The sequence below is a fragment of the Pandoraea captiosa genome (assembly GCF_902459775.1).
Classification (GTDB): Bacteria; Pseudomonadota; Gammaproteobacteria; order Burkholderiales; family Burkholderiaceae; genus Pandoraea; species Pandoraea captiosa.
Map to the genome: position 1 here is coordinate 1 of NZ_CABPSQ010000008.1, position 115,343 is coordinate 115,343.

The 115,343-nt window shown below is 63.3% G+C and carries 94 protein-coding genes, 3 tRNA genes and 2 pseudogenes (1 of these 99 running past the window's edge); 54 read left to right on the forward strand and 45 right to left on the reverse strand.

Features of this window, described 5'->3' with window-relative positions; all coding sequences use genetic code 11:
• Nucleotide 1: 1 nt before the first annotated feature.
• The 4 genes from PCA31118_RS18615 to PCA31118_RS18630 all read right to left on the reverse strand — a co-directional run bounded on the left by PCA31118_RS18615 (nt 2) and on the right by PCA31118_RS18630 (nt 1,705).
• Nucleotides 2-77: transfer RNA gene (locus PCA31118_RS18615), tRNA-Lys, on the reverse strand.
• 72 nt (nt 78-149) lie between these two features.
• The gene (locus tag PCA31118_RS18620; RefSeq protein ID WP_044455447.1) at nt 150-335 is read right to left on the reverse strand and encodes a hypothetical protein; all 186 of its coding nucleotides are present in this window, start codon (nt 333-335) and stop codon (nt 150-152) included.
• A gap of 189 nt (nt 336-524) precedes the next feature.
• Nucleotides 525-764, reverse strand: coding sequence for a hypothetical protein (locus PCA31118_RS18625; RefSeq protein ID WP_044455448.1), 240 nt, complete (start codon nt 762-764; stop codon nt 525-527).
• A gap of 122 nt (nt 765-886) precedes the next feature.
• Nucleotides 887-1,705, reverse strand: coding sequence for an AraC family transcriptional regulator (locus PCA31118_RS18630; RefSeq protein ID WP_150626593.1), 819 nt, complete (start codon nt 1,703-1,705; stop codon nt 887-889).
• Between the two features lie 100 nt (nt 1,706-1,805).
• Between PCA31118_RS18630 and PCA31118_RS18635 the strand changes: the two genes are divergently transcribed.
• The 4 genes from PCA31118_RS18635 to PCA31118_RS18650 are packed head-to-tail and all read left to right on the forward strand — an operon-like array spanning nt 1,806 to nt 6,489.
• The gene (locus PCA31118_RS18635) at nt 1,806-3,941 is read left to right on the forward strand and encodes an FUSC family protein (RefSeq protein ID WP_150626594.1); all 2,136 of its coding nucleotides are present in this window, start codon (nt 1,806-1,808) and stop codon (nt 3,939-3,941) included.
• A 4-nt stretch (nt 3,942-3,945) separates the two neighbouring features.
• Nucleotides 3,946-4,155, forward strand: coding sequence for a DUF1656 domain-containing protein (locus PCA31118_RS18640; protein WP_150626595.1), 210 nt, complete (start codon nt 3,946-3,948; stop codon nt 4,153-4,155).
• Between the two features lies 1 nt (nt 4,156).
• The gene (locus PCA31118_RS18645; protein ID WP_150626596.1) at nt 4,157-5,053 is read left to right on the forward strand and encodes an efflux RND transporter periplasmic adaptor subunit; all 897 of its coding nucleotides are present in this window, start codon (nt 4,157-4,159) and stop codon (nt 5,051-5,053) included.
• Nucleotides 5,050-6,489 carry an efflux transporter outer membrane subunit gene (locus PCA31118_RS18650; protein WP_150626597.1) on the forward strand — a complete coding sequence of 480 codons (1,440 nt, stop codon included), beginning with the start codon at nt 5,050-5,052 and terminating at the stop codon, nt 6,487-6,489. Before PCA31118_RS18645 ends, PCA31118_RS18650 begins: the two co-directional genes overlap by 4 nt.
• Nucleotides 6,490-6,895: 406 nt before the next feature.
• On the opposite strand, the gene PCA31118_RS18655 is transcribed toward PCA31118_RS18650, so the two are convergent.
• From PCA31118_RS18655 to PCA31118_RS18665, 3 genes are all read right to left on the reverse strand, one after another.
• Nucleotides 6,896-7,237, reverse strand: coding sequence for a DUF4148 domain-containing protein (locus PCA31118_RS18655; RefSeq protein ID WP_150626762.1), 342 nt, complete (start codon nt 7,235-7,237; stop codon nt 6,896-6,898).
• 249 nt (nt 7,238-7,486) lie between these two features.
• Nucleotides 7,487-8,104: a LysE family translocator gene (locus tag PCA31118_RS18660; RefSeq protein WP_044455456.1), complete on the reverse strand. Its 618-nt coding sequence runs from the start codon at nt 8,102-8,104 to the stop codon at nt 7,487-7,489.
• A 46-nt stretch (nt 8,105-8,150) separates the two neighbouring features.
• Nucleotides 8,151-8,618, reverse strand: a complete 468-nt coding sequence (locus PCA31118_RS18665) for a rhodanese-like domain-containing protein (protein ID WP_150626598.1) — start codon at nt 8,616-8,618, stop codon at nt 8,151-8,153.
• Nucleotides 8,619-9,100: 482 nt separating this feature from the next.
• On the opposite strand from PCA31118_RS18665, the gene glnA reads away from it, so the two are divergent.
• The 6 genes and pseudogenes from glnA (at nt 9,101) to PCA31118_RS18695 (ending at nt 18,911) form a co-directional block, all read left to right on the forward strand.
• A complete protein-coding gene (gene glnA, locus PCA31118_RS18670) occupies nt 9,101-10,516 on the forward strand; it encodes a type I glutamate--ammonia ligase (RefSeq protein ID WP_150626599.1) in 1,416 nt (471 codons plus the stop codon).
• A 369-nt stretch (nt 10,517-10,885) separates the two neighbouring features.
• A pseudogene (glnL, locus tag PCA31118_RS18675) lies at nt 10,886-11,938 on the forward strand (nitrogen regulation protein NR(II)); the annotation flags it as partial.
• Nucleotides 11,939-11,999: 61 nt separating this feature from the next.
• On the forward strand, nt 12,000-13,586 hold the full coding sequence (ntrC, locus tag PCA31118_RS18680; protein ID WP_150626600.1) for a nitrogen regulation protein NR(I): 1,587 nt from the start codon (nt 12,000-12,002) through the stop codon (nt 13,584-13,586).
• A gap of 70 nt (nt 13,587-13,656) precedes the next feature.
• Nucleotides 13,657-14,538, forward strand: a complete 882-nt coding sequence (gene rfbD, locus PCA31118_RS18685) for a dTDP-4-dehydrorhamnose reductase (protein ID WP_150626601.1) — start codon at nt 13,657-13,659, stop codon at nt 14,536-14,538.
• 139 nt (nt 14,539-14,677) lie between these two features.
• A complete protein-coding gene (locus tag PCA31118_RS18690; RefSeq protein WP_174990527.1) occupies nt 14,678-17,569 on the forward strand; it encodes a pentapeptide repeat-containing protein in 2,892 nt (963 codons plus the stop codon).
• A 358-nt stretch (nt 17,570-17,927) separates the two neighbouring features.
• Nucleotides 17,928-18,911, forward strand: coding sequence for a flagellar brake protein (locus tag PCA31118_RS18695; protein ID WP_174990528.1), 984 nt, complete (start codon nt 17,928-17,930; stop codon nt 18,909-18,911).
• Nucleotides 18,912-19,015: 104 nt separating this feature from the next.
• On the opposite strand, the gene xth is transcribed toward PCA31118_RS18695, so the two are convergent.
• Nucleotides 19,016-19,795 (reverse strand): exodeoxyribonuclease III, encoded by a 780-nt coding sequence (xth, locus tag PCA31118_RS18700; RefSeq protein WP_150626604.1) that lies wholly within the window; start codon nt 19,793-19,795, stop codon nt 19,016-19,018.
• A 28-nt stretch (nt 19,796-19,823) separates the two neighbouring features.
• On the reverse strand, nt 19,824-20,537 hold the full coding sequence (locus tag PCA31118_RS18705; protein WP_150626605.1) for a riboflavin synthase subunit alpha: 714 nt from the start codon (nt 20,535-20,537) through the stop codon (nt 19,824-19,826).
• 124 nt (nt 20,538-20,661) lie between these two features.
• Between PCA31118_RS18705 and PCA31118_RS18710 the strand changes: the two genes are divergently transcribed.
• Both PCA31118_RS18710 and PCA31118_RS18715 read left to right on the forward strand, forming a co-directional pair.
• Nucleotides 20,662-20,916 carry a hypothetical protein gene (locus PCA31118_RS18710; RefSeq protein WP_150626606.1) on the forward strand — a complete coding sequence of 85 codons (255 nt, stop codon included), beginning with the start codon at nt 20,662-20,664 and terminating at the stop codon, nt 20,914-20,916.
• 166 nt (nt 20,917-21,082) lie between these two features.
• Nucleotides 21,083-21,310 carry a hypothetical protein gene (locus PCA31118_RS18715; RefSeq protein ID WP_150626607.1) on the forward strand — a complete coding sequence of 76 codons (228 nt, stop codon included), beginning with the start codon at nt 21,083-21,085 and terminating at the stop codon, nt 21,308-21,310.
• 178 nt (nt 21,311-21,488) lie between these two features.
• Here PCA31118_RS18715 and PCA31118_RS18720 read toward each other — a convergent pair whose 3' ends face one another.
• Entirely contained in the window at nt 21,489-22,571 is a 1,083-nt protein-coding gene (locus PCA31118_RS18720) for a calcium:cation antiporter (protein ID WP_150626608.1), read from the reverse strand.
• 382 nt (nt 22,572-22,953) lie between these two features.
• Between PCA31118_RS18720 and PCA31118_RS18725 the strand changes: the two genes are divergently transcribed.
• From PCA31118_RS18725 to PCA31118_RS18750, 6 genes are all read left to right on the forward strand, one after another.
• Nucleotides 22,954-23,703, forward strand: coding sequence for a FadR/GntR family transcriptional regulator (locus PCA31118_RS18725; protein ID WP_150626609.1), 750 nt, complete (start codon nt 22,954-22,956; stop codon nt 23,701-23,703).
• 131 nt (nt 23,704-23,834) lie between these two features.
• On the forward strand, nt 23,835-24,590 hold the full coding sequence (locus PCA31118_RS18730; protein ID WP_150626610.1) for an SDR family oxidoreductase: 756 nt from the start codon (nt 23,835-23,837) through the stop codon (nt 24,588-24,590).
• Nucleotides 24,591-24,609: 19 nt separating this feature from the next.
• Nucleotides 24,610-25,470 (forward strand): fumarylacetoacetate hydrolase family protein, encoded by an 861-nt coding sequence (locus PCA31118_RS18735; RefSeq protein ID WP_150626611.1) that lies wholly within the window; start codon nt 24,610-24,612, stop codon nt 25,468-25,470.
• Nucleotides 25,471-25,622: 152 nt separating this feature from the next.
• Complete coding sequence (locus PCA31118_RS18740; RefSeq protein ID WP_150626612.1) at nt 25,623-26,384, forward strand: SDR family NAD(P)-dependent oxidoreductase; 762 nt, start codon at nt 25,623-25,625, stop codon at nt 26,382-26,384.
• Nucleotides 26,385-26,694: 310 nt separating this feature from the next.
• Entirely contained in the window at nt 26,695-27,357 is a 663-nt protein-coding gene (locus PCA31118_RS18745; RefSeq protein ID WP_150626613.1) for a DNA-3-methyladenine glycosylase I, read from the forward strand.
• Nucleotides 27,357-28,229 (forward strand): 23S rRNA (adenine(2030)-N(6))-methyltransferase RlmJ, encoded by an 873-nt coding sequence (locus PCA31118_RS18750; protein WP_150626614.1) that lies wholly within the window; start codon nt 27,357-27,359, stop codon nt 28,227-28,229. The genes PCA31118_RS18745 and PCA31118_RS18750 overlap by 1 nt, the downstream gene beginning before the upstream one ends.
• A 205-nt stretch (nt 28,230-28,434) precedes the next feature.
• Here the strand turns inward: PCA31118_RS18750 and PCA31118_RS18755 are convergent, their stop codons facing one another.
• The 10 genes from PCA31118_RS18755 to PCA31118_RS18800 form a co-directional block, all read right to left on the reverse strand.
• On the reverse strand, nt 28,435-29,154 hold the full coding sequence (locus PCA31118_RS18755) for a pseudouridine synthase (RefSeq protein WP_150626615.1): 720 nt from the start codon (nt 29,152-29,154) through the stop codon (nt 28,435-28,437).
• A gap of 83 nt (nt 29,155-29,237) precedes the next feature.
• Complete coding sequence (locus PCA31118_RS18760) at nt 29,238-30,089, reverse strand: ABC transporter permease (RefSeq protein WP_425495379.1); 852 nt, start codon at nt 30,087-30,089, stop codon at nt 29,238-29,240.
• Nucleotides 30,082-31,266, reverse strand: coding sequence for an ABC transporter substrate-binding protein (locus PCA31118_RS18765; RefSeq protein WP_150626616.1), 1,185 nt, complete (start codon nt 31,264-31,266; stop codon nt 30,082-30,084). Before PCA31118_RS18765 ends, PCA31118_RS18760 begins: the two co-directional genes overlap by 8 nt.
• A 35-nt stretch (nt 31,267-31,301) precedes the next feature.
• Nucleotides 31,302-32,240: an ABC transporter ATP-binding protein gene (locus PCA31118_RS18770; RefSeq protein WP_246190314.1), complete on the reverse strand. Its 939-nt coding sequence runs from the start codon at nt 32,238-32,240 to the stop codon at nt 31,302-31,304.
• Entirely contained in the window at nt 32,237-33,376 is a 1,140-nt protein-coding gene (locus PCA31118_RS18775; RefSeq protein ID WP_150626617.1) for an acyl-CoA dehydrogenase family protein, read from the reverse strand. Before PCA31118_RS18775 ends, PCA31118_RS18770 begins: the two co-directional genes overlap by 4 nt.
• A complete protein-coding gene (locus tag PCA31118_RS18780; protein ID WP_150626618.1) occupies nt 33,373-33,939 on the reverse strand; it encodes a carboxymuconolactone decarboxylase family protein in 567 nt (188 codons plus the stop codon). Before PCA31118_RS18780 ends, PCA31118_RS18775 begins: the two co-directional genes overlap by 4 nt.
• A gap of 201 nt (nt 33,940-34,140) precedes the next feature.
• Nucleotides 34,141-35,253 carry an AraC family transcriptional regulator gene (locus PCA31118_RS18785; RefSeq protein WP_343043297.1) on the reverse strand — a complete coding sequence of 371 codons (1,113 nt, stop codon included), beginning with the start codon at nt 35,251-35,253 and terminating at the stop codon, nt 34,141-34,143.
• A 200-nt stretch (nt 35,254-35,453) separates the two neighbouring features.
• Nucleotides 35,454-35,538: transfer RNA gene (locus tag PCA31118_RS18790), tRNA-Leu, on the reverse strand.
• A 138-nt stretch (nt 35,539-35,676) separates the two neighbouring features.
• Nucleotides 35,677-36,591 carry a LysR substrate-binding domain-containing protein gene (locus PCA31118_RS18795; protein WP_150626620.1) on the reverse strand — a complete coding sequence of 305 codons (915 nt, stop codon included), beginning with the start codon at nt 36,589-36,591 and terminating at the stop codon, nt 35,677-35,679.
• 261 nt (nt 36,592-36,852) lie between these two features.
• Entirely contained in the window at nt 36,853-37,509 is a 657-nt protein-coding gene (locus tag PCA31118_RS18800; protein WP_150626621.1) for a short chain dehydrogenase, read from the reverse strand.
• Between the two features lie 127 nt (nt 37,510-37,636).
• Here PCA31118_RS18800 and PCA31118_RS18805 point away from each other — a divergent pair, with 127 nt between their 5' ends.
• The gene (locus PCA31118_RS18805) at nt 37,637-38,566 is read left to right on the forward strand and encodes a LysR family transcriptional regulator (protein ID WP_246190322.1); all 930 of its coding nucleotides are present in this window, start codon (nt 37,637-37,639) and stop codon (nt 38,564-38,566) included.
• A 151-nt stretch (nt 38,567-38,717) separates the two neighbouring features.
• Here PCA31118_RS18805 and PCA31118_RS18810 read toward each other — a convergent pair.
• Nucleotides 38,718-38,802 (reverse strand) — tRNA-Leu (locus tag PCA31118_RS18810).
• A gap of 279 nt (nt 38,803-39,081) precedes the next feature.
• On the opposite strand from PCA31118_RS18810, the gene rnr reads away from it, so the two are divergent.
• Together rnr and rlmB are read left to right on the forward strand one after the other, a co-directional pair.
• Nucleotides 39,082-41,640, forward strand: a complete 2,559-nt coding sequence (rnr, locus tag PCA31118_RS18815; RefSeq protein WP_150626623.1) for a ribonuclease R — start codon at nt 39,082-39,084, stop codon at nt 41,638-41,640.
• A gap of 330 nt (nt 41,641-41,970) precedes the next feature.
• Nucleotides 41,971-42,753 (forward strand): 23S rRNA (guanosine(2251)-2'-O)-methyltransferase RlmB, encoded by a 783-nt coding sequence (gene rlmB / locus PCA31118_RS18820; RefSeq protein ID WP_150626624.1) that lies wholly within the window; start codon nt 41,971-41,973, stop codon nt 42,751-42,753.
• A gap of 66 nt (nt 42,754-42,819) precedes the next feature.
• Here the strand turns inward: rlmB and PCA31118_RS18825 are convergent, their stop codons facing one another.
• The 5 genes from PCA31118_RS18825 to tal form a co-directional block, all read right to left on the reverse strand.
• Nucleotides 42,820-45,831, reverse strand: coding sequence for a hypothetical protein (locus tag PCA31118_RS18825; protein ID WP_150626625.1), 3,012 nt, complete (start codon nt 45,829-45,831; stop codon nt 42,820-42,822).
• A 9-nt stretch (nt 45,832-45,840) separates the two neighbouring features.
• On the reverse strand, nt 45,841-48,759 hold the full coding sequence (locus PCA31118_RS18830) for a hypothetical protein (RefSeq protein ID WP_150626626.1): 2,919 nt from the start codon (nt 48,757-48,759) through the stop codon (nt 45,841-45,843).
• A gap of 542 nt (nt 48,760-49,301) precedes the next feature.
• Nucleotides 49,302-52,226, reverse strand: a complete 2,925-nt coding sequence (locus PCA31118_RS18835) for a hypothetical protein (protein WP_150626627.1) — start codon at nt 52,224-52,226, stop codon at nt 49,302-49,304.
• Between the two features lie 81 nt (nt 52,227-52,307).
• Nucleotides 52,308-54,698, reverse strand: coding sequence for a deaminase domain-containing protein (locus PCA31118_RS18840; RefSeq protein ID WP_174990529.1), 2,391 nt, complete (start codon nt 54,696-54,698; stop codon nt 52,308-52,310).
• A 1,205-nt stretch (nt 54,699-55,903) separates the two neighbouring features.
• Nucleotides 55,904-56,863 carry a transaldolase gene (tal, locus tag PCA31118_RS18845; protein WP_150626629.1) on the reverse strand — a complete coding sequence of 320 codons (960 nt, stop codon included), beginning with the start codon at nt 56,861-56,863 and terminating at the stop codon, nt 55,904-55,906.
• A gap of 207 nt (nt 56,864-57,070) precedes the next feature.
• Between tal and rpiA the strand changes: the two genes are divergently transcribed.
• Both rpiA and PCA31118_RS18855 read left to right on the forward strand, forming a co-directional pair.
• The gene (gene rpiA, locus PCA31118_RS18850; protein WP_150626630.1) at nt 57,071-57,763 is read left to right on the forward strand and encodes a ribose-5-phosphate isomerase RpiA; all 693 of its coding nucleotides are present in this window, start codon (nt 57,071-57,073) and stop codon (nt 57,761-57,763) included.
• Nucleotides 57,764-57,778: 15 nt separating this feature from the next.
• Entirely contained in the window at nt 57,779-58,855 is a 1,077-nt protein-coding gene (locus PCA31118_RS18855) for a serine endopeptidase (RefSeq protein ID WP_150626631.1), read from the forward strand.
• A 107-nt stretch (nt 58,856-58,962) separates the two neighbouring features.
• On the opposite strand, the gene PCA31118_RS18860 is transcribed toward PCA31118_RS18855, so the two are convergent.
• Together PCA31118_RS18860 and argA are read right to left on the reverse strand one after the other, a co-directional pair.
• Nucleotides 58,963-59,241, reverse strand: coding sequence for an oxidative damage protection protein (locus PCA31118_RS18860; RefSeq protein ID WP_044455490.1), 279 nt, complete (start codon nt 59,239-59,241; stop codon nt 58,963-58,965).
• A gap of 256 nt (nt 59,242-59,497) precedes the next feature.
• Nucleotides 59,498-60,847, reverse strand: a complete 1,350-nt coding sequence (argA, locus tag PCA31118_RS18865; protein ID WP_044455491.1) for an amino-acid N-acetyltransferase — start codon at nt 60,845-60,847, stop codon at nt 59,498-59,500.
• 215 nt (nt 60,848-61,062) lie between these two features.
• On the opposite strand from argA, the gene hrpA reads away from it, so the two are divergent.
• The 4 genes from hrpA to PCA31118_RS18885 all read left to right on the forward strand — a co-directional run bounded on the left by hrpA (nt 61,063) and on the right by PCA31118_RS18885 (nt 68,116).
• Complete coding sequence (gene hrpA / locus PCA31118_RS18870) at nt 61,063-65,034, forward strand: ATP-dependent RNA helicase HrpA (RefSeq protein ID WP_425495382.1); 3,972 nt, start codon at nt 61,063-61,065, stop codon at nt 65,032-65,034.
• 127 nt (nt 65,035-65,161) lie between these two features.
• Nucleotides 65,162-66,157: a YVTN family beta-propeller repeat protein gene (locus PCA31118_RS18875; protein ID WP_150626633.1), complete on the forward strand. Its 996-nt coding sequence runs from the start codon at nt 65,162-65,164 to the stop codon at nt 66,155-66,157.
• An 85-nt stretch (nt 66,158-66,242) separates the two neighbouring features.
• Nucleotides 66,243-67,190, forward strand: coding sequence for an EI24 domain-containing protein (locus PCA31118_RS18880; RefSeq protein WP_150626634.1), 948 nt, complete (start codon nt 66,243-66,245; stop codon nt 67,188-67,190).
• Nucleotides 67,191-67,276: 86 nt separating this feature from the next.
• Nucleotides 67,277-68,116 carry a competence/damage-inducible protein A gene (locus PCA31118_RS18885; RefSeq protein WP_150626635.1) on the forward strand — a complete coding sequence of 280 codons (840 nt, stop codon included), beginning with the start codon at nt 67,277-67,279 and terminating at the stop codon, nt 68,114-68,116.
• A gap of 204 nt (nt 68,117-68,320) precedes the next feature.
• Here the strand turns inward: PCA31118_RS18885 and PCA31118_RS18890 are convergent, their stop codons facing one another.
• Entirely contained in the window at nt 68,321-69,337 is a 1,017-nt protein-coding gene (locus tag PCA31118_RS18890) for a zinc-binding alcohol dehydrogenase family protein (protein ID WP_150626636.1), read from the reverse strand.
• 141 nt (nt 69,338-69,478) lie between these two features.
• Here PCA31118_RS18890 and PCA31118_RS18895 point away from each other — a divergent pair, with 141 nt between their 5' ends.
• Nucleotides 69,479-70,405: a LysR family transcriptional regulator gene (locus PCA31118_RS18895; protein ID WP_150626637.1), complete on the forward strand. Its 927-nt coding sequence runs from the start codon at nt 69,479-69,481 to the stop codon at nt 70,403-70,405.
• A 30-nt stretch (nt 70,406-70,435) separates the two neighbouring features.
• On the opposite strand, the gene PCA31118_RS18900 is transcribed toward PCA31118_RS18895, so the two are convergent.
• The gene (locus PCA31118_RS18900; RefSeq protein WP_150626638.1) at nt 70,436-70,870 is read right to left on the reverse strand and encodes a YybH family protein; all 435 of its coding nucleotides are present in this window, start codon (nt 70,868-70,870) and stop codon (nt 70,436-70,438) included.
• A gap of 439 nt (nt 70,871-71,309) precedes the next feature.
• Nucleotides 71,310-72,056: a fumarate/nitrate reduction transcriptional regulator Fnr gene (fnr, locus tag PCA31118_RS18905; RefSeq protein ID WP_150626639.1), complete on the reverse strand. Its 747-nt coding sequence runs from the start codon at nt 72,054-72,056 to the stop codon at nt 71,310-71,312.
• 333 nt (nt 72,057-72,389) lie between these two features.
• Between fnr and scpB the strand changes: the two genes are divergently transcribed.
• From scpB to truB, 7 genes are all read left to right on the forward strand, one after another.
• The gene (gene scpB / locus PCA31118_RS18910; protein ID WP_150626640.1) at nt 72,390-73,733 is read left to right on the forward strand and encodes an SMC-Scp complex subunit ScpB; all 1,344 of its coding nucleotides are present in this window, start codon (nt 72,390-72,392) and stop codon (nt 73,731-73,733) included.
• Nucleotides 73,734-74,000: 267 nt separating this feature from the next.
• Nucleotides 74,001-75,692 carry a pseudouridine synthase gene (locus tag PCA31118_RS18915; RefSeq protein ID WP_425495383.1) on the forward strand — a complete coding sequence of 564 codons (1,692 nt, stop codon included), beginning with the start codon at nt 74,001-74,003 and terminating at the stop codon, nt 75,690-75,692.
• Between the two features lie 368 nt (nt 75,693-76,060).
• Nucleotides 76,061-76,519 (forward strand): ribosome maturation factor RimP, encoded by a 459-nt coding sequence (rimP, locus tag PCA31118_RS18920; protein WP_044455501.1) that lies wholly within the window; start codon nt 76,061-76,063, stop codon nt 76,517-76,519.
• On the forward strand, nt 76,516-77,991 hold the full coding sequence (gene nusA, locus PCA31118_RS18925) for a transcription termination factor NusA (RefSeq protein WP_047907810.1): 1,476 nt from the start codon (nt 76,516-76,518) through the stop codon (nt 77,989-77,991). Before rimP ends, nusA begins: the two co-directional genes overlap by 4 nt.
• 80 nt (nt 77,992-78,071) lie before the next feature.
• A complete protein-coding gene (gene infB / locus PCA31118_RS18930) occupies nt 78,072-81,026 on the forward strand; it encodes a translation initiation factor IF-2 (RefSeq protein ID WP_150626642.1) in 2,955 nt (984 codons plus the stop codon).
• Nucleotides 81,027-81,109: 83 nt separating this feature from the next.
• Nucleotides 81,110-81,571 carry a 30S ribosome-binding factor RbfA gene (rbfA, locus tag PCA31118_RS18935; RefSeq protein WP_174990530.1) on the forward strand — a complete coding sequence of 154 codons (462 nt, stop codon included), beginning with the start codon at nt 81,110-81,112 and terminating at the stop codon, nt 81,569-81,571.
• 126 nt (nt 81,572-81,697) lie between these two features.
• Nucleotides 81,698-82,684, forward strand: a complete 987-nt coding sequence (gene truB / locus PCA31118_RS18940) for a tRNA pseudouridine(55) synthase TruB (protein ID WP_150626766.1) — start codon at nt 81,698-81,700, stop codon at nt 82,682-82,684.
• A gap of 180 nt (nt 82,685-82,864) precedes the next feature.
• Here truB and PCA31118_RS18945 read toward each other — a convergent pair whose 3' ends face one another.
• From PCA31118_RS18945 to PCA31118_RS18960, 4 genes are all read right to left on the reverse strand, one after another.
• Complete coding sequence (locus tag PCA31118_RS18945) at nt 82,865-83,068, reverse strand: cold-shock protein (RefSeq protein WP_150626643.1); 204 nt, start codon at nt 83,066-83,068, stop codon at nt 82,865-82,867.
• Between the two features lie 168 nt (nt 83,069-83,236).
• The gene (locus PCA31118_RS18950) at nt 83,237-84,901 is read right to left on the reverse strand and encodes a hypothetical protein (RefSeq protein WP_150626644.1); all 1,665 of its coding nucleotides are present in this window, start codon (nt 84,899-84,901) and stop codon (nt 83,237-83,239) included.
• A 336-nt stretch (nt 84,902-85,237) separates the two neighbouring features.
• The gene (locus tag PCA31118_RS18955; RefSeq protein ID WP_150626645.1) at nt 85,238-85,447 is read right to left on the reverse strand and encodes a cold-shock protein; all 210 of its coding nucleotides are present in this window, start codon (nt 85,445-85,447) and stop codon (nt 85,238-85,240) included.
• Nucleotides 85,448-85,656: 209 nt separating this feature from the next.
• Entirely contained in the window at nt 85,657-86,151 is a 495-nt protein-coding gene (locus PCA31118_RS18960; protein ID WP_044457998.1) for an acyl-CoA thioesterase, read from the reverse strand.
• Nucleotides 86,152-86,358: 207 nt separating this feature from the next.
• On the opposite strand from PCA31118_RS18960, the gene PCA31118_RS18965 reads away from it, so the two are divergent.
• Both PCA31118_RS18965 and PCA31118_RS18970 read left to right on the forward strand, forming a co-directional pair.
• The gene (locus tag PCA31118_RS18965; protein ID WP_150626646.1) at nt 86,359-87,081 is read left to right on the forward strand and encodes an AzlC family ABC transporter permease; all 723 of its coding nucleotides are present in this window, start codon (nt 86,359-86,361) and stop codon (nt 87,079-87,081) included.
• Nucleotides 87,074-87,382 carry an AzlD family protein gene (locus PCA31118_RS18970; protein ID WP_150626647.1) on the forward strand — a complete coding sequence of 103 codons (309 nt, stop codon included), beginning with the start codon at nt 87,074-87,076 and terminating at the stop codon, nt 87,380-87,382. Before PCA31118_RS18965 ends, PCA31118_RS18970 begins: the two co-directional genes overlap by 8 nt.
• A 165-nt stretch (nt 87,383-87,547) precedes the next feature.
• Here the strand turns inward: PCA31118_RS18970 and PCA31118_RS18975 are convergent, their stop codons facing one another.
• From PCA31118_RS18975 to PCA31118_RS18990, 4 genes are all read right to left on the reverse strand, one after another.
• Entirely contained in the window at nt 87,548-89,104 is a 1,557-nt protein-coding gene (locus tag PCA31118_RS18975; RefSeq protein WP_150626648.1) for a DHA2 family efflux MFS transporter permease subunit, read from the reverse strand.
• Nucleotides 89,105-89,141: 37 nt separating this feature from the next.
• Nucleotides 89,142-90,371: an HlyD/EmrA/EmrK family protein gene (locus PCA31118_RS18980; protein WP_044457999.1), complete on the reverse strand. Its 1,230-nt coding sequence runs from the start codon at nt 90,369-90,371 to the stop codon at nt 89,142-89,144.
• A 60-nt stretch (nt 90,372-90,431) separates the two neighbouring features.
• The gene (locus PCA31118_RS18985; RefSeq protein ID WP_150626649.1) at nt 90,432-91,961 is read right to left on the reverse strand and encodes an efflux transporter outer membrane subunit; all 1,530 of its coding nucleotides are present in this window, start codon (nt 91,959-91,961) and stop codon (nt 90,432-90,434) included.
• A gap of 130 nt (nt 91,962-92,091) precedes the next feature.
• The gene (locus tag PCA31118_RS18990) at nt 92,092-92,601 is read right to left on the reverse strand and encodes a MarR family winged helix-turn-helix transcriptional regulator (RefSeq protein ID WP_150626650.1); all 510 of its coding nucleotides are present in this window, start codon (nt 92,599-92,601) and stop codon (nt 92,092-92,094) included.
• 277 nt (nt 92,602-92,878) lie between these two features.
• Between PCA31118_RS18990 and typA the strand changes: the two genes are divergently transcribed.
• Nucleotides 92,879-94,702 (forward strand): translational GTPase TypA, encoded by a 1,824-nt coding sequence (typA, locus tag PCA31118_RS18995; RefSeq protein WP_044455515.1) that lies wholly within the window; start codon nt 92,879-92,881, stop codon nt 94,700-94,702.
• Nucleotides 94,703-94,897: 195 nt separating this feature from the next.
• The gene (locus tag PCA31118_RS19000; RefSeq protein ID WP_150626651.1) at nt 94,898-96,010 is read left to right on the forward strand and encodes an enoyl-CoA hydratase/isomerase family protein; all 1,113 of its coding nucleotides are present in this window, start codon (nt 94,898-94,900) and stop codon (nt 96,008-96,010) included.
• Between the two features lie 141 nt (nt 96,011-96,151).
• Here PCA31118_RS19000 and PCA31118_RS27075 read toward each other — a convergent pair whose 3' ends face one another.
• From PCA31118_RS27075 to PCA31118_RS19015, 3 genes are all read right to left on the reverse strand, one after another.
• The gene (locus PCA31118_RS27075) at nt 96,152-96,592 is read right to left on the reverse strand and encodes a hypothetical protein (RefSeq protein WP_174990531.1); all 441 of its coding nucleotides are present in this window, start codon (nt 96,590-96,592) and stop codon (nt 96,152-96,154) included.
• 184 nt (nt 96,593-96,776) lie between these two features.
• Nucleotides 96,777-97,430, reverse strand: a complete 654-nt coding sequence (gene lexA, locus PCA31118_RS19010) for a transcriptional repressor LexA (RefSeq protein ID WP_044455518.1) — start codon at nt 97,428-97,430, stop codon at nt 96,777-96,779.
• A 226-nt stretch (nt 97,431-97,656) separates the two neighbouring features.
• Complete coding sequence (locus tag PCA31118_RS19015) at nt 97,657-99,159, reverse strand: FAD-dependent monooxygenase (protein ID WP_150626653.1); 1,503 nt, start codon at nt 99,157-99,159, stop codon at nt 97,657-97,659.
• A gap of 54 nt (nt 99,160-99,213) precedes the next feature.
• Here PCA31118_RS19015 and PCA31118_RS19020 point away from each other — a divergent pair, with 54 nt between their 5' ends.
• The 8 genes and pseudogenes from PCA31118_RS19020 to PCA31118_RS19050 all read left to right on the forward strand — a co-directional run bounded on the left by PCA31118_RS19020 (nt 99,214) and on the right by PCA31118_RS19050 (nt 106,209).
• Nucleotides 99,214-99,852 (forward strand): TetR/AcrR family transcriptional regulator, encoded by a 639-nt coding sequence (locus PCA31118_RS19020; RefSeq protein WP_150626654.1) that lies wholly within the window; start codon nt 99,214-99,216, stop codon nt 99,850-99,852.
• A 161-nt stretch (nt 99,853-100,013) separates the two neighbouring features.
• Nucleotides 100,014-101,045, forward strand: coding sequence for a sulfate ABC transporter substrate-binding protein (locus PCA31118_RS19025; protein ID WP_150626655.1), 1,032 nt, complete (start codon nt 100,014-100,016; stop codon nt 101,043-101,045).
• An 18-nt stretch (nt 101,046-101,063) separates the two neighbouring features.
• Complete coding sequence (gene cysT, locus PCA31118_RS19030) at nt 101,064-101,927, forward strand: sulfate ABC transporter permease subunit CysT (RefSeq protein WP_150626656.1); 864 nt, start codon at nt 101,064-101,066, stop codon at nt 101,925-101,927.
• Between the two features lie 42 nt (nt 101,928-101,969).
• The gene (gene cysW / locus PCA31118_RS19035; RefSeq protein WP_044455523.1) at nt 101,970-102,875 is read left to right on the forward strand and encodes a sulfate ABC transporter permease subunit CysW; all 906 of its coding nucleotides are present in this window, start codon (nt 101,970-101,972) and stop codon (nt 102,873-102,875) included.
• Between the two features lie 26 nt (nt 102,876-102,901).
• Nucleotides 102,902-103,637: pseudogene (locus PCA31118_RS19040) on the forward strand (sulfate/molybdate ABC transporter ATP-binding protein); the annotation flags it as partial.
• Between the two features lie 128 nt (nt 103,638-103,765).
• Nucleotides 103,766-103,978: a TOBE-like domain-containing protein gene (locus PCA31118_RS27695; RefSeq protein ID WP_425495384.1), complete on the forward strand. Its 213-nt coding sequence runs from the start codon at nt 103,766-103,768 to the stop codon at nt 103,976-103,978.
• Between the two features lie 125 nt (nt 103,979-104,103).
• A complete protein-coding gene (locus PCA31118_RS19045; RefSeq protein WP_044455525.1) occupies nt 104,104-105,042 on the forward strand; it encodes a CysB family HTH-type transcriptional regulator in 939 nt (312 codons plus the stop codon).
• A gap of 126 nt (nt 105,043-105,168) precedes the next feature.
• Entirely contained in the window at nt 105,169-106,209 is a 1,041-nt protein-coding gene (locus PCA31118_RS19050) for an asparaginase (RefSeq protein ID WP_150626658.1), read from the forward strand.
• A gap of 347 nt (nt 106,210-106,556) precedes the next feature.
• Here PCA31118_RS19050 and glxR read toward each other — a convergent pair whose 3' ends face one another.
• The 3 genes from glxR to gcl all read right to left on the reverse strand — a co-directional run bounded on the left by glxR (nt 106,557) and on the right by gcl (nt 110,609).
• Nucleotides 106,557-107,570, reverse strand: a complete 1,014-nt coding sequence (glxR, locus tag PCA31118_RS19055; RefSeq protein ID WP_425495380.1) for a 2-hydroxy-3-oxopropionate reductase — start codon at nt 107,568-107,570, stop codon at nt 106,557-106,559.
• Nucleotides 107,571-107,743: 173 nt separating this feature from the next.
• Complete coding sequence (gene hyi / locus PCA31118_RS19060) at nt 107,744-108,535, reverse strand: hydroxypyruvate isomerase (RefSeq protein WP_150626659.1); 792 nt, start codon at nt 108,533-108,535, stop codon at nt 107,744-107,746.
• Between the two features lie 307 nt (nt 108,536-108,842).
• Complete coding sequence (gene gcl, locus PCA31118_RS19065) at nt 108,843-110,609, reverse strand: glyoxylate carboligase (RefSeq protein ID WP_044455529.1); 1,767 nt, start codon at nt 110,607-110,609, stop codon at nt 108,843-108,845.
• A gap of 130 nt (nt 110,610-110,739) precedes the next feature.
• On the opposite strand from gcl, the gene PCA31118_RS19070 reads away from it, so the two are divergent.
• The 7 genes from PCA31118_RS19070 to PCA31118_RS19100 all read left to right on the forward strand — a co-directional run.
• Nucleotides 110,740-111,651 (forward strand): LysR family transcriptional regulator, encoded by a 912-nt coding sequence (locus PCA31118_RS19070; protein ID WP_044455530.1) that lies wholly within the window; start codon nt 110,740-110,742, stop codon nt 111,649-111,651.
• A 163-nt stretch (nt 111,652-111,814) separates the two neighbouring features.
• The gene (gene rpsF / locus PCA31118_RS19075) at nt 111,815-112,192 is read left to right on the forward strand and encodes a 30S ribosomal protein S6 (protein WP_044455531.1); all 378 of its coding nucleotides are present in this window, start codon (nt 111,815-111,817) and stop codon (nt 112,190-112,192) included.
• A 46-nt stretch (nt 112,193-112,238) separates the two neighbouring features.
• Nucleotides 112,239-112,541, forward strand: a complete 303-nt coding sequence (priB, locus tag PCA31118_RS19080; protein WP_044455532.1) for a primosomal replication protein N — start codon at nt 112,239-112,241, stop codon at nt 112,539-112,541.
• 2 nt (nt 112,542-112,543) lie between these two features.
• Nucleotides 112,544-112,825, forward strand: coding sequence for a 30S ribosomal protein S18 (gene rpsR / locus PCA31118_RS19085; RefSeq protein WP_010803800.1), 282 nt, complete (start codon nt 112,544-112,546; stop codon nt 112,823-112,825).
• Nucleotides 112,826-112,852: 27 nt separating this feature from the next.
• Nucleotides 112,853-113,305 carry a 50S ribosomal protein L9 gene (gene rplI / locus PCA31118_RS19090; protein WP_044455533.1) on the forward strand — a complete coding sequence of 151 codons (453 nt, stop codon included), beginning with the start codon at nt 112,853-112,855 and terminating at the stop codon, nt 113,303-113,305.
• A 323-nt stretch (nt 113,306-113,628) separates the two neighbouring features.
• Nucleotides 113,629-114,996: a replicative DNA helicase gene (locus PCA31118_RS19095; protein WP_044458001.1), complete on the forward strand. Its 1,368-nt coding sequence runs from the start codon at nt 113,629-113,631 to the stop codon at nt 114,994-114,996.
• 113 nt (nt 114,997-115,109) lie between these two features.
• On the forward strand, nt 115,110-115,343 hold the start of the coding sequence (locus PCA31118_RS19100; RefSeq protein ID WP_044455534.1) for a DUF47 domain-containing protein. 393 nt of this gene lie beyond the right edge of the window; only the first 234 of its 627 coding nucleotides appear in the window; the start codon lies at nt 115,110-115,112; its stop codon lies beyond the right edge, outside the window.

A 115,343-nucleotide genomic window follows, 5' to 3' on the forward strand; every position in this document is an offset into this window, starting at 1 on the left:
TTGGTGGGGCGTGAGTGACTCGAACACTCGACCTACGGATTAAGAGTCCGCTGCTCTACCAACTGAGCTAACGCCCCAACGAGACCGAGATAATATCGGCTCTTCCGCATGGGGTCAACCCTTAATGGTGAAAATCCGCAAAAAAGGTCTCAGGCGAGCAGGGGAACCAGTTCGAATGCCAGAACCGCGAGCACGGCGCCCACCACGACGAGCAACGAGCGCCAGCACATTCGGATCGCCCCCTTGCAGGGCATGGCGCCGACGACGATCGCACCGAACACCGCGATCGCAAACATGCTGACGAGCTGGGCATTGGAAAGATGGGGCACGATCATGGCCGGTCTCCCTGTCGCAAAAGCGCAGTTCAGAATGCGCCTTCAGTATAGAAAACCGTCCTCGCCAAGCAAAGCGGCGCGGCAACCGGGGTTTCCCCAGTGACCGCGCCGCGCTTTCCGACGTTCCGAAGTGGCGACCCAACCGCTATCGCGCCGCCATGGCGCGGCAAGCAGGCCGCGACTGCGTTTTTACTCCGGCAGATCGAGAATCAGAATGATCGTCCACGCGTCGTCGCCTTCGTGATGATATTGGCGCTCCACCACGACGAACGGCTGCTTCTTGTCGCCCTTGCCGAGGAACATCACGTCACCTTCCTGCGGCAGGCATTCGAGCGGCGGCAACCCCAGCGGGGTGTCTTTCGGAACGAGTCGTTCGGCCTTCTTCGCTGCGCGCTCGGTCCACTCGATATCTAGTTGGATGTCACTCACCGGATGATCCTGTCTATGCAAATTGAAACGGCTGCATGGTAGCACGCAGTCTGCGCCGTCAACGAAGATGGGAACGGAAAATGCCTTTCGTCAAGCGTTTCCTCCGCGCGCCCGGAAGCGCGTCATGCCTGACGGTAAGTGTCGGGCAATTGGCTCTGCGTGAGTGCGGCAAAGTAGCGGGTCGGCGGCAGGCCAAGTGCTTTCTTGAACATGGTGATGAATGCCGTGACCGATTCGTAGCCAAGGTTTTCCGACACCCGCTGCACGGGGACGCCGCTTGCCAGTTCTCTCACGGCAATGAGCAGGTGAAGTTGCTGTCGCCAACGTCCGAACGAAAGCCCCGTTTCCTTGACGATCAGTCGCGTCAGGGTGCGTTCGCTCAACGCCAGACGATGGGCCCATTGTGCGATGGTGCTGCGATCTCCGGGGTTGGCCGACAAGGCATCGGCGATCGTCCGAATTTTCGGATGATCGCTAATGGGCAGATGGAGTCGCTCCATGGGCTGCAACATCAATTCGTCCAGCAAGACGCGCGCGAGCCGGTCGGTATGTCCGCCGCTTTCGTAATCGAGCGGCGCGTTGGCCAGATGCAGGATCATCTCCCGGACCATCGGACTGATGGAAAGCGTGCAGCATTGGTGTGGCAACGCCACGATGCCCGGCTCAACGAACAGGTAGCACAGACGCGCATTGGCCGTGGCCCGGTTGCTGTGCGGCATGCCACCCGGAATCCACACGCCGCATTGCGGCGGAACGATCCAGAGGGCGCCAGCGACCGAACAGGTCACCGCGCCATGCAGCGCCAGAATCAATTGCCCTTTGCGGTGACGATGCACCGGAATTTCGGCGTCGTAGTCCTCGATCTGAAAGCCTCGCGCGACGGCGGGGCGATCGGTTGCGTCCGGATCGAGGTCAAAACCGGGCAGGAGTACGCCAGTCATTCGAAGTTTGGCCCGAGACCGATCTGAAGTTGGCCGGATTTAGCGATAAGTTGGCATTGTAGCGAAATTCAATGCGCCGGGCGATCGGTACAGTGATCGCATGCCAATCGCTGATACCCCAAACCTCGCGGCCACCCAAGGCGGTTCACATCGACGTCCGCGGTGGCGCCTGCCCCGGAAGTGGCGCGCATTCGTACCTGACGCAAGGTCGGCCCTTGATCCCCTCAGACTCGGGCTCAAGCCTGCGCCCGCACTCAGACCCGCACTCAGATCCATACTCAAGCCCGATCTGGAGGCGGCGCTGTTCTCGCTCAAATGCTTCGCCGCCGCGATGCTCGGCCTGTATGTGTCGCTGCGAATCGGTCTGACCCGCCCCTTCTGGGTGTTGGGAACGGTCTATCTTGTTTCGCAGCCCCTTTCCGGCGCGACGGTGAGCCGCGGCCTGTTCCGTTTCCTGGGCACGGTCGGCGGCGCAGTGGCCACCGTGTTGCTGGTACCGACGTTCGCCAACGAGCCTTGGGTGCTAAGCGCTGCGCTTGCGGCGTGGATGGGCTTTTGCCTGTACCTCGGTGTGCTCGACCGGACGCCGCGCGCATACGCCTTCCTGCTGGCGGGATACACCACCAGCCTGATCGGCTTTCCGGGCGTTGCGGCGCCCGGCGAGATCTTCACGGTGGCGAGTACACGGGTACAGGAGATTTCGATTGGCATTCTGGCCGCGACGCTGGTTCACAGTCTGGTCTTGCCGCGCAGCGTGTCGCAGCGGGTACGGGCGCGCGTCGCCGCGATACTGGCAGATACGCAGCGATGGACGCGCGACCTGCTGGCGGGCGAGCGCAATGCCGTGTTGGCGCGCGATCGCGCGCGCGCCGCGATGGACCTGGTGGAACTGCATTCCCTGTCCATTCATTTACCCTTCGACACCGCGCGCGGCGTTGCCCAAGTCCAGATCTTGCGAGCGTTGCACGACCGTCTGCTGACGGTGCTGACGCTGTCGAGCGCCGTCGACGATGCGATGGCCGAGTTGCACGCATCGGCCGATGGTGTGCCGACGAACCCGCCCAATGTGCCGGTCGATGCAAGCGAGACAGACGACTGGCGCGGTCTGCTGATCGAAGGCCTTGCCGCCGACCTCGTCGAGCTCGAGAGCGCGCATCAAGATTGCCGCCTGCTGGAACAGCAGTTGGCGTCGACTGACCCACAGTGGATGCGCCATGTGCCAACGCGGCTGGCCACGCGCACGAACGGCCATGTTCTGCATCGCGACCACTGGCTGGCGGCGCGCAGCGCCATCGGCGCGACGATCGGCATCTTGCTCGGTTGTGGATTCTGGATTGTCTCGGGGTGGCCCGACGGTGCGACCGCCATGTCCATTGTCGGCACCGCCTGCCTGCTGTTCGGCACTGTCGAGGCGCCCGTCGGCAATGTCAGGCGCTACCTGATCGGCTCGGGCATCGGCGTCGTCATCGGCCTGATCTATGGTTTCGTGATTTTCCCGCGCACGGCCGACTTCATCGGCCTGGTAGCGGCGCTGGCGCCCACACTGCTGGTCGCAGGCTCGTTCCTTGCGAGGCCGCCTTTCACCATGGCGGCATTGGGCGTGATCCTGACCTTTCCGATCATCGCGGGCCTCGGCGCGACAAATGCGGCGAATTTTTCCGTTGCCATCAACGGCAGCGTGGCGCTGTTCGTCGGGACCGGCATGGCGATGGTCAGCATGATGCTGTTCCAGACCCTCGACCCGAACCGCAGCCGCGCCAGATTGTGCCGGGCGATGCAGCGCGATGTCGTGCGTCGGGTGACGGGCCGAGACACCGATACCACGGATACCACCGATACCACCAACACCGCGCGATGGACGAGTCGGATGCTGGATCGCATCGGGCTGCTTGCGCCGAAGCTGGCCGGACACGATCAGGCGGCGCGCATCCTGAAATCCGCCTTCTGCGACCTGCGCGTGGGCAACGTCGCCAGCGAGCTTCGCAAACTCGAACCAACGCTGACCGATCAGGACGCGCGCAATGGTCTGGTCGAACTGCTCGATGCGCTGCGCGCGTATTTGCTCACCCATACCGTGGCCGATGTTCCCCCTTGCCATGCATCCTTGCTTGAACGCCTTGATCGCTTACGCGCCACCGCAGTGGCAAGCCGCGACCCCGAACGCCGGCGAATGCTCGTTTTGCTCGCCCGTCTCCATCGTGATCTGGTGTCCCGTATGAATGGTTCTGGAGCTTGAAGCGATGTCTGGCGAAATTTCCATCGACGGTGTTTTCGTGCCTTCGTTGCTGGCGATATCCGTGCTCGCGCTGGTGTTGAGCGTGCTGGCGTCCCGATGCCTGGCGAGTTTCGGGCTGCATCGCTGGTTCGCGTGGCGCCCGGTCGTCGGCATCTCCATTTTTGTGATTCTGTTCGGGCTGTTGATCCAGCTCGCGCACCTGTTCGAGAACTGAAATGAAGCCCCTGTTCCAAAGCGTTGGCCGCTGGGCGGCGACGCTCCTTTTGTTCGCCATGGCTGTTTTCGTCGCACTGTCGATCTGGCATCGCTATGAAAAAAAGCCATGGACGCGCGATGGCCACGTGCGCGCCGACGTTGTGCGGATATCTCCCGATCTGGGCGGCCTGGTCACGCAGGTGCTGGTGCGTGACAACGAGCGGGTGAAAGCCGGACAGCTTTTGCTGGTTCTGGATCGCCCACGCCTCACCGCAGCACTGGAGAAGGCGGACGCCGCCGTACAAAGCGCACAGGCGATGCTCGGCCTCGCGCGACGCGAACTGAAGCGCGACATCGCCCTCGGCGATCTGGTCGCCGCCGAAGTGCGCGAACAGGATGCAGCCAAAGTCGACACGGCGCTCGCAACGCTGGCGCAGGCAAAAGCGGAGCATCGTGTCGCGTTGCTTAACGTGCAGCGCACCGAAGTCCGGGCGACGACGGACGGCATCGTGACGAATCTGGACCTGCATCCGGGCGATTTCCTCTCGCCGGGAACGCAGGCGATGGCGTTGGTGGATACCGATACGCTGCGCGTTGAAGGATATTTCGAGGAAACCAAGCTCAACTGCATCAGGGAAGGGGATGCCGCGACCATCCGCCTGATGGGGGAAGGCAAGGAATTGCGGGGCCATGTGGAGAGCATCGCGGCGGGCATTGCCGACGACCAGCGCTCGAACAGTCATAACCTGCTGCCGACGGTGCAGCCCACGTTTTCGTGGGTGCGGCTCGCGCAACGCATTCCGGTGCGCATCCGCATAGATAGCGCGCACCCGCAAACGCGCCTGATCGCCGGTCGCACGGCCACCATCACGCTCGTTCCCCATGCCCATGCCGATGCTGCGGGAGCCTGCGAATGAGCAAGACGGCCGGATCCTCCCGTGTGCTTGCGCTCGTTCTGTCGTTCGTTCTGTCGCTTGTGCTGACGCTCGCCGGTTGTGTTGCCGGACCGGACTACCGCGTGCCGCAACACGCCGTTGCCCTGTCGCCACAAGCCGCGCGTGCCTTCATGACTGGCGATGACATCGCATATGTCGACGCGCCCCTGCCAGACCAGTGGTGGACGTTGTATGACGACGCGCAATTGAACGCCTACGTCGCCGAGGCGCTGCGAGCGAACACCGATTTGCGCGTGGCCGACGCCCACCTTCGGCAAGCCTCGGCTGCCGTGCGTGAAGCGCAGGAAGCACGCACGCTTCAGACGGAGGCGCAGGCATCGGCATCCTTTGCCCACGTGGGCGGGTACACGCTACCGATGTCCAGCACGCCGCAAACTTACGCGCTCGGCATCAACCTGTCCTATCCGCTGGATCTGGCCGGTGGCATCCGCCGAGGCATCGAAGCGGCCAGCGCGAACGCCGACGCCGTCGCCGCGGCACGCGATCAGGTGCGCGTGGCCGTCGCGGCAGCCGTCACTCGCGCCTATGTCGGCGTGTGCTCGGCGAACCGGACATTGGCGGCAACCCGCCACGTACTCCATGTGCAGCGCCAGACACTCGATGCCACGCGAAAATTGAGTGCAGGCGGCAAGGGCACGGCATTCGACGTCAGCAGGTCCAGCGCTGCCGCCAACGACAGCGAGGCCGCCATCCCCCATCTGCTCGCGCAGCGTCAGGCGGCCTTGTTTGCGTTGGCGGCGTTGATGGGCAAGCTGCCCGCCGATTATCCGAAGTCGTTGGAAAACTGCACGCAGCCACCGAGCCTGAAGCAGCCCATTCCCGTCGGTGATGGCTGGCAACTGATCCGGCGGCGACCGGACATTCGCGAAGCCGAGCGACGTCTGTCGGCTGCCACTGCCATGATCGGCGTAGCCACGGCGCAGCTGTATCCGCAAGTCAGCATCGGCGCCTCGGCGGGCTTTGCCGATTCGCTCACGAATCTCTTTTCTGCGGATAGCTTCGGTGCGACGCTCGGACCGCTGCTGTCATGGCACTGGCCCAACCGCATGGCTGCGAAGGCTCGGATAGCGGCCGCCGGCGCGGGGGCAGATGCGGCTTTCGCGGCATTCGACGGTGCGGTCGTGCAGGCACTGAAGCAGACCGAGACGGCGCTGGGCGCCTATTCGCGGGAAATCGAGCGTGAGCGCAGCCTTGCCAAAGCTCGTGACGATGCGGCTCGTGCCAGCGAACAAGCCAACTATCTGTTTCATTTCGGGAAGATCGGCTTCATCGACGTGCTGTCCGCCGAAGCGGCGTTGGCGAATGCGGAATCGTCGCTGGCCGCGTCGCGCACGCAATTGCTCGACCGGCAGATCGACTTGTTTCTTGTGCTTGGCGGCGGATGGTCTGGCGTCTGAAATGAAAAAAGCCCGCTCCATAGGGCTGGGAGCGGGCGAAAGTCCCATGCGAGAACCGGGATTGCCGGGTGACGCATGACGACAGGAGACGCGCCTGTGGGAAAGTCGTCGACGCCTGCCGGGCCGCAGGGGAAGTGAGGCGGCGGCAGGAATGACGGCTGGCCCGAGACTTCATGGGTGGGCAGGGGCGCGTGTCTGTCAGCGGGACATAGGGAACTCAGGGGACATCGGGGGCATGCGGAACCTTCAGGACATGGCGGACGAAGCGAAAAGCGCGTTGCGCAGGAGGTGACGCAACGCAGGCCGAGATGCCGTTCGGCCTGCGCGCGTCACGTCATGCTGCCGGAGGCAGGCAGCACGACGAGGGCCAAGTCTTTGCCGTGGCAAGGCGAGCGTGTCCGGCAGTTCAGGGATTCGAATATTTCATCTGGCCCTGCTGGCGAGCGCGCACGAGTTCGTCGTAGACCTGAGCGCGCGTTTTTCCCGGCTCGTTGGCGCTGTTCAGCGGCTTGAGCGCCGGGTAGTCGTAATCGTTTTGCGGGATAAGGCCCTGAGCCCGCGCTTCGATCAGTTCCTGGCGGACCTGCTCACGCGAGAGCTGAGTCGTCTGAGGCACCCAGGCGTACGGCGAGCCATCGGGATAGGCGTCGCTCGAAAGACGGGACTGTGCAGATTGGGCGAATGCGGCGCCTGCGGCGGTGACCATCATGGCCGAGATCAATGCTGAGGCAATCAACTTGCGATTCATGGCGATAACTCCTGTTCTTCTGTGCTGCGGGGCGCGTGATGCGCAACCGGTGAAGCCAGTCTATGCCCCGGGCTATCACAGAAAAACGGCAATAAAGCCAATAAATAATTACGGGAATCGCAACAATGCGCTGTGTGATGGCATCCGAATCGAGCGCCAATCCCATGTGCGCCGTCGGTGCATCGATCGGATAAAAAAACGCCACCCGTGGGTGGCGTCGTTCACGTTTGCGGGTACGTCGTGTCGACGTCAGCGCGTGGCGATGGCCACCGCAGCACCCGCCATGACGGTGCCGGTTGCGCGATTGAGTCGCTTCACTGCGCGTGCCGAGCTGAGCAGGCGCCGGGCGCGTGCGGCCAGCGCGATGTAGCTTCCGAAGACGATGGCAAGCACGGTCAACGTTACACCCACGACCTCCACGTAACCGAGCGCCGTGACGCGCTCCAGATCGAGCAGGTTAGGCAGCAACGCGAAATAGAACACGACGACCTTCGGGTTGCCCATGGTGACGGACAGACCGCCCAGAAAGAGGCGCCACGATTTCTCGCGGGGCGCGGCAGCCAACGGCTCCGTCGGCGGGATCGCCGGCGCGTTCCACATCTTCCATGCGAGGTAGAGGAGATAGGCTGCGCCCGCGTACTTGATCGCGAGGAACACGCCCGAGAACGTATGGGCGAGCGCCGCGACACCGAGCACGGCAAGCGTCAGCCATACGACGTCACCGATAGCGACGCCCGCACTGAAGGCGACGGCGCCTTGCGTGCCACGTCCGAGCACGCGCGCCACAATCGCCGCGATGCCCGGGCCCGGCGTGCCGGCCCCGACGAACAGGGCAAGGGCAAAGGTCAACAAATGCGTCCATTCCATCTCGCGTCTCCTCGCGTTGATGATAATCAGGCCTGTCGGAAAAGCCTCATGCGCCCAGCCACGGCAGTCCACGGAAACACCAGCCGCTCACATGCTTGCGGTGCCCGGCGCTGTCCTTGTCGCCTTCGAAGCCTTCGAGAATATCGAACGACTGCGTATAGCCTGCTTCGTAAGCGACCTTTGCGGCGGCTTTCGAGCGGGCTGCACTCCGGCACAGAAACAGCAACGGCGTTGTCTTGTCCGGCGTTTGAGATGCCAATTGTTCGAGAAACTGCTCATTGGGCACGCCGCCCGGGTAGCGCACCCATTCCACATTGGCGTACTGACCGTCCGGGACCTGGGGACGACCGACCCAATCGAGCTCCGCACGCGTGCGTACGTCGATCAGACGAACATTGGCGTCTGCCTTGAGCAATGCCAGCGCTTCTTCGGGCGTCACGGCACCGGCATACGTAAGTTGCCCCGCGACGCGACGTTGCGTGGCTTGTTCGAGGATGGCTTTGGCGCTTGTCATATTGCTGTGATCTCGCTAGTCGATGGTTGTCCTTCATTCTAGCGTGGGCCAAACGCAAGATGCGTGTTTCGTGGTGCGGCAAGGGATTGGGAGTCGTCCGGATATTCCGCGCTTTGCGCGCGGCCGGAGACAATCGGCGCATTATGTCGGTGCAGCGCGGCGCACAAGTTCGGGTCACGTCACTGAGTAGAATGCACTCAAAAGGTGCATAATCCGTCAGTGCACCAATTTGGCGATGTTTTGGCGCAATTCGCACCGAAATGGAGAATTGATGCCCACCAGCGGGAATTCGGTACTGAAAGCACCAGAATCGATTATTTCCTTAGAAATCAGTGGGCGAGGGTGAGATGTGGCGGGGAGTTGCGTCGTTGGCACACTTCCTGCTTAACAACGACGAATCCGAACACGGAGTTCGTTAAGAGGGTGCGGCGACGCGGGCGATGAGCGCCGGCAGCGCCAGATTGAATCTTTCGGGAGATAGCATGAGCAAATCTGTGGCAGATGTGATGAACCTGGTTAAGGAAGAAGACGTCAAGTTCGTCGACTTCCGCTTTACGGACACGCGCGGCAAAGAGCAGCACGTCTCGGTGCCCGTGTCGCACTTCGACGCTGACAAGTTCGAGAGCGGTCACGCTTTCGACGGTTCGTCGATTGCTGGCTGGAAGGGCATCGAAGCCTCGGACATGCTGCTGGTGCCGGACGCCAACACCGCTTACATCGATCCGTTCTACGAAGAAAGCACGCTGGTGCTGACCTGCGACGTGATCGAACCGGCCGACGGCAAGGGTTACGACCGCGATCCGCGCTCTATCGCCAAGCGCGCTGAAGCCTACCTGAAGAGCACGGGCCTGGGCGACACCGCCTTCTTCGGTCCGGAACCGGAATTCTTCATTTTCGACTCGGTCCAGTGGAATACGGACATGTCGGGCACGTTCGTGAAGATCAATTCGGAAGAAGCGCCGTGGTCGTCGTCGAAGGACTTCGAAGGCGGCAACACCGGTCACCGTCCGGGTACGAAGGGCGGTTACTTCCCGGTCGCTCCGGTCGACACGTTCCAGGACATGCGCTCGGAGATGTGCCTGTTGCTCGAACAACTGGGCGTGCCGGTCGAAGTGCACCACCACGAAGTCGCCGGTCAGGGCCAGAACGAAATCGGCACGAAGTTCTCGACGCTGGTCGAGCGCGCCGACTGGACGCAGATCCTGAAGTACGTCGTGCATAACGTCGCCCACAGCTACGGCAAGACGGCTACGTTCATGCCGAAGCCGATCGTTGGCGACAACGGCTCGGGCATGCACATCCACCAGTCGATCTGGAAGGATGGTCAGAACCTGTTCGCCGGCAATGGCTACGGCGGTCTGTCGGAATTCGCGCTGTACTACATCGGCGGCATCATCAAGCACGCCCGCGCCCTGAACGCGATCGTGAACCCGTCGACGAACTCGTACAAGCGTCTCGTGCCGCACTTCGAAGCCCCGGTGAAGCTGGCCTACTCGGCGCGCAACCGTTCGGCGTCGATCCGTATTCCGTACGTTGCCAACCCGAAGGGCCGCCGCATCGAAGCGCGCTTCCCGGACCCGATGGCCAACCCGTACCTGGCTTTCTCGGCCATGCTGATGGCAGGTCTGGACGGCGTGCAGAACAAGATTCACCCGGGCGAAGCCGCCGACAAGAACCTGTACGACCTGCCGCCGGAAGAGGATGCAAAGATCCCGACCGTGTGTGCAAGCCTCGAACAGGCGCTGGAGTACCTGAACGAAGACCGCGAGTTCCTGACCCGTGGCGGTGTCTTCACGGACGGCATGCTCGATTCGTACATCGCACTCAAGACGGAAGAAGCTCGCCGCGTGGCCATGACCACGCACCCGCTCGAGTTCGAAATGTACTACTCGCTGTAATCGAACGCTGCGCAGGGAATGCGCCGGCATGACGGAACGCCAGCGGCCGACCGTCATGCACGACCAGCACGGGGGATGGCCGCGGCCGTCCCCCTTTTTTATCCGTCGCACCAAATGGTCATGCATTCCCCTCACGCTTCCCGTTTCCCCGCATGGCAGTGCGAAGCTGTCACGAACTTATCGCCTCGAACCTAGATGAAAAGTGTCCGCGCTGGTGAGAAAGGGCAGACGAAGCGAGCCGCGCACGCTGCCGCCGAGAATCCCGCTGCCACCGATTTGACGTCCGACGCTGCCGCGCCACTGACGGGTGCTCATGTGTCCGTATTGCATGCGAGCGTCGACCCGTGGGAGGAAAAGCTGGCCGCGACCGGCATCCTGCCGGGACTCGAAGCGTTGCCGACCGTGTTGCTGGTGCTGGAAAAGCACTCGTTGCGCGTCGTTTTCGCCAATCCGGCCGCAGAAGCACTGCTGGCGCTGTCGCGCCGGTCGTTGTCGCAGATGACGTGGAACGACGTGTTCACGAACGGCGAAGTACTCGCGTCGACGATGGCGGAACTCATCGCCAACCACTTTCAGACAACGCGCCTCGATCTGGTGCTTGAGCGCACCGCGCAGGAGCCGTTGCATACGCACGCCATTGTGGCTGCACCGGAAGCGGCCCCCGATTTCGTCATCGTCGAGCTGATCGAGAACGAACAGAAGCTCAAGAACGAACGCGAAGAGCGGATCATCGATCAGGCGTTGATGAACAAGCAGCTCATTCGCAACCTTGCGCATGAAATCAAGAATCCGCTCGGCGGCATTCGCGGCGCGGCACAGTTGCTGGAGTTCGAACTCGACCAGCGTGAGCTGCGTGAATACACGCAGGTCATCATCAAGGAGTCCGACAGACTCCAGACGCTGGTCGACCGCCTGCTGGAGCCGCATCGGCATCCCTATATCGCCACCGACGTGAACATCCACGAGGTGTGCGAGCGCGTGCGTTCGGTGGTGCTCGCCGAGTTCCCTCAGGGGCTGTCGATCGAGCGGGATTACGACGTGAGTCTGCCCGACTTTCGCGGCGACAAGGAGCAACTCATTCAGGCGCTACTCAACATCGTGCGCAACGGCGCGGAAGCGCTACGCGAGCAAATCGCGCGTGGCGACGCTCGCATCGTGTTGCGCACGCGCGTCGCGCGAAAGATCACGATTGCCAAGCGATTGCACAAGCTGGCATTGGAATTGCATGTGATCGACAACGGGCCCGGCATTCCTGCCGACATTCGTGATCGCATCTTCTACCCGCTCGTCTCCGGACGCGAAGGAGGCAGCGGTCTGGGACTTACGCTGGCGCAGTCGTTCGTACAGCGTCACGACGGTCTGATCGAATGTGAAAGCCGGCCCGGACGGACGGATTTTCGGATCCTGCTGCCCCTGGGCTGATGCGGCCCTCACGCCGTCGGCCGTACACCTGCGGCCGGGCATAGACGTTACACGGTGAACAATGAAGCCGATCTGGATAGTAGACGACGACCAATCGATTCGATGGGTGCTGGAAAAAGCACTCTCACGAGCCAACCTGCCGGTGCGCAGTTTCACCGGTCCGCGCGAAGCCAGCGCGGCGCTCGAACACGACTCGCCGCAGGTGCTTGTCTCGGACATCCGCATGGCGGGCGGCTCCGGGCTCGAACTGCTGCAAATGGTCAAGCAACGGCATCCCGGACTGCCGGTCATCATCATGACGGCGTTCTCGGATCTCGATAGCGCGGTGGCCGCCTTTCAGGGTGGGGCGTTCGAGTACCTTGCCAAACCATTCGATGTGGATCGCGCGGTCGAGCTGATCCTGCGTGCCGTCGAAGAGAGTCTGCGCGAAGCGACGGACGACGAGCGCATCACGGAAGAGCCTGAAATTCTCGGTCAGGCGAGCGCGATGCAGGACGTGTTTCGCGCCATCGGCCGGTTGTCCCATTCGAGCGCCACCGTGCTCATCACCGGCGAGTCCGGCTCGGGCAAGGAACTGGTGGCGCGTGCACTGCATCGGCACTCGCCGCGCGCCTCCGGTCCGTTCATTGCGCTCAATACGGCGGCCATTCCGAAGGATCTGTTGGAGTCCGAGCTCTTCGGCCACGAGCGCGGGGCGTTTACCGGGGCGCAGGCAACGCGTCGCGGACGCTTCGAGCAAGCCGAGAGCGGTACGTTGTTTCTCGACGAAATCGGCGACATGCCGCTCGATCTGCAGACGCGTTTGCTGCGCGTGCTCTCTGACGGCAATTACTACCGCGTAGGCGGTCACAGCCCGATCAAGGCGAACGTACGCGTGATCGCGGCCACGCACCAGAATCTCGAAGATCGCGTGCGTCAGGGGCTGTTCCGCGAAGACCTGTATCACCGTCTGAATGTGATCCGGCTGCGATTGCCGTCGCTGCGCGAGCGTAGCGAAGACATTCCGCTGCTCGTGCGTCACTTCCTGCAAAAGAGTGCGCGCGAGCTGGGCGTCGAGACCAAACGCATCAGTGAAGCGGCGCTTGTGCACCTGACGCGTTTCCCGTTCCCGGGCAACGTGCGTCAGTTGGAAAACCTGAGCAACTGGCTCACCGTCATGGCGCCGGCGCAAACGGTCGAAATCAAGGATCTGCCGCCCGAGTTCCAAACGACGGCGCCGGTCTCCGCGGTATCGGCGCCGCAACCTGCCTACGCCAGTGCGACGTCTGCCGGCGCAGCAATGTCGCCGTCGTCCGGCGCGAGCCCGGGCTATGGGAGCGTGGGCGGTGCGCCGTCGGCTGCGGTTGCGGGGGGTAATCACGGTAACGGCGCGAGCGGTGGCGTCGGTGGTGCGCCCGGCGAGATGTCCGCTGCCTCCGGCATGGCAGGTGGCGAGAGCTGGGAGCCGATCCTGCGTCGCGAGGTCGCGCGACTGCTGCGCTCTGCCTCACCTGACGTGATGGACCAGCTCACGCGACGCTTCGAAACCGCGCTGATCAATGAGGCGCTGGACTTCACGCGAGGGCGAAAGGTCGAAGCGGCAAGCCGTCTCGGCATCGGTCGCAATACGATCACGCGCAAGATTCAGGAGCTCGGGCTGGAATCCTGAGGCTGGAATCCCGGCGAGAAACGGGGTAGGCTCCTTTGTTTCCTCACAACGCAACAAGGGAGCCGTAAACATGGCAAGACGCATCCTGTTGACGGGCGCTACCGGACAGGTCGGCTGGGAGTTGGCACGTTGTCTGCAAGGCATGGGCGACGTGTACGCCCCCGGGCGAAACGAAATGGACCTGCTCGATACCGACAGCGTCGCAAGGACCTTGCGCGACTTTGCGCCCGATCTGATCATCAATCCGGCCGCGTACACGGCTGTCGACCGCGCCGAGACGGACGAGGCGGCGGCGTATCAGGTCAACGCCGTGGTGCCCGGCATCATGGCCGAAGAGGCGAAGCGTCTCGGCGCCCTTGTCGTTCATTACTCCACCGACTACGTATTCGACGGCACCTCAACGGCGCCGTACCGAGAGGACGAACCCACCAATCCGCAAAACGCCTACGGTCGCACCAAGCTGGCCGGCGAGGCGGCCATTGCCGCAAGCGGCGCGAACCATCTGGTGTTGCGTACCAGCTGGGTGTACGGCACGCGCGGCGCCAACTTCCTGCTGACCGTGCAGCGACTGGCGCGCGAGCGTGACGAGTTGCGCATCGTCGCCGATCAGCACGGTGCGCCCACGTGGTGCAGGACGATTGCAGAACTGACCTCGCAGGTGCTGGTGCAGGGGCTGACGCCCACCGGCCTCGATGGCGACTTCTGGCGCGAGCGCGGTGGCCTTTATCACCTGACGGCGGCCGGGCAGACGACGTGGCACGGTTTCACCGAAGCGATTCTCGACCTGAGCGCACCCGAAAAGCGTCCGGCGGTTGTGGCGATTCCGACTTCGGCTTACCCGCTGCCTGCCAAACGTCCCGCATATTCGGTGCTGGATAACGACAAGCTGGCGCGGTGCTTCGGCGTTCGCGCGCCGGACTGGCGTGACGCCCTCAAACTCTGTCTCGCCTGAGGCGAGGACCGTCCTCCCCGAACTGCCCGGCTAAATCGGAAATTAAATCGGAAATTCCTTAGCGCGCAATTCGGGGTTCTTTCGGCAACATGATGGCTTTTTGTGCATGCGCCCAGCGCATGCCGAGGAGCGATACATCATGCCGTTTCGACGCACGATCAGCTTCGATGGACAAGCCCCGCCGGGGGCAGGGGCGCTGGTGCCGGCGGTGAATGTTCGCGCCAACGCGGGCCTCGGCATGTCCGGCTCACACCCGGCGCCGCACAATGCGACACCGTCCGACGCGCTGCGTCACGCCATCATGCGAGCCGATGCGCACGAGCGACGCGACATCCTGCTTCAGATGTCATGGCTGACCTATGCGCTAACGCAAAAAACCGATGCGGGCGATGTCGGCGATCGTCGCACCCGGGTCGTTCGTGCAGGCGGGCGGGCCGACGCAGCATGGGGTCATCTACCTTTTGATCGGCGGGCGCTCAAACGCATCTGGGAGACGAGATTTTCCCACCTGTTGCATGACACGCGGGCAGACGCTCTATCGCGCGACATGGTGGCGTGGTGCTCGACAGGCCGCGATCCGGTGTCTCGCGCGGGCCAATGGCGCTCGTTTTCCGCACTCGACGAAGCATGGCCCGATGTCACGTCGTTTGCGCATTTACCGATGCGTGAATGGCCCGCCCGGGCGCTGGGCGTTGCATTGACCTTGTCTGATCTGCGTGACGCGGACCTTCCCGATTTGTCGCTGTCCGACGCTGATCTGCGTGGCCTTCGCGCGGCGGGCGCAACATTTTGCGGCGGGCAGTTCAACGGCGCAGTGTGGTGCGACGCAAGGCTGCAACGCGTGGGATTCGCGTACACGAATCACGTCACGGCCAACTTCGAAGGCGCCGACCTGCGTGATGCCTGCTTTCGCTCGGCCGATCTCAGTTCGGCCCGCATGGTGAACGCCGATCTTCGCGGTGCGACGTTTTCGCACACCGTCATGACAAGTGCCGATCTGAGTGACGCCCGATGTCAGGGCATCGAATTCGCGAAGGTGCGCGCTGATGGCGCGACGTTTCATCGGGCTCACTTGCATGGCACGCAAATCACGAGCAGTAGCGCCTGTGGTATCGCGCTGGTTTGCGCACGGGCGAAGCGCTCGCGATGGATGGCGGTCGCGATGCGCAACGGGCGCGCGACAGGCGCCGACCTGCGGGGCGCCGAATTTCGCCAATGCGATCTGGCGGGCTGGGACGCGCGCGGCGCCAAGCTCAATGGCGCCCACTTCGAGTCGTGCGACATGCGGGGTGTGCGATTTTCCGGGGCGAGTCTGAAGCGTATCGTCGTCGGGCCCGACTGCGATCTAGCCGGTTCACAATGGCACGACGCTCGCCTGCGACTCGACGGCGCGTGGCTGCGTCGGCGCTCTCCCATCGAACTCGATGCCGTCGTGCGGTCCTGGATGACGTTTCCCGTCGATCAGCCGTCGCTGCGGGCGAGCGTCTTTCTCCAGTTGCTGACGGCGCTCTCCACCACGTCGTGTTGGATGACGAACCGGCAAGAGACGGCGCCGTCGTTGCACCGATTGCCTGAGCACGTGATGCGTAGCGAATGGCTGGGTCGCCTGCTGATGGCGTCGCCCGAGCGGGGTGGGGTCGGCGCGCACGAAGCGTTTGCGACGTTGCGGGAGCAATGGGTGGCACACCGCTTGTCGGCATTGGTGGACGAGCGGCTTGGGTACGCCGAGGCGCAATGGGTGTCGGCGGCGCTGATGGGCGCGTTGCACAGACGCTGCGCATCGTCGCCGCCGAGAACCGTGTGGCCATATGCGGGCGCGATGTGTCAGACCCTTTATTGGGTCGGGCAGGGGGGGGCGAGCGGGATGGCGATGGAGTCGGCACGCGTGGAGGCGTTGCGCGCGGCGTGGTTCGGCGCCCTGCCGCCGCAGGTTCATGTCGCGCTTTCCGGCGACGGTGTCAGCGCGCTCGACCCCGCGTTCCTTGTGCTCATCCGGGGTGATGGCAGCCTCGCGGCGCGTTTGCCGACGGCCTTGTTCGCCGGAGCGCTCGGGACTTCAGTGTCCGGGCAGCCGAAGGACGGGGATTCCGCATTTGCGGACGATCCGCTGCCCGGGTGGCGGTGGGTCGGCGCGCGCGTGGTGGCCCGCGACGCCATGTCGCCACACGATTTCGTGCCGGGCACGATGCGGCAATTGCAGACATTGCTGCGGGAGTTCGGTTGCCTTTCGGGCATCTGGCCGGTCGAGCGTTCGCTAGACGCGTTCGTTCGCCTCGTGGGCCGCTGGGCGGGCGAAGACGCACAGGCGCGAGCGAGGGCGGCGTGCAGCGCAACCTGGCGTGCGCCGGAAGACGCCGCTCTCGCCCGGTCGCGCGCATCGACGCTTGCACCGCTAAGTCTTGCGGATAGATCGGAGGTGCTGACCGGCGCTTCGGCCTCGCCGGATCTGGTGAAATTGCGAACGACGGCGCATGCCGATATCGAGGAGATTTTTCGCGAGCATCCAGTCATGTCGTCGCAATCCGATGCGCCGCTGAGTCTTTCGATGTCGCGTCGCGCCCGGTGGGTGTCGCTCGTGGCCGGATTTTCGTGGCTGTCCACGCAGCCGGAGTGGTATTGGGCCCCTGCGGCGACGAGCCACGAGGATGCTGCACCGGCGCATGCACGCCTCGCCTGTCGCCGATACGCGCTTGCCCTCCTGAATGAGACGATGACCGGCGACGCGCTCTGGCGACGACTGCCGCAGGCCCTGGCATTGCGTGCTTGCCTGTCGGATGACAGGCGCTCGTCTCGTGACCTTGCGCAATCGCTGGCCGACTGGCTGACGTGTTCCGACATTCGTGAGGTGCCGGGTCTGGCGGTGGCATGCCGCGACACGCTTCCGTGGTTCTGGGCAGTGCGCTTTCCGCTTCCCGCCGACACAACGCGCGAAGCGGTGCTGGCGTGTGCAGTCGTTCACGGCGCCGACATGACCAATGCGCGCGACGGCGTGACGCGCCGCGAAGGGTCCGATGCCGGACAGAATGAGTGACCGAATGAATGACCGAATGCGGGACTGAACGGGCGACTGAACGAGCGACTGAACGAGCGACGGCATGCGCCAGGGGATGCGCGATGAAATGAGGGGCGCTTTGCCTGATATTCCGGCATCGGGACCGGGGGGCTTTCGTGGTAAAAATACGTACGCGCTATGCGTTGTTCCGAATGGGCGGCGCTACCAGTCGGCAGGGCGCGTGCCGTTTCGGTAAGTTGGCGATATTTGTGGGGTTTTGGCTGCGGATTGTCTGCGCGTAGAGGGTCGCCCAAGCTGCGACCCCATGGGCGGGAATGCGGGGAAGGCCAGAATCTCGTTCCCAGACTCTCAGGGGTTTCGTACCCTCCAGGGCATCATGCATTCGACTTGTATTGCGTCAGGCTATCCGGGGTTCGTGGCGGTCAACCGTCGCGAGCTTGACGCACATGCTCCACTCTCCTGGCCATTATTCGACGCCGACGGTACACCGTTGTTGGCGGCGGGCGAGCGATTGCCGTCCGAGGCGGATCTCGATTGGCTATTCACGATGTTTGCGCCGCATCGCCCGCTTCCCGACGCAGCGACGACGGGCGAGGCTGCCGGTCGCACCGAAGCGGCAAATTCTGCGTCGGCCCTCGGCACGGGGTCATCCACGGTATATCTGCAAGGTTTGCCGGTTCCGCTGCCGATCGGTGCATGGCTTCAGGTGCGTGTCGCCCCGGACGCCGAGACGGCTCGCGTGCGAGCCCGACTGATCGGCCGGGCGCCCAACGGCATGCTGATCCTCACACCGCCCTCGGCGGGCGAGGCACGGTTGCCGCTGGTGGCAGGCGATCGGCTGGCACTCTGGACGTTTCCCGGTGACAACCTCTACGAGTTCACTTGTGAGGTGCACAGCGTGCATCACGGTCCGTTCGACTACGTGGTGGTATCGCGTCCGTCGCAGGTGCGCGAAACACCCGTGCGCCGTACGCCGCGCGTCGATACGCGGCTCGTGGCGAGGTTGTCGGCAATCGACGAGACGTCGCGCGCGTCGTTCCGACGCCTGTTGGCCGATCCGCAGGACACGCCGGAATGGCTCGTGCTGGTGCGTGACATCAGTGCCGACGGGGCCGGCATTGTCGCGAAGGCGCCATTGCCGCAGGGATGCACTCACGTCGCGTTGCAGTTCCGCGTGCCGATCGGCGCGGACATTGTGCCGATTCTGGGAATGGCGGCGGTGCGGGGCGTTGAGGGACCGCGTGCGGACGGCACCTGGGCCTACGGCCTCGAATTCATGCAGATGGACACCCGTAACAAGGCGGCGATTCGCTGTTTCGTGTATGAATCGCGACTCACCGATCCGCGCGCGGGTCACTGACCGGGCCGCGTCAGGCGGTCAACGGAAAACGGCACCCGGAGGTGCCGTTTTTTCATCGTCTGCGAACCACCGGGAAACGCCGGTCCTGCATTGGGTGAGAGCGATCAGTCCTTGAACGTCGCCACGACCGGCGTGTGATCCGACGGTTGTTCCCACGTGCGGGGCACACGATCGATTTCACAGCCGGTGCAGCGCTCGGCGAGCGCAGCGGACGCCAGGATATGGTCGATACGCAGCCCGGCATTCCGACGGAAGGCGCCCATCCGGTAGTCCCACCAACTGAACGTTTTCTCGGGTTGCTCGAACATGCGGAATGTGTCGCGCAAACCGAGTCCTTGCAGTCGCGCGAACGCCTGGCGCTCCTGCGGGGACACCAGATTGCAGCCTTCCCACTTCGCCGGATCGTGTACGTCCCGGTCTTCCGGAGCGATGTTGTAATCGCCGAGCAGGGCAAGTTGCGGATGGTGCTGCAACTCGTCTGAGAGCCAATGGGTGAGGGCGTCCAGCCAGTTGAGCTTGTAGACGAACTTGTCCGATTCCAGCGACTGCCCGTTCGGGAAATAGCCACACACCACGCGCACGCCACCGATGGTTGCCGTGATGAGGCGCTGCTGCTCGTCCGGGAAGTTCGGCAGGTTCTTTACGACGTCGGTCGCTTCGCCCACTTTCGCGTGATTGACCAGTAGCGCAACACCGTTATAGGTCTTCTGACCGATGAAGTGCGACGTGTAGCCGAGCGCGGCGATCTCGGTGACCGGAAAATTCTCGTCGGTAAGCTTCAGTTCCTGAAGGCAGAGCACGTCGACCGGATTGCTGCGCAGCCAGTCCTGCACGTGGCCGATACGAACCTTGAGCGAGTTGACGTTCCAGGTGGCAAGTTGCATGAATTTCCTTGAAGAATGAGCCTCAGGCTTACGCCTTGTCGGTGGGCAATTTCGGGACGCCGACGAAGTCTTCGAGTGAAAGCCCCTTTTCCCGGAGCAGCGCTTCGAGCACCGGTTGCAGGCGGCCGAGGCTCTCCTGAACCGCTTCGCGCACCGTGTCGACCACCACCTGAGTGCTGCGCTCGATCTCGATGTTCACGCGCGAGCCGGCCACCTTGTCCTCGAACGTCGTCATGCGGCGTGTTTCCGGAATCAGCCAGACTTCGAACCAGCCTTCCTGGCGGTTGACTTCCGAGACCGTCAGGCTCGCGCCATTGATGGCGATATAACCCTTTGCGAAGACGTATTTGCGGAACGCCTCCGGGATGGCGATGCGCAACACGCGATTGGTATCGGAGGTGCGAACGCTGACGATTTCCGTGGAGAAATCGATGTGTCCCGACAGCGGATGGCCGCCGATCTCCGCGCCGTCCTTGGCCGCACGTTCAACATTGACCTGCGCGCCGACGCCGAAGCTGCCGAGCGTAGTCACATTCAGACTCTGGAGGATGACGTCGAACGACGCGGCGCTCGGCGAGAGCAGTTGCGTGACCGTCAGGCAGCAGCCGTCGACAGCGACGCTGGCGCCGAGCGTGAGGTCTTCGCAAAAGCCTTCGGGGAACGCCAGTTCGAGCGTGCACATGCCGTCGCGGTCTTCGATGGACGACAGCGTGGCCGTGCCTTGAACAATTCCGGTGAACATCGTGAGGTCGGTATTAAGAGTCGTGGGTTGTTATGCCGCAGTATTCTACTGCGTAGCGACGGTATGCCGCTCGTTGCGCGTCGTGCTACGATGCCGCCTTTTCACGGGATCTCGACGGATCGCTATGGGTTTCGAAGGCTGCCTGCTGGCGGATGACTTTTATTACTGGGCGGAGACATCGCCCGCGCCGCAGGGGCAGTTTCACGGAGTGGTGCATTTTACGGGATGGCGCGACGTAGACGATGTCATCGAGTCGCTGGACCCGCCGCTGACCCACACGACGGCCGAGGCCTACCGCTGGGCCAGCGATGCGCTTGAAGCCGCGCATGCACTGGCAAAGACGCTGGTCGCCGAGGGTCAGCTCGGCATCGACCCGTGAGCCACGACCCATGCGCGGTTTCAGCGGATTTGCCCGATTCGGCGAGTTCGGCAGGGTTGGCAGGGCTGGAACGGTTGGCAATGTCGCGCTGCATTTGCGCCGTACCCCGGCGATATCAACTGGCTATTCAACGTACTTACGCTTCACAAGCATCACGGACAGCACCATGACTCAGACTAAATTTGAACTTCAGAAGCGTCGCGGGCTGAAGATCGACGCCGGTGTGCGTCGTGGCCCGCCCACAGGCAAGACAGTGGGCGCGCAAGGCAAGCGAGGCGCGGGCGGCAGCAAGCTGCTTGGCGCGTTGCTCGGAACCCCGTCGGAGGCGACAACGGGTGCCGACGTCGATACCGGGGCTGACCGGGATGCGGCGCAGGGAACGTCCAAAGCGTGAGCGCGACGCGGAGAAATCTGCCGGAAAATTTGCGGGGATGAGGGGCTGACGTCCCGCGCGATGTCGTTCATTCCCGCATCCCCGCATCCCCGCATCCCTGCCGCCATTCGCCCGATGGCGATATCGGGCGCGATGCCGACAGCACGCCGGCTGCAATATCGCGGCGCCCGGACCGGGCTCAAGGCACGATCGCCAGGAACAGGAACGCGGCGAACAGTACCAGGTGAACCGCACCTTGCAAGACGGTTGTGCGTCCAGTGCCGAGCGTAATGACGCCAACAAGCAGCGTGACTGCGAGCAACACCGTCTCCTTGGGCGCCAGACCGAGCTCGATCTGCTGATCGAGAACCAGAGACACGGCCGCCACCGTCGGAATTGTCAGGCCGATGGACGCGAGCGCCGAACCGAGCGCCAGATTCAGACTTGTCTGAAGCTTGTTGGCCCGCGCCGCACGCAGCGCTGCCAGCCCCTCCGGCAACAGCACCAACGCGGCAATCACGATACCGACGACAGCCTTGGGCGCACCGGCGACCGCCACAGCCTGCTCGACCGCCGGCGAGAGCTTCTTCGCCAATCCCACCACGGCCACCAGCGCCACCACCAGCAATCCGAGACTCAGCACCGCCGTACGACGCGACGGCGGCGGCACGTGAACCTCTTCGCTCGGGGCCTTGGCGAGGAAATAGTCGCGATGGCTGATCGTCTGAACGAACACGAACACCAGATAAAGCACGAGTGAAATCATGCCCTCGAACGCCAGCTGCGAGGCCGTGAGGCCCGGGCCAAGCACCGAGCTCGTGTAATTCGGCAGCACTAGTGTGAGCACCGACAGCGCGCACAGGACGGCGAGCGCCGCACTCGCTCCCTCGACATGAAAGCCTTGCGTGTGATGCCGCACGCCGCCGAAAAGAAGACACAGACCGACGATCCCCGTCGACACGATCATGATGGCCGCGAACACCGTGTCGCGCGCCAGTCCCGCCTTGTCGGGGCCGCCGGAGAGCATCACCGAGACGATGAGCGCCACTTCAATGATCGTCACGGCCACGGCGAGCACCAGCGTACCGAACGGCTCGCCGACCTTGTGGGCAACCGTTTCTGCGTGATGCACGGCGGAGAACACGGCGCCCGCAAGCGCGGCAGCGCACAGCGTCAGCGCTGCGGCGTTCGGCAAGAAACCGGCAACTCCGAGGGCGACGAGGGCCAGGATCGGCATGTACATGGTCCAGTGGCCCAGCTTGGCGGTCTTTGAGGAGGACATCGTCGGAGACTCCAGATTGTCGGGAAAGGGGACGGCGGGGTGCTGCGGATCAGGCAACGGTGGGGAAACATTGCCCCGATGAGAACCTCGGGACGACGAGTCATGGTCGCAGAAAAGTGACACCCCGACAACAGAAAGGCGGTGACTCGCCACGAGCGCTATCGCGTGTCGCAAGTCCGCCGAAAAGCGCATGGACAAACGATCTTGCGTGACCACGCTTTTGACTCCGAGTCTGATTTCTCGGAGAAATTCCGCTGGGTGAGCGAGGAGTGGCGAAAAGCGAAAGCCAGTTGCGCCGTCATGCGGTAAGCGTTTCTTGCGTTGACATCCGATGCGTCAAAGGCGTATTGTCCGTTCATTGGTCTTACCACTGAATTGACTTATGTCTTTCGACCCCATCGTGCAGGTTTCCGTCTCGGAGCAGGTGGCGCAGCGTCTGCTCACGATGATCCGTACCGGACTGCTCAAACCCGGCGAGCAACTGCCGCCCGAGCGCGACCTGGCGAGCATGCTCGGTGTCGGGCGTCCGGCCGTTCGCGAGGCGATCCGCGGGTTGGCGCTGCTAGGGCTGTTGCGTATCCGGCAGGGCGAGGGAACGTTCGTCGGGTCACTCGAGATGCGAGAGCTCCTCGAACCGCTGGAGATGGTCATCGAATTGAATGCGGGCACGCTTGAAGCGTTGTTCGACGCGCGTCTGGTGATCGAGCCCGGGGTGGCGGCGCTGGCGGCGACCCATATCGGCGACGCAGACATTGCACGACTGCGCGCGCTCGCGCATGACGAGCAAAGCCTGCTGAATGACCCTGAGAAGTTCTCGGCAGCCGATATGGCATTTCACGAAACCATTATCGATGCATGCGAGAACCCGTTTTTGCAGAGCATCGCGAACAGCCTGTATCTGCTGGGCAAGAAGAGCCGTCGCGTCACCTCGCAAGTCGACGGTGTGCTCGAGCGCAGCCTTCAGGACCACCGTCTGATTCTCGACGCGCTGTCGGCGCGTGACCCGGCGCGCGCCGCACAGGCGATGCGTGAGCATCTGTGCCGCGTGCGCGATGCCTATGCGGTGTCGGCAGCGGCTTCGGCGAGCGGCGCCCCGGTAGCGACATCGGCCCAATCGACGTCATTGGCCTGATCGGACGCATCGGCCAATAGCGCGCACGCCGGAGCGTATGCGACGACCTTCGCAACACCGACGTCGTCAACGTCACGGGCATCGCTGACGCTGCCGACACCACCAACCCACAGGCTCACGAGGAGACACTCATGACTGGCCGACTGGCGGGCAAAACCGCCGTCATTACCGCAGCGGCGCAAGGTATCGGACGCGCTTGCGTTGAAGCCTATCTGCGTGAAGGCGCGCGCGTCATCGCAACGGATCTGAACATCAACACCCTAGCGGCGCTGGCCGACCACGCAAACCTCGTGCGACGTCCGCTCGATGTCACCGATAGCGCTGCCGTGGGCGCACTCGCCGGTGAACTCGGCGCCATCGACGTACTGTTCAACTGCGCAGGGTTCGTGCATCACGGCTCGGTCCTCGAGTGCGACGAGGCGGCATGGGACTTTTCGTTCGATCTGAACATCAAGAGCATGTACCGAACGACGCGGGCGTTTCTCCCGGCGATGCTGGCCGCAGGCGGCGGCGCGATCATCAATATGTCGTCGGCGGCATCGAGCGTGAAAGGCGTGGCGAATCGCTGCGTCTACGGCACGACGAAGGCGGCCGTGATCGGACTGACGAAATCGATCGCTGCCGACTTCGTCTCGCGGGGCATCCGCTGTAACGCGATCTGCCCGGGGACGGTGGAGTCGCCGTCGTTGCGTGAGCGTATTGCGACGCAGGCCGACGCGGCGGGCACCAGCCAGGCCGCGGTGCGTGACCAGTTCGTGGCGCGTCAGCCGATGGGGCGTGTGGGCACGCCCGAAGAAGTTGCGGCGCTTGCCGTCTATCTGGGTTCCGACGAATCCTCGTTTACCACCGGCGCCATTCATTTGATCGACGGCGGCTGGTCCAATTGATTTCGCAAGGAGAATTGCTTTGAAACTGCTGCGTTATGGCCCCAAGGGTCAGGAAAAGCCGGGTCTGCTCGACGCGGATGGCAAGGTACGCGACCTCTCCACCGTACTCGCGGATATCACGCCGCAAACGCTGAGTCCGCAGGGACTGGCGGCGCTGCGCGCACTCGACGTGGATTCGCTGCCCGTGGTGAGCTCGCCGGGCCGTTTTGGCGTGCCCTTCTCGGGCCTGGGGAAGTTTCTGGCGGTCGGGCTGAACTATAGCGACCACGCCGCCGAGGCGGGTCTGCCCGTGCCGTCCGAGCCGGTGCTGTTCACCAAGTGGGACAACTGCCTTACCGGACCGAACGACCCGGTCGTGCTGCCGAAGGACGCCGTCAAAGGCGATTGGGAAGTCGAACTGGGCTTCGTGATCGGTACCACGGCGCGTTACGTGCCGCTCGAGCGAGCCCTCGATTACGTCGCCGGTTACTGCGTGGTGAACGACGTATCGGAGCGCGAATACCAGATCGAACGCGGTGGCACCTGGGACAAGGGCAAAGGTTTCGATACGTTCGGCCCGGTTGGCCCGTGGCTCGTGACGACGGACGAAATTCGCGATCCGCAGCAACTTGGCCTGTGGCTCGATGTGAACGGCGTGCGTCGTCAGACCGGAAATACGTCCACCATGATCTTCAGCGTGGCCTATCTGGTGCACTACCTGAGCCAGTTCACGACGCTCAAGCCGGGCGATCTGGTGACGACGGGTACGCCACCGGGTGTCGGCCTCGGTCAGAAACCGCCGGTCTTTCTCAAGCCGGGCGACGTCATGCATCTTGGGATCGATGGGCTGGGCGAGCAGACGCAGAAGGTCCATGGCTATGATGCAAGCCTGCTCGACTGACGCGCCGCGCTGAGCGTTTGCCAGAATAGTTTCACATCGATCTTGTACGTTGGCGGTTGTATGGCGGTTGCGGCGGTGGCGCGGGTCGCCGCCGCTTTGCATTGGGCCGTGTGCACGGCGCCCGTCGGCGACATCATTGGGAGCGACACATCATGGAAGACCTGAAGGGTAAATACGTTTTGATTACGGGCGCGAGCACCGGCATTGGCGCTGCGGCAGCCAAGGCGTTCGCCGCACAGGGTGCGAACGTGGCGGTGCACTACAACCGCTCGGCAGACAAGGCGCAGGCGGTCGCCGATGCAGTGCGCGCCTATGGTGTAAATGCCATGACCGTGGCGGCCGACGTGCAGGACACGGCCGCAATCGACACGGCCGTCGCCCATGTGCTCGACGGTTTCGGCCGCATCGATGTGCTCATCAACAACGCGGGCAGCCTCGTCGCCCGCACGCCTTTCACCGAAGTGACCGACGCCTATTTCGACGAGGTCCTTAACGTCAATGCACGCTCGGTCATGGCATTCTCGCGTGCCGTCGTGCCCGCAATGCGCAAGCAGGGCGGCGGCGCCATCGTCAATGTCACGTCGATCGCCGCGCGCCACGGCGGCGGCCCCGGTGCGCTGATTTATGCAGCGTCCAAGGGGTTCGTCAGCACGCTCACACGCGGCATGGCCAAGGAATTGATGCCGGATCGCATTCGTGTGAACGCCGTGTCTCCGGGTGTGATCATGACGCCGTTCCACGAGCAGTTCAGCACGCAGGCGCAGATCGATGCGTTCCGTCAGAGTATTCCGATGGGGCGACTTGGCGAGCCGGACGAATGCTCGGGCGCCTTCCTGTATCTCGCCTCGGAAACGCTCGCCAGTTATGTGACGGGTCAGATCATCGAGGTCAACGGCGGGCAACTGATGGTGTAACGCGCATCGCCGGCGTCGTGCTGCCGATGCCGGGCATCACGCGTCGCTCACCTGTCGTTCGCGCGTCGTTCGCCAGTCATGCACCCGTCGTGAGGCTGGCGAAGCAGTCGTCTCACGCCTGGTCGGGCTTGGCATCGCGAGACATTTCCGGTGTGGCTTCGGAAAATTCCGAGGAGGTATCTCCTCGCGGCCCAATCTGGCGCACAGGGGGCCTTCACGGGTTCGCTTCTTGCGCAATTGCTGGCACACTGGCTCCATTCGTCTGCATATGCCCGCCGCTGTGACGCGCGGGCTTCACCATGAGGGGCAAATGGAACGCTGTCCATGGAGCGAAGGCTTCGAGCAATACCGTCAGTACCACGATCAGGAGTGGGGTGTGCCGCTGCGCGATTCGCGCGAGTTGTTCGAGCTGTTGATGCTCGAAGGCGCGCAGGCGGGGCTGTCGTGGTCCACGATTCTCAAGAAGCGCGATACCTATCGTCAGGCATTCGACAATTTCGATCCGGCGCGCATCGCGAAGTACGGTCCCGAGGACGAAGCCCGGTTGATGGCCGATCCCGGCATTGTTCGGAACCGCCTGAAAATCAACGGTGTTATCAAGGGCGCCCGCGCGTACCTCGCGATGGAGGCAGCGGGCACCCGTTTCAGCGATTTTGTGTGGCAGTTCGTCGGCGGTGAGCCGTTGCAAAATCGCTGGACGTCGCTGAGCGAGGTTCCGGCAACGTCCGCCGTATCGGACGCCATGAGCAAGGCGCTCAAGAAGGCCGGGTTTACATTCGTGGGCTCGACGATCTGCTACTCGTTCATGCAGGCAGCCGGCATGGTGAACGACCACCTGGTCGCGTGCCCGCGGCACAAAGCCGTCAGGGCGCTCGCCGTCAATGAGGTGAAAAACGTCGCGATTGCGGCGCGCAAACGCCGGGTAGGGGCGGCGTCGGCTACAATCGCGCCTGACGAATCAGGATCTGCCTAATGTTCAGCTACCGCCACGCCTTCCACGCCGGCAACCATGCCGACGTACTGAAACACTTCATCGCCGTTGAATGCATCGATTACATGCGCCAGAAAGACACGGCGTTCTGGTATATCGACACGCACGCCGGCGCGGGTGGCTATTCGCTCGAAGGCAAGTGGGCCGATAAGACGGGCGAGTACGAGACCGGCATCGGCCGCTTGTGGACGCGCGACGATCTGCCGCCGGCGCTGGCCGACTATGTCGCGCTGGTGCGCGAGTTCAACCCGGACGGCAAACTGAGCTACTACCCCGGTTCGCCGTATTTCGCCTTGCAACTGCTGGGCGACCGCGACCGTCTGCGCCTGTTCGAGGCGCATCCGACAGAGCAGGATGTACTGCGCGAGAACTTCGAGGCGCAGGGCCGCGCGGTGGCACGTCGTACGATGATTTTCGGTGCCGACGGTTTCGCCGGTCTGAAAACGATTTTGCCGCCGGCACCGCGCCGTGCATTTACACTGATCGATCCGTCGTATGAAGACAAGCGCGACTACACGCGCACGACACAGACGGTGCAGGAAGGGCTCGACCGCTTCCCGACCGGTATGTACGCGGTGTGGTATCCGCTGGTGCAGCGCCGCGAAGCTGCCCAACTGCCGGAGCGCATGAAGCGGCTCACGATCGACGAAAAGCCGATCAAGAACTGGCTGCAGGTCGAACTGAACGTCTGCAATCCGGTGCCGGGAGGCATGGGATTGCACGGCAGTGGCATGTTTATCGTGAACCCGCCCTACATGCTGCACGACACGCTCAAGACGACGATGCCGTACCTTGTCAAAGCGCTCGGTCAGGACAAGGGGGCGAAGTTCCTGCTGGACGGCAAACAGAGCTGACCTGCTCGCACGGGGCTCGCCCCTCGGGCCGGATGTCACGCTAACGATGCTGCCGGTTCCGGTGGCCGTCGGGCGGGGTGGTCAGGCGCAGGTGATGTCCGAAACCGTTCATTTCGCCCCACACTCTGCGCCCTCGACTCTGCACCCCGGACTTTGCACCTCGGACTTTGCACCTCGGACTTTGCGCCGCGGAGCGTCTTGAAATTTACTTGCCCGATGGCGGCACTTCGTACGGCAGCGACAGCAGTTCGTCCGGCGACAGATAACGCCATTCCCCGAGCGCCAAATTTCCCATCGGCAAGCCGCCGATGGCGATTCTGACCAGCCCCTCGACACGGTTGCCAGCGGCAGCGACCATGCGCTTGACCTGATGGTATTTGCCTTGTGTGATCGTTAGCGCGATTTCGTGGGACGACGGACTCATCACGTCCGTCGCGGCAAGGGGTTCGGTCTCATCGCGCAGCAATACGCCGTCGCGTAGCGCCTGCAACATCTCGTCGGTCACGGGATGCTTGGTCGTGGCGACGTATCGCTTGGGGACATGCCGGCGCGGCGACATCATGGCGTGAAGGAAGGGGCCGTCGTCCGAGAGCAGCAGCATGCCGGTCGTGTCCTGATCGAGACGGCCGGCGGGTTGCACGCCGCGAACCGCCAGCGGCAGGGGCAGCAACGAATGTACCCCTTCATGATGCGTTGGACTTGTCGAGCACTCGAAGCCCTCGGGCTTGTTCAGCAGAATATAGACGTGCTCCCGATAATCCCACAGCTCGCCATCGAGCGTGAATTGCAGACCCGCCGGGTCCAGCGATTCGCGAGGATTATCGTGCACGACGCCATCGATGGCGAAGGCGCCGGATTGGATGAGCTTGCGGCACATCTTTCGACTGCCGAAACCCTGAGATTGCAGAATACGTTCGAGCTCGATGATGCGTCTCCGTCAGGCACCGGGATTCAGGCCGCTATTGTAGCGGCCCGCGCGCTTCGATGCCCGACGTTGCGCCAGCCCGTCTAGTCGTCCTGCGTGGCGCCGCTGAATCGGCGATAGACGAAGCGTGCCGCCCAATCGAGCGCGAAGCCCAGCACGCCGATCACGAGAATGACGGCAGTCAGCTCCGAATACGCCAACCGGTCACGCGTGTCGAGAATGAGATAACCGAGGCCGGCGTTCACGCCGAGCATTTCCGCTGGCACCAGCACGATCCAGAGAATGCCGATCGCGAGCCGCACGCCGGTGAGCACGTGCGCGGCGATGCCCGGCACATAAACGTGCCAGAGCATTTCCCAACGCGTGGCGGCGAGACTCTCGCCAAGTTGCACCCAGCGTCGGTCGATGTGTGTGACCCCTGCTGACGTACTCATGACCAGCGGCCAGAGCGCCGCGAACGCCAGCAGGAAATAGACGGCGGGGTCGCCCACGCCGAGCGACATCACGGCAATGGGCATCCACGACAGGGGAGACACCATGCGCAGGAACTGCAGCGACGGTGTCAGGGCTTTATCGAGCCAGCGCACGCGCCCGATGAGAAAGCCGAGCGGCACGCCCAGCGCGATAGCCCACGCAAGGCCCACGGCGATGCGCCGTAGACTCGCAGCAATGTGCCGACCTAATTGTTCGTCGCGAATCAGGTCCGGCAGGGCGTGCAAGGCTGCTGCCGGCGAGAATTGCGAGGCGAGTGAGCCGGTTGTCGTGAACAGCGCGATGCCCAGCCACCAGATCGCCACGATGCCGACAAGGCCCGCCAGACCGAGCCACGCGCGGGCGACGCGCGGGGCGCTCGCCCTCGCTGTCGCGCGGGTCGACGGGCCTGCGGCGCTGGCAGACGACGCATTTGCGCGATCGTCGGACACAAGATCAGACAACGATGACCTCCTGACGCGTAAAGCCCTCCGGCAGACCGAATGCCTTCATGCCGCCCGCAGCCGCAATGCTTTTCTTGACGAACCGGTCGTCGACGAGATCGCGTGCGACAAATGCGGGGTCGAGCTTGGCGAGGAATTGGGCGTTGCCTTCGACCTGCGTCTTTTGCATATGCCGTACCAGTGCTTCGGTATAGCTCGGATACGGGTAAGGCTGGAAGTCGATGCGCTTTTCATGCCAGTCGGCATGAAGAATGGCTTTGTCCGCGAGGTAGCGACCTTGGTCGGACGCCGCAGGGGCCAGCACGCGTTGCAGCACCTGGAATGGATGCGGCGTGTAGCGGTTTTCCCCTTCCTTCGAGAGCAGGCGCGCCGCATCTTCCGGGTGTGCGCGTGTCCATGCCTGCGCCTTGACGATGGCGTCGACGACCTTTTGCGACCATTCCGGACGCGAGGTGAGGTCACGCTCGTGCATCGTCACGACGCAGCACGCATGGTTCTTCCACACGTCACCGGTAAAGCGCAGGATCTTGCCGACCTTGAGGTTCTCTGCCGCCGCATTGAACGGTTCCGCAACGATATACCCCGCGATCTGTTTCGCGGCGAGCGCCGGTGGCATGTCCGAGGGCGCCATCACGATCAGATTGACCTCATTGGCGGCGGGCGCACCGTTCTTCTTGAGCACGGGTGTGAGGCCGTTGGCGGCCAGCAGGCCCTGCAAAACGACATTGTGGATCGAATACCAGAACGGCACGGCGAATGTCTTGCCGCCGAGATCACTGACCTTGTTGATATCGGGCGCGACCGTCATTGCGCTACCGTTGACGTGATTCCATGCCACGACCTTCGCTTGCGCCTGGCTGCCGTAGCGCGCCCACACCGTCATGGGCGAGAGCAGGTGAACGACATTGACTTGCCCGGAGAGGAAGGCCTCGATCAGTTGCGCCCAACTGCGCAATAACGTCGGCTTGTCCGCCTTGATACCCGCTTGCTCGAAGTAGCCGTTGTTGTGGGCAACGAGCAGAGGTGTGGCATCGGTGATCGGCAGATAGCCGATGCGCAACGGGGCATCCGGCTCCGCGGCGGCGCGCGCCGCTGCCGAAGCCAACAAGGGTGCAGCACCGGCCACGGTCATCATCGAAGCAAGTTTCAGCCATTCGCGGCGGGAAATTTGGCACATGGTCTGGGGATCCCCGTAAGTTCGGTCGTCGCGACCTATCGTGTTGTGTGAGTGAGTGTCGCGTCGCGCGACATCGCGAGATGCAACGCCTGAAGAATGTCGATGCGCAACGCGCCAAGCGCCTGTACTTGTGCCTCGCGCGGCGAGGGCACCTCGATTTGCCACTGCGCCAATGTGCGCCCCTGATTGCCGAGCAGCACGATGCGGTCGGAGACGAGCAGCGCCTCATCGATATCGTGTGTCACGAGCACGGTCGCCGCGCCGGTATCGCGCACGACCGTCACGAGCAGACGCTGCATGTCGGCACGCGTGACTTCATCGAGCGCGCCGAACGGTTCATCGAGAAGCAGTGCTCGCGGTTGTCGCGCAAGGCAGCGAGCCAGCGCCACGCGTTGCGCCATACCGCCCGACAACTGGCGCGGATGCAAATGATGGGCATGGGCGAGCCCGACTTCGTTGAGCGCGGCGTCGATACGCGCGCGTCGCGTGTCCCGAGACAGCGCCGGTTGACGCGCGAACGTGAGGCCGAATGCTACATTGCGCTCCACGGAAAGCCACGGCAGAAGGCAAGGGTCCTGAAACGCCAGCGCGACATCGGGGCGGGGGCCGGTGAGCGAGGCGCCGTCCACGGACACCGTGCCTTGGGTCGGCGCAAGCAAGCCGGCAGCAATGCGGAGCAAGGTCGATTTTCCCGACCCGCTCGGCCCGAGCACGGAGACGAGTTCTCCCGGTGCGACCGTCAGGTCGACGCCTCGCAGGATCGCCCGCTCGCCGTAGGACAAGCCGATGTCGCGCAGCGTCAGAAAGGGCGAAGCGTTGTGCGAAGAAGCAGATGAAGACGCAGGCGAAGAAGCGGACGACGCCAACGCAGCCATCGTCGTTGATGGCGCAGGGCCGACGCGCGAGGCTTGCTCGTGCGCTTCGGCAATGAACGTATCGGTGTGCGCGCGTTGCGTCGCCGTGGGTCGGGTCATTGAGCCGTTTCGGTCCTGAGTTGTTGCGCCCGCTGCGCTGCGAGCTGATTTTTCAATTGCACCAGGCTGGGCGTGACGATGGGCACGAAGGCCGCTTCGCGTTGCCGGCGCGCGATGCCCGAGAGTCCGCGCAGATAGCCGCGCCCGCCGCCAGTCTGCACTTCGAGTGAGGCGGCATCATGAACCAGTTCCGCCAGTGCGATTCGCAGCTTGAACAGACTGGCCGGCGTGTCGACGAATTCGCCCTGCAATACCCCGGCCTTAAGGCGTGCCGTGAGCGTATCAAGTTGCTCGGTCAGCGCGGCGACCTCGTCAGCCACTGCTGCTCGGGCGCCCGGGCCGCCGTCGCGCGTGCCCGCCAGGCTGCGCCGCGCAAGCCCCAGCGACATGCCGCACTGCAGCCCGAGAAACGCGGGACGCACGCGCACGAGCCACGCCGGGGCGTCGTCGGTCACGCGATCGTCATCGGTCAGCGGTGTGTCGGCCATTTGCAGTGCTGCGGTATTCGTGCCTCGCAGGCCGATCAGATCGAGATCGTCGCTGCGCGTCACGCCCGGCGCGTGATGGGCGATCGCGAAGATCGAGGGCGGGCCACCGGCCTCATGATCCACCGCTGCTGCCGCCACGAAACCTTGTTTGCGAAGGTTCGTGATCCACGGCAGTCCACCATTGACTCGCCAGGCACGCGCGCCGTCGTCGGTGACGACGTTCGTCGCGCGAATTTGCAGCGGTTCGATCGCCGAGAGATATTTCATCGCATTCGACAACCCCGTGGCGCCCGCGAGTTCGCCGCATAGCAGGGCGGGCAGGTGTCGGTCGCGCAGGCGGCGATTCGGGCTTTGCAGCAAGTATTCGATGAATGTGCGCTGCCCCCATAGCACGAACGCTGCTGCGAACGAATGTTCCGCAACGTCCGCAACCGTGTCGATCGCGTCGACGATCGAGCCGCCCGCACCGCCCAGTTCGACCGGTACGCCAACGCGAAGCAGTCCAGCCCCGGCCAACCGGGGGACCACATCGGCACTGAGCGTGGCATCGGTGTCGAGTGTCTCGGCGTGCGTGTCCAGCCAGCCCGCGAGCGCAGGGGCGTGCGTGGCCAGTCCGTGAAGGCTGTCGTGGCTGTCGTCGGCGCTCATGCCGCTTCTGCCTTCGGTTCCCAGCGGTATGCCGCCAGTTGCGGGTTCAGTTCGTTTTGCGAGAGGTTGTTCGCAAAGTTGCACAGCGTGGCGAGCGATACGCCAAGCACGACCTCCAGCGCGGCGGCGTCGTCGAAACCGGCCGATTTGAAGGCTGCGAGTTCAGCGTCCGACACCGCGCCGCGCGAAGCAATGACCGCACGCGTGAAAACCGCGACCGCATCCAGTTTGGCGTCTGAGAGTCTGCTCTGGTCGCGAATTTCATTGACGAGCGCTTCCGGCAACTGCGCTTTCTTGAGCGCCACGGCCGTATGCCCCGCCACGCAAAAACCGCAGCCATGGATGCCGGCAGCGGTGATCTGCACCACTTCGCGCTCGGCTAGCGTCAGGCTCGTGCGCGCATTGATGGCGCCCACGGTGAGATAAGTTTCGAGCGCCGTGGGGGCATTGGCCAGCGACGCGACGAGGTTTGGCAGGAATCCGTTAGCCGCCAGCGACTTTTCCAGGAACGGACGGCTGGCTTCAGGGGCGGTCTCAAGGGTGTGCAGTGGCAGTCGGCTCATATCGGGCTCCTTACAGTCGAGCATCCATTGTGCGCAAGGCCGATGCAAGGCTCAATGCGCGCCCGTCTGAAAATTCTGCGGATTTGTCTCAGTGGGCGAAGGACGCGTCCGAGCGGCATATCCCGCAATGCGTGATGTTGCTGCGGGCCCCCCTGCCGATATGCATCGGCGCCAGTCCGAGAGGCCGATGGAAATCGCGGCTCAGTGCAGCGGGTAACTGGCGGAAGGGGTGACGGCCGGGGGCGCAGAGGCGGCATCGGGGGCATCGGCGGCATCGGTGGCCTGACGGCGCCACGCCCCCGGCTGCATGCCTGTCACGCGTTTGAAGGCTTGCGCGAAGGCCGACTCGGACTGGTAGCCGACCTGCTCGGCGGCTTCCGGCAACGACACGCCCGCGCGAAGCAGGGCGGCCGCCGTCTTCATGCGGACCAACGTCACGAACTGCGCCGGGGGTTGTCCGCCGATTTCCGCGAATTGCTTGCAAAAGCGCGCGCGCGACATGTGGACGAAGTCCGCCATACGATCGGTCGTCCAGCGCGCCCCGGGCGATTCGATGATCGCGGCAGCGAGCCGCCCGAACGCATCGCGTCGCATGAGTCGCCACATTCCTGGCGCTACATCTTCGGTGTGCACCGCCTCGCGCAACGCATAGTAGAAAAGCAGATCGGTCAGGCGGGCGAGCAGCGGCGACGGGGCATCCCCCGGTCGCCGCGCTTCGGCTTGAATCAGAGCGAAGATCTGCGTCATGCCCTCCAGCCGGCCGCTGGCGTGGCGCGGGACGATCGGGTTTGGCAGCATGCCGAGCACCAGCGCGTCCAGATCGGTTCGGAATTCGAAAAAGCCACAGGCCAGGGCGACGAAGGGCGGTGCATCGGGCGCCGCGTGTGGCGCCGTATGTGGCGCCGTATGTGGCGCGGGCGGCAGCGGTGTCATCGTGCCGGCGCGCGTGCTCAGATCGGCAGGGGCCGTCGATGACGGGGTCAGGGCATGCGGCACATCGGAGAGCAGGAAGACGGCGTCTCCGGCATGCAACGCCAGAGTCCGGGGCGGCTGGCCCGCATGCGGGCCGACATGCAGGTAGCAGTTGCCGTCCAGTACGACGTGGAAGCTCGCACGCTGGTGACCTGCGGTCGATGCCTGATACGCGCCGCAGTACTCGCCCACATGGAATAACGTGCTTTTCAGCTCGAGGCCGGCCAGTAGCCAGTCGGCCACGCGGTCGGGGTGGCCCGCACTGGCCGAGGACGCCGAGGACGCGTGTGCGTGCGACAGCGTTGCGTCAGCGACGTCTGCTGTGTCCGCAGCCTCTGCCAAACCACTTCGAGTCTCGCGCTCCATCCCAAACCCCACCTCTTGACGCCTGCGTCGGCAAAACGATCATGCTCCCCACCGACATTCGCCAGCACAACTATTTTTTCGTTGGATGCTTATTACGGTCGGGGATTTGTCGGACGGGGTGGAGCGGCCATGAAAAAAGCCGATGATCTTTCGATCATCGGCTTTTCGTATTTTGTTGGTGCCCAGAAGAGGACTCGAACCTCCACGGTGTTACCCGCTAGTACCTGAAACTAGTGCGTCTACCAATTCCGCCATCTGGGCCCCGTCAGCTCGCTTACTGCTTGCTCGCTGCGAAGAAGTGAGATTATGCCCATGGTGCCCCGTGCTGTCAACACTGGTGCGTGAAAAAATTCAAAAAACTTTCACGCACCGCGTCCGCGCGCGGCAAGCGCTGCGAAGTCAGGCCGCACGGCCCATATGCTCCGACCGAATCATGTCGATCAAATGGCGCAATCCGGGCAACGTCTGACGGCGGCTCGGGTAGTACATCGACAACGGCGGCCCGTCGACGGCCCAGTCCGTGAGCACTGCCTCCAGGGTGCCGTCGGCCAACTGCGCCGACACGTTGCGCTCCAGCACATACCCCAGTCCCAAACCCCCCAGGGCCGCAGCAATCACGCCATCGCTTTCGTTGATGCTCAACGCACCAGGTACGTCCAGCTCGACCGCCGACGTGCCGTTTCCGAGTTCCCACTTGTACAACGTGTTGTCGCCCAGGCGCATCCGGATGCAATTGTGCGACATCAAATCCTGCGGCACCTTCGGCCGGCCGTGGCGCGCAAGGTACGCAGGCGATGCCACCACGATCCACTTGAGCGCCGGGGTCAACGGCGTCGCAATCATGTCGCCCGGCACCGTATCGCCATAGCGCATGCCCGCATCGAAGCCTTCGGCCACGATGTCGAGCATCCGGTCGTCGACTGTCACATCGAGTTCGATATCGGGATATGAGGCCACAAAGCGGGGCAAGATCGGATCGAGCAACAATCGCGCCGCATCGCGCGGGACATTCAGACGCAAGCGTCCCGCAGGCGATGCGCGGTAGCGGTCCAGTGCGCCGATCGCCGTCGCGATCTGCTCGAGACCTGCTTCCAGTTCCTTCGCCAGCGCCGATCCCGCCGCTGTCGGCGACACGGAGCGACTCGTGCGGTTCAGCAATTTCACGCCCAGACGCGCTTCGAGATTTCGCATCGCGTGACTCAGGGCAGAGGTCGTCACGCCTAACTCCGTGGCGGCCTCGCGAAAACTCTGCCGGCGGCAGATGGTGACAAAAACGTTCAAATCGGCAAGCTCGCCGCGAGTGAAGGCAGGCATGTATTTCCCAACAAGTATCAAGCAACAAAAACCAAAAACACCCGACGAGCTCAACGAGTTAAGCGTCTGTTGAACAATATTCAATTTTTTATGAGGTAAATTTTACAGATTTCCTTTTGATTCTGAATGGCCCCTTGCGCGGCGTGACGCAAACGCTACACATTCTCACTTACGGTAAAAAACGAGCAAGGGCGACTCACCGGGAATTGCAGGGAATTGCAGGGAATCGCCCTTATCTTTCGTCACGTCATGGACGCCGCATCAAGCGTCCACGAAAATGACCTGCCCGGTGATGAAACTGTCGACGCATCGCCGGAAGGCTTTGCCGACCAATTTGTCGGCGACCGGCTGATAGCCAGGCATCATGTCGCGATAGTCCGCCCACGCCGATTCGATCACGGTAGGATTGACCGCGTTGATCCGGATGCCGCGCGGCAATTCGTGTGCGACGCATTTCACGAAGGTGTCGATGGCGCCGCTGGTCGTGGCATCTGCGATGCCCATGGGCATGGGTTTGATGTTGAGAATGCCGGAGATCAGCGTGAACGATCCTCGGTCGTCGATGTACTTCAAACCCTCGCGCACCACGTTCATCTGGCCGACCAGCTTGCTTTGAATCGTGCTCGCCCACTGGTCGTTCGTCATCGACTCGAAGTCGGCGTATTCGCAGTGGCCGACGGCACTGATGACGGCATCGAACGACCCATGGTTCTCGATGACGGATTCAAACAGGCTCGCCAGCGACCCGCTGCGCGTGACGTCGACCCGAAGATGCTTCGGATCGCTACCACCGGATCTGCTGGCCATGATGACGTCATGATCGTCGAGATCGGTCATGGCCGCCTGTCCGATGTGGCCCGTCGCGCCGATCACGATGACGCGCTTTTTCTGCTTCGTGTTGTTGATGCCGGTGTTCATGGTGCCTACCTCGCTCAGTGCGGTTGAAAAGGAGGCGCCATCATAGAAATCGCCGGGTGCGCGGTAAATCAAGCGCAGTTTGTATCCGTTACAAGGAATCGTTGTGGACAGTATCGACCTCAAACACATGCGGATTTTTCTGCGGCTCGTTCGCGAGAAAAGTGCGTCGAGGGTCGCCGTTGAAACAGGAATGTCCCAGCAGGCGATCAGTGGATATCTCAAGCGACTGCGCGACGCGCTACCCCACGAGATTTTTCTGCGACATAGCAGCGGGATCGAACCCACGGACTTTGCGCTGGAAGTCGCACGCAAGTTCGAGCGAGCGCTCGATGAAGTCGATGGCGTGTTGCAGGCGGAAGTTTTCGATCCCGCGCAGCTGGATCTGTGCGTCGGCATCATCGCCAACGAGTACGCCCAATTGTCGATGCTGCCGAAGTTTGTGGCGCGTATTCGCGAGTTGGCGCCGCAGGTGAGGGTGAAAGTGATGGATTTCGATGGCGCTGCGCACGCCGAGCAACTCGCGAAAGGGGATGCGGCGCTGGTCCTCGGTTTTGCCACTTTTTTCGATGGCGCGTTGGTGAGAACGGCGCTGCGCGACGAGCGGTATTGCTGTGTGGTCGGAGAAGGTTCGCGGATCGCGACGCAGATTCGTGAGGTCGCGGATATCGCGCACCTCGCGCGCGTCGACTTTTTGCATGACAGTGACTCGCGCGACCGGATGTCGCACTTTCTTGCGACGCACGGGGTAACGTGCGCACCGGTGGCGACGTTGGCTTGTTATACCTCGCTCAAGCCATTTCTCGATGTCAACGATGTCGTCGCGTTCGTGCCCCAGTCGGTGGCGACGGCATGTCGGTTGCCAACCGTCGATCTGACCCCGATGCCGGAGGCGCTCACGGCAAGCGTTGGGTGGCACCGGAGAACGACGGGCAATCCGGTGGGAATTTGGTTGCGGGACGTCTTGATGTCGATCGAGAGGCCAGCCCGCGACGACGCCCGGCATCCGACGCGGTGCTCGCCACACGGCGCGGCGCAGATTCCTGCGGCGCTTACATGAACGAATGAGCGCGCCTTGCGCTCGGCATTGCCGGTATCGCCGCCATTCGAGGCACTCGCCATAGGCACCGGCACAGTGCTTTCCTAAGTATTTTCCGAGCGGCCATGAAAAAAGCCGACGATCTTTCGATCATCGGCTTTTCGTATTTTGTTGGTGCCCAGAAGAGGACTCGAACCTCCACGGTGTTACCCGCTAGTACCTGAAACTAGTGCGTCTACCAATTCCGCCATCTGGGCCCCGTCAGCTCGCTTACTGCTTGCTCGCTGCGAAGAAGTGAGATTATGCGTATCGGGCGCGGGAGTGTCAACACTTTTGCGTAAAAAATTTTCTTTTCTCTCACCCTCGACCACTGCCACGCTCAAATTCCGCACAGGTGGCAGTTTTCGTGAGGTTTGCCGTATGATTGTCCCTGACTGTAGGACGCCGCACTGCGCGCGTCACACACCTCCACGGACCGTGGGGCGCATGGTGCGCCTTTCGGCCGGACTCAACCGGCAAAGCAACGCTACCGACCTTTGAGCAAATATCCCTATCCGATCCCGAGCCGCGAAGAAATCCTCGGTGTCCTGCGCACCGCCGACTCCGCGCTGTCCGCTAACGATATCGCCGAAGCGCTTGCGATCAAGAAGCAGGAACGTGAAGGCTTCTTCAAGCGCCTCGCCGCCATGGAGCGAGACGATCAGATCCGCCTCGACCGTCGGGGCTACTACCAACTGACACACCCCTCGAACTTCATTGCCGGTCGTGTCATCGGCCACCGTGACGGGTACGGCTTTGCCGTTCGGGACGACGACGGCGATGACCTCTTCCTTCCCAACGAGGAAATGAAGAAGGTCATGCACAACGACCGGGTCCTCCTGCGAATCGCCGGCTACGACCGCAGAGGTCGTCCCGAAGGTCACATCGTCGAAGTCGTGAGCCGTGCAAACACGCACGTCATCGGGCGTTTGCTCAACGAGAACGGCGTCATGGTCGTCGCGCCCGAAGACAAACGCATCGGCCACGACATCCTCATTCCGCCGCGCGCCCAGGGCAAAGCGAAGGTGGGGCAGGTCGTCTCCGTCGAACTCACGGATTACCCGAGTCGCTACAGCCAGCCCATCGGCCGCGTCTCGGAAGTCCTCGGCGATATCGACGACCCGGGTATGGAAATCGAAATCGCCGTGCGCAAGTACGGCGTGCCGCATCAATTCTCTGCCGAGGCGCTCGCTGCCGCCGGCGCGCTGCCCGACGAGGTACGCGCTCCTGACCTGCGTCATCGCATCGACCTGCGCGACGTGCCGCTCGTCACCATCGACGGCGAGGATGCCCGCGACTTCGACGATGCCGTCTACTGCGAGCCCGCGAAGGTCGGTCGCAGCAACGGTTTCCGCCTGATCGTTGCGATCGCCGACGTCTCGCACTATGTCGCGCCCGGCAGCCCGCTCGACGCGGATGCGCTTACGCGCAGCACCTCCGTCTACTTCCCGCGTCGCGTGATCCCGATGCTCCCGGAGAAGCTCTCGAACGGACTGTGCTCGCTGAACCCCGACGTCGACCGTTGTGTGCTCGTATGCGATGCGCTCGTCGCACCGAACGGCGAAGTGAAGGCCTATCAGTTCTATCCGGCGGTCATTCATTCCGCCGCACGCCTGACCTACACCGAAGTGGCCGCCGTGCTCGGCAACACGAAGGGCGCCGAAGCGCAGCGCCGCGCCGCATTGCTGCCGCATCTCCAGAATCTTTACGAGCTGTACAAGGTGCTTGCGAAGGCGCGCAAAACGCGCGGCGCCATCGAGTTCGATTCGACGGAGACGTACATCGTCTGCAATGCGCAAGGCAAGATCGAACAGATCCTGCCGCGCACGCGTAACGACGCCCATCGGCTCATCGAGGAGTGCATGCTCACGGCCAACGTGTGCGCCGCCGACTTCCTCAAGCGTCACAAGCAGCCCGGTCTGTATCGCATTCACGCAGGGCCCTCCGGCGAACGCCTCCAGGTGCTGCGCACGTTCCTCAAGACCCTCGGGCTCGCACTCGGTGGTGGCGACGAGCCGTCCACGTCCGATTATTCCGAATTGATGACGCAGATCGAATCGCGTCCCGATGCCCCCATGCTTCAGACCATGCTGCTGCGCTCCATGCAGCAAGCGGTCTACAGCCCGGACAACATCGGTCACTTCGGTCTGGCCTATCCGGCCTACACCCACTTTACGAGTCCGATTCGCCGCTATCCCGACTTGCTCACGCACCGCGCCATCAAGGCGATTCTCGCGGGCAAGAAGTATGAGCCCGAGATTCCGGCGGGGGTGGAACTGACGACGGGGCTCTCGCCGCACGCGCGCAAGTTGCAAAAGGACGACGACGCCAAAGGCAAGAAGTCGCCGGCAGCCAGAAAGCGCGATGCCATCTGGGACGAACTCGGCCTGCATTGCTCCGCGAACGAACGCCGGGCGGATGAAGCCTCGCGCGACGTGGAAGCCTGGCTCAAGTGCTACTTCATGCGCGACAAGCTCGGCGAGGAGTATGGCGGCACGGTCAGCGCCGTGACCTCGTTCGGTATCTTCGTGCAGCTCGACGACCTGTTCATCGAAGGTCTGGTGCACGTCACCGAGCTGGGCAGCGATTATTTCCAGTTCGACGAGGCGCGTCACGAGTTGCGCGGCGAGCGCACCGGTATCCGCTATCGCCTGACCGACCGCGTGCGCGTGCAGGTGAGCCGCGTGGATCTGGATGCGCGCAAGATCGACTTTCGCCTCGTGCGCGAACCGAACGCTCGCGCGCTGGCGAAGACCTCCGGCCGTGCGGAACGCGGTGGGGCGCCGGCGCCGTCGCCTGCCACGGGCACGCCGGGCGTCGCCGGCTCGGCGAGCCCCGGTCCGAGCATTCGTCAGTTGCCCAAGGGCGGCGCGTTGCTCAACGGCGTGCAGCCCGCGCCAGCCGGCAAGCGTCCCGCCAAGCCCAAGTCTGCCAAGGTGAAGGCGGCGCGTGCCGATCGCGGCGCGGCGCCCGCCAAGCATGGTGGCGGCGGTGGCAAGGCGCCTGCCAAGCGCCAGGGCGGCCCGGGTGGTCAGGCAAAGAAGCCTCGTCGTTAAGTGCCGAGCCGTCAGGCCGGTTAGTTTTAAGCCAATAAGCGCCGGTGAGCGCGATCCGGCTTCGTCAAGCGATGAACACTGGTCGTCACGCCGGTATTTCGAGGCCATGTGTTACCGGACGGCGGCGAAGTGAGCGGTTTGCAGTAAGATGGGCGCCTTTGCCGGGAATCACCGGCATTCGGTACCCGCGATGAATTGCGGCGGCGGTGGCCCATTGGGCTCCCGCCGCCGTCGTGCTTTGGGCGACCCATAGTGATCGACGTGTGCGCGCGAATCGCATCGTGCGCTTCGCGATGGCCGCCACGGCGCACGCTATTTTGAGGATGTGAAATGAGCAAATTGAAATTGCTGTTCGGCTTCCATGCCGTGACCGCCCGGCTGCGCCACGACGCCAGCAGCATCGAGGAAATCTATTACGACCCGAGCCGCCGCGACCGTCGCATGACCGATTTCCTCAAGGCCGTGGAGTCGTTCAAGAACGCGCCGGGCGTCAAGATCAAGGTCATTCAGGCCGACGGCAAACGTCTGGACGGCATGGCCGGCTCGTCGCGCCATCAGGGGGTGGTGGCGCAGGCTCAGGAAGTCTCGCTGGCGCTCAATCTGGACGAACTGCTCGACGGCATTTCGGGTGACCCGCTGTTGCTCGTGCTCGACGGCGTGACCGATCCGCACAACCTCGGCGCGTGCCTGCGTGTTGCCGACGGTGCCGGGGCGCACGCCGTGATCGCACCCAAAGACCGTGCGGTTGGCCTGAATGCCACGGTGGCCAAGGTCGCAAGCGGTGCGGCTGAGACCGTGCCTTACATCATGGTGACGAACCTCGCGCGCACGCTGCGCGAACTGAAGGATCGCGGCATCTGGGTGGTCGGCACGTCCGACGACGCGCCGGCCGACATCTACGGCACGAAGCTCACCGGCCCGATGGCGATCGTCATGGGCGCAGAAGGCGAGGGCATGCGACGCCTCGTCGGCGAAACGTGCGACGAACTCATGAGCATCCCGATGGCGGGCGGTTGCGAGAGTCTCAACGTCTCCGTGGCCAGCGCCGTGTGTCTGTACGAAGCCGTGCGCCAACGCACAGTGGCGGCAAAGGGCGGGAAGGGCGGGAAGTAAGGGAAGTAAGCGTCGGACACCGCCGGATGCCGCCGGCGGTTGATCTGCGCGAACTGGCCTATTGACCTATTGGCCGGGGGACGCCATGGCCCGTCTGCCGGGACTCCGCAGCCCGGTGTCGGGCCTGCCGACGCGGCCGGAAGGCACGTCCGGCAGTCTGGCCAGCAGCGACGCCTGTGTCGGGGCGCCCACGTCATCGGCCGGGGCGAACAACGAATTGAGCGAACAGGTGGAACTGTCATCCGCGCCGGAGAGTGTTTCGCGAAGCTTCGCCGATGACGTCTGCCCTCGCATGTCGCGGTCCGGGCGATGACCATTTGCGGGCGCGGTCGCGGAGATTGCCGGTACCTTCGATGTCGCTGATGTAGCCGATGTAGCCGATGTAGCCGATGTAGCCGATGCGGCTGTGGCCCTTGTTACAGCCTGCGGTTGCGATACCGCCATTCGCCTGGGCTTGCGGCGTGCAAGCGTCTGTATGGCGTGCCCGGCCACATGAGAAATGCCGATCGTTTTGGCGAACGCCGCGTTCCGCGCGCGTTGCGCCACCTTGGTTTCGTTGATCTTCGTCAGTTGCAGCATCGTTTGCTCGACGCGCGTCTTCGCGCCCGAGGGGGTGTTCGCTGCGACGCTCGCGCCGACCCCTGCGGTGGCAATCCGCTGCGACCGCACGGTTTGTGCACTCGCCGACGCGTAGTGTCCGCCGGATGCCGCAGCGGCCCGTGCCGACGCACCTGCCAGGCGAACGTCTTCCCTGATCAATTTCTGGTATTCCGCCTTGGCCACGCTGACCAACTGCGTACGCACTTCGGCTCGTTCGTTGGCCGTTGCCTCCGGATGCGTGCTCAGATATTCCACGTAAGCCTCGCCCGCCTCCTGAACGATGTGGTCCCTTGCCGGTCGGCGTGCATCGGCAATGGCCCGCCCGAGCGTCTTTCCGTCGGTCTCGAGCACGGATCGCGTAACGCTGGACGAGGGCGAGTCGCCCGGCAGTACCTTGCGCCATTCCCGCTCGACCGCCGACGTCATGGTCTCGCGCAGGTGGCGCAGCTCGTCGCACGGCAGCGTCGGCATGTCGCTTCTCAGCGCTTCCTCGAGCGCCGACTTCTCGATCTGGTCGAAGGTGTTTCGGCAGAGCAGGGTGCACAGTTTGTCGAGCAGCTCGACGGCCGACTCGCTCGGCATGACTTCCGTCTTGCGCCTGTTGTGAGACGTTTTGCTTCGCGAACCGAACGGAAACCGGAACAGTTCCTCGAGATTCTTCTTGCTGATTCTCGACTTTGCACTGGTTCGGCAAGCGAACGATTTCGCTTCGAGTTCGTCCCGGATCTCACGGGCGTCTGCGGCACCAGGGTCGCGAGAGGTCGCCGCCGCACAAATTTCCCGATAGAAGCCTTCGTATTGCGAATCGGTCGACGCAAAGAATGTGCCGCGGATGCTCGTCATGAAAACCTGCTGGATGAAGAACTGGTCGGCAATGCGGACAAACGCCCGGGCGGGCGCGGCATCGTATCGTGCGCGAACCGCGAGCATGGACGTCAGGAACTGACCCGGGATTGTCTTCAGCATGGACCAGACCGACATGGATTCGAGGACGCCATCGGCCATCAGGCTCGTGAGCAACTGCAAATAGCCGACGGTGACCTTGCCGAACAAGGCGGCGGTCGCTTTCGAGTCGCTATGGGCATGCTTCATGGCGCAGGCAAGGGTCGAGACAATATTCGGTTCAAGCAGTTTTCTCGCCGTGAGCTTGAGGCTCGCGCTATGACCGAGAATGATCTGGTGACGTAACGCTTCGAACACGATGGCAAGCGCCTGAAGGCCGTTGATCGGCGCGAGATGGCTGTTGGCGACCCGCACGCCGGCCTCTCTCAGGAACGTGTAATCGATCGCACGGCCCGTCGCGTTGCGTATCGCGGGAAGCATGTCGACGCTCGTCGTATCGGTGTCGACAATGCGACTGACAAGAACGCGGGTGACGATCGGTGTGTCGCCCACGTCCAGTGCGATGGCCCGGGCGATGATTTGCTCGGCACTATCGGTTGACACCGCAATCGTTGGCACGACCGTTGAGGCGTGGGCGAACGCCGATGTGCCCGCGCGCGCAGTGGCGCTTAGCACGCGTCGCCGTGCGTCGACGACGGTTAGTGCGCCCTCGGTGATCTTGTCCTCGGTGTTCATCAGCCATTCGATGGGAAGTATCGGCGCGGTCGTCCGATGCGGGTCGATGTCTTGCGCGAAGTAGAGAAATGTCGACGATGCGGTGCCAAACATGACGACCATGAGATTGGTCACATGCATTTCGCGCTGCATGGCTACGACCCCGTACGAGGTGCCGATATTCCATTTGCCGTCCCGCTGAAATACGGCGCGTCTGCCCAGCAACTGGCGATAAACCTTGGGGATGATCTCGCGCGCCGCCGGGTCGGTGGTCGGGGCATCGGCAGGGGGATGCGGCGGTGGTGCAATACCGAGTTCCTCCAGTCCGACGCCCGTCATGTCCACCGGCGCCGTGTCGACGGGTTGGAGATCGCGCGCGTCGAGATCGAGTCCTTTCCGGCTGGCCACGCTTGGCACATAAAACGCGTTGGGCACGCTAAGAGATTCGGTGTCGCTCGGATGGGCGGCGTCACGCGACGCAGGTACCTGAAAGACGATCATGGCGAACGACCCGATACCCCCGATGCGGTTTTCCAGGAGGAATTTCCGAATCTCGGGTTCGAGATGGCACAGCGCCGTGCGACTGACCCCGTCCAGCCTGCGTTGTGCGACGGCACACAGGACGGGCGAGTCGCTTCTGTCGAGGTACGCCATCGGGGGAGGGGTCAGTCGGCCGATTTGTGCGCCGCCGTCGGGAGGGTAGTGCAGCGTTGCGGTAACGCCCGTCGGTGAACCCGTCCGGTTCGGTTCCACGTCGGGCGGTTTGTGTGACGCGAGGCGCAATTCGTCGCTGAAAGCGTCGGCGCGTGTGCGTGCCGGATCGGCGGGCATATCGGGCGTGTCGGGCACGTCCGTTGTTGCCTCTTGCTGTGCGTTCGGCGTCGGCGATGCGGCGCGGGACATCGTGGTGGTCGTCATCATGATCGTCGATCAATGGCTTGCGGATGGATCGGCCTGTCTGCCGGATCCCGGATCCCGTTGACGTGTGCCAACGGGGCTGGTGGGCGGGTCGGGCAGCAGTATGCGAAACGCCGCTTCCATGGCTTCATCCGAGTCGACGGAACTGACCGAGAGCCGGGAGGCGGACCTGAAGCGCTCGGTTGGCCACTGCCAGGCCGACCTGAACGTGCTCGCGTGCGGTTCGTGCGCCATCGCTTTACGGTAGGCGTCGGCGGCGCACGCGATTTGCGCTTCGGACTCCCGTTTCGCACGGGCCGTTGTCTGCGCTATCGACTTCTCCAGCGCCTTGTCGTTCACGACGCGTGCGAGCGTGTTCCTGACGTCCTGAAACGTCCGGTGGGAATCGGCCAGTCCCTGTCGTGTCGCTTCCCTCTCTCTTGCGCGGGCGGCGGCCGTCTGCGCAAATTGCGACGCGCTGGCGACACGTTCCCTCGCCGACAGCGCTGCCGTGCCGAGCGCCACCGCCGCTGCGGTCTGCTCGATCTGCTGTGTCTTCAAGGCGGTTGCGAGGGTCGATGCATGGTCGGCACTGGTTGCCACCGCCGCAAGGGTCGCGGGAGCATTTCGCGTGCTGTGCGTGCCGACGAGTTCGCGATATTCGGCCGTGGCCGCCGCCCGGATGCGCTCACGTGCTGCGGTCAGCTCGGCTTTGGTGGCGTCCGGGTGGGTTCGCAGGTGCTGCACATAAGCCTGGCCCGCGCGCTCGATGATCCCGTCTCTCGCGGGTTTGCGGGCTTGCGCCACGTTGTGTCCGAGCGCTTTGCCCTCGGACTCGATCAACGATCTCGTGACCTTCGCGGGGATAGCTTGCCTGGGAAGCGCCCGGCTCCATGCCGTTTCCACCGTCGACACCATCATGTCGCGAAGCGCGTGATGTTCACTGGTGGGCAAGGTCGGCATGTCCTCGCGCAGCGTGGTTGTGAAGCTGAAGTGCTCCATGCGCTCGAAGGTTTCGCTGCAAAGCAGCTTGCGCAATCCATCGAGCAATTTGTCGACCGGCGCGAGCCTGTCGAAGTCGGCGTGTCTGAGGTCGTTGTCGCGCAGCGGCGCCGAGGTGGCGTTGAGCACCTGAAACGCATGGTGATGCATCGCTTTCAGGTTCTTTTTGCTGATCTGCACGGCAGCCGTTCTTCCCACGTAGCCCTTGCGTTCGAGCTCATGCCGGATGGCGAACGCGTCGGGTGCCAGTGCTTTGCCGGGTTTTGCCGCCTGGAAGACCTTGCGATAGAAGCCTTCGCATTTGAGCGATGGCTCCGCGACGAGCAGGCTGGTGATGCTGGAGACAAAGACATGCTGGATGAAAAATTGATCCAAGAGGCGCACGTACGCGCGGGCCGGTGCGGCGTCGCAGCGTGCCCGGTCCGCGGGCACGTGAGAGGCCGATGCCACTCGGGTGCGCTCGCCCAACATGCTCGTGAAGCGCTGACCGTCGTGCGTCTTCAGCATGTCCCAGACGGTGAGCGGCGTCAGCACACTGTCGGCCATCAATGCAGTGAGAAGTTGCAGATACGCGCAAATGGCTTTGCTGAACAGCTCGGAAGTCTCCTTCGAGTCGTCGTTGGCGTGGTCGAGCGCATTCGTGAAGTTCTGAAGCAGGCGCGGGTCGAACAGTTTCTGCGCCGACAGCGTCATGCTTGCCCGATGGCCGAGAATCCACTGGTCGCGAATTTCGTTCACGATGCACGCCATTCTTTGCAGGCCCCGCACCGACCTCAAGGGACTGTTGGCGACACGGACACCTGCGTCTCGCAGATAGAGATAGTTGATGGCGCGGTTGGTGACTTTGCGCAGCGGCAAGAGCATATCCGTGCTGGAGACTTCCACGTCGACCAGACGGTTGACATGCAGGCGCGTGAGGATCTCGTGGTCTTTGACGTCGAGTTCGATCGCCTTGGCGATGACCTGATCGGCCTGTGCGGGCACTGACGAGATGGCGGGACGCATACCTCGGTATGCGAACGCGGACGCGCCTGCCGTTGCGGTGCTGGCATTGCGCACGCGCCGTCTGGCGTCGACGAGCTTCAGCCGCCCCGCGTCGAAGGTATCCGCGTGATTCATGAGCCACTCCACGGGCAGCATGGGCGCGGTGGTCTGGTGCGCGTCGATGTCCTGGGCGAAGTACAGATATGTCGTGCTCGCCGTGCTGAAGGTCACGATCATCAGGTTACTGACCTCAAGGCGCGCCTGCATCTGTGCAACGCCGGAAGGGGTTCCGATGTTCCATTTTCCGTCGACCTGAAATACGGCGCTCGAACCCAGCATCTGTTGATACAGCTTCGGAATGATGTCGCGTACGTTCGGATCCGTTTTGGGGGCATCGGCGGGCGGATGCGCGGGTGGTGGGATTCCCAGTTCCTCCAGCCCGACGTCGGCCATGCCGACCGCAACCGTGTCGATCGGCAGCAGATCGGGGGCGTCCAGATCCAGCGCTTTGCGACAGGTGAGGATCACCGGATACTGCGAGGCCGGCATGCTCAATGCCGCGATGTCGTCCGGATGCGCGCCCAGCATCGGTGTGGCGCGCTCGCTCTCCTTGAGCGCATGCTCGCCAATGCCACCGATACGGCTATCGAGGAGGAATTGCTGAATCGCCGGTTCAAGGCGCTGGAGCTCGACGATGCTCACGCCGTCCATACGGGCTTGTATGAATTCGACCGACGGACGGGAATCGAAGCGTCTCGCGCCGGGCGCAGGCGCACGCAGCGCGGGACTGCCCGAAGCGTCCTCGTCGCGATGGTAGTGCAGGGTCATCGATTCGCGCGTCGGCCACGAACTCAGTTCGGCAAACCGTCGGACGCCGTGCGCGTCGACGAAGGACAACGGCATCGGTGCGGGCATGAGGACCCGCGTGGCGGGGGCGTGCCTGCCCGGCTTCATCAGCTCGGGCATCGAGGGCGACCTCGATCGCAGTTGTACCGACCCTGAATGGGCTTTCGACAGCGGGACATGTTCGCTGGCCCGGCGCGTTTCGGCCAGAAACTCTGCGCTTCGATAATTCCTCGCCCACCGGCGCTTGGGATTCAGATACGGTCGAGTTTCCTGCGCGGACGTGCTCGGTGTCGGCATGCTCGAGGGCGCGCATGATGGCGCGGCTGACGGCGCAGCGGATGCGGACATGGCGTGAGGCATCATGGCAGTCGGTACGACGTCCGTATTCGGTGGCTGACAGTCGTTTCCGTCGCAAGCCGAAACCCATGCGGCACGTCGAAGAGAGTCAAGGTGACGCGAGTGTTGTCGTCCGCCTGTGCATGGCCTTTCAAGAATCGCTCAGCGTGCGGGTGGTCCGCCGGAGGTCGGCAAGGACAGTGTGGCGGGGGGCCGCACAAACGACGTTTGGGCCTTGGCTTAGTGCATAACGCGTGCCTGTCGGGACGACGCGTTCCATGCCGGACGGCGCGATACTGGGATCTCCGAGGTGTGCGTGAATGGCATCAACCGGTGCACGCGCCGGGACTCACGTGTGTCTCCGGCTGGGCGTCGATGGGTGACGACAGGGAAGTCACGGAGCATTGGGCGTGTTGAGCGTGTAGGGTGTGTAGGGCGTGTGGGGATGAGGCCGAGGCGTCGCGTCGGCTGCCGGGCGACTCGCACGGCACGGCCGGAAATTCGGGCAGACTTTGCAGGAAGCTGCCGAAGGACAATTCGCTCGCCGTCAGGCTGAGCGTGCTGGAAGCGAGAGATGGCGCGGAGCGTGCGCGCCGGGTCAGCTTCACCCGACGCAGCGCATCCGAAGTGGCGTGCGCCTGCTCCCCGGATATTGTCTCCTCCGGTGCATGGGCGACGGCTTGCGTTTGTTGCGCGGAGCGCGCGGCCATCCACATCAGTGCAGCTGTGCGCGACTGGGCACGTTCGTGCGACGCGGCGCTCGCCTGCGCCTGCCATTGCCCGACACGTCGTTGGTGCGATGCGTGGGCTTCGGCGGCACGCTTTGCATGCTCGCGCGTCGCTTTCGCGCTACAGGCGACGGTGGCTAACGTGGCGAGCCGACTGGCCTTCTCCGCCTGCGCGGCGCGGGCTACCCGTTCACTACCGTGCAAAAGCAATGCCTGCGTCGAGGTGCCAGGGGCGACGCGATTGGCTTCTACGAATGTCTTATGCTGCAAGCGGGTCGCGTCGATACTCGCCCGGAACGCCTGCCGCACGCGCGTTTCCGACGCGTCGGGATACCGGGCTACGAATGCTTCATATCTGTCGAGTGCCGTCTCCCGAACGTGGTCCAGCGTCGGTTTGCGAGCGCGGCTCACGTCGCCGCCGTACGCGGCGCAGGCGTCGCTGAGCGTCGTCCGTGTATGCGCGGACGGTGCCGCCTCACTCGGCAGGACATTGCGCCATGCGTCGTCCAGAGCGTCGTTGACTTGCGCCTCGAATGTTCGTTGCTCTTCCGTCGACAGCGCAGGCGAGTTGGCCCGTACGGTGGCCTCCATGTGCGTTCTCGACATTCGGGCGATGGCGGCAGGCGTGATCGTTGCACGAAATTTGTCGAGGATCTCGGCGACCGGGGCGTTTTGCGTCAGGCGTCGCGGTCCAAGAATTTTCGAGGCTTTGTCGAGCGTCGCGAAGGCCCGATCGTGGATTTCCTTGATGCGCTTCGGGCACAACATCAGGCTGGTTCGGGTGGCAAAGCGTTTGCCTTCGAGTTCCTGAACCAGATCCTTGGCGCGTTGCGGAAGATTGCCCCAGGACGACGAAAGTTCTTTGAGCAATCCGTCATATTCCGAATCTGGCGGCTGCACGACGATGCTGGCAATGCTCTTGCGTTGTATGCGGGCTTCTGCCATGGCGTCGAACAGACCGACCATTGCCGCGTCGAAGTCGGGCAGGGTGCGCGCGCGAAACCCGAGCATCGACGTCAGATACGCGCCGGCCGCGGTCTTGAGCATGTCCCAAACCGCGCGCGCTGTCAGAATGCGATCGTCGATCAGTCGGCCCAGCAGTTGCAGGTAGAGCACGGCGCACTTCACGCTCAGTCTGGCCGTCTCGGATGAGTCCGTGGCGCAATAGTCGAGGCCTCGGGCAACGGACGTGACGATATCCGTATCCAGCAGTCGGCGCGCCAGCATCGACATTCGCTGGGCGTCCCCCGCGATTCTCAGATCGCGCAGGCGATTCGCAAGCGCTCCCAGCGTTTGATACTCCCTGATCGTCGGAACGTTGCTGTTCGCCAGACGTACGGCCGGGTCTCGCAGGAACACGTAGTCGATGGGGCGGCGGGTGAGCTTACGCAGGTGTCTGAGCATGCCAATGCTGGTGCTCTCGACGTCAAGCAGACGGCTCACCGACATGCGACTGCGCACTGGCATGGCATTCGCGTCAAGGGCGATGGCTTCGGCAATCGCGACTTCGGCGGACGTCGGCGCGTCGGGGACCGTGCAGGGCACGTCGGGATTTCGGGCGAACGCCGAGTCAGCCCGCTTCTTGCCGACGGCGCATCGAATGCGGCGCCGGGCGTCCACGACCCGAACCGCCCCGATGTCGACCCTGTGCCGATCACCCATGCATTCGTGAATATGTAGCCTCGGCGCCACCGCGTGGTGCGCGTCGATGTCCTGAGCAAAGTAGATCGCCATGCGCTTGGGAGATGCGTACGCGACGACCATGAGGTTTGCGGTGCCGATTGTCGTTTGCATCTCGACCACGGCCGTCGGGCTGGCGATGTTCCATCCGGTGCCAGACCGATAGACGGCGTCGGGGCCGAGAAGCGCCTGAAAGAGGTGCGCCACGCCCTCGTGCCGTGCGGGGTCGAACGCCCCCCGACTCGCAAGAATGGGTTCATAGGCGGGCGGTGCAAGCGCCTGATCCATCTGATCAGTCCGACCCGTCCGAACATGAAGGGCTACACGTCCGATTTGCGTGGGATGCGGCGCCATGTGCGCAATGGGCGGCAGCGAGCCGGATCGCGGGGCGATGACGGCGCATGGCGCGACGAGTGCCCGGATCGCCGTCGCCAGATCGGGCATGCCTGACCGGACGCCGTCGACTGACCCGACGGGACTGTCTGGTTTGCCCAATTCGGTCCACTCGGTCGGCTCGCGCGGCCCGGTCGGTGCCCGCAACGTCATTGCGCGCTGTTCGGCGAGAAGGTCGTGCGATGGCGGCGTGACCTCTCGATGGTCGGTGGTGGCGGCAAGTCGGCCCGGGCGCACCAGCGTCGCCGCCGGTGGGGGCGTGTCGGACATCTCCATGGGCGGCCAGGTGTGGCGTTGTGCCGATGTTCGTGGGCCCGCCATGCGCGCGAGGCGATACCCCTGCTTCCAGCGGAGTTTGGGGTGATTCGGTGTGGTGCATGGCTGGCAGGACGCCGCCGGATCGCTGGCCGCCGCCGGCGCGACGGCACTTGCAGAAGAGCTCGATAGCATGACGTGAGTGCGCGGTGTGTGGTGCGTAAGTGTGCAAAGCGTGCAAAGCGTGCAAAGGCAAGTCCTGGCGACGCGTGCCGTTCACGAGCGCTGCGGCGGGGTGAACTGCGCACGGGCGCCATCCTCCCTGAGCCGTGCGAGTCGGGACGCAATTTCATGCTCGCGTGGCGCGCGCTGCGGTGGGCCTTCCGGTACCGAGGGGAAGCACACGTCCTCCAGCCCATCCGACACCCGGGGCGCGTCGGGGGGAGGCGTGCCCACATCAACGTGATGAACGTGACCAAGGTGACCAAGGTGACCAAGGTGACCAAGGTGACGCGCCGTGTCCTGTGACGTCACGGTCGGCGCGGCGCACGCGCTCGCGCGCCCCTCCCACGCCTGCGTCACCGGCGCTCGCGCGTTCTCGCATGCGGCGTCCCGCGCCCGACGGTTCGCCGCATTGCGGGCCAGTTGCTTGGCCTCGATGGCGACGATGGCCGCAGCCGTCACGACGGCATGTGCGGCGGCTTGCTCGGCCTGCATGGCAGCCGCCTTCCGGGCATCGGCCTTCGCGGCGCAGGCGGCATCTTCGGCTTGTCTGCGAACGTTCTCGTGCATGACGTCGTTCGCTGCCCGTATCGCTGCGCTCAGGGCACTTGCATGAGCGGATTTCAAGGCGTCTTCGGTGTGTTTGCGCAGGCTCGCCTTGCCGACCGCCTCATGCGCGCTGCGTTCGGCTTGCAACTGCGTGGCTGCCGTGGCTGCGGTCGCTGCGGTCGCTGCCGTACCTGCGGTATCCGCGATCGCCGCAAGATAAGCCGCTTTGGCCGCCCGCAGGCAGGTTTCGAACTGCGACTGGAGCGCGTCCTGGCTTGCGCCCGGATGGCGGCGCTGAAAGTCGGCATACACGGCGACATGCTCGTCGATGATTGCGTCGCGCGCCTGCTTGCGTGCCGCTGCGATAGCACCGCCATATTCGGCGCCGTGCGTCTCGACGATCGTCTTCGCGATGTGGGTGGGCGGGGCGCTGTTCGGCAAGACGTCATGCCACGCGCGTGCGACGAGCGTCTCGATCATTTCGCGAAATGCGCGGATTTCGGCGGTCCTGATGGTCGGCATGGCTTCGCGCATCTTCGTTGCCAGCCGCAGATTGTCCGCCGTATTGAGTGCGCTTAAGGAAAGCGTCTCCCTCGCGCTCAGCAGGACTTCCTTGAGCGTCACATGCTCGAACGTCAGTGGCTGCGCCGAATCCACCTGGAGCCACCTGCGCGCTGTCAGCTTGACGGCCGTGCGAAGGCTCACGAAGGCCAGGGACTCTCGTAGTCGAGGCACGAGATCGGCAGATTTCAGCCAGGCGACCAATGCGTTTCGAACGTCGCCCGGCATGTGCGCAGCACGCAAGAGTTCCACGTAGAAGCATCGCCCGCTGCCGCCGGGTTTGCTCAACAGGACTCTCATCAAGACCACGCGATCCGCGCCGGCTGTCTTCAGGTCGTCGAGCAGGCTGACCCATGCGCGCGCGAGCATCGGATGCATGGCAACGCGAGTGGCGAGCAGCGACACATACGCTTTGCCTTGTGGGCAGAGCAGCGTGTCGGTGATTGTCCTGGTCCGGACGATCTCGGTGCGCGCCAGCACGCCCAGCAGGCGCAGGTAGCAGGCGTTGCTCATGAGACCGAGATGCGCCGCATCGGTAAAGCTGCCGTCAAAGCGCAGCAGGGCATTCGACAGGGAATCGATGAGGGTCGGCACGGGCAGTCGACGCGCAACGTGGATCATGGCGGCAATGTCGCCGGTGATTAGATGCGCGTGGAGGTCGTTGACGGCAGCGGCGAATTGCTGGATCGCCAGAATCGTCGGATTCCGGCTGTTGGCTGTCGTCACGCCATAGTCCCTGTGGTAGACCACACTCACCGGCTGTTTCGTCTGCGTTTGCAGCAAGGCCAACGTGCTGGCGCACGAATCGCAGGTGTCGAGCAGCGTGTTGAAGTGAATGCCGCCGGTGAGGGGGGCGTGGCTGGCGTCGCGAGCGATCACCGTCGCGATGATCTGTTCGGCGTCGTTGACCCGGTCAGTCGTCGTTGCGCACGTGGGATCGAGCACCGGCAAGTTCATCTGCATGGCCGTCTTGCTTGGCGAATCCGGAGATTCAACGGCGGCACGTGCCAGGCGACGCTTCGCATCGACGAACGTGATAGGCCCGATGGCGACCTCGTCCGCGTCTCCCATTGTCCGATGGATGGCCAGGGTGACATCTTTGGCACGCATGCCTCCGGACAGGGAAAAGTACACGCTGCGCCCCGATGGCGTCTCGACGCTGGCAAACGCGAAGTTGTTCTCCCGCAGTTGCGATTTCAGGTCGGCAACGCCGGCGGCATGACTGATATTCCATTCGCCGTCCGTTTCGAATACCAGTTCCGGGCCGAGTATGGTCCGGTAGACGGACAGGTCGAATCTATGGTGCTCCGGATGAAACCGGTCGCGACTCGACATACTTGCCTTGTTGGCGCGGACAAACGCCTGCTGTGCGGCACGCGAGGTGAATATCCTCAGGGCCTCTTCACTTGCAACGGATGACGCGACAGACTTGGGGCGGGGAGCCGCCTGTGCTTCGAGTTGCCGAAGCACATTCCGAAAGCTCGAAGTCCGTTCGAGTTCGGACGGGGGCGTTTTAAATTGCTGCTTGCACTCGCAGTACAGGTCGATGAAATGTTTGTCGTCGGGCACATCTGGGTCGAGTCGGTGGAAAGCGTTTGAGGGCAAATCCGACCGGAAACGATGGGACACGTAGTACCGGTGTCGGTCCGCCCGTACCACGACAGATGACGGGTGTCCCGGTAGGCGCGCGCCAAATACCGTTTTCTCGAATGGGAGCCCCGAGACGATATGGGTCAATCTGAGCAATACCAGTGACGACGGCGGTTGCTGCATCGACGTGTCAGGTTGCGGGGCCGCGCCCTGGGCCTGCGGAGAATGTGCCGTGTCGGCCAAGCGGCCCTCAATCGTATCGAAGTGCTGCGGGACTTCGGGAAGACCGGCCAATCGCGCGTCATCCGCCGAGAGAACCGAAAGGCGACTGCCCGACGTATTGACCCTGACGTACTGGTCGTTGTGCACGAACAATCCGATCGGCGCGCCACGCTTTGACGTCGAATTCGCGGGGACTGCGCCCGGTGGCGGGCGCGTAGCCGAGGTGGTCGGTGTCGCGGGCAGCACACGTATGCGCGATAGTGCAGTCGCGGTGTCCGATGCAGGCAGGTCAAGGACGAGCTGACGCGCTGCTTTCGAGCCAGTCTGTGTTTGCGGGGGCTTGGGCGGGAGGCTGAAGTCGCGCGGTTTGACGGGCGACTCGTTGCTAATCAGCTCGCGCCACGGGTGACTGCGGCGATGCGCGTTGTCGGCGGTGGCACGCGACGACGAATCGACAAATTCGCTCGATCGCTTTTGGCACGGGGAGAGTGCAAGTTTTGCTCCCGCAGCGCGACACTGCGTTGCGGTGGCCGTGACGGGCGCGCGCGGTGGAGACTGCGGCGATACGTGAGTCCGTGGAATCATGGCGGGGCGTCAGATCGCCTGCGACGAGACGCGCGGCAATGCTGACGCCGCCAACCCGTCGTAAGCGCATCCGCACGAAGTGAACGTGCTGCGAAGTCTTACGTCGGGTCAAACTGCGTACTTTCAGAAAACGCTCTGGGAGATTACCGTCCGGCGCGTGCCGCGTCGATCAACCCTTCGAGCTTGATGGCATCGGCCGCGAATGCGCGAATGCCCTCGGCGAGCTTTTCGGTGGCCATTGCGTCGTCGTTGAGTGCGAAGCGGAATGACGGCTCGTCCGTTTTCACGCGTTCGATGGCGGCTGCGCGCGCGTCCTTGACGTCGAGCTGTCGCTTCACTTCGCCATCGGTCGTACGCAGTTGCTCCAGAAGCGCCGGGCTGATCGTGAGCAGATCGCAGCCTGCCAGCGCCAGAATCTGGCCTGTCGAGCGGAAGCTCGCGCCCATGACCTCCGTGCCATAGCCGAAGTGCTTGTAATAGCGATAAATGCTCGACACCGAACGCACGCCCGGATCGTTTTCACCGGCCATCGCGGCTTCGTCCCAGCTCGCCCCGGCCGACTTCTTGTACCAGTCGTAAATGCGGCCGACGAACGGCGAAATCAGGCATGCGCCGACTTCGGCGCAAGCCGCCGCCTGCACCAGCGAAAAGAGCAGCGTCATGTTGCAGCGAATGCCGTCGCGCTCAAGAATCTCGGCCGCACGAATCCCTTCCCATGTCGACGCAATCTTGATCAGTACGCGCTTGCGCTCGATACCTTCGGCTTCGTACATCGCAATGAGCTTGCGTGCCCGTGCGACCGTGCCTGCCGTGTCGAACGACAGTCGCGCATCGACTTCGGTCGATACACGACCCGGCACGATGCCGAGAATTTCGCGGCCGAAGGCGATCAACAGGCGATCGATGATCTCGTCCGTCGACGCGGCGCGGTGCTCGCCGACCACGCGCGTGAGAATCGGGCGATAGGCGTCTTTCTGTACGGCGCCGAGAATGAGCGAGGGGTTGGTGGTGGCGTCTTGCGGCTTATAGGCGTCCATCGCCTGAAAGTCGCCGGTGTCGGCCACGACGATGGTGTGACGCTTGAGTTGGTCGAGCAGATTCATGAGAGCGGCCTTGCGAGAATTGCACTGCGTGACATGAAATCCGGCCAGCGCCAGCCGGGCGCCAATGCGACGAGAGCGACGCAGGCGGCCAGCGCTGAACAGGCCGGAACATCGGAGAAGCGTCCGGGCGGCAAGGTGACGAAAAACGGCGCGCGTCGCCCGACTCCGGTAAACTTCCGACTTTACCAAACTTTGCCGGAAATCCCCATGACCCAGGACGAACTCAAGCGCTTGGTCGGTCAGGCTGCTGCCGATTATGTGAACCAACACGTGCCCGAGGGCAGCGTGATCGGCGTGGGCACCGGGTCCACGGCCAACTGCTTCATCGACGCGCTCGCCGCCCACAAGGGGCGCTATCGCGGCGCCGTCTCCAGTTCCGAAGCGAGCACCGAGCGCCTGCGCAAGCATGGCATCGAAGTGTTCGACCTCAATCAGATCGACAGCCTGCCCGTGTATGTCGACGGCGCCGACGAAATCAACGCGCTCGGCCATATGGTCAAGGGCGGCGGCGGCGCGCTCACACGTGAGAAGATCGTCGCCTCGGTCGCCGAAAAGTTCGTTTGCGTCGTGGACGCCTCCAAGGAAGTCGCCGTGCTCGGCGTCTTCCCGCTGCCGGTCGAAGTCATTCCGATGGCGCAGGCGAGCGTTGCGCGCGCACTCGAAGCCCTCGGCGGCAAGCCGCAGGCACGCGTGCGTGCCGACGGCAGTCCGTACGTGACCGACAACGGCTGCGCCATTCTCGACGTTCATGGGTTGCAGATCATCGATCCGGTCGCGTTCGAGACGAAGGTCAACCAGATTCCCGGCGTGGTGACCGTGGGGCTGTTCGCGCAACGCGGTGCGGACCTGACCCTGATGGGCACGGCCTCGGGCGTGCGTTCCATCGATTACAAAGACTGAGTTCAGGAGGGCAGGATGGCTGGATCGCGTCGTCTTCCCGAAACCTGGTTCCGCCGCGGCCTGTGGCTGATCGCCGTGCTGTTTGCGGCGTTTCTCATCGGTCTTGGCGGTCTCGTCGTCGACAAATTGCCGGGCGTCGCGCCCGCGCCGACGCTCGCGTCCTTCGTCGATATCGCGCAGGCCCAACGCGCCGACGCCGCGATCAAGCAGGCGCAGACACAGCTCGAAGACATCGAAAGCCAGTTGGAGACGGCGCGCTTGCAGCTCAAGGCGCGTAGTACGGCGTATCGCAACGCCCGTGAATCGTTCAATGACTGGGTCGCCACGCGCACCGCGACGGCGCAGGCGAGCCAGGATGCCGAACTCGTCTCTCGCACGCGCGCGCTCGACACGCTCAAGGCCGCCGAGCGTGACGCCCAGACACAGGTCGACACCCTCGAATCCCGTCATCTGGATGCGCAGCGCGCGCTCGAATCGGCCCGCAACGCCCGCTTTGCGCTGAACGACGCGGCGAGTGAAAAGCTCGCTGCGATTCAGCGTTCGCAAGAGTTGAAGGTCTTCGGTATTCGGCTGGCGTTGACCTTGCCTCTACTGGCCGTCGCCGGCTGGCTGTTCGTACGGCAGCGCAAGAGCACGTGGTGGCCGTTCGTGTGGGGCTTCATCTTCTTCGCGCTCTTCGCTTTCTTCGTGGAACTGGTTCCGTATCTGCCTGATTACGGCGGTTACGTCCGATACCTCGTCGGCATTGTCTTGACGGTGTTGATCGGCCGGTATGCCATCGTCTCGCTGCAGCGCTACCTGGCCAGGCAGAAGGCGGAGGAGCAGTTGCCGGACGAAGAGCGGCGCAAGACGTTGTCCTACGATCTGGCGCAGGCGCGTCTGGCGAAGTCGGTGTGTCCGGGGTGCGAGCGTCCCGTGAAGCTCGACGACCCCGGCCGTGATTATTGCGTGCACTGCGGCATCTGCCTGTTCGACCATTGCGGCACGTGCAAGACGCGCAAGAACGCGTTCGCCCATTTCTGTCATCACTGCGGCGCGCGTGCCACCGGTGCGAATGCAGATCCGCAGGCGCGTGTCACCCCTGCGGTCTGAGGGTGTGAGGATCCCGGGATAGCTCCCGGGAATACGCATCCCATGGGGAGCGTGCAACGCCGAATCCGGGCCGCTCCGGCCCGTTCCCGACTATTGTCGCGTGGTGCTTACTCGGCGCTCGGCGGCGGCACGTAACCTTGCGCCACGTCGGCACCTTCGCCGAAGAAGTACTTTTCGGTTTGCTTGACGAGGTATTGGCGGGCGCGCGGGTCGGCCATGTTGAGGCGGTTCTCGTTGATCAGCATCGTTTGTTGCTTGAGCCATCCGGCCCAGGCTTCTTTGGAGACGCTTTCCCAGAGGCGTTTGCCGAGTTCGCCGGGCATCGGCGGGAAATCGAGACCTTCGGCTTCTTTGCCGAGTTTGATGCATTGAACCATGCGGGCCATGAGGGGACTCCTTCGTGATCGTCGTATATGGGTAAATAGGTACCGGCTAAGTATCGGCTAAACCGGCTAAACAGGCGCCGCACGCGAGCGCCGGATTGCCGTGATCGAGAGGCAAGCGGGCGCACCGGGCACATTGGCCAAACCGGGGCAAGCCGGGACGAATGAGGCTAAGCGCGGCGGCAGATATCCGGATATGGGGGGCAGGGCGCGCGATGCAAGGCAAGCATCTCGTACGCGCCAGGGCCGCCCGCCAGGATTACAGCTTCTTGATCAGCACCAACGAGCGGCGCTGCCAGTTGTACAGGCGGCGTCGGTCGGCAGGCAGATCGTCGACACCCGCCTTGACGAAGCCTCGCTTGAGGAACCAGTGCTCGGTGCGCGTCGTGAGCACGAACAGGCGTTCCAGGCCGCGTGCGCGGGCGCGCTGCTCGATGTGCTTGAGCAAGCGTTCGCCGTCGCCCGATCCCTGCGCTTCCGGATCGACCGTCAGGCAAGCCATCTCGCCGATGCGCTCGGTCGGATAGGGATAGAGCGCGGCGCAGCCGAACAGGCGTCCATCGTGCTCGATGACCGAGAAGTGATCGATGTCGCGCTCCAACTGGTGACGGCCGCGGCGTACCAGCGTGCCATCCGCTTCCAGCGGTTCGATCAACTGGAGAATACCGCCGACGTCGTCGATGGTCGCTTCGCGCAGACTTTCCAGATTCTCGTACGAGATCATCGTGCCGACGCCATCGTGCGAGAACAGTTCGAGCAGCATGCTGCCATCGAGCGAGAACGGCACGATGTGCGCACGGCCCACGCCGGCACGGCAAGCGCGCGTGGCGTACTTCAGATAGAACGCCGAGTCACGATCGATCGTTCCTTGGGATTGCATGCGCTGCGCGTCTTCGAGCGTCAGTTCGCGTTGCAGCTCGTTGTATTCGTTCAGAACGCCGGGGGTTTCGGTAATGAAGATCAGCTTGTCGGCGCGCAGCGCAATCGCCGCGGACGACGCCACGTCTTCCATCGTCAGATTGAACGACTGGCCCGTGGGCGAGAACCCGAGCGGTGAGAGCAGCACGATCTTGCCGTTCGAGAGCGACAGGCGAATCGACTCGGCATCGACCTTGCGAACCACGCCGGTGTGCTGGAAATCCACGCCGTCGACCACGCCGACCGGGCGCCCGGTGACGAAGTTGCCCGAGACCACGCTGATTCGCGCATTGCCCATCGGCGTGTTCGGCAGCCCCTGGCTGATCGATGCCTCGATGTCCAGACGCAGTTCGCCGGCGGCTTCCTTCACCGCTTCGAGCGCGGCCGCGTCCGTAATGCGCAGTTGCTGGGCAAAATGCGACTCGATATGTCGCAGGCGCATCTGCTCCTCGACCTGCGGTCGCGAACCGTGCACCAGCACGATGTGCATGCCCATGGCGCACAGCAGCGCGACGTCCTGAATCAGGGAGTCGAGCCCGCCTGCCGCAACCAGTTCGCCGCCAAAGGCGACCACGAAGGTCTTGTCACGGAACGCATGGATGTAGGGGGCGACCGAGCGCAGCCAGTCCACGAACTGGGCTTGATGGGCGGTCTCTTCGTCTTGCAGGGCGGGGTCGGGTTCGGTCAGCATGGGTGTACGTGCGCAAACATGCGCAGATTATATAATGCGCGCCCATGGCAAGTGATGAACGAAATCGACAATCTAAGCCCCCGAAGCCAAAAGTGACGGCGCCGGGGCACACGCGTGTTCAAACCGCGGGCACTTCACAACCCAAACAATCCAAACAACCCAAGCAACCCGATCGCGCGAAGCACTCGGCCGGGACGGCCGAGGCCGGACGCCGCCTGTCGCCCGCCGAGCGGGCCGCACGCGACGCCGAGCGCCTGGCCGCGCGTCAGGCGGCAGCCAATCGCGTCCCGCCGATCACGTTCCCCGAAGCGTTGCCGGTCTCCGGCCGCCGGGAGGAGATCGCGCGCGCCATCGCCGGGCACCAGGTCGTGATCGTGAGCGGCGAAACCGGCTCCGGCAAAACCACCCAGCTGCCGAAAATCTGCCTCGCACTCGGGCGCGGCCTGGGGGCCGGCGGCACCGGCCTCATCGGCCATACCCAGCCGCGACGTATTGCCGCATCCGCCACGGCACGCCGGATTGCCGACGAACTGAACACGCCGCTGGGCGAGATCGTCGGGTTCAAGGTGCGCTTCAACGATACGCTGTCCAACGGCGCGTCCGTCAAGCTGATGACCGACGGCATTCTGCTGGCGGAGACGCAGACCGACCCGTTGTTGCGTGCGTACGACACCATCATCATCGACGAGGCGCATGAACGCAGCCTGAACATCGATTTCCTGCTCGGCTACCTGAAGCAGTTGCTGCCGCGCCGGCCCGATCTGAAGGTCATCATCACTTCGGCCACCATTGACGCCGATCGCTTCGCACGCCATTTCGGCACGGGAGAGGGCGAGTCGCTGCGCCCGGCGCCGGTCATCGAGGTGAGCGGCCGTCTGTACCCGGTGGAAGTGCGCTATCGGCCGATTCAGGATGACGCCCGTATTGCCAACGCGGAAGGTCGCGAGGGTAGCCGCGCAAGCGCCCGCGACCGGGAGCGCGACCTGATGGACGGCATTGTCGACGCCGTCGACGAACTCTGTCGCGAGGGCTCGGGCGACGTGCTCGTCTTCCTGCCCGGCGAGCGTGAGATTCGCGAGGCCGCCGAGTCGCTGCGCAAGCACCATCCGCCGCACACCGAAATCCTGCCGCTGTTCGCTCGCCTGTCCGCGACCGATCAGGAGCGCGTGTTCAAGCCGTCCAATGCGCGGCGCATCGTGCTGGCAACCAACGTGGCGGAAACGTCGCTTACCGTGCCCGGCATCCGCTACGTGGTCGATGCGGGGACAGCGCGCGTGAAGCGCTACTCCTACCGCAACAAGGTCGAGCAGTTGCAGATCGAGTCGATCTCGCAGGCCGCGGCCAATCAGCGCGCTGGCCGATGCGGCCGGGTCGCCGACGGCGTGTGTATCCGTCTGTACGACGAGACCGACTTCCAGTCGCGCGCGCGCTTCACCGACCCGGAAATCCTGCGCTCGTCGCTGGCGGCCGTCATCCTGCGGATGCAGTCGCTGCGGCTCTCGAAGGTCGAGGACTTCCCGTTCATCGAGCCGCCGCCGGGGCGCGCCATTGCCGACGGCTACCAGTTGCTCAACGAACTCGGCGCCGTCGACGACACGAACCAGCTCACCGCGCTCGGGCGCGAACTGGCGCGACTGCCGCTGGACCCGCGCGTGGGCCGCATGATTCTCGCCGCGCGCGATCAGCAATCGCTGCGCGAAGTGCTGATCATCGCCAGCGCCCTGGCGGTGCAGGACCCGCGCGACCGGCCCATCGAGGCGCAGGACGCGGCCGACAACGCGCACAGGAAGTTCGCCGACGAAAGGTCCGAATTCCTGTCGTGGATCAAGATCTGGAAATGGTTCGAAGACGCCATCGCGCACAAGAAATCCAACCGTCTTCTGGCGCAGGCCTGCCGTGAGAACTTCCTGTCGCAGTTGCGTCTGCGCGAATGGCGTGACGTCCACAGCCAGTTGCTCACGGTGGTGCGCGAGCAGGGGTGGCGCATCAATGAATCGGAAGCAACCTACGAGCAGGTGCATCTGGCGCTGCTCGCAGGCTTGCTGGGCAACATTGGCTGCAAGGCCGACGACGACCCGCATTTCCTCGGCGCACACGGCATCAAATTCCATATCTGGCCGGGCTCGTCGCTGGTCAAGAAGGCGGGCCGCTGGGTCATGGCCGGCGAACTGGTCGAGACGAGCCGCCTCTATGCGCGTTGCATCGCCCGAATCGAGCCGGAGTGGATCGAGCGCGTGGGCAAGCATCTGGTGAAGACGTCGCTGTCGGACGCGCACTGGGAGAAGAAGGCCGCGCAAGTCGTCGCGTACGAGCGCGGCACGCTCTATGGCCTGACCATCTACGCACGCCGTCGCATGAACTTCGGTCCGCGTGACCCGCGTCGCGCGCGCGAAATCTTTCTGCGCAGCGCGCTCGTCGAAGGCGAGTGGGAGACGAAACTTCCGTTCTATGCCCATAACCGCAAGTTGATCGCGGACATCGAGCAGCTAGAGCACAAGTCGCGCCGTCAGGACGTACTGGTCGACGACGAACTGATCTACGCGTTCTACGACGCGCACGTGCCCGCCAATCTGTACGATGGCGCGAGCTTCGAGCACTGGTATCGGGAGACCGCCAAGGGCACGCCCCGACTGCTTTATCTGGTGCGCGACGACCTCATGCGTCACGAGGCAGCCGGGGTCACGACCGACCTGTTCCCGAAGAAAACCGTCATCGCCGGCATCGAGATGGCGCTGACGTACCACTTCGAGCCCGGCTCGCCGCGCGACGGCGTGACGCTCGCTGTGCCGCTTTACGCTCTGAATCAGGTCGACGCACGCCGCTGCGAGTGGCTCGTGCCCGGCATGCTCAAGGAAAAGGCGCACCTGTTGATGAAGTCGCTGCCGCAAAAGCTGCGGCGTCACTTCGTGCCGTTGCCGGAGTATGCGGCAGGCTTTCTCGACCGGGCCACGTTCGGGCAGGGCGCACTGCTCGATGCCCTCATGGCAGATGCACGCGAGCAGACCGGGGTCATGCTCAAGTCGAGCGACTTCAAGCTGGAGATGCTGCCGGCGCACTTGTCGATGAACTTCAAGGTGATCGACGAGCATGGCCGTCAACTGGGTATGGGGCGCAATCTCGCTCAATTGCGCGCCGAACTCGGCCAGCAGGCGCAGCGAACGTTCCAGCAACTCGCGGCCAGAAGCGGCGCCACGCCCACGGGCAGCGCGCCGGCGGCGGCGCCAGCGCACGATGGGGACAAGCGCGGCAAGGCAGCCGGGACAGACAAGCGTGCGGGAAAAGGGGGGAGCGCGGCGGCGACACCGGCGGCCTCCGCCGCCGCGGTCGAACCCGGTCGCTATGACAACCTCACGACCTGGAGCTTCGGTGAATTGCCGGAGATGCTGGAAATCCGCCGTGGCGGCCAGACACTGTTCGGCTATCCGGCGCTCGTCGACCGGGGCGACCATTGCGATCTCGAAGTGTTCGACGATCCGGACGAAGCGCAGCGGCAGCATCGTGCGGGCCTGCGACGCCTGTTCGCCATCCAGCTTCGCGAACAGGTGAAGTATCTGGAGAAGAACATTCCCGGCTTGCAGCAGATGGCGATGCAGTACATGAGTCTGGGCACGCAGGAGGAATTGCGCGACCAGATCGTGGATCTGGCGCTGGAGCGGGCGTGTCTGGCGTTGCCGTGGCCGAGCGACAACGCGGCCTTCGTCGCGCGCAAGGACGAAGGGCGAGGGCGTCTGACGCTGCTCGCGCAGGAGATCGCGCGACTGGCCGGTCAGATTCTCACCGAGTACGCCGCGTTGCAGAAGAAGCTGGCGCAGGCCAAACCGTTTGCGCAGGCGCACGCGGACCTGAGCGCCCAGTTGCAGCGCCTCGTCGGCAAGCGCTTTCTCATCGATACGCCGTACGCGCAGCTGGCGCATTTCCCGCGCTACCTGAAGGGCATGGCCGCGCGCATCGACAAACTCAAGGCCGATCCGTCACGCGACGCGCGCGCCATGAGCGAGCTCGGGCCGTTGCTGCAAAACTGGCAAAGAGCGACGTCGCAACGCCGCGATCACGGCGATGCAAGGCTCGACGAGTTCCGCTGGCTGCTCGAAGAGTTGCGTATTTCGCTCTTCGCTCAGGAGTTGCGCACCCCCATGCCAGTGTCGGTCAAGCGGTTGCACAAGGTATGGGAAGCGTTGCAGCGCTGAGGGCCGGTTTGCGCTATGTCATGAAGTGTGCGGATGGTGTTTCGCCTGATCAAAAAATGTACGCGAGAAGCGCTGCGGTGAGGCGTTCCCAGCCTACAATAGCGGGACTTTTTCCAGAGACTTCGTGATGCGCAAACTTCTGATTGCCGCCAGTCTGGCGGCTTCCTTCGGGCTCGCGGCGCTGGCCGGTCCGGCTCGCGCCGCTGCACCCGCGCCCGAGAGCGTGGTGGTCGTGCTCAATTCGGCCGACGCCAGCGTCAGCCTGATCGACAAGGCCTCGCAGAAGGTCGTTCAGACGTTCCCGGTCGGCAAGGAACCGCATCACCTCATGGCGACGCCCGACAACCAGTCGCTCATCGTCGCGAATTCGGTCGGCAACAACCTCGTCTTCCTCGATCCGAAGACGGGGCAGATCCAGCGCAAGATCGAGAACATCGAAGACCCGTACCAGATCGGTTTCTCGCCGGACAAGAAGTGGTTCGTGGCTAACGCGCTGCGTCTGGACCGCGTGGATGTCTACCGGTTCGACGGCAAGAACCTGAGCGTCGCGCAGCGGATTCCCATCAAGAAGATGCCGAGCCACCTCGTGTTCACCCAGGACAGCAAGCTCGTGTTCATCTCGTTGCAGGAGTCGAATGAAGTCGCCGCCATCGATCTGGCCACGCAGAAAGTGATCTGGAAGATGAAGGTCGGCGACAGTCCGGCGGGGGTGTGGCTCACACCGAACGACAAGTATCTGCTCGTGGGCATGACAGGGGCCGATTACGCGGCGGTGGTCGACTGGCGAAACCAGAAGGTCGTCAAGACGATTCCGACCGGCAAGGGCGCGCACAACTTCCGGTCGCTCGCCGATGGCAAGCATGTGCTGATCTCGAACCGCGTTTCCAGCACGATCAGCATCATCGATCAGGAGTCGCTCACCAACGTGGGCAACATCACCGGTTTGCTGCCGGGCCCGGACGACATGGAACTCACCGCCGACAAGAAGCAGCTCTGGGTGACGTTCCGCTGGGCGCGCAAGGTCGGCATTATCGATCTGGCCTCGCGCAAGCTGATCAACACCATTCCGGTCGGGCGCTCGCCGCACGGGATCTATTTCTACGACCGCGCGCCGGTGCTGTAACATCAAGGCCTCACTTTCAAGGCTTTGATCGCGCGGGTGCCGCGGCTTCGCGCCGTGGTGCCCGTGCGGTCCGTACCACACCTGCATGAACGATATTCTTCGCGCGCTTGGCCGCGCGCTCGTGAGTCTGCTGCATCCGCGCATGCTGTGGCTCACCGCAATGCCCTTCATCGTCTCCGGTCTGCTCTGGGGCGCCGTGATCTGGTTCGGTTGGGAACCGTTCACCGACTTTCTCCGCGTCTGGCTCGAACAGTGGGAATTCACGCAGTGGATTTACCGCTTCTTCGGCTATTTCGGCGTAGACAGCGTACGCATGGCGCTGGCACCGTTCATTCTGGTGGCGTTGCTCGTGCCGCTCATCGTGGTAACGGCGCTGCTGCTCATTGCGGGATGGTCGATGCCTGCGGTGCTGCGTCACCTGTCGCGACGGCATTTCATTCACCTCGAAGCCCGGCAGGGCGGGTCGTTCTGGGGCAGCCTCGGGCAGTCGCTCGGTGCGACGTTCGTATTCCTGATCGCCGCGCTGGTGACATTGCCGCTCTGGCTGGTGCCGCCGTTCTTCGCGATCGTGCCGCCGCTGCTGTGGGGCTGGCTGACGTATCGCGTCATGACCTATGACGCGCTCGCCTATCACGCGAGTGCGGAGGAGCGTCGTCGGCTGGTGCGTGAGAAACGGTTGCCGTTGCTGGTGATCGGTGTGGCGACAGGCCTGCTCGGTTCGTTGCCCACGCTCCTGTGGGTCTCGTCCGTCATCATGATCGTGCTGTTTCCGGTCATCGCGCTGCTGGCGATCTGGCTGTATGTGGTGATCTTCGTGTTCTCGGCGTTGTGGTTCGCCCACTATTGCCTGCGAGCGCTCTCGCGCATGCGCGCGGAGGACGCTCACCGCGAGCCGTCCTTCTCCGGGACCGTGCTCCCGGGCGCTGTCGCGCCGCTGCCGGACAGTGAGGATTTGCCGCCGGCGGACGTGCCTCGGTTGTCGGGCCCTACCAGCCCGTCCGGCCCGACAGGTTCCCCTAACGGTTCGCCGTGAAAGTGGCACAATCGTCGAATTGCGCGCCGTCGGCGGGCGGCGCTGCGCATTTCCCCAGGCACTGACGACAAGACAAAGGAAGCATCATGGCGGTCGGCATCATCATCATCGGCGACGAGATTCTCTCGGGGCGTCGTCACGACAAGCATCTGCCCAAGATCATCGAATTGCTCACCGAGCGCGGCATGCAGCTGGGTTGGGCCGAGTACGTCGGGGACGACCCGGAACGCATTACCGCAACGCTGCGGCGCACCTTCGCGAGCGACGACATCGTGTTCGTGACCGGCGGCATCGGGGCGACACCGGACGATCACACGCGTCAGTGCGCGGCCGCCGCGCTCAATGTACCGCTGGTGCTCACGCCCGAAGCCGAGGCGCTCATCATGGAGCGCATTGCCGATACCAGCCCGGACGGCGTGGCGGACATGACGCAGGCCGATAACCGTCATCGCCTGAAGATGGGCGAGTTCCCGGTCGGCGCGCGCGTGCTGCCGAATCCGTACAACAAGATTCCGGGTTTTTCGGTCGAGCATCATCACTTCATGCCGGGTTTTCCGGTCATGGCATGGCCGATGATGGCATGGGTGCTCGACACGTATTACGCCGATCTGCATCACCTGACGAAGCACACTGAGCGCTCCGTGCTGGTCTTCGGACTGGCCGAATCGACGCTCACGCCGCTCATGGAGGCGATCGAGGCCGAGTACAGCGGCATCAAGGTGTTCAGCCTGCCGAGCGTGGGCGATGCGGAGCGCGGGGCTATTTACGCGCGCCGTCATATCGATCTGGGCGTGAAGGGCGATCCGACGCTCGTCGGCGCCGCGTTCGAGCGTTTGATTGCCGGTGTGAATGCGCTGGGTGGCGAAATCGTGCATCCGGCCGAGGCGGTCGCGTTGCCGGAGGGCACGGTGCCGTCGGCGAAATAGCCTTCGGCCCGGTCGGTCGGTCCGCTCTCGGTTCACATTCGGGGCGCGATCGATCGTCGGTTGCCGACGTCCGGAGATGAATGCCTGAAATGTCGAAACGGCGCTTGCCTTCGTGGGCAAGCGCCGTTTGTTTTGGTGCCCGTGCTCAGAACAGAACGCCGGATTGGTTGGCGTCGATAAAGCCCGAAGGGCAGCGGGCGTCGGTCAGAACCCGGCGAGGACGAGTTTGCCGATGGTGCGTCCGCCTTCGAGTTGCGCGTGCGCGCGGCGCAGGTTCACCGCATTGATCGGGCCGATGACTTCACCGACGGTCGTGCGCAGGGTGCCGGCATCGACCAGACGGGCAACTTCGGTCAGCAGCTTGTGCTGGGCAATCATGTCCGGCGTTTCGTACATGGCGCGCGTGAACATGAATTCCCAGACGAACGTGGCGCTCTTGCTCTTGAGCAGGCCGACTTCGAGCGGTCCGGCATTCTCGACGATCGAGCAGATCTTGCCTTGCGGCGCGACGGCCTCGGCCATGGCGGGGAAGTGCGTGTCCGTGTCGTTCAGGCACAGGACGAAATCGACCTGCGGCAAGCCAAGGGCCTTCAACTGCGTGGGCATGTCCTGATAGTGATCGATGACGTGCTGCGCGCCCAGCTGACGGCACCAGTCGGCCGACTCAGGGCGCGAGGCGGTTGCCACGATGGTGAGCTTGGCCAGGCGGCGCGCGAGTTGAATCGCAATCGAACCCACACCACCCGCGCCGCCGACGATCAGGATCGACTTGCCTTCATCGCGTCCGTCGGGGGCGATGCCGAGGCGGTCGAACAATGCCTCCCACGCGGTAATGGTGGTGAGCGGCAACGCGGCCGCATTCACGAAGTCGAGCGACGTGGGCATATGTCCCGTGATGCGTTCGTCGACCAGATGGAATTCGCTGTTTGCGCCGGGGCGCGTAATGCTGCCCGCGTAATAGACCGGGTCGCCCACTTTGAACAGCGTGACGTCCGGCCCGACGGCGGCGACGGTGCCTGCGGCGTCCCAGCCCAGCACACGTGGCGTGGATTCGACCTTGTCCTTCGGCGCACGCACTTTCGTGTCGACCGGGTTCACGGAAATAGCCTCGACCTTGATCAGCAAATCGTGTCCGGCAGGCGTTGGCGTTGGCAATTCGATGTCTTCGAGCGATTTCGGGTCGTCGATCGGCAGGTAACGGGTCAATCCGATGGCTTTCATCTGCTTTCTCCTGAAGTGAAGGCGCGCTGCCCATCTGTGGCGAATTCGCGACGCGCCGAATGCGATGCCGAAAGATTACGGCTAGTCGATTGAATTGATAATTCGCATAATGCGGAAAAGATTTTTTGGAAATTCCGTCAAATGGCATTGGACCTCGATACGGTCGCATTGTTCGTGCGGGTGGCCGCGCTGGGAAACGTCTCGGCGGCGGGGCGTGAGCGCGGACTCTCCCCGGCCACGGCCAGCACGCGACTGGCGCAGCTCGAAGGGGTGCTGGGCGCCAGGCTGCTGCATCGGACGACGCGACGTGTCGCGCTGACGCAGGAGGGGGAAGTCTTTCTCGCGCAGGCGCAGGCGCTGCTGGCGGCCGAGGCGCAGGCGCTCGCGAGCGTGGGGCAGGGGTTCGCCGCGCCACAGGGGTTGCTGCGCGTGTCGTGTTCGTCGTCGTTTGCGCGCCAGCACATCTCGCCCGCGCTGCCCGAATTTCTGGCGCGGTATCCCGGCATTTCACTCGATTTTCGTCTGACGGACCGGGTGGTGGATTTGCTCGAAGAAGGCGTCGACATGGCGATTCGGGTGGGGGCGTTGCGGGACTCGACGCTCATTGCCCGTAAGCTCGCCGCGAACCGGCGCACCTTGTGTGCGTCACCGGCCTATCTGGCCGCGCATGGCACGCCGCGACATCCGAGCGATCTCACACAACACGAATGCCTGACGCTCGGCGAGCAGCGTGATTGGCGGTTTCTCACCCCTGGCGGCCCGCTCAGTGTGCGTGTGGCGGGGCGTCTGGTGTCGGACAACGGCGAAGTGCTGCGCGACGCCGTGCTGGCGGGTCTGGGCATTGCGCTGAAGTCGACGTGGGATGTGGCGGTGCACTTGCAGCGGGGGGAGCTGGTGCCGGTGTTGCAAGCGTACCCGCTGGCCGAGGAAGTCGCGATTTGGGCGGTGTACCCGAGCCGGGTGTTCGTGCCGCCGAAGACCCATGCGTTCATCGAGTTCTTGCAGGCGCGATTCGGCCCTGTGCCTTATTGGGAAACGCAGTGGCCGGCGACTGCCGACGGCAGATAAGGCCGAACGGATCGCGATGCGCTGTCGCCCTCAGTGCAGGCGATGTGTGCGGGTGGGCTGCGAGCCGGTATCGTCGTGGCCGATGGCAGGGCTCGAATGATGCAGTACCAGCCGCCAGCCGTCCGCTTCCTTCAGGTACACATTGGTGGTGAGCACGAATGCGAAACGCACCTCCGGGTGTGTCTCGACCTGAATTTGTTCCAGCACGTTGTGAACGGCGCAAAGCGGGTTGTGGGCCACCTGAAGGTGACTCACGGTGACCTGCAACCCGCCCTTGGCGAGAATTTGCCGCCAACTGGCGCGAACGGCCGCAGGGCCGACGTGTCTGGGGCCCGACGGATGTATGCAGACGACCTCTTCGTCTTCTGACCAGACATCCATCAATGTCTCCGTGTCGCCGGCACGCAACGCTTCGTAGAACGCGTGCTCGGCGTCTTCCGGGCTGAGAAATATGGTGGCGGGCATAACGGCGGCCTCCGTCGGGGTCCATCGTTGGGATTCATCGTTCGGGAAGCCCGGGAAACGGGTGCCGGGCGGCGAACGCGCCGATTATGGAGGGTTTGCCCGGGCTTGTCGAACGCGCGGCGATTTGGGCATGGCGGAGCGGCCCGGGCGGTCGGATCGGGTGATTGAGCCGGGTGATTGAACCGCGTGAATGAGCCGGGTGAATGAACTGGGGACTTGGCGCGCCCGAGCGACGTTTGATCTGGCGCAAGGCGCTGGTTCAGGTGGACCGGTAGCTTATGGGTGACGGCAAGATGTCGCGTCGCGCGATGGAAATGCCGCGGGCGGGTGCGGTGGACGGCAGGCGAGGAACGGCGGTGACCTGCCTGATGGCGTGAGGGCAGGACGGCAGGACTTCGGGAGCCCCGGGGGGGCGCTGCGGCACCCCGGGGCGGGCGGATCAGCAGTGATGCACGCCTGCGAGCTCGCGCAGCGCAATACCGTCGATGATCTTGACGTGGCGTTGACGGATTTCGATCATGCCGTTCTGCGCGAAACGCGAGAACAGGCGGCTGACCGTCTCCAGTTTGAGGCCCAGGAAGCTGCCGATTTCTTCGCGGCTCATGCGCAGCACGAATTCGTTGGCGGCGTACCCGCGTGCGGCGAGACGTTCGGACAGATTCAGAAGGAACACGGCCAGACGTTCCTCGGCGCGCATGGTGCCGAGCGCGAGCAGTTGCTGGTGCTCGTTGCGGATTTCCTGGCTCATCAGGCGATGCAACTGGCGTTGCAGCGACGGCACCTGACGCGACAACGTTTCCAGTTCGTTGAAGCGGGCAATACACAATTCGCTGTCTTCGAGCGCGATGGCGGTGCTCGGGTGATGGCTGTCGGCCACGGCGTCCAGGCCGATCAGCTCGCCCTGGAGGTGGAAACCGACGACCTGCTCGCGGCCGTCGGGAGCCGTGACGCAGCTCTTGAGCGACCCGAAGCGAATGCCGTAGACGGCGTTCAGGTCATCGTTGGCGTGATACAGCACCTCGCCCTTCTTGAGGCGACGGCGCTCGCTCACAAGCGCGTCCAGTCGTTCCAGCTCCGGCTCAGGGATGCCGACGGGCAGGCAGAACTGCCCCAGTGAGCAGGTGGAACAACGAGGCTGGGCAACCGGAATGGGGTTGCCGGGAATGCGACCGATCTCTGTGGTCATGGAGGCCCCTGAAGTTATTTTGAGAGTTTACCATGAGGCGTCGACCCGCCGTTTCGACGTGCGGACCGTCAGGGTTTCGACGACGCTTTACGGGCGTCGGTGTTTCAGTAATAATTGCGCACATACCGGACGTCCGTCTCGCCGCACAATCGGCCTGGGCGTTTTCCCGGAAGGTCGTTCGAAGCATTCTGGTCGCGCCGCCGTCACTACGACCGAACACAATAGGGCGCGCGCTTATGCGAAGCGGTTGTTATCTGCGATCGTTTCTCGTGTTCCAAGCATCCATTTATTCCTGATACCGGGTTGCCAAGCCCCCGGTCTGCTTAGTCGCACATGAATACCCAAGAGGCGAAACTCGTCCTCGAGACCGCGTTGATTTGCGCGCAGGAGCCGCTCAAGGTCGGCGATCTGCGCAAGCTCTTCAATGACGCCGTGTCTGGCGACACGGTGCGCGCGCTGCTCGAGGAAATCCGCGTGCAATGGGATGGCCGAGGTGTGGAATTGGTGGCGTTGGCCACCGGCTGGCGTTTCCAGAGCCGTCCGCGCATGCGTGAATACCTTGACCGCCTGAATCCGGAGAAGCCGCCGAAGTATTCGCGCGCGGTGATGGAGACGCTGGCGATCATTGCGTATCGTCAGCCGGTCACCCGTGGCGACATCGAAGAGATTCGCGGCGTCACTGTGAATACGCAGATCATCAAGCAGCTCGAAGACCGGGGCTGGATCGAGGTGATTGGTCATCGTGACGTGCCGGGACGCCCTGGCCTGTACGCCACGACCAAGGACTTCCTCGACGACTTGGGCTTGCGTGCACTCGACGCGCTGCCGCCGCTCGAAGATCCGGCCGCCCAGGCGCAGATCGATTTGCTGGCGCAGCAGAACATCGAATTCGGCGAGCGTGCCGAGGGCGAGGCAGGCGAGGAGGCGGCGTCGGATGACGCGCCGGTCGCCGATGCCGAAGCGCTTGCCCTGCTGGCGCAAACGCGCGCCGACGACTTGCCGCTCGCGCAAGGATTGCCGGAAGACCAGCGCGTGCCGCTGTCGGGCAGTGAGACGGTGACCGAAGAGGTGTTGCTCGACGCTGTCATGGCCGAGGGTGAGGTCTCTACGGACGGTGCCGCGACGGCGGGGGCTGTTGAGGGTGAGCCTGCTGAGGTTGAGGCTGCTGCTGCGGCGGAAATGGCGGACGATGCGTCCGTCGATATTTCACCGAAAGCGGTCGATGCGGCGGAACTCGTCGACACCGGATACGTCAGTGAGCAGGACGACGCACCGCGCGGTCCGGCTTCCGATGTCGCGGGAGACGTGGGTGGCGCGGAAGACGTAGTGCCGGGCGATGGACAAGCCGACGTGTCGATGGCGGTCGATGGGCGCGTACCGGATGGCGTCGAGCAACCGGACGACGAGGAATTTTCCGAAGTGTCGGGGTCTGAGGTGCCTGTCGGCGAGGATTCGCCGCAAGATGTGTCTGATTCGGTGCCGGATGTTGGGCGCGATACCGGAGTAGAAGAGGATGCGACGCACGCGGCAGATCCCGCAGCGTCGCTCACGCAAGAGGTTTCCCCGCGCGCTGTCGACCCGGCAGCGAACGAAGCCGCCGCCGGGCATCCCGTGCCCGGTGCGTCGGACGACGACGAGAACGACGGGGACGACAAGAGTCTCGTCACCGGTACCTGAGGCGTCGGCGCAGTGCGCCGCGCGTATTCACAAGGCCGTTAGCGATAAGAACGAAGTCGCGGCAAGCGTTTGCCGCGCATTCATGGTGCGAACACGGATCAGGGCAGCGAATTCAGCGAATTACGCCTGCCCGCCAGAATCCCGTTTTCCAATGAGGTTGTGTTGAAACAAAACGAAGAATCCCAGGACCTGCACGCACGCGATGCCGGTGCCGAAGCACGTTCGCCGGAAGGTGAAGGCGGCGATGAAAAGGCCTCGCGCCGTGGTTTGCGCCGCGGTCCGCGTAGTCTGATCGCCCGCCGCCGCGCGGCCCAGCAGGCCAAGCGCGAAGGCGACGACAATGGCGAATCCGCTGCGGCGGACACGACGCAAGCTGCGCCGGCCGGCGACGCTGCCCAGGGCCAGTCGTCAAGTGGCGACGGTGCGCCCGGTGCGGCTCAGGGGCGTGGTCGCAACGGCCCGCGCAAGCCGCGTGGCGCCAAGCGTGACGATGCGCAGCAGGCGTCGCAGGCCGGTGAGGGTGCCAAAGGCACGGCGCCGGGCGGGCGTGGTCCGCGAGGTGGTCAAGGTGCTCAAGGTGGACAGAATGCCCAGGGCGGTGCGGGCAAGGCGCAGGGTCGAGGCCGGAAGGCCCCGGCGGGCGCAGCGCGCGGCAAGGGTGGCGCAGGCAACCCGAACCATGGCGGTGACGGCGACTTGTTCGCCTTCGTGACGTCCGGCGGTTTCGACGGTGACGACGCCGAAGGTGACAATGCTGCGGCCAAGCGCGGCCGCCGTCCGGCGGATCGACGCGTGCTGTCGCCCGACGACGAGGCGCCGAAGCTGCACAAAGTCCTGGCCGAAGCCGGGATGGGGTCGCGCCGCGAGATGGAGGAACTGATTCTCGCCGGTCGCGTGTCGGTGAACTCCGAGCCTGCTCACATTGGACAGCGCATCCTGCCGACCGATCAGGTCCGCATCAATGGCAAGCTCGTCAAGCGCCGCATCAGCAGCAAGCCGCCGCGCGTGCTGCTTTATCACAAGCCGGCCGGTGAGATCGTCAGCCATTCGGACCCGGAAGGCCGGACGTCGGTGTTCGACCGTCTGCCGCCGATGAAGACCGCCAAGTGGCTGGCCGTCGGTCGTCTCGATTTCAATACGGAAGGTTTGCTGATTCTGACGACGTCGGGCGATCTGGCGAACCGTTTCATGCACCCGCGCTACGAAATCGAACGCGAGTACGCCGTTCGCACGGTCGGACAGTTGAGCGAGGCGTCGCGTCAGCAACTCCTGCACGGCATCAAGCTCGAGGACGGTGAAGCCAACTTCCTGCGCCTGAAGGACGGGGGCGGCGAAGGCTCGAATCACTGGTATCACGTGGCGTTGGCCGAAGGGCGCAACCGCGAAGTGCGTCGTATGTTCGATGCAGCGGGGTTGATGGTGAGTCGCCTGATCCGTACCCGTTATGGCCCGCTGACGCTGCCGCGCGGCCTCAAGCGTGGTCGTTACGAAGAAATGGACGAAGCGCAAGTTCGGTCGCTGTTCGCTGCGGTGGGCATGAAGATGCCGGGCGCGTCGTCGGATGAGAAGGGTGCCCGCAACGGTGGTCGCGGTGGCAAGGCGGGCGCAGCCAAGGAGCCGCGCCGTCAGCCGGATCCGATGCAGACGGCGCTGGGCGTGTTTGCACGTGAGCCGGGACAGTCGCGTCGTCCCCGCGCCAATCCGCTGACCGCGTTTGTCGGACCGAGCGGTGGCTATCCGGGCCACACGCCTGCGCCGCGCGGTGAGGGTCGCCGCTTCGGTGGTGGAAATTCGGCGGGCGGCGGTTTCGGTGGTCAGTCGCGTGGTGGCAATGGCGGCGGCGGTGGCAATGCCAACGGTAACCGCAGTCGCGGTGGCAACCGGGCCGGTGGCGGTAACAGCGGCGGCGGTGGCAATTACGGCAACCGTGGTAACCGCGGCGGCAACCGATCGCGCTAAGTTTTCCGATCCGATGGTGCGTTGCGGCAATGTATCAACGGCGCCCGTCCGGCAGGCTTTTCGGGCGCCAAGCGTTGCAAATCGGGTCAAAACCATATAAAATCAACGAATAAGCTGGTTTGCGTGTCGGGCGTTCTGCTGCGGCACGCACCTCATGCGCAATGAGGCTGTAAGAAATGGGCGTTTCGCCCATTTTTTTTTGCCGCGAGCGTTTAACGCGGCCGATGCCGCCGCGTCGGGGAGTGGGTGTGTCGACTCTGATACACCGGCCCGGACGGTCGAGGCAGGTATCGTGCGACGTCCCATGCGGGGCGCGCAGACATGTCGGGCGCTGCTGATGCGCGCGAGTTTTTCTAGGGTGAGCAAAGTTGCAATTGCCAGAACTGATCGAGACCACGGTCGAAGGCCTGGGTTACGAGCTGGTCGATCTTGAGCGCGCGGGCGGCGGACTGCTGCGCGTGTATATCGACAAGCCGGAAGGCATCACGATCGATGACTGCGAGACGGTGAGCCGTCAGCTCTCGCATGTCCTGATGGTCGAGAACGTCAATTACGACCGACTTGAAGTGTCGTCGCCGGGGCTGGATCGTCCGCTGCGCAAGCTGCGTGACTTCGAGCGTTTCGCCGGTGTCGAAGTGAGTCTCACGTTGCGTGTGCCGCTCGAAGGCCGCAAGCAGTTCCGCGGCATTTTGCAGGCACCGCAAGGCGAAAACTTGAGCCTTGAGTTCGAAGGCAAGGGCGGCCCGGCGCTGCTCGAATTCACCCTCGCGGATATTGACCGTGCGCGCCTTGTGCCGCAGATTGATTTTAGGAGTCGCAAACGATGAGTCGCGAAGTATTGCTGTTGGTCGATGCGCTCGCGCGCGAAAAGAACGTCGACAAGGATGTCGTGTTCGGCGCGCTTGAAGCAGCATTGGCTTCGGCCACGAAGAAGCGCTACACCGAAGACGTCGACATTCGCGTGCACATCGACCGTGAGTCGGGCGAGCACGAGAGCTTCCGTCGCTGGCTGGTAGTGCCGGACGAAGCGGGTCTGCAGGAGCCGGACAAGCAGATCCTGTCGTTCGAAGCCAAGGAAGACAATCCGTCCATCGAAATCGGCGAGTTCGTCGAAGAGCCGGTCGAGTCTGTCGAGTTCGGCCGCATTGGCGCACAAGCCGCCAAACAGGTGATCTTGCAGCGCATTCGCGATGCCGAGCGTGAGCAGATCCTGTCGGACTTCCTCGAGCGCGGTGAGAAGATCATGACCGGCACGGTCAAGCGTCTCGACAAGGGCAACCTGATCGTCGAGTCGGGACGTGTCGAAGCGCTGCTGCGCCGCGATCAGCTCATCCCGAAGGAAAACCTTCGTATCGGCGACCGCGTTCGTGCGTACATCGTGAAGGTCGACCGCACGGCCCGCGGCCCGCAGATCGAACTCTCGCGCACGGCGCCGGAATTCCTGATCGAACTGTTCGGCATGGAAGTGCCGGAAATCGAGCAGGGCCTGCTCGAGATCAAGTCGGCTGCCCGCGACCCTGGCGTGCGCGCCAAGATCGCCGTGGTGGCATACGACAAGCGTATCGATCCGATCGGTACTTGCGTGGGCATTCGCGGCACGCGTGTGCAGGCGGTGCGTAACGAACTTGGCGGTGAAAACGTCGATATCGTGTTGTGGTCGGAAGACCCTGCGCAGTTCGTGATCGGTGCGTTGGCGCCGGCGGCAGTGCAGTCGATCGTCGTGGACGAAGAGAAGCACAGCATGGACGTCGTCGTCGACGAGAACGAACTGGCCGTGGCGATCGGTCGCAGCGGTCAGAACGTGCGACTCGCGTCGGAGCTCACTGGCTGGCAAATCAACATCATGACGCCGGACGAATCGGCCGAGAAGCAGAACGAGGAGCGCGGCACGCTGCGCACGTTGTTCATGCAGCGTCTCGATGTGGATGAAGAAGTGGCGGACATTCTGATCGAGGAAGGTTTCTCGAGCCTGGAAGAAATCGCTTACGTGCCTTTGAACGAAATGCTCGAGATCGAAGCGTTCGACGAGGACACGGTGCACGAGCTGCGCAATCGTGCGCGCGACGCACTGCTCACGCAGGCGATTGCTACCGAGGAGAAGGTCGAGGGTGTTGCGCTCGATCTCAAGAGCCTCGACGGCATGACGCCCGAGTTGCTGGCCAAGCTGGCCGAGCATGAAATTCAGACGCGCGATGATCTGGCCGAACTGGCTGTCGACGAATTGACCGAGATGACCGGTGTCGACGAAGAAGCCGCCAAGGCCCTGATCATGAAAGCGCGAGAGCACTGGTTCCAATGATGACCTGCCCCGGCATGCATATGGAACAGTGAACTTTGAAGTTAACCGCAAGGCGCCTGGCCTTGCTTGAAGAGGTTTGAATGGCGAGCATCAACGTAGCCCAATTTGCTGAAGAACTGAAAATGCCGGCCGGCGTGTTGCTGGAGCAACTCAAAGCCGCCGGTGTGGACAAACTCAGCGCCGACGATTCGGTGACGGAAGCCGACAAGGCCCGTCTGCTGGAGCACCTGCGCCGATCGCACGGCGCTGGCGACGGCGACAAAAAGAAGATTACTCTGACGCGTCGCCAGACCTCGGAAATCAAGCAGGCCGACGCGACCGGTAAGGCGCGGACGATTCAGGTCGAAGTGCGCAAGAAGCGCACCTTCGTCAAGCGCGACGATGTGGTCGAAGGTGCGGACAACGCGGCTGCCGCTGCGGAAGACGAAGCCCTGCGTCTGCGCGAGGAAGACGCCCGCCGCGAAGCGGAGCGTCTGGCTGCCGAAGCGGCGGAACTCAAGCGTCGCCAGGAACAACTGGAGCGTGAAGAGGCCGAGCGTCGCGAGCGCGAAGAGAAGGAAGCTGCCGAGCGCCGCGTGCGTGAGGAAGCGGAGCGCGCTGCTGCCGCTGCCAAGGCGGCCGAAGAGCAGAAGGCCAAGGCCGAAGCCAAGGCGGATGCCGAAGCCGAAAAGCAGGCACAGGCCGACGCCGAGAAGACGGCCAAGATCGAAGCCGAAAAGGCTGCGCAAGCCGAAAAGGCCGCCGCGGCCAAGGCTGACGCCGAACGCGAGCAGGCTCGCAAGGCCAGCGAAGAAGCCCGCCTGGCGGCCGAAAAGGCCAGCGCAGCGGCTGACAAGGCGCGCGCCGAAGAAGAAGCCATTCGCAAGCGCCGTGCTGCAGCCGAAGCTGAAGCCCGCGCCATTCGCGAAATGATGAATGCACCGCGTCGCGTGCTGAAGGCACCGGAGCCGGCACCTGCTGCCGCGCCGGCCAAGCCGGAAGCGGCGAAGGGTACGCTGCACAAGCCGACCAAGCCGGAAGGTGCCGCTGCCAAGCCGGCGGACAAGAAGCCGGCAGGCACGACGGCAACGACCACGGCCGGTGCCGCGGACAAGAAGGACAAGAAGCCGGGCGCCTGGCAGAAGGACGCCGACAACCGCAATAAGCGTGGCGGCATGAAGACGCGCGGCGACACGAGCGGTGGTTCGGATGGCTGGCGCGGCGGTGGCCGTGGCGGCCGTCGTGGTGACCGTCATGCGCAGGACGACCGTCAGGCGTTCCAGGCGCCGACCGAGCCGGTCGTGCGTGACGTGCACGTGCCGGAGACGATCAGCGTTGCCGATCTGGCGCACAAGATGTCGGTCAAGGCCGCAGAAGTCATCAAGCTGATGATGAAGATGGGCCAGATGGTGACCATCAACCAGGTGCTGGATCAGGAAACGGCGATGATCGTGGTCGAGGAACTCGGCCACCGCGCGATCGCAGCGAAGCTGGACGATCCGGAAACGCTGCTGGACCTCGGCAACGACGTGACGGAAGTCGAAGCGCTGCCGCGTCCGCCGGTCGTGACCGTGATGGGTCACGTCGACCACGGCAAGACCTCGTTGCTGGACTACATCCGTCGCGCCAAGGTGGCGTCGGGCGAAGCCGGCGGTATTACGCAGCACATCGGCGCGTATCACGTCGACACACCGCGCGGCACGGTGACGTTCCTCGACACGCCGGGTCACGAGGCCTTTACGGCCATGCGTGCTCGCGGTGCGCAGGCAACGGACATCGTGATTCTCGTGGTCGCGGCGGACGACGGCGTGATGCCGCAAACGAAGGAAGCGATTGCCCACGCGAAGTCGGCCGGTGTGCCGATCGTGGTGGCGATCAACAAGATCGACAAGCCGGAAGCGAATCCGGACCGCGTGAAGCAGGAACTCGTGGCCGAAGGCGTGGTGCCGGAAGAGTACGGTGGCGATTCGCCGTTCGTGCCGGTGTCGGCGAAGACGGGTACGGGCATCGACGATCTGCTCGAAAACGTGCTGCTGCAAGCCGAAGTGCTGGAACTCAAGGCACCGGTGGACGCGCCGGCCAAGGGTATCGTGATCGAAGCGAAGCTGGACAAGGGTAAAGGTCCGGTCGCAACGATCCTGGTGCAGTCGGGCACGCTCAAGCGTGGCGACATGGTGCTCGCAGGTCAGGCATACGGCCGTGTACGCGCCATGCTGGACGAAACCGGCAAGAACACGAAGGACGCAGGTCCCTCGATCCCGGTGGAAATTCAGGGCCTGTCGGAAGTCCCGGGCGCTGGCGAAGAAGTGCTGGTGGTGCAGGACGAGCGCAAGGCACGTGAGATCGCGCTGTTCCGTCAGGGCAAGTTCCGCGACGTGAAGCTGGCCAAGCAACAGGCCGCCAAGCTCGAGAACATGTTCGAGCAGATGGCCGAAGGCGAAGTCAAGACGCTGCCCCTCATCATCAAGGCAGACGTTCAGGGTTCGCAGGAAGCGCTGGCCCAGTCGCTCAACAAGCTCTCGACGCCGGAAGTGCGTGTGCAGATCGTGCACGCTGCCGTCGGTGGTATCAGCGAAAGCGACGTCAACCTGGCAACGGCTTCGAAGGCGGTCATCATCGGCTTCAACACGCGCGCAGATGCATTGGCACGCAAGCTGGCCGAGTCGAACGGTATCGACATTCGTTACTACAACATCATCTATGACGCAGTGGATGAGGTGAAGGCGGCGATGTCGGGCATGCTGGCGCCGGAGAAGAAGGAAGAGATTACGGGCCTGGTCGAAGTGCGTCAGACGTTCAAGGTGCCGAAGGTCGGTACGGTGGCCGGCTGTATGGTGCTCGACGGCTTTGTCAAGCGTTCGTCGCACGTGCGTGTGTTGCGCGACAACGTGGTCATCTTCACGGGCGAGCTCGATTCGCTCAAGCGCTTCAAGGATGACGTCAAGGAAGTCAAGTCAGGCTTCGAGTGCGGTCTGTCGGTGAAGAACTTCAACGACATTACGGAAGGCGACCAACTGGAAGCGTTTGAAATCACGGAAGTTGCGCGCTCGCTGTAACGCGATTTGCACAACGGAAGTGGAATGGCCCACCAAGCCGGGGAACCGGCGGCGTGGGCCATTGCTTTACTAGCGAGTTTTTTATGGCAAAGAAACGAGGCGTTCCCGGTCGGAATCTTCGCATCAACGATCAGATCCAGCGCGATCTGTCGGAGTTGATTCAACGTGAAGTGAAGGACCCGCGTATTGGGCTGGTCACACTGCAAAGTGTGGAAGTGACGCCCGATTACGCGCATGCGAAGGTGTTTTACACCACGCTCACCGGCGATCCGAAGGCGACCGGCGAAGCGCTCAACGAAGCGGCCGGCTATCTGCGCAATCTGCTGTTCAAGCGGTTGCACATTCATACGGTACCGACGTTGCATTTCCACTTCGACCAGTCGGTTGAGCGCGCCATCGAGATGTCGCAGTTGATCGATCTGGCCAACGCGACGCGCGCGAAGGAAGACGCGGAAGCGGCAGACAACGGCGCTCGGGTCGATGAAGCCGACGAAGCTGACGAAGCCGACGACGATAGCGACAAGAAGGACAACGGCGGCAAATAAGCCGTCGATCGACGACGCAGCCTGCCGGGCTGGCGCAAAGCGAACCCGGTGGCACTGCGATGCCTGCGCACGCATGACGCCTGCGATGGCTCACTCCCCTACGAATTTCTCAAGTACTTCCCGCACATGACGGACCCGCGTTCGCAGGCACCCCGCCAAAAACTCCCTCGTTTCCCGCTAGACGGCGTATTGCTGCTCGACAAGCCGCTGGGCCTGTCGTCCAACGACGCGCTGATCAAGGCCAAGCGTCTGCTTCAGGCATTGAAGGCGGGGCACACCGGCACGCTCGATCCTTTGGCGACCGGCTTGCTGCCGTTGTGTTTCGGCGAAGCGACGAAGTTTTCGCAGGACTTGCTCGAAGCCGACAAAACCTATGAGGCGCGCGTGCGTCTCGGCGAGACGACGACGACGGGCGATGCGGAAGGGGAGGTGATGAAGACGCGTCCGGTAACGGTGGACGAAGCGGCCATTCGCGCGGTGCTGCCCCGTTTTACGGGACCGATCTCCCAGGTGCCGCCGATGTATTCCGCGCTCAAGCGCGACGGCAAGCCTTTGTACGAATATGCCCGCGCCGGGCAGACGCTAGAGCGCGAGGCGCGCGCGGTGACGATCCATCTGCTGGAAATGACGGAATGTGCGTTGCCCGACGCGAACGAATTCACCTTCCGCGTGACGTGCAGCAAGGGCACTTACGTGCGCACGCTGGCCGAGGATATCGGTGAGGCGTTGGGATGCGGGGCGCATCTGCGCGCATTGCGCCGTACCGCGGTGGGGCCACTGACCCTTGAAGGTGCGGTGACGCTCGAAGATCTGAGCGCGCTCGACCACGCGCAGCGCGTGGCGAAGCTGGCGCCAGTCGACGCGTTGCTCAAGACGCTCCCGGCCGTGTGGCTCGACGACACGCTCGCCAGGCGCTTTAACCACGGCCAGCGTTTGCGTCTGGACGAAACGCGTTGCCCGCAGACGTTGCGCGAGTGCGCCGCGACGCACGACGGCATCGAAGTAAAGGTCTACGCCGAAGCCACCGCTGATGCGGCAGCACGCCTGCTGGGCGTCGCCCGTCTCGATGGCGAGGCACTGCTCACGCCTCAACGGTTGCTCAAGACGCAGTAAGCGACTCACGGTACCGCAGAAACCATTGCGCCCAACGGAACCACGAGAGCGCTCTGGCGGGCAGGGTGACGGCCTTCCAGGTTGGATTGACGCTGCAACCCCATCCCCTTGTTTTCGTTGAACTACTTCACGGTTCCTGGCGGCACGAGGCCCTCCTAGTCTTCCCGTGGCCGCACTGGTCTACAGCGGCCTGACGTTTTCCGCCTGCGCTCCTTTGGGGCCCTCCATTTTCTCGAACTCGACTTTCTGGCCCTCCTCCAGAATTCTGACGCCGACGCTTTGGATCGCGCTGTAGTGAACGAAGACGTCCGCACTCCCGTCATCCGGCGTGATAAAGCCGAATCCCTTTTCCTGATTGAACCACTTGACCGTTCCGCTAGCCATGATGGCCTCCTTTGCGCGATGTCGGATCGATGTGCGACGCGTAACGAGCATTCACCGATCTGTCGAGCGGATATTCTGGGTCAGCCGCGTGCACAAAGGCATTTCAGCACTGACGCATGTAGTCGGTAACTGTCAAGGTTGTCAGGTGCGTTGGCACAATGGAAGGGATTAAGGTCGGGAAAATGCGTCTCTCTCATCTTGTCCGATGGGGGCGCTGTCGTTGCCTTTCCGCACGAACGATAGGGGTGCATTGAGACCTGCGGCGCCTCTCGCCGTCGCTTGATCTTCGGGGTAATAGGTGAAGATCGGGCCTGCAATCGGCATGGGAAGCAGGATGTGGACAATGGGCAAAAATCGACCGGTGATCGTGTAGTAATCGAGTTGGATGGCTTGTGCCAAGGGACGCGAAAACTCCGGCTCCGAATAGAAGATGGCTTCCAGGGGTAACGAACCAGGAATGTCCGGCGGCCATGGCACGATGACCAATTCGTTTCGGCCCTCATATCCGGCAGGTGGCCATGTGAAGGTGCGTCGTGCTTCGAACGACAGGGCGACGCCCGCCACGGTGACGGCAAACGAGCATCCCTGCGCGCCGTATTGTGCGTAATGCGGGAGCCACTTGGCCACGGTGTCGATACCGATCGCGGCGCAGGGCCCCGTGTCTGGCCCCAAAGTCGATGGGCCACATCCATCCTCCCGTTTGTGCAGGTTGCCGTCCGGCGCATAGATGCATCGTGGCGTCAGTGGGTGGGGTGCAGGGGCATCCAGCGGACGAAAAACGAAGCCAGTCCCCCGGTACGGCGTCCGGACGTGCCCATCGGTGCGCAGGAATGATGCCGAAACCCCGTTTTTGGCTATCGCATCCGCGCTGGGATTCCATGCGGCGCTTTTGGTATTGACGGCCCGAATGATGACACCGCTGCAGTACACGATGGCCTTCGCACCGGGGCACTCGCTACGTGTCTCATTGAACCGTTCGTTCAAGTGATCGGCCACCGTGAATCCGGCATCCAGTTGATCTTCCTGCACATACGAAAACGACGCCTTGCCTGCGGCATCGAACGCCATCCGCAAGATCGGCAGCCACTCGCCGGTCGCCTTGTAGTAAGTCATTTGATACTGCTGCGCCTGCACAAGCTGCCCGCCATTGGAAACGTCGACATAGATCGCCTGAAAGGGGATGGCGCGGGGCGCATCGATGGTCCACGGGGCAATCAACATCGACGGCAAACGTGTTCTGTCGGCATAGGCCTTGTGCGCCTGTAAAGCGGTATGGAACCTGGTCGCAACGTTGGCGCTGAACGAGCACTGCCACCCGTTCGTGGCGTGATGGGCCAACCAGCCAGCAACGTCGGTAACACCATTTGCATCGCACGAATTCAGATCCGGTGCCCCCGTATTGCCACCGCCCAGATTGCACCCGTGATCGCCACTTTGGCCCGACACGGCCTCGTCCAGCGGATAGACGCATCGAACGTTCATCGGCTTGCCTTGCTCGATGGCCGTTCGCGCATCGGACAGGATGAAACCGGCGCTGTAGGGCAGGCGGTCAATATCGACGTCTTGCCGCAGATACACGAACGACAGGGATTGCGCTGTCGATTCGCCGGGCGTTGGCGTCCAGAAATCCACCGCCACACCGCCTTCGAGCGGGCGAACGATCAGCCCGGCGCAAAAGTACGCCGGTTGGTCGATGTCGCCGATGTCGCCGATGTTGCCGATGCCGCAATGGGTCCGTGTGTCGTTGTACCGGGCGTTGATGCGATCGGCGACATCGGCGCCGGACAGCGCATGAACGGGCAGGGCAGTGACCCACCCCATGGCGCTGAGCAAAGCGATGCATCGGCGTCGCCAGCAACGCCCGGACGACGGGCGGCTCGCGGTCGTGGCGGGGCGACAGCGTTGCGCTGTCGTCTGCGGGCCGCCCATGAGATCCCGATGCCGAAACCCGGCAAGCAGGCGCAGGGCCATGCTGCGAAGCGAATGCGCATGCATTCCGTACCTCCGGAATCGTCCGAACGATCGTGATTCGCGCCTGGCCTATGGCGACGTCACATCAACGTCACGTCAGCATTACGTCAGCGGGCGAGGCGCGTGCACGTTATTGCACCATTCGGCGGTGCCGTTGGTAACTGTCAACGTTGTCAGGTGGGAGCAGACGCCGCAGCGTCAGTCCTTGGCTTCGCGAACGTTCGTCGCGAGCAGGTAGGCGTCGCCGGGTGTGACTTCGTATTCGACGACCTGGCCTGTCTGAAGCGTCGAGGTGCCGGGGATGCAAATCTCGGTTTCGTGGACGAAAACCACTTCGCTGTTGTCGTCCGGGGTGATAAAGCCATACCCCTTTTCCGGGTAATAACGCTTGACGGTTCCGCGTGGCATGTTTTGCTCTCTCTCGAAACGGCGAATCGAACGCAAATCCCTGAGTTTGCAGGACGAGCCACGCGTAGCGAAGCGGGATCGCCCCTGCGGACGGCGCAACCCGTGCGCAGTCATACGTGATGATAATGAATGGGTGAAATCGTCGTTGGATCGTCCCGTCATCGCTTCGCGCGCACAACGAGGGCACAACGACGCACAATGACGGCCTGTCAGTTCGTGACGTTTTCCGGCTTGAGCTCGACGATGGCGTCCAGTGCGGCCTTCACGTCCATGGCGTACTTGGCCAGTGCCTTCTGCTCGTCGGTTTTGGGCTCGAACGACGGGACGCCGACCGGGTGGTTACTCTCGTCGACGGCGACGAACACCATCAGGCAGTCGGTCGTCTGGCGCAGTTCGCCCCACTTCGGATCGCCCGCGTGTACCGACACGTGGATATGCATGCTCGTGCGTCCCGTCGCCACGATGCGTGCACGCAACTCCACCAGATTACCCACCAGAATCGGTCGACGGAAGCGAATGTTGCCAACGCTGACCGTCACGCAATAGCGGCCCGACCACGTGGCGGCGCATGCGTAGGCCACTTCGTCGATCCACTTCATCAGCGAGCCGCCATGGACCTTGCCGCCGAAGTTGACGGCAGCCGGTTCGGCCAGAAAGCGGAAAGTGACTTCGGAGCGTTCGATGGGGTTCTGCGGGGTATTCATGATGTTTGCGTTTTTCTGACGAGTCGTGCCGTCCCGGCCTCGCATCGCATGCGAGCCTTGGGTGCGCGGCCGGGGGATGCGCAATGATACTGCGATTGCGCAACGCTTGCCGGTGCCTCACAAAACCGCAAGAACATGCAAGACGAAGGGGGATGACTGCGTTATTCTGCGCGGCCAGTTGTTTTTGCAGGAGTGGTTGTGTCCGGAATGTCTTCTTCCGCTGCGTCGTCGTCGCAGTCGGATGCCAAACTTGAAGTCGCGCGCGGCATGCGCGCCGCGTTGCCCGTCATGCTCGGCTTCGTGCCGTTTGCCATGGTGCTCGGCGCGCAGGCGACCCAAAAGGGAATGCCGGCATGGCTGGTGCCGCTCATGACCGGGATGAATTTCGCAGGCGGCTCGGAGTTCACTGCCGTCCATCTATGGACGTCGCCGCCGCATCTCGCGCTTATCGTGGCCATGTCGTGCCTCGTCAATTCCCGTCACATTCTGATGGGCGCGGCGTTCGCGCCGCTGCTTCGCCATGTGCCGCTGCGGCGCGCCTTGCCCGCGCTGTTCCTGATGTGCGACGAAGCCTGGGCGATGGCGCTGGCCGATACCCAGGCGCGCAAGGCAAACCGAATCAGCCTGCCGTATTACCTGGGCGTGGCCATCAACCTGTGGCTCACATGGATCGCCTTTACCGCACTCGGCGCCGTGTTGGGCCCGGTGCTGGGCGATATCGAGCAGTACGGCTTCGACATGGCGTTTACGGCCGTCTTCCTCGTATTGCTGCGCGGCATGTGGCGCGGCCTTCGCAAGAGCTTGCCGTGGCTCGTGAGCCTCGTCGCCGCTGCGCTGACTTACCTGTATGTGCCCGGATCGTGGTACGTCGCGGTAGGGGCGGTGACGGGCCTGCTCGCCGCCGTCTTGATGGAGCCGCGCCATGGCTGATGTCACCACGTTGCTGCCCATCGCCACCGTCGCCCTGATGGCGGTGACGACCTACGCCACGCGCATCGTCGGGTTTTGGCTGTTGCGCGATCGCGTGTTGAGTCCGCGTATGCGCTCGGTCATGGAGAGCCTGCCGGGTTGCGTGCTGATCTCGGTGATCGCGCCATCGTTCGTTGCCGATCGACCTGCCGATCTGGTGGCGCTGGCCGTCACGCTCTTCGTTGCGATGCGCTGTTCGTTGCTTCCGACGGTCGTCATCAGCATCGTGGCGACCGCCGCGCTGCGCTATCTCATGGGGTGATGCAGCGGGGGTGATGCAGCGGGGGTGATGCAGCGGGGGCGATGCATAAAAAAACCCCGCCAATGTCAGCGGGGTTCAAGAAGTGCCCGGTAGTACAGAGCAGGGCCGGGCACTCGGGGGGAAGCCTGTGTTGTGCGCTCGGTGGGCTCGGTGGGCTCGGTGGGCTCAGTGGGCGCCGGCTGCGGCATCGGCGCCGCCACCACCACCGCCCCGAATTGGGCGCGTGACCCACACCATGACGATCATCAGCACGAACAGCACCGCCGAGATCCAGAAGATGTCGTTCGCACCGAGCATGGCCGACTGCTGCGTGACCAGACGGTCGATGTAACCGTGTGCCTGCGGTGTCGACATGCCGAGCTCGTTGAGCGTCTGTACCGAACCGTTGAACGACGGATCGTACGGCGTGAGCTTTTCCGTCAACTGCGCGTGGTGCAGCGAAATCCGGTTGTCCCAGACCGTGGTGGCGATCGACGTACCGACGGCGCCGCACGTGATCCGCACGAAGTTCGACAATCCGGCCGCCGCCGGAATGCGATGCCCCGGCAGGCCCGACAGGATGATGGCCGTGAGCGGGATGAAAAACATCGACATCGGCACGCCCTGCAGGAACGTCGGAATCATCAGCGTGCGCGTGTCGACCAGCGTGTTGAAGTGCGAGCGCATCAGGAACACGAGAGCAAACAACAGGAACGAGACGGTCACGACCCAGCGGGCGTCGAGCCTGGGCAGGAACTTGCCGATAAGCGGCGACAGGATGATCGCGAACAGCCCCACGGGCGCCATGACCAGACCGGCTTCCGTCGCCGTGTAGCCCAGATAGATCTGAAGCCATTGCGGCAGGATCACGAGGTTGCCGAAGAACAGGCCGTAGCCGACCGAAATCGCGATGACACCCCCGGTGAAGTTGATCCGCTTGAAGAGCGTGAGGTCGACCACCGGGTGCTTCTCGGTAATCTCCCACACGACGAAGAAGCAGAACGACACCAGCGCCACGAGCGCCAGCACGACGATCGTCGACGAATTGAACCAGTCGAGTTCCTTGCCCTTGTCGAGCATCACCTGCAATGAGCCGACCCACAGCACGAGCAAAGCGAGACCTACGGTGTCGATCGGCTTGCGGTGCGTGGGCGTTTCACGCTTGGCATAGATGAGCCAGGTCACATACGCGGCGGCGATGCCGACCGGAATGTTGATGTAGAAGATCCACGGCCAGTGGTAGTTGTCCGAGATCCAGCCGCCGAGAATCGGGCCCATCACCGGCGCGACGAGTGTCGTCATGCCCCATAAGGCGAGTGCCATCGAACTTTTCGCGGGCGGATAGCTCGAGAGCAGCAGCGATTGCGAGAGCGGAATCATCGGCCCGGCCACGGCGCCTTGCAGCACCCGGGCGGCGAGCAGAATTTCGAGCGTCGGCGCCATGCCGCAAAGCCACGAAGCCAGTACGAAGAGCAGGATCGATGTGATGAACAGCCGCACCGCGCCGAAGCGCTCCGTCAGCCAGCCCGTAAGGGGCACCGAAATGGCATTGGCGACGGCGAACGACGTAATCACCCACGTGCCCTGGCTCGACGAGACACCGAGGTCGCCGGAGATGGCGGGAATCGATACGTTGGCAATCGATGTGTCGAGCACGTTCATGAACGTGGCAAGAGACAACGCGATGGTGCCGAGTACCAGCTGCCCCCCCGACAGAGGGGCAGGAGCGTTTTGAGTTGCCATGAGGTGTCAAAGGGGGTGGGGGGCACCCCCCTCCGATTTACAGGGGACGAGCGCGGGCCGGCTGATTGCGCGTGTCGCTGGCGCCGCCCGCGTTGGCGGCGGCACCGGCGTTCTCGGTGATGATCTTGGCGACGATGTCGTCGGCGTCATGGCCGACCTTGTCGTACACGTCGGTCGAATACACGGGCAGGGCGGGCGCTTCGCCCAGTTCCTTGCCGTCGGTATTACGTACGTTCACCTTGACTTGCATCGACAGGCCGACGCGCAGCGGGTGCTGTTGCAACTGCTTGGGGTCGAGCGCGATACGCACCGGCAGACGTTGCACCACCTTGATCCAGTTGCCCGTGGCGTTCTGCGCCGGCAGCAGCGAGAAGGCGCTGCCCGTGCCGGCGGAGAAACCCGCCACGGTGCCCTTGTACTCCACGGACGAACCGTACACGTCCGCCGTGAGCGTCACCGGCTGGCCAACGCGCATATGCGCGATCTGCACTTCCTTGAAGTTCGCATCGACCCACACTTCGTTGAGCGGCACGAGCGCCATGAGGGGCGCACCCGTCGCGACACGCTGGCCGACCTGCACGGAGCGCTTGGCGACATAGCCGTCCACCGGTGCGGGGATCGACGTACGGGCGTAGTCGAGATAAGCGGCGCGCACCTTGGCTGCGGCTTGCTGCACGTTCGGGTGCGTGGTCACCGACGTCTTGTCGGTGAGCGCCTTGTTCGACACCAACTGGGCGCGCGCCTGTTCGAGTGCGGCCTGAGCGGACTTCACGGCGTCCTGCGCGTGGGCCAGTTCTTCACGCGACACGGCGCCGGTGGCGATCGCCATCTCACGGCGCTTCACGTCGGCCTGCGCCTTCGTCAGTTCCGATTCGCGCATCGCGACCGTGGCAGCATAGGCGTCGTTGTTCACGAAATACGTGCGCACCTGGCGCACGGTCTGCGCGAGATTGGCTTCGGCTTGCAGCAGCGAGACGCGCGCGTCGGTCTGGTCGAGCGTGACCAGCGGCTGACCGGCCTTGACCATCTGCGTGTCGTCGGCCTTCACGCCGGTCACAGTGCCTGCCACTTGCGGCGTGATCTGCACGACGTTGCCGGCGACGTACGCGTCGTCGGTGTCTTCGTAATAGCGCGCATACAGCGCGTAGTAAGCGCCGTAGCCGATGGCCGCAATGGCGATCACGGCCGTGAGCGTCAGCATCATGCGGCGGCGCTTGCCATTGTTCTGCGCCGGCTGGGCGGGCGCTTGTTGTTGGTTCTCGCTCATCATTTGCTCCGTACTAATCTCTCAATGTGCTTTTGACGTTTGTCTTGTTTTGTGTGGCGCTTAGTGTGTCTGCGGTGTCTGGGCGTTGGCCGTACTGGCTGCATTGGCCGGGCGTTCCTGACCGACGACGAGGCCGGCGGCCTGCGCATCGAAACCGCCGCCCAGCGCCTTGATCAGGCCGATTTGCTGATCGCGACGGGCGAAGTCGATATTCACGCGCGCCTGTTCCTGCACCAGCAGCGACGATTCTGCGGTGAGCACGGTCAGCTGCGGCGTGAGGCCCGCCTTGTAGCGGTCGATGGCCAGGTCGTAAGCGCGCTGCGCGGCATCCTGCGCCACGCGTTGCGACACCATTTGCTTGTCCGCCGAGCGGATCGAGGCCATACGGTCGGCGATGTCGCCGAGCGCCTTGTTGAGTGTCGAGTCGTAGTTGGCGACGGCGCTCTCATACGCGGCGTACTGGCCCTTGAGGTTGGCGCGCAGGCGTCCACCGTCGAAGATCGGCAGCGAGATCACCGGGCCGGCCTGAATGTTCTGGCTGCTCGGGTCGATCAGCTTGCCCAGTCCGAACGTGGAAAAGCCGAAGGCGGCATTGAGGTTCACGTCCGGATAGAAGCGTGCCTTGGCGACATCCACGCCCTGAAGCTGCGACTCCACGCCCCAGCGCGCCGAGACGATGTCCGGGCGACGGCCGAGCAGCGCGAGCGGCAGGTTGTCGGGCAGGGCGGGCGTGGGCAATTGCGCCAGTTTCGGCCGCGCGATTTCCAGGCCGCGGTCCGGTCCCTTGCCAAGCAGCACGCCAAGCTGGTGACGCGTGAGCAGGATCTGGCCGTCGAGCTGCGCGAGTTGCGTCTGCACGTCGGCGGTGTTGCTGTCGGCTTGCTTTTGCTCGACTTGCGTGTCGAGACCCGCGCGGACACGGTCAGCCGTCAGTTTGCCCAGGTTCTGGCGTTGCTTGCCGATACGTTCGAGCACGTCATGCAGCGCGTACTGCTGGGCGAGCTGGTTGTAGGCGCGCGCGACCGCCGTCGAGAGGGCAAGGCGCACTTCCTGATCTTCCGCTTCTTCGGCGCGCTCGGCGGACGTGGCCTGTGCGCGTGCCGAACGATTCTTGCCCCAGAGGTCGAGCTCCCACGACAGCGAGGCGGTCAGGTCGCCCTGCGTGAACCAGGTGCCGCCGTATCCCGGCGGGTAGATGGTGTTTTCGGTGAATTTCTCGCGATAGACGTCGCCCGAGAAGTTGACCGACGGCAGCAGGGCCGCGGCCGCCCCTTCGGTCTGCGCCTGCGCCGCTTTCAGGCGAGCGGCAGCCATGGCGAGATCGGGGTTGCCGGCAAGGGCTTCGTCGATCAGGGAGACGAGTTGCGGATCGCCGAAACGCTGTGCCCAGTCGGTGCCCGGCCACTGTCCGCCCTCCGAGGGCAGGCTGCGCTGGGTCTGATACTGATCGGGCGTGCTGATCTGCTTGTCGCTGTGGATGCCGGCGAAATTCGCACAACCGGCAAAGCCCAGCGTCACAGCCGCCAGACAAAGGGCGGAAATCGCTGAGCGGGCCCGCTGACGCGGGAGGAACGGTGAGGCCGCTTTCATCGCAAAACCTTTACGAGAGAAGTCTTGTACTGACAATAATCGGGAATCGGGCACTGACGAGGGCGTGAAATCGTGGACTCGACAGGCTTTTCTGGGGGAAATCTAGGCAGTCCTGCGGGGTGGAGCGCCGTCAGCCGGCTTCGCCGTTGACGATGACCCGCCGCAGCAGACTCTTCAGGAATCCCACTTCCTCCACGCTGAATCCCCGCATCAAATGGTCAGCGGCGCGGGTGAAGATGTCCGGCATCCGGTCGGCCATGGCGTAGCCCGCTTCCGTTGCGCTCAGATTCACGGTCCGGCGGTCCATCTTGCTGCGCTCGCGAACCAGCAGCCCATGCGCTTCAAGACGATCGAGCAACCGGGTGACGGCGCTCGCGTCGATGCAATAGTCACGGGCCAGATCGGCCGCCGTCTTGCTTTTACCTGTCGCCACCTTGTAAAGCATGGTGGCTTGCGTGCTGGTCAGCCCGTACTGCGAGGTCTCCTTCGTCAATTCCGCAAGGATCAACTGGCGCACACGGGCAACGAGATACCCGAGGGAATCATCGATGTTGTAGCTGTTGCGCGGGGGATCGGCTTGCGGCGCTTCCGGCTGGGAGGTCGGCGCGCTCGCTGAGGCGGTCACGGGAGGTTCGGACATTTTCGTGCAGCTGCAATAGTTGACTTGTCACGATTATAGCGGGTACTTAATTAATTTCAAGTCGATGCAATAGTTGACTAGGCAAATATTGCGATAAAAATTAGATGATTTGCTCTAGCCTCGGGGCGTGGGGAGCAAAAGCGTGGGACGTCAGAATTTCATGTCGCGAGTGAGTCAAACCGGCGCGCCGTTGTTGCAATGCAGAAAGACCATGACGTGCGACATGCGCGAGTGGTAGAATCGCGGATTCTCCAAAGGCTTTTCGAGCACCTCTTTCATGACCCGCGCTCTCCGTAATATCGCCATCATCGCGCACGTCGACCACGGCAAAACCACGCTCGTCGACCAACTGCTGCGCCAGTCGGGCACCTTCCGCGAAAACCAGCAAGTCGCTGAACGCGTGATGGACTCGAACGACATCGAAAAAGAGCGCGGCATCACGATCCTCGCCAAAAACTGCGCCGTCGAATACGAAGGCACGCACATCAACATCGTCGATACCCCGGGACACGCGGACTTCGGCGGTGAGGTGGAGCGTGTGCTCTCGATGGTCGACAGCGTGCTGCTCGTCGTCGACGCCGTCGAAGGCCCGATGCCGCAAACGCGCTTCGTCACGCGCAAGGCCCTGGGCCTCGGCCTGAAGCCGATCGTCGTGGTCAACAAGATCGACCGTCCGGGCGCACGTCCTGACTGGGTCATCGACCAGACGTTCGACCTGATGGACAAGCTCGGTGCGACCAACGAACAGCTCGACTTCCCGGTCGTCTACGCGTCGGCGCTCAATGGTTTCGCCAGCCTCGATTCGAACGTTCGCGAAGGCACGATGAAGCCGCTGTTCGATGCGATTCTCGAGCACGTGCCGGTGCGCGACGCCGATCCGGACGCGCCCCTGCAATTGCAGATCAGCTCGCTCGACTACTCGACGTTCGTCGGCCGTATCGGTATCGGCCGTATCACGCGCGGCCGCATCAAGCCGGGCCAGCAAGTGGTCATGCGCTCGGGCCCGGACGGCGAAATTCTCAAGCGCAAGATCAACCAGGTGCTGACCTTCAAGGGTCTCGAGCGCGTGATGTCGGAGGAAGGCGCCCAGGCTGGCGACATCGTCCTGATCAACGGTATCGAAGACGTGGGTATCGGCGCGACGATCTGCGACGTCGATACGCCCGAAGCCCTGCCGCTGCTGACCGTCGACGAGCCGACGCTCACGATGAACTTCTGCGTGAACACGTCGCCGCTGGCCGGCCGTGAAGGCAAGTTCGTGACGAGCCGTCAGATCCGCGACCGTCTGGACAAGGAACTGAATCACAACGTAGCGCTGCGCGTGAAAGACACCGATGAAGATTCCGTCTTCGAAGTGTCGGGCCGCGGCGAGCTCCACCTGACGATTCTCATCGAGAACATGCGTCGCGAAGGCTATGAACTGGCCGTGTCGCGTCCGCGCGTGGTGCTCAAGGAAATCGACGGCGTGAAGCATGAGCCGTACGAAATGCTGACCATCGATCTGGAAGACGAGCACCAGGGCGCGGTCATGGAAGAAATCGGCCGCCGCAAGGGCGAAATGCTGGACATGGTGTCGGACGGTCGTGGCCGCACGCGTCTTGAATACCGCATTCCGGCACGTGGCCTGATCGGCTTCCAGGGCGACTTCCTGTCGATGACCCGTGGTACGGGCCTGATGAGCCATATTTTCGATGCTTACGCACCGCTCAAGGATGGTTCGCTGGGTGAGCGTCGCAACGGCGTGCTGATTTCGCAGGACGACGGTGCTGCCGTGGCCTACGCGCTGTGGAAACTGCAGGATCGCGGCCGTATGTTCGTGTCGCCGGGCGACGCTCTGTACGAAGGCATGATCATCGGCATCCACAGCCGCGACAACGACCTCGTGGTCAATCCGATCAAGGGCAAGCAGCTGACGAACGTGCGCGCGTCGGGTACCGACGAAGCCGTGCGTCTGGTGCCGCCGATTGCGCTGAACCTCGAATACGCCGTGGAATTCATCGACGACGACGAACTCGTCGAAGTCACGCCGCAAACGATTCGCCTGCGCAAGCGTTTCCTCAAGGAACACGAGCGCAAGCGCGCTTCGCGCGAAGAGAAGTAAAGCCGGCGATGGAATGGCGGCGCTGCAGACTTCGGTCCGTCGCGTCGCGAGACCAGACTGTTGGAAGAAGAGCCGGTGCCTTGCGCCGGCTTTTTGCTTTTTGGAGCACGACCCGAGCGCTAACCCGAGCGCTGACTTTTCCCTTGATGTCGTCATTTCCCCCATTCGTTGACGTTTCTGGAGCACACGCCAGACATGACCGATTTTCTTCGCACTGATGTTCGTGGCCGTATCGGCTTCATTACCCTGAATCGCCCGAAGGCGCTCAATGCGCTGTCGCACGAGATGATTCGTGCCATGGCGGCGGCGCTCGCCGAGTGGCGAGACGACCCGAAGATACTGGGTGTTGTGCTCCAGGGTGAGGGCGAGAAGGGCCTGTGCGCCGGTGGCGACATTCGCTATTTCCATGAGGCCATCAGTGCCGGTCGCACGGACATCATGGATTTCTTCACCGATGAGTACGCCCTCAACTACACCATCGCGTCGTATCCAAAGCCCTATATCGCCTTGATGGACGGCGTGGTGATGGGGGGCGGCATGGGCATCTCGCAGGGCGCTACACTGCGCGTCGTGACGGAAGCCACGCGTATGGCGATGCCGGAGACGGCCATTGGTCTGTTCCCCGACGTCGGTGGCGGGTTCTTCCTCGCGAATCTCGCAGGACACCTCGGTGAATATCTCGGGACGACGGGGATTGTGTTCGGCGCTGTGGATGCTTGCGAAATCGGACTGGCCGACGTGGTATTGCCGCGTGGGTCCTTGCCTGCGCTTTGCGACCATCTCGCAGGCGGTGACTGGCAGGACAGCGAAGCGGTCCTCGACGCCGCGCGCGCTTTCTGTCGCGAAAGCTTGCCGCCGCCGGGCCTCGCGCCGGGCAAGCTGGCCCCGCTGCGCGATGTCATCGACGCGCATTTCGGCTTGCCCGATATGCCCGCCATTCTCAAAGCGTTGAAGCTGGAGGCGCGTTGCGAGTATTCGGGCTGGGCGGAAGAAACGGAAGATCTGCTGCGCACGAAGCGTTCGCCGCTGATGGTGTGCGTGTCGCTGGAGCAGGTGCGGCGTGCCCGAAAGCTCTCGCTTGCAGACGAGTTGCGCGAAGAGTGGCTGATGATGCGCTGTGTCTTCAACCTCGACGGCCGCACAGGGGCGGAGGGCGTGGAGGGAATTCGCGCCATGGTGATCGACAAGGACCACAAACCGCAATGGCAGCACCCGAGCATCGAAGCCGTAAAGGCGGAAGATATCAAGCGATTCTTCGACGGTGACCGTCACGGTGCCGACAATCCGCTGCTCGATCTGGGCAAGTGATTCTCGCGGTTTGATGGCCCGGACATCTCCGCTGGCAATGCGACGCAACTGACCGCTGTTATCGCCCGCCATCATGGTGGGCGAATCGTTTGCGTCACGCCTTTGCAGAGTGATGGTTTGTTTGCCGGATCCTTGGACGCGTTACACCGCTGCCTGACAGAATTGTTCGCCGACGGCCTGATCCAGTTTGCGGCAGATATCGGCAATGGTGCCGACCATGACGATGTGCGACATATCGCGATAGACGCGCACGTCGTGACCATCGTCACCCATGTTCACGTCGCGACGCGCCTGTTGCTCCCGCACATTACGCGACGCCTTGACGGCTTTTCCTGCGGGGCAGGGGCGACGCGAGGCCGATGCCATCGCTGCCGCGATCGTGCGCGGCAATGCTGTCGGACGCGTGCGTGCCGGTACGGTATACGAGCGGGCGATGGCGGGCGACGACGCGAACGGCCCAGACAGCGCCGAGAGACCGTAGACCGCCGACAGGCGCGACTGCGGCGTCTGTGACGTCTGCGACGACACACTCACGCGCGGTTGACCAAGAGACGTGCGCAGCAAACCAAAAAGTCGAGCCATGATGCGATCCTTGTTCCGATGCGGGTCAGAGGGACGTGCCTCGCTGCGTTTCGCATCGCTTTCACAAATCGAAGGCGCAGCAGGGCCCGGGCGCCGGACCCAGCCCGGCGCAGTCGGAAATGCAAATCTTCAGGGAGCGGGGCGAAGCGTCAGATCACGTCGCCCCTTCGTTCGCGCTGAACGATCAGAGATCGTTGTTGCGGATCAAGCCGACCGCGATCCCTTCCAGCGCGAAATCACCGCTGCCTTCGTCGACATTGATGTTCTCGAAGTCAGGGTTCTCGGCGATAAGTTCGACGCCGCCCTTTACGCGATGAAAACGTTTGACGGTCACGTCGTCGCCGATTCGAGCCACAACGATCTGGCCTTCGCGCGCGTCCGCCGCTTTCTGCACGGCGAGCAGGTCGCCGTCGAGAATGCCTGCATCGCGCATCGACATCCCGCGTACCTTCAACAGGTAATCGGGCTGGCGCGCGAACATGTTCGGATCGCACTGGAAGTTACGTTCGATGTGCTCTTGCGCCAGAATCGGGCTACCCGCAGCGACACGCCCCACGAGGGGCAGCGACAACTGCATCAGACCCATGTGCGGGAGCGTGAATTGATGCGAACCGCCGGCTTCGTCCAGACGCTTGAGGCGGATGCCGCGCGATTGACCGGCGGCTAGTTCGATCACGCCTTTGCGCGCCAGCGCCCGCAGGTGCTCCTCCGCGGCGTTGGCGGAAGAGAAGCCCAGTTCGGCGGCAATCTCCGCGCGCGTGGGCGGAAAGCCGGTGCGTTCGATCGCTTGCTGAACCAGTTCGTAGACCTGCTGTTGACGGGCGGTAAGTTTGATCATGGCATCACTGTATGGAAGCACAGGTGGCTGTATTTTTGTACAGTGTTTGAGAAAAGGCAAGGAAAACTTCATGTAGTGCATGAAGTTCAGCCCGAAGGCTTCGCGGATCGGGGAATCCGCTTGTCGGACCGCCACCGACATTCCCTGAATCCCACACTTCCCCAATCGCTCATCGCTCAGTCGCTCAGTCGCTCAATCGCTCAATCGCTCAATCGTTAAGGGCGGCTCACATGGCGAACCACCGACGCAGCGCGTCCGTCAGGCCGTCCGTGCCATCGCCTTCACCGCACCAGGCAATGCATGCGTCCGGGCGCAGCAGCATGGAAGGTCCGTCGCTCACCGGTACGCATCGCACATTGGGTGTCAGCGAGGCGACGACTTGCGACGCGCGCTGCCTCGGCGTGGCATCGAGCAACACGCCGTTCCCCGCTTGCATGGCGTCGTAAAGATAGACGCCTTCCGAGAGTTGCCAGTCGCCCGCCAGTCGTCCAACGTCGGGGTGCGGCGGATGCGGAGTTCCAAGATCGTAACGCGTGGATACGCCCGTCATCATCTCGCCGATGTACCGGTTCACGTCGTCGAAGTCCATGAGCTTCGCGATCAGTTCGCGCATGGCGCCGGACTGCGGGTCGGGCCGCAGAATCGCTACCTGCGCCCGCGTATTGGCGAGCACGGCCTCGGCCACCGGTCGACGCTCCGCGGTGTATGTCGCCAGCAGGCTGCGCGGCATGTCGCCGCGAACGACCGCCGCGAGCTTCCAGCCGAGGTTGGCGGCGTCGAGCAGACCAAGACTCAGCCCTTGCCCGCCGAAGGGCGAATGGACATGCGCGGCGTCGCCTGCGAGGAACACCCGTCCTTGCTGGTAGGTGTCGACCAGACGCGTGTTGTCGGCCCATCGGTTCGCGCTGTGCAGTCGGTTCACGCGTACGTCCTGTGCGCTGGTCCGGCGCAGCACCGCCTCGATTTCATCCCGGGTGACCGGTGCCCGACGATCCTTGGGCGGACCCGAGAAGTCCAGCATGAACAGACGCCCCGGGACCGGGCCGTAACAGAACACTCCGTGTGGCGTACGGTTCCAGCCGACCGGACCCAACCGTTCAGGATGGTCGACGTCAGCAGTGGCCTGATAGAACGTTAATGTCGGTTCGGTGCCTGGAAACGCAAAACCGCACAACTTGCGTACTGTGCTGCGTCCACCGTCGCATCCGACCAGGTAGCTCGCCCGGGCACGGCCAACGCCGTGTGGTGAGACCCACGTCACGTCGACGGCGTCGTCCGACACCTCGATGCCGGTGATCTCATGTTCGCGGCGTACGTCGACGCCCAACGCCTGCGCTCGCTCGCCCAACATCGCTTCGAGGCTTGGTTGATCGACGTGACGGGGTCGACGTTCGGGGTCGGCCTGCGCGTCACGCCGAATGAGGGAAAGCCCGGCGAAATGCCCATTAAACTTCGAAGCACGTACGCGCAGGTCCGAGCCGGTCTGTTCGGAAAACACGCGCATAGCCTCGGCGTTACGTGCCTGCGCCTGCTCGATGGCCACGCGCATGCCGCGTCGCAGCAGGGCCTCGGCGGCCAACGGTCCGAACGAGAGGGCCTTCATCGCCTCGCTGGGCGCGGCCAGCCGTTCGAGTACCAGCACGCGGGCGCCGCCGAGCGTGAGTTCGATCGCGCTCAACAGACCGACCGGACCGGCGCCCGCAATGACAACATCGATGTGGTTTATCATATACTTCGTATAAATATGTACTTAGTACATGTAAACTAGGTCATCAGGAGCGACATGTCAACGCCGAGCGATTTGAGATCACGCAAGCGCCTTGCCACGCGGCAAGGCATTTCCAATGCTGCGACGCGGCTTTTCCATGAGCATGGCTTCGATCACGTAACGGTGGATCAGATCGCTGCGGCGGCCGATGTCGGGCGCATGACGGTCTTCAACCACTTCCCGCGCAAGGAAGACATGTTTTTCGACCGGGACGAGGAGGGACGGGAAGCGCTGCGCGACGCGATACGCGCACGGGAGGCCGGTGTGTCGCCGCTCGAAGCGTTGCGTTTGCTCGCACACCGGTTGGTGGCGCAGGGCAGCCCGTTCGTCGACTTTTCGGCCCGGAGTCAGGCATTCGTGCGCACCATCGAGGGCAGCGAGACGCTCAAGGCGCGAGCCCGTGCCATTCGCGACGAATTGGCCGACGTCGTGGCGCAAGCGCTTGCCGAGAGCGCGGGGCGGCCCCTGACCGACGTGCAGGCCCGGCTGGCGGCCGGTTTGCTGTTGGCGGCGTGGACGGTGGCGTTCCTTCATGGACACCGGGTTTTCGCCGATACGCAGGACACGTCGCACGCGCAGAAAAGCTTCCTGAGCCTTGTGGATCAAGGCGCGATGGGGCTTCAGGCCGCGTTGGCGGACTCCCCGTACGTCTGAGTGGGCGCCGCTCGACGCGGGGCGTGCCGGCGGAATTCATCAGCACAAATTCTCTAATCCTTATTCCGGCATAAACAAAAGCGAAAATATTATTTTTAATTATTTAGACGCCCCCATAGACTGGCCTCCTACACACGAGAAGCAAACAAGGAGTGCAAGTCATGAGCAAAGCAGCACGGGGATGGAAAGCTAAGAAGCTGGCAGTCGCACTGGGCGGTCTGGCGTTGGCCGCCAGCATGACGATTCAGGCGCACGCAGCAAGTCTTTCGCTGCTCAACGTGTCGTACGACCCGACGCGTGAGCTGTACGCCGACTACAACAAGGCTTTCGAAGCCCACTACAAGCAAGTCTCCGGTGACACCGTCACGGTCAAGGCCTCGCACGGCGGCTCGGGCAAGCAAGCCCGCACCGTGCTCGACGGCGCACCGGCGGATGTGGTCACGCTCGGCATTTCTGCCGACATCGACGAACTGGCCAGCGCCGGTCTCGTGAACAAGGACTGGCAGAAACGTCTGCCGGACAACGCTACGCCTTACACCTCGACCATCGTGTTGCTGGTGCGCAAGGGCAACCCGAAGGGCATCAAGGACTGGAACGACCTGGCCAAGCCGGGCATCAGCGTAGTGACGCCGAATCCGAAAACGTCGGCCGGCGCCCGCTGGAACTACCTCGCGGCATGGCTCTATGCGCTCAAGCAACCGGGCGGCAACGAGCAGAAGGCGCAGGAATTCGTCAAGGCGATCTACAAGAACGTGGGCGTGCTCGACTCGGGCGCGCGCGGTGCGACGACGACGTTTGTCGAACGCGGCATCGGCGACGTGCTGATCGCGTGGGAAAACGAAGCGCTGCTGTCCGTGAAGGATCTCGGCCCGGACAAGTTCGACATCGTCGTGCCGTCCTCGTCGATCCTCACGGAGCCGCCGGTGGCCATCGTCGACAAGAACGTCGACAAGCATGGCACCCGCAAGGCTGCCGAAGCCTATCTGCAATGGCTGTACTCGCCGCAAGGTCAGGAAATCGCTGCAAAGCACTTCTACCGTCCGCGCTCGCCGGAAATCGCGAAGAAGTACGAGGCGCAATATCCTAAGCTCAAGCTCTATACGGTAGATGCCGATCTGGGCGGCTGGACGAAGACGCAAGCCAAGCATTTCGCAGACGGCGGCATCTTCGATCAGATCTACACCAAGAAGTAATCGGGCAGGGACCATCGCATGAGTACCGCACTGTTTCCTCTGTGGCGCAAGCCAAGTGCCTTGCCGGGCTTCGGCCTGACGATGGGCTACACCGTCGCGTACCTGAGCCTCGTGGTGCTGGTGCCGCTGCTGATGGTCTTCATCAAGGCAAGCTCGCTCGATTGGGCGAGCTTTGTCACCGCCGTCGGGTCGCCGCGCGTGCTGGCGTCGTACCGCCTCACGTTCGGCATCTCGCTCGCGGCGGCGTCGCTTAATGCCATTTTCGGTTTCATTCTGGCGTGGGTGCTGGTGCGCTACACGTTCCCCGGCAAGCGATTCGTCGACGCGCTGATCGATCTGCCGTTCGCGCTGCCGACGTCGGTCGCCGGTATCGTGCTTGCCGCCATCTACGCGCCGAACGGCTGGGTCGGACGCTGGTTCGAACCGCTCGGCATCAAGATCGCCTTCACGCCGCTGGGCATTTTCGTGGCGCTCACCTTCATCGGGCTGCCTTTCGTCGTGCGGACCCTGCAACCGGTGCTCGAAGAGTTCGAGCGCGAGCAGGAAGAGGCGGCGGCTTGCCTGGGCGCCACGCGCTGGCAAACGCTGCGTCACGTGATCCTCCCTGCGGTGCTGCCCGCGTTGCTGACCGGTTTCGCGCTGGCGTTTGCGCGCGCCGTGGGCGAATACGGTTCGGTCATTTTCATCGCGGGCAACATCCCGATGGTCTCGGAGATTACGTCGCTGCTGATCATTACCAAGCTCGAACAATACGATTTCGGCGGGGCGGCGGCGCTGGCCGTGGTGATGCTGCTGATTTCGTTCGTGTTGCTGCTCCTGATCAACACGCTGCAATGGTGGCTGCAACGCCGTCATTCGGGCCGTCGCGCCAGTGGCGTCTGACACAAGCCATTCGGTAAGTCATTCGAAGAGAACGTTTCGATCATGTCCGATTCACTCGCACTGTCGCGCGCCTTGCCGCAAGCCACTTCGGCGCGCAAATCCGATCCGACCGACGAACCCGCGTTCGTCAAGGTCATTCTCATCGGCGTCGCACTGGCGTTCTTCGCCTTGTTTCTGTTGCTGCCGCTCGCGTCGGTCTTCGTGACTGCGCTGGGCAAGGGTTTCGCGGCCTACTGGGAGGGCCTGACGAATGACGACGCGCTCTCGGCCATTCGACTGACGTTGCTGATTGCCGTGATTGCCGTGCCGCTGAATCTGGTATTCGGGGTGGCCGCGTCATGGGCGATTGCGCGCTTCGATTTCCGGGGCAAAAGCATTCTCACCACGCTCATCGACCTGCCGTTTTCGGTGTCGCCGGTCGTGGCGGGGCTGACGTTCCTGCTGATCTTCGGGCGCCAGGGCCCGCTTTGGGGTTTTCTCGACGCCCACAATCTGAAGATCGTGTTCGCGCTGCCGGGGCTGGTGCTCGCGACGGTGTTCGTGACGTTCCCGTTTGTCGCGCGCGAGCTGATTCCGCTGATGCAGGCGCAAGGCAGCGAAGAAGAAGAGGCTGCCCGTGTGCTGGGCGCAAGCGGCTGGCAAGTATTCACGCGTGTCACGCTGCCCAAGATCAAGTGGGGCCTGCTGTACGGCGTGATTCTGTGTAACGCCCGGGCGATGGGCGAGTTCGGCGCGGTCTCGGTCGTCTCGGGGCACATTCGCGGCGAGACGAACACGCTGCCGCTGCATGTGGAAATTGAATACAACGACTACCACACGGTGGGCGCATTCGCGGCGGCGTCGATTCTCGCGTTGCTCGCGCTTGCCACGCTGGCACTGAAGCTGTGGGCCGAGCACAAGCTGGCGCAGGACAAGGCGGCGCGTCGCGCAGACGCCGTGCAGGCCTGAAAGCAACGCATCGAGGAACAGGACAAATGAGCATCCAGGTACAACAGGTTTCGAAGCGCTTCGGCGACTTCAATGCGCTCGACGACGTCAGTCTCGAATTTCCCACGGGTGAACTGGTCGCGCTGCTCGGGCCGTCGGGTTGCGGCAAGACGACGCTGCTGCGAATCGTTGCCGGGCTGGAGTTCGCCGATGCCGGGCGCGTCGTGCTCAATGGCGAAGATGTCGCCTCCGTGGGCACGCGTGAGCGTCAGGTCGGTTTCGTGTTCCAGCACTATGCGTTGTTCCGTCACATGACCGTGTTCGAGAACGTGGCGTTCGGCCTGCGCGTGAAGTCGCGGCGCGATCGTCTCTCGGACGCCCAGATTCGCGCCAAGGTGCATGAATTGCTGGGGCTCGTGCAACTCGACTGGCTCGCCGATCACTATCCGGCGGAACTCTCGGGGGGGCAGCGTCAACGTATCGCACTGGCGCGTGCGCTGGCGGTGGAGCCGAAGGTGCTGCTGCTCGACGAGCCGTTCGGCGCCCTCGACGCCAAGGTGCGCAAGGAATTGCGCAGCTGGCTGCGCCGACTGCACGACGAATTGCACATCACGACGATTTTCGTCACGCACGACCAGGAAGAGGCGCTGGAAGTCGCCGATCGCATCGTGCTGATGAATCGCGGCAAGGTGGAGCAGATCGGTGCGCCGCAAGATGTCTACGATACGCCGGAAAGCGCCTTCGTCTACGAGTTTCTCGGTGCGGCGAATCGTCTTTCGGGGCAGTTGCAGACCCATGACTTCATTGCCGACGCCGGTCAGTACCGCGTGACGGTGCACAAGGACGATCTGCCGGCCGTGCCGCAGGACGGCCGTGCGATTGCCTACGTGCGGCCTCACGATCTCGCACTGGTGCCCGCCAACGACGGCGGCCCGGGGATTGATGTGGCCGTGCGCCGCGCGATTCCGCTGGGCGGCACCGTGCGCGTGGAGCTTGCCGCACCGGGCGACGCCGTTTGGGAAGCCGAACTCACGCGCTCGGGGTGGAAGGCGCTGGGGGCCGACGCCGGCACGACGTTGCGCGCGGTGCCGCGTCAGCTGCGCGTGTTCTCGGCGCAGGCGTGAGCGCGGGCTCGGTCCTCCCAAGGACACCACGCCGAAGCACACTGAAGCACAACATAACAAGCTGTACGTATTCGATAGTTCTCATAGTCATCACGGACAGACAAGCAACAGGGCGGAGTTAGATCATGAATTTCCAGCAATTGCGCTATGTGCGCGAAGCCGTTCGGCAAAACCTCAATCTGACGGAAGCGGCCAGTGCGCTGTACACGTCGCAGTCGGGCGTGAGCAAGCAGATCAAGGATCTGGAGGACGAACTCGGCGTTGACGTGTTCGTGCGTCGCGGCAAGCGACTCACCGGCCTGACCGAGCCGGGCAAGGCGGTGCTGCAACTGATCGAGCGCATGTTGCTCGACGCGGAGAACCTGCGCCGTGTGGCGCGTCAGTTCGCGGACCAGGACAGCGGTCATCTCGTGGTGGCGACTACTCACACGCAGGCGCGCTATGCGCTGCCGCAGGTGATCAAGCAGTTCACGAGCGTGTACCCGAAGGTGCATCTCGCGTTGCGTCAGGGCAGCCCGCGCCAGATTGCGCAGATGGTCATCGACGGTGAAGCCGACATCGGTATCACGACCGAGGCGCTCGATCGCTTTCCCGATATCGTCACCTTCCCGTGCTATTCGTGGCATCACGTGGCGGTCGTTCCGCGGGAGCATCCGCTCGTGGGCCGTGAGAACGTGACGCTTGCCGATATCGCCGAGTATCCGATCATCACCTACGACGGTGATTTCACCGGTCGCTCGCACGTGGACAAGGCGTTCACGGATCAGGGGCTGGTGCCGGACATCGTGCTCACCGCGCTCGACACGGATGTCATCAAGACGTATGTCGAACTGGGGCTGGGCGTGGGGATCGTGGCGGCAATGGCGGTCGATCCGCGCAAGGACCAGGATCTGGCCGTGCTGGAGCTCGACAACGCGTTCGAGCCGAGTACGACGCGTATCGGTCTGCGTCGCGGTGCGTTCTTGCGCTCGTACGCTTATCGGTTCATCGAGATGCTTGCGCCCGCGCTCAAGGAGCAGGAAATCTCCACGCAACTGCGCGAAGCGCTGGAGTTCGCTGCCTGAGTCTGTTCATCCGGTGCTACGGTGCCCGGGCACCGATACCCGCCATCCGATACGGTCCCGCCCCTGTGGCGGGATCGATATTTTCAGCGATTGGGAAGCCGGGCAGTATTGGATACAATCGCTGGCATGACATTGACTTCATTCAACCCCATTCCTCATTACACCGTGTCCTCCGGTGAGCTGCCGCGCATTGCGCTGCTGGCCACGGGCGGCACGATCGCGGGTAGCGCGGCCGACGCCACGCGCACCGCCGGTTATCAGGCCGGGGCGCTGGGTGTTCAGGATCTGCTCGCCGCAGTGCCCGCCCTGGGCAATGTGGCGCACATTCATGCGGAGCAGGTCGCCCAGATCGACAGCAAGGACATGTCGGTATCGCTGTGGCAGAAGCTTGCCGCCCGCGTGAATGCCTTGCTGGCCCAGCCCGATGTGGCGGGTGCGGTCATTACCCACGGCACCGATACGCTCGAAGAAACCGCGTATTACCTGCATCTCACGGTCAACAGCCGCAAGCCCGTCGTGCTGACGGCCGCGATGCGCCCGGCGACGGCGCTCTCCGCGGACGGTCCGCTCAATCTGCTCAATGCCGTGCGCGTCGCGACCGATCCGATCTCGGCCGGTCGCGGTGTCATGGTCGCCATCAACAATCAGATTCATTGCGCGCGCGACGTCGTCAAGACGAGCACCTACAAGGTCGACGCCTTTCACTCGCCGGAAATCGGAGTGCTCGGCTGGGTGCAGGACGAACGCGTTGCGTTCCAGCGCGCACCGTTGCAGTACCACACCGTCGAGAGCGAGTTCGTCGGCTTGTCCGGCGAGCTGCCTGCGGTGGAAGTGGTGTCGAGCTATGCCGGGGTGTCACGCATCGCCGTCGATGCGCTCGTGGACGCCGGCGTGCAGGGCATTGTGGTGGCGGGCACGGGAAACGGCTCGCTTCATGCGTTGCTGCAACAGGCGCTGGCCGAGGCCGTGCAGCGCGGTGTGACGGTGGTGCGTGCGTCACGCGTGGGCAGCGGTCACGTCATGCACAACGGCGCGGCGCCGGACGACCAGTACGGGTTCGTGAGCACGGGCAACCTGCATCCGTACAAGGCGCGCGTGTTGCTGATGCTTGCATTGCAGGCCGGCGTGCCGCGCGAGCGCATGCAGAGTCTGTTCGACGAATATTGAGATGGCGACGTCGGGGCGGCGCGGGGTTGCGCCGCCTGACGATGAACGAACGACGGACTAAAGACGAACGAACGACGAACGCGTCCGTACCCCCAGCTTCCCTGTCACGTTACCCACGTCCGCACAAAAAAATACGGCGCCAGTCGCACTTTCGCTCGACTCGCGCCGCCACGCTCGGCAGGGCGTCTCTCGACACTATCCTGCCCGCACGCTCAGTTCTCCCTGCTATTGCCTGCTGTGACGGCTTATGCCTGCCGTTGTCTTCGTCTTCTCGCGAACTACGCGGTGAGGGCGCCCGCCACGCTACCGTGGCGAGGCCTGTCGTTCCGTGATTGCCCGCGGCGGGGTCAGGCCACCGTGTGGTTGGCGAGCATTTCCAGCGCGCGCACCATGCCCGAGTGATCCCACGCGGCGCCGCCATTGGCAGCACAGGCATTGAACAACTCTTGCGCCGTGGCCGTGTTCGGCAGCGACACGCCGAGCGTCTTCGCCGTTTGCAGCGCCAGGTTCAGGTCCTTCTGGTGCAGGGCGATGCGGAAGCCCGGCTCGAAGTTGCGCTTGACCATGCGCTCGCCATGCACTTCCAGAATGCGCGACGAGGCGAAGCCGCCCATCAGCGCCGCACGGACCTTCGCAGGGTCTGCGCCGGCCTTCGAGGCGAACAGCAGGGCTTCGCCCACGGCTTCGATGGTCAGGGCAACCACGATCTGGTTCGCGACCTTGCACGTCTGGCCGGCACCGCTCTCGCCCACGAGCGTGATGTTCTTGCCCATCAGTTCGAAAAACGGCTTGACGTCGTCGAAGGCCGCTTGCGAGCCACCGACCATGATCGAGAGCGAGGCGGCCTTGGCGCCGACTTCGCCGCCCGAGACCGGGGCGTCGAGGTATTCGCAACCCAGCGCCTTGATCTTCTTGGCGTATTCCTTGGTTTCGATCGGCGAGATCGAGCTCATGTCGACGACGATCTTGCCGGCGGTGAGGCCTTCGGCCAGACCGTCTTCACCGAACAGCACGGCGCCGACGTCCGGGGTGTCCGGCACCATCACGAACACGATATCGGCACGCTTGGCGACCTCCTTGGCCGACGTGCAGACCGTTGCCTGACCGTCGATCAGGTCTTGCGGGGGCGTACGGCGCTCGTACAGGAAGAGCTTGTGACCAGCGTTCTGCAGATGCTTCGCCATCGGCGCGCCCATGATGCCCAGACCAATAAAACCGAGTTGTGCCATTTCGAGACTCCTTGTTGCCAAAGTTTGAAGTGTTGTCGCCGACCGTTCGGCGAGTGGGGCGGTGGTGTATGAGCGCCACGCGGACTCACGTGGACAATGGGCGCTCATGCATCCCCCGGACTCCGGCCGCATGCCCCCTGCATGCGGCCGGCGGGGCCCTTCCTCGTCGAAACCCGGTCAGCCGGTGCGAAGTACGCGCGAAGCACGCGGGCATCGACACCGTCATGTCATGTGCGCAGCGCCGGGGGAGGCGGTGTGCGGGTGAACCGGGGGTAAGTTGCTGCGGCGGTGGCGCGTGGCCCGGCTTATGCCGCTTCGCGCAAACCCGCTGCCTTGAACCAGCCGAGGCCGTCCGTCGTGGTGGTCGCGGGTTTGTACTCGCAACCGATCCAGCCCTTGTAGCCCAGGCGATCCAGGAACGCGAACAGGTAGGCGTAGTTGATTTCTCCCGTACCCGGCTCGTTGCGGCCCGGGTTGTCCGCCAGTTGCACGTGCGCGATGCGGGCCAGATTCGTCTCGATGGTCTTGGCGAGCTCACCTTCCATGCGTTGCATGTGATAGATGTCGTACTGCAGGAACAGGTTGTCCGAGCCGACGGCGTCGAAGATTTCCAGGGCCTGTTTCGTGCGGTTCACGAAGAAGCCCGGAATGTCGTACGTGTTGATCGGCTCGACCAGCAGGCGGATGCCCTCGGCCTTCAGGGCGTCGGCAGCGAAACGCAGGTTGCCCACGAGCGTTTGCGTTGCGTCTTGCGTCGACAGGTCGGCGCCTTGCTTGCCCACGAGGCAATTCAATTGCTTGACGCCCAGCGCCTTGGCATAGGTGATGGCTTCGCCCACGCCGTCGCGGAACTCGGCCACGCGATCGGGGAAGATCGCGATGCCGCGCTCACCGGCCTCCCAGTTGCCGGCAGGCAGGTTGTGCAGCACGAGGTCGAGCTGGTACTGGTTCAGCTTGTCGGCGATCTGGTCGCGGTGAAACGCATACGGGAACAGAAACTCCACGCCGCGAAAGCCCGCTGCGGCGGCCGCCTTGAAGCGGTCGAGGAACGGCACCTCGTTGAACAGCATGGTCAGGTTGGCGGCAAATTTCGGCATTGCGCTGACTCCTCTCTCTCTTTTTAGGGGGTGGTTTCGACGATTCGATGCAAGGGTGACATTCAGGTAACGTCAGGGTGCTGCGGTACTACGGCTGCGATGCTGCGGTGCTGCGGGGTTTAGCCGGGTTGCGGAGCGCATGCTTTGGCCGTTCACGGGGTCTAGCCGAAAGCGGAGGGGACGCACGCGCCCCGCAAACCGTTGACACTGCTCGTCGGGTCGAAGACCTGGAGGACGCGCTCGTACTTGCTTCCGAAAGTGCTTCCGTACGTGCTTTTCCGCATGCGCGTCGTCTGTTTCTTCTGCGTCAGGCCGACACTGCGTCGTCTTCCTCCACAACGTCGATGATTTCCTCGAACTCATTGATGTTGTTGATTTCGGTGCCCATCGCGATGTTGGTGACACGCTCGAGAATCACCTCCACGATCACCGGCACCGAGAACTCGGCCATCAGCTTGCGCGCCTGAGCGAACGCCGGCTGGATGTCGTTCGGCTGGAACACACGAATCGCCTTCACGCCGAGCCCTTCGGCCACCTTCACGTGGTCTACGCCGTAACCGTTCACTTCCGGCGAGTTCACGTTCTCGAACGCGAGCTGCACGCAGTAATCCATGTCGAAGTTGCGCTGTGCCTGACGAATCAGACCGAGGTACGAGTTGTTCACCACCACGTGGATGTACGGCACCTTGAACTGCGCGGCGACGGCGAGTTCTTCGATCATGAACTGGAAGTCGTAGTCGCCCGAGATCGCCACCACGTCCGATGACGGCGATGCAACCTTCGCGCCGATGGCTGCCGGCACCGTCCAGCCCAGCGGGCCTGCCTGACCGCAGTTGATCCAGTGGCGCGGCTTGTTCACATGCAGGAACTGGGCCGCGGCAATCTGCGACAGACCGATGGTCGAGACATAGCGCACGTCGCGGCCGAAGAACGCGTTCATCTCCTGATACACGCGCTGCGGCTTGACCGGCACCTGATCGAAGTCCGAGCGGCGCAGCATGGTGCGCTTGCGCTTCTGGCAATCGGCGACCCATTGCGAGCGATCCGGCAGACGACCGGCGGCCTTCAGTTCCTTGGCCACTTCCACGAACAACGTGAGGGCAGCCTTGGCGTCCGACACGATGCCGTAGTCCGGGCCGAACACGCGGCCGATCTGCGTCGGTTCGATGTCGACGTGCACAAATTTGCGGCCCTTGGTGAAGACATCGACGCTTCCGGTGTGACGGTTGGCCCAGCGATTGCCGATGCCCATCACGAAGTCGGCCGCGAGCATCGTGGCGTTGCCGAAACGGTGCGACGTTTGCAGGCCGACCATGCCCGCCATGAGCGGGTGGTCGTCGGCGATGGTGCCCCAGCCCATGAGCGTGGGGATGACCGGCACATTGACCGTCTCGGCGAACTCGACGAGCAGATCGGCCGCATCGGCGTTGATCACACCGCCACCCGACACGATGAGCGGACGCTCAGAGGCGAGCAGCATCTGAATGGCTTTCTCGGCCTGGGCACGGGTGGCGGCAGGCTTGTACACCGGCAGCGGTTCGTACGTTTCGGGATCGAATTCGATCTCGGCGACTTGCACGTCGAACGGCAGATCGATGAGTACCGGGCCCGGGCGGCCCGAGCGCATCAGGTGGAATGCCTGCTGGAAAACACGCGGCACGAGGGCCGGTTCACGCACGGTCACCGCCCACTTGGTGACGGGCTTGGCGATCGACTCGATGTCGACAGCCTGGAAATCTTCCTTGTACAGGCGCGCGCGCGGAGCCTGGCCCGTGATGCACAGAATGGGGATGGAATCGGCCTGAGCGGAGTACAGGCCCGTAATCATGTCGGTGCCTGCGGGGCCCGAGGTGCCGATGCAAACGCCGATGTTGCCCGCTTCGGCGCGGGTGTAGCCTTCGGCCATGTGCGAGGCGCCCTCGACGTGGCGCGCGAGCACGTGCTCGACGCTGCCAGCCTTGCGAAGGGCCGAATAAAACGGGTTGATGGCGGCGCCAGGCACGCCGAATGCGGTAGTGATGCCTTCCTTCTCCAGCACGCGAACGGCGGCCTCTACGGCGGTCATCTTGGCCATGTGACTCCTCCAGTGTTCCAATGGGTATGGGTTGATCGTTGTTGGAGGTCACTTTAAGCCGGTACGATTTGTTTGATAAGATCACAAAAGATCGTTTTTTTAAGAACAAAAAGTATCGAATGGAGACGCGATGGACCGATTCAAACAGATCGAAACCTTCGTGCAGGTGGCTGAAGCCGGGAGTCTGGCCGCCGCTGCACTAAAGGAAGGGGTCTCACCTGTCATTCTCGGGCGGCGTATCGACGCGCTCGAAAAACGACTGGGTATCAAGCTGATGTACCGCTCCACCCGGCGGCTGGCGCTCTCGGAGGAGGGGGGCGCTTTTCTCGAGCGGTGCAAGCAGTTGCTCGGCGACTGGGAGATGGCCGAGAACGAAATCAGCGCCGGGCGGCACGCGGTGTCCGGCCACCTGATCGTCTCGGCGCCCGCTGCATTCGGCCGTAAGCACGTGGCGCCGCACGCGCCGGCCTTCCTGCGTCTGCACCCCGAGGTTCAGATCTCCTTCAACCTGACGGATCGCGTCGTGGACATCGTGCGCGAGGGCTACGACATGGGGATTCGTATCGGCGGCTCCGTCGATCCGAACTTCGTGGCCGTCAAACTCGCCCAGAACCGGCGCGTGGTGTGCGGCACGCCCGCGTATTTTGCTCGCCACGGGCGTCCCAGGACGCTCGAGGATCTGGCCAAGCACAACTGTCTGGCGTTCAACCTGCAGGGCGGACAGCAGCGTGGCTGGTACTTCAAGCGTCAGGGCAAGCTCGTGACGACGCGCGTGGCGGGCAATCTCGATTGCAACGACGGTGAGTTGCTGCACCGCTGGGCCCTGGAAGGGCTGGGTCTGGGGTGGCGTTCCACATGGGAGATTCAGCGTGAACTGCTCTCCGGGGAACTGGAAACCGTGCTCGACGAGTACGCGCTGCCCGATTACGACATCCTGGCCGTCTACCCGCAGCAGCGCTTTCAGCCAGCGCGCGTGCGCCTGTTCATCGAGCAACTCCGGCAGATCTATGCTCGTCCGAACTATTGGCTCGAGAACGCCTGACGTGGTGGGAAGGTTGGGGCTGGCGACGCGCCGGCGGGCTTGCTGTTCGGCACCGATAGGGCGGGAGTTGATGATCGACATGAAATCCGCTAGAATCGCGGGTTCTGCAACCTTGCTGCACTGGTTCTGACGCCCAGGCAGCTTTGTCCATAAGGAGCACCCTATGCGTCATTACGAAATCGTATTTATCGTTCACCCCGATCAGAGCGAGCAAGTGCCTGCAATGATCGAGCGCTATCGTGGCACGGTCGAGTCCCGTCAGGGCAAGATCCACCGCGTCGAAGACTGGGGCCGTCGTCAACTGGCCTACATGATCGAAAAGCTGGCCAAGGCTCACTACGTTTGCATGAACATCGAATGCGACCAGGAAACCCTGGACGAGCTGGAACACGCATTCAAGTTCAACGACGCCGTTCTGCGCCACCTCGTCGTCAAGATGAAGAAGGCTGAGACCGCACCGTCGCCGATGATGAAGGAAGTGGCCCGCGAAGAAGCCAAGAAGGCTGCCGCGACGCCCGCGACCGAAGCTGCCGCTTCGTAATTAGCGCACCGGAACGCATCAGGGTGCCAACGCCGACATTGACCGCGTGAATCGCCTACGGCTCGAGGCCAGCATCGTCGAAATCGGCACGCTGCGCTATACCCCGGCCGGGCTTCCCGTGATCGATGTCACGCTGGCACACGAGGGAACTGCCGAAGAAGCGGGCGTGGCCCGTCAGGTCGAGTTCTCGATACCGGCAGTGGCGATCGGTCCCATCAGCGCCAAAGTCATGGCGCTGGGACTGGAGAAACCGGCCCAGTGGGCAGGATTTCTCGCCAAGAAGCATCGCAATAGCCGCACCCTGGTGTTTCACATCACAGCATTGCAAGCATTTGAAAAGGATTGTTGAACATGCCGCGTCCTAACGGTAAAAACAAGAAGTTTGATCGCCGCCGCCAACAGCAAAACCCGCTGTTCAAGCGCAAGAAGTTCTGCCGCTTCACCGTCGCTGGTGTCGAGCAGATCGATTACAAGGATGTCGAAACGCTGAAGGACTTCATCGGCGACAACGGCAAGATCACCCCGGCTCGCCTGACGGGCACCAAGGCGCACTACCAGCGCCAGCTCGATACGGCTATCAAGCGCGCGCGTTTCCTGGCGCTGCTGCCGTACACCGATCTGCACGGTGCTTAATCGCCAGTCGACGAAGGAGAATAGATAATGCAAGTGATTCTGCTGGAAAAGGTCGTCAATCTGGGTAACCTGGGCGACATCGTGAAGGTCAAGGACGGTTTCGCACGTAACTTCCTGATCCCGACGAAGAAGGCCCGCCGTGCCACGAAGGACGCGATCGCCGAATTCGAAGTTCGCCGCGCCGAACTGGAAAAGGCTGCCGCCGAGAAGCTGGCTGCTGCACAAGCCGAAGGCGAAAAGCTGTCGGGCCTGACGCTCCAGATCGCACAGAAGGCCGGCGTTGACGGCCGTCTGTTCGGCTCGGTGACCAACTTCGACATCGCCGAAGCCCTGGGCACCCAAGGTTTCAAGGTCGAGAAGATGCAAGTGCGTCTGCCGAACGGCCCGCTCAAGACCGTGGGTGATTTCCCGGTCCAGGTGGCGCTGCACACCGACGTCGTGATCGACGTCACCGTGTCGGTGCTGGGCGAGCACGCCTAAGTCGTACACGCGTCAGCTTCCCGACGCGAATAAAAGACGGAAGTCGGTCCACCGGCTTCCGTTTTTTTATGCCTGTCAGTTCTGTTGTTGTTCCGTTGTGTTGGCTACCGGAATGCTCGGTTGCCGGTCATACTCCGACTTGCGCCGAGGGATGTCGACCATCTTCCGGTTGCGCACTCGCTTCCTCCCACGTCATCGTTCGATAGCTCCGCCTTATGCTGCCTCCAGGGAAACTGCTGAACAAACCACGCTCGGAAAAATCGTCGCGCAAGCGCGATTTCGCCGGGTCTGACCGGGATCGCGGGGACGGTATAATGCCCGGCATGAACGCGCCCGATCCACAGCTCGATTCGCTCAAGGTGCCGCCGCACTCCATCGAGGCGGAGCAATCCGTGCTCGGCGGTCTGCTGCTCGATAACAGCGCCTGGGATCGCATCGGCGACTTCCTGTCGGAGCACGATTTCTACCGCTACGACCATCGACAGATCTATCAGCACATCGGACGCCTGATCTCCGGCGACCGTCCCGCCGACGTCATTACCGTTTTCGAATCGCTCTCGTCCGCCGGCAAAGCCGAGGACGTGGGTGGACTTGCCTATCTGAATGCGCTGGCGCAGAACACGCCGAGCGCGGCGAACATTCGCCGGTACGCCGAAATCGTGCGCGACCGGGCAGTGTTGCGCAAGCTGGTGACGGTGGCCGACGAAATCGCGTCGGACGCATTCAATCCGCAAGGCAAGGAAGTGCGCCAGATGCTCGACGAGGCGGAGGCGAAGGTGTTCGCCATCGCCGAAGAGGGCTCGCGCAGCACCAGCGGCTTCCTTGAGCTGCAGCCACTGCTCACGCAGGTCGTCGAGCGCATCGACGAGCTGTATCACCGCGAAGGCGGCAGCGACATCACCGGGATTCCGACCGGTTTTGTCGATCTGGACCGCATGACGTCCGGTTTCAATGGCGGTGATCTGATTATCGTGGCAGGGCGCCCGTCGATGGGTAAGACGACTTTCTCGATGAATATCGGCGAGCACATCGCCGTGGAGGAAGGGCTGCCCGTTGCGGTGTTCTCGATGGAAATGCCGGGCACGCAGTTGGCGATGCGTATGCTGGGTTCGGTGGGGCGTCTCGATCAGCACCGCTTGCGTACCGGCAAGCTGGTCGATGAAGACTGGCCGAAACTCACGCACGCCATGCAGAAGATGAACGAGACGCAACTGTTCGTCGACGAAACGCCCGCGCTCAACCCCATGGAGCTGCGTGCGCGTGCGCGACGTCTGGCGCGTCAGTGCGGCAAGCTCGGCCTGATCATCATCGACTACCTTCAGCTGATGAGCGGTTCGGGCGGCGGTGAGAACCGTGCGACCGAAATTTCCGAGATTTCGCGCTCGCTCAAGGGGCTCGCCAAGGAGCTGAACGTGCCGGTGATCGCGCTCTCGCAGCTGAACCGAAGCCTTGAGCAGCGTCCGAACAAGCGTCCGGTCATGTCGGACTTGCGGGAATCGGGCGCTATCGAACAGGACGCGGACATCATCCTGTTCATCTACCGCGACGAAGTCTACAACCCCGATACGCCAGACAAGGGCACGGCAGAGATCATTATCGCGAAGCAGCGTAACGGTCCTATCGGCCATGTGCGCCTGGCGTTCATCGGTGCTTATACGAAGTTCGACAATCTGGCCGGCCCGCAATACTGACGCCCGATTTCCATCTGTTCGGATGCGCGCGCGGCTGCGCACGCCTCCGACGAGGTAGAATGTGACGTTTTTGTGTCGACCCGTCCCCTATCAATACCCGGAGTTTTCCAATAATGTTCGGTCGCTTCATGCCCACCGAGGGCAAGTTCTTTGACCTGTTCAACCAGCACGCGGCGTGCATGGTTGCCGGCAGCCGCGAGCTGTCTGCCATGCTCAACGACCTGCCCAATGCCGAGGCACGTACCGTTGCTGTGCAGAACAACGAGAAGAAAGCGGATCGCATCACGCACGAGACCATCGACCTGATGCACAAGACGTTCATCACGCCTTTCGACCGCGATGAGATC

Coding starts and splice junctions, on each gene's coding strand:
- PCA31118_RS18620 (WP_044455447.1), bottom strand. CDS start 335: ATGATCGTGCCCCATCTTTCCAATGCCCAGCTCGTCAGCATGTTTGCG.
- PCA31118_RS18630 (WP_150626593.1), bottom strand. CDS start 1,705: ATGACTGGCGTACTCCTGCCCGGTTTTGACCTCGATCCGGACGCAACC.
- PCA31118_RS18635 (WP_150626594.1), top strand. CDS start 1,806: ATGCCAATCGCTGATACCCCAAACCTCGCGGCCACCCAAGGCGGTTCA.
- PCA31118_RS18640 (WP_150626595.1), top strand. CDS start 3,946: ATGTCTGGCGAAATTTCCATCGACGGTGTTTTCGTGCCTTCGTTGCTG.
- PCA31118_RS18645 (WP_150626596.1), top strand. CDS start 4,157: ATGAAGCCCCTGTTCCAAAGCGTTGGCCGCTGGGCGGCGACGCTCCTT.
- PCA31118_RS18650 (WP_150626597.1), top strand. CDS start 5,050: ATGAGCAAGACGGCCGGATCCTCCCGTGTGCTTGCGCTCGTTCTGTCG.
- PCA31118_RS18655 (WP_150626762.1), bottom strand. CDS start 7,237: ATGAATCGCAAGTTGATTGCCTCAGCATTGATCTCGGCCATGATGGTC.
- PCA31118_RS18660 (WP_044455456.1), bottom strand. CDS start 8,104: ATGGAATGGACGCATTTGTTGACCTTTGCCCTTGCCCTGTTCGTCGGG.
- PCA31118_RS18665 (WP_150626598.1), bottom strand. CDS start 8,618: ATGACAAGCGCCAAAGCCATCCTCGAACAAGCCACGCAACGTCGCGTC.
- glnA (WP_150626599.1), top strand. CDS start 9,101: ATGAGCAAATCTGTGGCAGATGTGATGAACCTGGTTAAGGAAGAAGAC.
- ntrC (WP_150626600.1), top strand. CDS start 12,000: ATGAAGCCGATCTGGATAGTAGACGACGACCAATCGATTCGATGGGTG.
- rfbD (WP_150626601.1), top strand. CDS start 13,657: ATGGCAAGACGCATCCTGTTGACGGGCGCTACCGGACAGGTCGGCTGG.
- PCA31118_RS18690 (WP_174990527.1), top strand. CDS start 14,678: ATGCCGTTTCGACGCACGATCAGCTTCGATGGACAAGCCCCGCCGGGG.
- PCA31118_RS18695 (WP_174990528.1), top strand. CDS start 17,928: ATGCATTCGACTTGTATTGCGTCAGGCTATCCGGGGTTCGTGGCGGTC.
- xth (WP_150626604.1), bottom strand. CDS start 19,795: ATGCAACTTGCCACCTGGAACGTCAACTCGCTCAAGGTTCGTATCGGC.
- PCA31118_RS18705 (WP_150626605.1), bottom strand. CDS start 20,537: ATGTTCACCGGAATTGTTCAAGGCACGGCCACGCTGTCGTCCATCGAA.
- PCA31118_RS18710 (WP_150626606.1), top strand. CDS start 20,662: ATGGGTTTCGAAGGCTGCCTGCTGGCGGATGACTTTTATTACTGGGCG.
- PCA31118_RS18715 (WP_150626607.1), top strand. CDS start 21,083: ATGACTCAGACTAAATTTGAACTTCAGAAGCGTCGCGGGCTGAAGATC.
- PCA31118_RS18720 (WP_150626608.1), bottom strand. CDS start 22,571: ATGTCCTCCTCAAAGACCGCCAAGCTGGGCCACTGGACCATGTACATG.
- PCA31118_RS18725 (WP_150626609.1), top strand. CDS start 22,954: ATGTCTTTCGACCCCATCGTGCAGGTTTCCGTCTCGGAGCAGGTGGCG.
- PCA31118_RS18730 (WP_150626610.1), top strand. CDS start 23,835: ATGACTGGCCGACTGGCGGGCAAAACCGCCGTCATTACCGCAGCGGCG.
- PCA31118_RS18740 (WP_150626612.1), top strand. CDS start 25,623: ATGGAAGACCTGAAGGGTAAATACGTTTTGATTACGGGCGCGAGCACC.
- PCA31118_RS18745 (WP_150626613.1), top strand. CDS start 26,695: ATGGAACGCTGTCCATGGAGCGAAGGCTTCGAGCAATACCGTCAGTAC.
- PCA31118_RS18750 (WP_150626614.1), top strand. CDS start 27,357: ATGTTCAGCTACCGCCACGCCTTCCACGCCGGCAACCATGCCGACGTA.
- PCA31118_RS18765 (WP_150626616.1), bottom strand. CDS start 31,266: ATGTGCCAAATTTCCCGCCGCGAATGGCTGAAACTTGCTTCGATGATG.
- PCA31118_RS18770 (WP_246190314.1), bottom strand. CDS start 32,240: ATGACCCGACCCACGGCGACGCAACGCGCGCACACCGATACGTTCATT.
- PCA31118_RS18775 (WP_150626617.1), bottom strand. CDS start 33,376: ATGAGCGCCGACGACAGCCACGACAGCCTTCACGGACTGGCCACGCAC.
- PCA31118_RS18780 (WP_150626618.1), bottom strand. CDS start 33,939: ATGAGCCGACTGCCACTGCACACCCTTGAGACCGCCCCTGAAGCCAGC.
- PCA31118_RS18795 (WP_150626620.1), bottom strand. CDS start 36,591: ATGCCTGCCTTCACTCGCGGCGAGCTTGCCGATTTGAACGTTTTTGTC.
- PCA31118_RS18800 (WP_150626621.1), bottom strand. CDS start 37,509: ATGAACACCGGCATCAACAACACGAAGCAGAAAAAGCGCGTCATCGTG.
- PCA31118_RS18805 (WP_246190322.1), top strand. CDS start 37,637: ATGCGGATTTTTCTGCGGCTCGTTCGCGAGAAAAGTGCGTCGAGGGTC.
- rlmB (WP_150626624.1), top strand. CDS start 41,971: ATGAGCAAATTGAAATTGCTGTTCGGCTTCCATGCCGTGACCGCCCGG.
- PCA31118_RS18825 (WP_150626625.1), bottom strand. CDS start 45,831: ATGATGACGACCACCACGATGTCCCGCGCCGCATCGCCGACGCCGAAC.
- PCA31118_RS18830 (WP_150626626.1), bottom strand. CDS start 48,759: ATGCCCGAGCTGATGAAGCCGGGCAGGCACGCCCCCGCCACGCGGGTC.
- PCA31118_RS18835 (WP_150626627.1), bottom strand. CDS start 52,226: ATGCTATCGAGCTCTTCTGCAAGTGCCGTCGCGCCGGCGGCGGCCAGC.
- PCA31118_RS18840 (WP_174990529.1), bottom strand. CDS start 54,698: ATGTCGAGTCGCGACCGGTTTCATCCGGAGCACCATAGATTCGACCTG.
- tal (WP_150626629.1), bottom strand. CDS start 56,863: ATGAATCTGCTCGACCAACTCAAGCGTCACACCATCGTCGTGGCCGAC.
- rpiA (WP_150626630.1), top strand. CDS start 57,071: ATGACCCAGGACGAACTCAAGCGCTTGGTCGGTCAGGCTGCTGCCGAT.
- PCA31118_RS18855 (WP_150626631.1), top strand. CDS start 57,779: ATGGCTGGATCGCGTCGTCTTCCCGAAACCTGGTTCCGCCGCGGCCTG.
- PCA31118_RS18860 (WP_044455490.1), bottom strand. CDS start 59,241: ATGGCCCGCATGGTTCAATGCATCAAACTCGGCAAAGAAGCCGAAGGT.
- argA (WP_044455491.1), bottom strand. CDS start 60,847: ATGCTGACCGAACCCGACCCCGCCCTGCAAGACGAAGAGACCGCCCAT.
- PCA31118_RS18875 (WP_150626633.1), top strand. CDS start 65,162: ATGCGCAAACTTCTGATTGCCGCCAGTCTGGCGGCTTCCTTCGGGCTC.
- PCA31118_RS18880 (WP_150626634.1), top strand. CDS start 66,243: ATGAACGATATTCTTCGCGCGCTTGGCCGCGCGCTCGTGAGTCTGCTG.
- PCA31118_RS18885 (WP_150626635.1), top strand. CDS start 67,277: ATGGCGGTCGGCATCATCATCATCGGCGACGAGATTCTCTCGGGGCGT.
- PCA31118_RS18890 (WP_150626636.1), bottom strand. CDS start 69,337: ATGAAAGCCATCGGATTGACCCGTTACCTGCCGATCGACGACCCGAAA.
- PCA31118_RS18895 (WP_150626637.1), top strand. CDS start 69,479: ATGGCATTGGACCTCGATACGGTCGCATTGTTCGTGCGGGTGGCCGCG.
- PCA31118_RS18900 (WP_150626638.1), bottom strand. CDS start 70,870: ATGCCCGCCACCATATTTCTCAGCCCGGAAGACGCCGAGCACGCGTTC.
- fnr (WP_150626639.1), bottom strand. CDS start 72,056: ATGACCACAGAGATCGGTCGCATTCCCGGCAACCCCATTCCGGTTGCC.
- scpB (WP_150626640.1), top strand. CDS start 72,390: ATGAATACCCAAGAGGCGAAACTCGTCCTCGAGACCGCGTTGATTTGC.
- nusA (WP_047907810.1), top strand. CDS start 76,516: ATGAGTCGCGAAGTATTGCTGTTGGTCGATGCGCTCGCGCGCGAAAAG.
- infB (WP_150626642.1), top strand. CDS start 78,072: ATGGCGAGCATCAACGTAGCCCAATTTGCTGAAGAACTGAAAATGCCG.
- rbfA (WP_174990530.1), top strand. CDS start 81,110: ATGGCAAAGAAACGAGGCGTTCCCGGTCGGAATCTTCGCATCAACGAT.
- truB (WP_150626766.1), top strand. CDS start 81,698: ATGACGGACCCGCGTTCGCAGGCACCCCGCCAAAAACTCCCTCGTTTC.
- PCA31118_RS18945 (WP_150626643.1), bottom strand. CDS start 83,068: ATGGCTAGCGGAACGGTCAAGTGGTTCAATCAGGAAAAGGGATTCGGC.
- PCA31118_RS18955 (WP_150626645.1), bottom strand. CDS start 85,447: ATGCCACGCGGAACCGTCAAGCGTTATTACCCGGAAAAGGGGTATGGC.
- PCA31118_RS18960 (WP_044457998.1), bottom strand. CDS start 86,151: ATGAATACCCCGCAGAACCCCATCGAACGCTCCGAAGTCACTTTCCGC.
- PCA31118_RS18965 (WP_150626646.1), top strand. CDS start 86,359: ATGTCTTCTTCCGCTGCGTCGTCGTCGCAGTCGGATGCCAAACTTGAA.
- PCA31118_RS18970 (WP_150626647.1), top strand. CDS start 87,074: ATGGCTGATGTCACCACGTTGCTGCCCATCGCCACCGTCGCCCTGATG.
- PCA31118_RS18975 (WP_150626648.1), bottom strand. CDS start 89,104: ATGGCAACTCAAAACGCTCCTGCCCCTCTGTCGGGGGGGCAGCTGGTA.
- PCA31118_RS18980 (WP_044457999.1), bottom strand. CDS start 90,371: ATGAGCGAGAACCAACAACAAGCGCCCGCCCAGCCGGCGCAGAACAAT.
- PCA31118_RS18985 (WP_150626649.1), bottom strand. CDS start 91,961: ATGAAAGCGGCCTCACCGTTCCTCCCGCGTCAGCGGGCCCGCTCAGCG.
- PCA31118_RS18990 (WP_150626650.1), bottom strand. CDS start 92,601: ATGTCCGAACCTCCCGTGACCGCCTCAGCGAGCGCGCCGACCTCCCAG.
- typA (WP_044455515.1), top strand. CDS start 92,879: ATGACCCGCGCTCTCCGTAATATCGCCATCATCGCGCACGTCGACCAC.
- PCA31118_RS19000 (WP_150626651.1), top strand. CDS start 94,898: ATGACCGATTTTCTTCGCACTGATGTTCGTGGCCGTATCGGCTTCATT.
- PCA31118_RS27075 (WP_174990531.1), bottom strand. CDS start 96,592: ATGGCTCGACTTTTTGGTTTGCTGCGCACGTCTCTTGGTCAACCGCGC.
- lexA (WP_044455518.1), bottom strand. CDS start 97,430: ATGATCAAACTTACCGCCCGTCAACAGCAGGTCTACGAACTGGTTCAG.
- PCA31118_RS19015 (WP_150626653.1), bottom strand. CDS start 99,159: ATGATAAACCACATCGATGTTGTCATTGCGGGCGCCGGTCCGGTCGGT.
- PCA31118_RS19020 (WP_150626654.1), top strand. CDS start 99,214: ATGTCAACGCCGAGCGATTTGAGATCACGCAAGCGCCTTGCCACGCGG.
- PCA31118_RS19025 (WP_150626655.1), top strand. CDS start 100,014: ATGAGCAAAGCAGCACGGGGATGGAAAGCTAAGAAGCTGGCAGTCGCA.
- cysT (WP_150626656.1), top strand. CDS start 101,064: ATGAGTACCGCACTGTTTCCTCTGTGGCGCAAGCCAAGTGCCTTGCCG.
- cysW (WP_044455523.1), top strand. CDS start 101,970: ATGTCCGATTCACTCGCACTGTCGCGCGCCTTGCCGCAAGCCACTTCG.
- PCA31118_RS19045 (WP_044455525.1), top strand. CDS start 104,104: ATGAATTTCCAGCAATTGCGCTATGTGCGCGAAGCCGTTCGGCAAAAC.
- PCA31118_RS19050 (WP_150626658.1), top strand. CDS start 105,169: ATGACATTGACTTCATTCAACCCCATTCCTCATTACACCGTGTCCTCC.
- glxR (WP_425495380.1), bottom strand. CDS start 107,570: ATGCGGCCGGAGTCCGGGGGATGCATGAGCGCCCATTGTCCACGTGAG.
- hyi (WP_150626659.1), bottom strand. CDS start 108,535: ATGCCGAAATTTGCCGCCAACCTGACCATGCTGTTCAACGAGGTGCCG.
- gcl (WP_044455529.1), bottom strand. CDS start 110,609: ATGGCCAAGATGACCGCCGTAGAGGCCGCCGTTCGCGTGCTGGAGAAG.
- PCA31118_RS19070 (WP_044455530.1), top strand. CDS start 110,740: ATGGACCGATTCAAACAGATCGAAACCTTCGTGCAGGTGGCTGAAGCC.
- rpsF (WP_044455531.1), top strand. CDS start 111,815: ATGCGTCATTACGAAATCGTATTTATCGTTCACCCCGATCAGAGCGAG.
- rpsR (WP_010803800.1), top strand. CDS start 112,544: ATGCCGCGTCCTAACGGTAAAAACAAGAAGTTTGATCGCCGCCGCCAA.
- rplI (WP_044455533.1), top strand. CDS start 112,853: ATGCAAGTGATTCTGCTGGAAAAGGTCGTCAATCTGGGTAACCTGGGC.
- PCA31118_RS19095 (WP_044458001.1), top strand. CDS start 113,629: ATGAACGCGCCCGATCCACAGCTCGATTCGCTCAAGGTGCCGCCGCAC.